120 protein-coding genes and 2 pseudogenes (1 of these 122 running past the window's edge) are annotated in these 115,343 nt (G+C 39.2%); 89 read left to right on the top strand and 33 right to left on the bottom strand.

Annotation, left to right across the window (positions count from 1 at the left end; translation table 11 throughout):
* From rpoB to tuf, 7 genes are all read left to right on the top strand, one after another.
* Window positions 1–1,670, top strand: the final stretch of a protein-coding gene (gene rpoB / locus JOE23_RS15450) for a DNA-directed RNA polymerase subunit beta (RefSeq protein WP_204439807.1). The gene continues 1,867 nt to the left of window position 1, outside the view; 1,670 of the gene's 3,537 nt are visible here — the last part of the coding sequence; its start codon lies off the left edge, out of view; it ends in the stop codon at window positions 1,668–1,670.
* A gap of 90 nt (window positions 1,671–1,760) precedes the next feature.
* The gene (gene rpoC / locus JOE23_RS15445; protein ID WP_204439805.1) at window positions 1,761–5,375 is read left to right on the top strand and encodes a DNA-directed RNA polymerase subunit beta'; all 3,615 of its coding nucleotides are present in this window, start codon (window positions 1,761–1,763) and stop codon (window positions 5,373–5,375) included.
* Between the two features lie 160 nt (window positions 5,376–5,535).
* Window positions 5,536–5,787 (top strand): 50S ribosomal protein L7ae-like protein, encoded by a 252-nt coding sequence (locus JOE23_RS15440; protein ID WP_204439803.1) that lies wholly within the window; start codon window positions 5,536–5,538, stop codon window positions 5,785–5,787.
* 110 nt (window positions 5,788–5,897) lie between these two features.
* On the top strand, window positions 5,898–6,311 hold the full coding sequence (gene rpsL, locus JOE23_RS15435) for a 30S ribosomal protein S12 (protein ID WP_204439801.1): 414 nt from the start codon (window positions 5,898–5,900) through the stop codon (window positions 6,309–6,311).
* Between the two features lie 37 nt (window positions 6,312–6,348).
* Complete coding sequence (gene rpsG / locus JOE23_RS15430; RefSeq protein ID WP_017473672.1) at window positions 6,349–6,819, top strand: 30S ribosomal protein S7; 471 nt, start codon at window positions 6,349–6,351, stop codon at window positions 6,817–6,819.
* Window positions 6,820–7,015: 196 nt separating this feature from the next.
* A complete protein-coding gene (gene fusA, locus JOE23_RS15425) occupies window positions 7,016–9,094 on the top strand; it encodes an elongation factor G (protein WP_204439799.1) in 2,079 nt (692 codons plus the stop codon).
* A 126-nt stretch (window positions 9,095–9,220) separates the two neighbouring features.
* On the top strand, window positions 9,221–10,411 hold the full coding sequence (tuf, locus tag JOE23_RS15420) for an elongation factor Tu (protein WP_017473670.1): 1,191 nt from the start codon (window positions 9,221–9,223) through the stop codon (window positions 10,409–10,411).
* Between the two features lie 346 nt (window positions 10,412–10,757).
* On the opposite strand, the gene JOE23_RS15415 is transcribed toward tuf, so the two are convergent.
* Entirely contained in the window at window positions 10,758–11,801 is a 1,044-nt protein-coding gene (locus JOE23_RS15415; RefSeq protein ID WP_204439797.1) for a sugar ABC transporter substrate-binding protein, read from the bottom strand.
* Between the two features lie 19 nt (window positions 11,802–11,820).
* The gene (locus JOE23_RS15410) at window positions 11,821–13,530 is read right to left on the bottom strand and encodes a methyl-accepting chemotaxis protein (protein ID WP_204439795.1); all 1,710 of its coding nucleotides are present in this window, start codon (window positions 13,528–13,530) and stop codon (window positions 11,821–11,823) included.
* Window positions 13,531–13,858: 328 nt separating this feature from the next.
* On the opposite strand from JOE23_RS15410, the gene JOE23_RS15405 reads away from it, so the two are divergent.
* A complete protein-coding gene (locus JOE23_RS15405; RefSeq protein ID WP_204439793.1) occupies window positions 13,859–14,080 on the top strand; it encodes a hypothetical protein in 222 nt (73 codons plus the stop codon).
* 411 nt (window positions 14,081–14,491) lie between these two features.
* On the opposite strand, the gene JOE23_RS15400 is transcribed toward JOE23_RS15405, so the two are convergent.
* Window positions 14,492–15,886, bottom strand: a complete 1,395-nt coding sequence (locus JOE23_RS15400) for an L-cystine transporter (RefSeq protein WP_204439791.1) — start codon at window positions 15,884–15,886, stop codon at window positions 14,492–14,494.
* A 939-nt stretch (window positions 15,887–16,825) separates the two neighbouring features.
* Between JOE23_RS15400 and rpsJ the strand changes: the two genes are divergently transcribed.
* The 31 genes from rpsJ to JOE23_RS15245 all read left to right on the top strand — a co-directional run bounded on the left by rpsJ (window position 16,826) and on the right by JOE23_RS15245 (window position 32,186).
* Complete coding sequence (gene rpsJ, locus JOE23_RS15395; protein ID WP_204439789.1) at window positions 16,826–17,134, top strand: 30S ribosomal protein S10; 309 nt, start codon at window positions 16,826–16,828, stop codon at window positions 17,132–17,134.
* A gap of 26 nt (window positions 17,135–17,160) precedes the next feature.
* Complete coding sequence (gene rplC, locus JOE23_RS15390; protein ID WP_204439787.1) at window positions 17,161–17,793, top strand: 50S ribosomal protein L3; 633 nt, start codon at window positions 17,161–17,163, stop codon at window positions 17,791–17,793.
* Between the two features lie 25 nt (window positions 17,794–17,818).
* Entirely contained in the window at window positions 17,819–18,442 is a 624-nt protein-coding gene (gene rplD, locus JOE23_RS15385; protein WP_204439785.1) for a 50S ribosomal protein L4, read from the top strand.
* Complete coding sequence (rplW, locus tag JOE23_RS15380; RefSeq protein WP_204439783.1) at window positions 18,442–18,735, top strand: 50S ribosomal protein L23; 294 nt, start codon at window positions 18,442–18,444, stop codon at window positions 18,733–18,735. Before rplD ends, rplW begins: the two co-directional genes overlap by 1 nt.
* A gap of 27 nt (window positions 18,736–18,762) precedes the next feature.
* Complete coding sequence (gene rplB, locus JOE23_RS15375; protein WP_017473661.1) at window positions 18,763–19,593, top strand: 50S ribosomal protein L2; 831 nt, start codon at window positions 18,763–18,765, stop codon at window positions 19,591–19,593.
* 57 nt (window positions 19,594–19,650) lie between these two features.
* Window positions 19,651–19,929, top strand: coding sequence for a 30S ribosomal protein S19 (rpsS, locus tag JOE23_RS15370; protein WP_017473660.1), 279 nt, complete (start codon window positions 19,651–19,653; stop codon window positions 19,927–19,929).
* Between the two features lie 20 nt (window positions 19,930–19,949).
* Window positions 19,950–20,291, top strand: coding sequence for a 50S ribosomal protein L22 (rplV, locus tag JOE23_RS15365; protein WP_204439781.1), 342 nt, complete (start codon window positions 19,950–19,952; stop codon window positions 20,289–20,291).
* Between the two features lie 3 nt (window positions 20,292–20,294).
* Entirely contained in the window at window positions 20,295–20,936 is a 642-nt protein-coding gene (gene rpsC, locus JOE23_RS15360; RefSeq protein ID WP_204439779.1) for a 30S ribosomal protein S3, read from the top strand.
* 17 nt (window positions 20,937–20,953) lie between these two features.
* Window positions 20,954–21,388: a 50S ribosomal protein L16 gene (rplP, locus tag JOE23_RS15355; protein WP_204439777.1), complete on the top strand. Its 435-nt coding sequence runs from the start codon at window positions 20,954–20,956 to the stop codon at window positions 21,386–21,388.
* Window positions 21,378–21,578 carry a 50S ribosomal protein L29 gene (gene rpmC, locus JOE23_RS15350; RefSeq protein WP_017473656.1) on the top strand — a complete coding sequence of 67 codons (201 nt, stop codon included), beginning with the start codon at window positions 21,378–21,380 and terminating at the stop codon, window positions 21,576–21,578. Before rplP ends, rpmC begins: the two co-directional genes overlap by 11 nt.
* Window positions 21,579–21,604: 26 nt before the next feature.
* Window positions 21,605–21,868, top strand: coding sequence for a 30S ribosomal protein S17 (rpsQ, locus tag JOE23_RS15345; RefSeq protein WP_204439775.1), 264 nt, complete (start codon window positions 21,605–21,607; stop codon window positions 21,866–21,868).
* A gap of 51 nt (window positions 21,869–21,919) precedes the next feature.
* Window positions 21,920–22,288, top strand: coding sequence for a 50S ribosomal protein L14 (gene rplN / locus JOE23_RS15340; protein WP_017473654.1), 369 nt, complete (start codon window positions 21,920–21,922; stop codon window positions 22,286–22,288).
* Between the two features lie 70 nt (window positions 22,289–22,358).
* Window positions 22,359–22,670 (top strand): 50S ribosomal protein L24, encoded by a 312-nt coding sequence (gene rplX, locus JOE23_RS15335; RefSeq protein WP_017473653.1) that lies wholly within the window; start codon window positions 22,359–22,361, stop codon window positions 22,668–22,670.
* A gap of 26 nt (window positions 22,671–22,696) precedes the next feature.
* Window positions 22,697–23,236 (top strand): 50S ribosomal protein L5, encoded by a 540-nt coding sequence (gene rplE, locus JOE23_RS15330; protein ID WP_204439772.1) that lies wholly within the window; start codon window positions 22,697–22,699, stop codon window positions 23,234–23,236.
* A gap of 30 nt (window positions 23,237–23,266) precedes the next feature.
* Window positions 23,267–23,452: a 30S ribosomal protein S14 gene (rpsN, locus tag JOE23_RS15325; protein WP_091499731.1), complete on the top strand. Its 186-nt coding sequence runs from the start codon at window positions 23,267–23,269 to the stop codon at window positions 23,450–23,452.
* Between the two features lie 30 nt (window positions 23,453–23,482).
* Window positions 23,483–23,881 (top strand): 30S ribosomal protein S8, encoded by a 399-nt coding sequence (gene rpsH / locus JOE23_RS15320; RefSeq protein WP_204439770.1) that lies wholly within the window; start codon window positions 23,483–23,485, stop codon window positions 23,879–23,881.
* A gap of 32 nt (window positions 23,882–23,913) precedes the next feature.
* Window positions 23,914–24,450, top strand: a complete 537-nt coding sequence (gene rplF, locus JOE23_RS15315; protein WP_204439768.1) for a 50S ribosomal protein L6 — start codon at window positions 23,914–23,916, stop codon at window positions 24,448–24,450.
* 61 nt (window positions 24,451–24,511) lie between these two features.
* Window positions 24,512–24,874 carry a 50S ribosomal protein L18 gene (rplR, locus tag JOE23_RS15310; protein WP_204439766.1) on the top strand — a complete coding sequence of 121 codons (363 nt, stop codon included), beginning with the start codon at window positions 24,512–24,514 and terminating at the stop codon, window positions 24,872–24,874.
* 21 nt (window positions 24,875–24,895) lie between these two features.
* Window positions 24,896–25,399 (top strand): 30S ribosomal protein S5, encoded by a 504-nt coding sequence (gene rpsE / locus JOE23_RS15305; protein ID WP_204439764.1) that lies wholly within the window; start codon window positions 24,896–24,898, stop codon window positions 25,397–25,399.
* A gap of 13 nt (window positions 25,400–25,412) precedes the next feature.
* Entirely contained in the window at window positions 25,413–25,595 is a 183-nt protein-coding gene (rpmD, locus tag JOE23_RS15300) for a 50S ribosomal protein L30 (RefSeq protein WP_204439762.1), read from the top strand.
* Window positions 25,596–25,624: 29 nt separating this feature from the next.
* The gene (rplO, locus tag JOE23_RS15295) at window positions 25,625–26,062 is read left to right on the top strand and encodes a 50S ribosomal protein L15 (RefSeq protein WP_204439760.1); all 438 of its coding nucleotides are present in this window, start codon (window positions 25,625–25,627) and stop codon (window positions 26,060–26,062) included.
* Window positions 26,062–27,357, top strand: coding sequence for a preprotein translocase subunit SecY (gene secY, locus JOE23_RS15290; protein ID WP_204439758.1), 1,296 nt, complete (start codon window positions 26,062–26,064; stop codon window positions 27,355–27,357). Before rplO ends, secY begins: the two co-directional genes overlap by 1 nt.
* Window positions 27,358–27,407: 50 nt before the next feature.
* A complete protein-coding gene (locus JOE23_RS15285) occupies window positions 27,408–28,058 on the top strand; it encodes an adenylate kinase (RefSeq protein WP_204439756.1) in 651 nt (216 codons plus the stop codon).
* Between the two features lie 384 nt (window positions 28,059–28,442).
* Window positions 28,443–28,778, top strand: a complete 336-nt coding sequence (locus JOE23_RS15280; protein WP_017473642.1) for a KOW domain-containing RNA-binding protein — start codon at window positions 28,443–28,445, stop codon at window positions 28,776–28,778.
* Window positions 28,756–28,974 (top strand): translation initiation factor IF-1, encoded by a 219-nt coding sequence (infA, locus tag JOE23_RS15275; RefSeq protein WP_003464670.1) that lies wholly within the window; start codon window positions 28,756–28,758, stop codon window positions 28,972–28,974. The genes JOE23_RS15280 and infA overlap by 23 nt, the downstream gene beginning before the upstream one ends.
* Window positions 28,975–29,007: 33 nt before the next feature.
* On the top strand, window positions 29,008–29,121 hold the full coding sequence (rpmJ, locus tag JOE23_RS15270; protein ID WP_017473641.1) for a 50S ribosomal protein L36: 114 nt from the start codon (window positions 29,008–29,010) through the stop codon (window positions 29,119–29,121).
* Window positions 29,122–29,145: 24 nt separating this feature from the next.
* Entirely contained in the window at window positions 29,146–29,511 is a 366-nt protein-coding gene (gene rpsM, locus JOE23_RS15265) for a 30S ribosomal protein S13 (RefSeq protein ID WP_017473640.1), read from the top strand.
* Between the two features lie 25 nt (window positions 29,512–29,536).
* Window positions 29,537–29,926, top strand: coding sequence for a 30S ribosomal protein S11 (gene rpsK / locus JOE23_RS15260; protein ID WP_204439754.1), 390 nt, complete (start codon window positions 29,537–29,539; stop codon window positions 29,924–29,926).
* Between the two features lie 236 nt (window positions 29,927–30,162).
* Complete coding sequence (locus JOE23_RS15255; RefSeq protein ID WP_204439752.1) at window positions 30,163–31,107, top strand: DNA-directed RNA polymerase subunit alpha; 945 nt, start codon at window positions 30,163–30,165, stop codon at window positions 31,105–31,107.
* A 44-nt stretch (window positions 31,108–31,151) separates the two neighbouring features.
* Window positions 31,152–31,505 carry a 50S ribosomal protein L17 gene (gene rplQ, locus JOE23_RS15250; RefSeq protein WP_204439750.1) on the top strand — a complete coding sequence of 118 codons (354 nt, stop codon included), beginning with the start codon at window positions 31,152–31,154 and terminating at the stop codon, window positions 31,503–31,505.
* A 255-nt stretch (window positions 31,506–31,760) separates the two neighbouring features.
* Window positions 31,761–32,186, top strand: a complete 426-nt coding sequence (locus tag JOE23_RS15245; protein WP_204439748.1) for a transposase — start codon at window positions 31,761–31,763, stop codon at window positions 32,184–32,186.
* 9 nt (window positions 32,187–32,195) lie between these two features.
* Here the strand turns inward: JOE23_RS15245 and JOE23_RS15240 are convergent, their stop codons facing one another.
* The 8 genes from JOE23_RS15240 to JOE23_RS15205 form a co-directional block, all read right to left on the bottom strand.
* Window positions 32,196–33,062 (bottom strand): ROK family protein, encoded by an 867-nt coding sequence (locus tag JOE23_RS15240; RefSeq protein ID WP_204439746.1) that lies wholly within the window; start codon window positions 33,060–33,062, stop codon window positions 32,196–32,198.
* Between the two features lie 65 nt (window positions 33,063–33,127).
* Window positions 33,128–34,027: a ketose-bisphosphate aldolase gene (locus JOE23_RS15235; protein WP_204439744.1), complete on the bottom strand. Its 900-nt coding sequence runs from the start codon at window positions 34,025–34,027 to the stop codon at window positions 33,128–33,130.
* A 33-nt stretch (window positions 34,028–34,060) separates the two neighbouring features.
* Entirely contained in the window at window positions 34,061–34,915 is an 855-nt protein-coding gene (locus JOE23_RS15230) for a class II fructose-bisphosphate aldolase (RefSeq protein WP_204439742.1), read from the bottom strand.
* Between the two features lie 12 nt (window positions 34,916–34,927).
* Entirely contained in the window at window positions 34,928–36,013 is a 1,086-nt protein-coding gene (locus tag JOE23_RS15225) for a PTS fructose transporter subunit IIC (protein ID WP_204439740.1), read from the bottom strand.
* Between the two features lie 28 nt (window positions 36,014–36,041).
* Complete coding sequence (locus tag JOE23_RS15220) at window positions 36,042–36,353, bottom strand: PTS fructose transporter subunit IIB (protein WP_204439738.1); 312 nt, start codon at window positions 36,351–36,353, stop codon at window positions 36,042–36,044.
* Window positions 36,354–36,370: 17 nt separating this feature from the next.
* Complete coding sequence (locus JOE23_RS15215; RefSeq protein WP_204439735.1) at window positions 36,371–36,853, bottom strand: PTS sugar transporter subunit IIA; 483 nt, start codon at window positions 36,851–36,853, stop codon at window positions 36,371–36,373.
* Between the two features lie 2 nt (window positions 36,854–36,855).
* Window positions 36,856–38,322 (bottom strand): BglG family transcription antiterminator, encoded by a 1,467-nt coding sequence (locus JOE23_RS15210; RefSeq protein ID WP_204439733.1) that lies wholly within the window; start codon window positions 38,320–38,322, stop codon window positions 36,856–36,858.
* 494 nt (window positions 38,323–38,816) lie between these two features.
* Window positions 38,817–39,653, bottom strand: coding sequence for a manganese catalase (locus JOE23_RS15205; RefSeq protein WP_204439731.1), 837 nt, complete (start codon window positions 39,651–39,653; stop codon window positions 38,817–38,819).
* A 550-nt stretch (window positions 39,654–40,203) separates the two neighbouring features.
* Here JOE23_RS15205 and JOE23_RS15200 point away from each other — a divergent pair.
* From JOE23_RS15200 to rpsI, 6 genes are all read left to right on the top strand, one after another.
* Window positions 40,204–41,043, top strand: coding sequence for an energy-coupling factor ABC transporter ATP-binding protein (locus JOE23_RS15200; RefSeq protein ID WP_204439729.1), 840 nt, complete (start codon window positions 40,204–40,206; stop codon window positions 41,041–41,043).
* Window positions 41,019–41,894 carry an energy-coupling factor ABC transporter ATP-binding protein gene (locus tag JOE23_RS15195; protein WP_204439727.1) on the top strand — a complete coding sequence of 292 codons (876 nt, stop codon included), beginning with the start codon at window positions 41,019–41,021 and terminating at the stop codon, window positions 41,892–41,894. The genes JOE23_RS15200 and JOE23_RS15195 overlap by 25 nt, the downstream gene beginning before the upstream one ends.
* On the top strand, window positions 41,887–42,684 hold the full coding sequence (locus JOE23_RS15190) for an energy-coupling factor transporter transmembrane component T family protein (protein ID WP_204439725.1): 798 nt from the start codon (window positions 41,887–41,889) through the stop codon (window positions 42,682–42,684). Before JOE23_RS15195 ends, JOE23_RS15190 begins: the two co-directional genes overlap by 8 nt.
* Before the next feature lie 12 nt (window positions 42,685–42,696).
* Window positions 42,697–43,446 carry a tRNA pseudouridine(38-40) synthase TruA gene (gene truA, locus JOE23_RS15185; RefSeq protein ID WP_204439723.1) on the top strand — a complete coding sequence of 250 codons (750 nt, stop codon included), beginning with the start codon at window positions 42,697–42,699 and terminating at the stop codon, window positions 43,444–43,446.
* A 194-nt stretch (window positions 43,447–43,640) separates the two neighbouring features.
* Window positions 43,641–44,078, top strand: coding sequence for a 50S ribosomal protein L13 (rplM, locus tag JOE23_RS15180; protein WP_017473624.1), 438 nt, complete (start codon window positions 43,641–43,643; stop codon window positions 44,076–44,078).
* Window positions 44,079–44,098: 20 nt separating this feature from the next.
* Window positions 44,099–44,491, top strand: a complete 393-nt coding sequence (gene rpsI / locus JOE23_RS15175; protein ID WP_204439721.1) for a 30S ribosomal protein S9 — start codon at window positions 44,099–44,101, stop codon at window positions 44,489–44,491.
* Between the two features lie 423 nt (window positions 44,492–44,914).
* Here rpsI and JOE23_RS15170 read toward each other — a convergent pair whose 3' ends face one another.
* Genes JOE23_RS15170 through JOE23_RS15160 form a run of 3 tightly spaced genes read right to left on the bottom strand, consistent with a single transcriptional unit; the run spans window position 44,915 to window position 47,892 of the window.
* Window positions 44,915–45,280 carry a YxeA family protein gene (locus JOE23_RS15170; RefSeq protein WP_204439719.1) on the bottom strand — a complete coding sequence of 122 codons (366 nt, stop codon included), beginning with the start codon at window positions 45,278–45,280 and terminating at the stop codon, window positions 44,915–44,917.
* Between the two features lie 13 nt (window positions 45,281–45,293).
* Window positions 45,294–47,138, bottom strand: a complete 1,845-nt coding sequence (locus tag JOE23_RS15165; protein ID WP_204439717.1) for an FtsX-like permease family protein — start codon at window positions 47,136–47,138, stop codon at window positions 45,294–45,296.
* A complete protein-coding gene (locus tag JOE23_RS15160) occupies window positions 47,125–47,892 on the bottom strand; it encodes an ABC transporter ATP-binding protein (RefSeq protein WP_204439715.1) in 768 nt (255 codons plus the stop codon). The genes JOE23_RS15165 and JOE23_RS15160 overlap by 14 nt, the downstream gene beginning before the upstream one ends.
* A 310-nt stretch (window positions 47,893–48,202) precedes the next feature.
* Between JOE23_RS15160 and JOE23_RS15155 the strand changes: the two genes are divergently transcribed.
* On the top strand, window positions 48,203–48,913 hold the full coding sequence (locus JOE23_RS15155) for a response regulator transcription factor (RefSeq protein WP_204439713.1): 711 nt from the start codon (window positions 48,203–48,205) through the stop codon (window positions 48,911–48,913).
* Between the two features lie 9 nt (window positions 48,914–48,922).
* The gene (locus JOE23_RS15150; RefSeq protein ID WP_204439710.1) at window positions 48,923–50,305 is read left to right on the top strand and encodes a sensor histidine kinase; all 1,383 of its coding nucleotides are present in this window, start codon (window positions 48,923–48,925) and stop codon (window positions 50,303–50,305) included.
* A gap of 1,001 nt (window positions 50,306–51,306) precedes the next feature.
* Here the strand turns inward: JOE23_RS15150 and JOE23_RS15145 are convergent.
* Entirely contained in the window at window positions 51,307–51,762 is a 456-nt protein-coding gene (locus JOE23_RS15145; RefSeq protein WP_204439708.1) for a VOC family protein, read from the bottom strand.
* Window positions 51,763–51,839: 77 nt separating this feature from the next.
* On the opposite strand from JOE23_RS15145, the gene JOE23_RS15140 reads away from it, so the two are divergent.
* The 4 genes from JOE23_RS15140 to JOE23_RS15125 all read left to right on the top strand — a co-directional run bounded on the left by JOE23_RS15140 (window position 51,840) and on the right by JOE23_RS15125 (window position 54,456).
* On the top strand, window positions 51,840–52,748 hold the full coding sequence (locus JOE23_RS15140) for a helix-turn-helix transcriptional regulator (protein ID WP_204439706.1): 909 nt from the start codon (window positions 51,840–51,842) through the stop codon (window positions 52,746–52,748).
* 124 nt (window positions 52,749–52,872) lie between these two features.
* Entirely contained in the window at window positions 52,873–53,244 is a 372-nt protein-coding gene (locus tag JOE23_RS15135) for a hypothetical protein (protein WP_204439704.1), read from the top strand.
* A gap of 427 nt (window positions 53,245–53,671) precedes the next feature.
* On the top strand, window positions 53,672–54,007 hold the full coding sequence (locus JOE23_RS15130) for a hypothetical protein (RefSeq protein ID WP_204439702.1): 336 nt from the start codon (window positions 53,672–53,674) through the stop codon (window positions 54,005–54,007).
* A 284-nt stretch (window positions 54,008–54,291) separates the two neighbouring features.
* Window positions 54,292–54,456, top strand: a complete 165-nt coding sequence (locus JOE23_RS15125) for a hypothetical protein (RefSeq protein ID WP_204439700.1) — start codon at window positions 54,292–54,294, stop codon at window positions 54,454–54,456.
* Window positions 54,457–54,653: 197 nt separating this feature from the next.
* On the opposite strand, the pseudogene JOE23_RS15120 reads toward JOE23_RS15125, so the two are convergent.
* The 3 genes and pseudogenes from JOE23_RS15120 to JOE23_RS15110 all read right to left on the bottom strand — a co-directional run.
* Window positions 54,654–54,770 (bottom strand): annotated as a pseudogene (locus JOE23_RS15120) (DinB family protein); the annotation flags it as partial.
* 147 nt (window positions 54,771–54,917) lie between these two features.
* Window positions 54,918–55,400: a hypothetical protein gene (locus JOE23_RS15115; RefSeq protein ID WP_204439698.1), complete on the bottom strand. Its 483-nt coding sequence runs from the start codon at window positions 55,398–55,400 to the stop codon at window positions 54,918–54,920.
* Between the two features lie 23 nt (window positions 55,401–55,423).
* Entirely contained in the window at window positions 55,424–55,750 is a 327-nt protein-coding gene (locus JOE23_RS15110) for a DUF4879 domain-containing protein (protein WP_204439696.1), read from the bottom strand.
* 694 nt (window positions 55,751–56,444) lie between these two features.
* Between JOE23_RS15110 and JOE23_RS18005 the strand changes: the two are divergent.
* Both JOE23_RS18005 and JOE23_RS15105 read left to right on the top strand, forming a co-directional pair.
* Window positions 56,445–56,962: pseudogene (locus JOE23_RS18005) on the top strand (DJ-1/PfpI family protein).
* Window positions 56,962–57,471: a MepB family protein gene (locus tag JOE23_RS15105; protein ID WP_204439694.1), complete on the top strand. Its 510-nt coding sequence runs from the start codon at window positions 56,962–56,964 to the stop codon at window positions 57,469–57,471. The pseudogene JOE23_RS18005 and the gene JOE23_RS15105 overlap by 1 nt, the downstream one beginning before the upstream one ends.
* Window positions 57,472–57,604: 133 nt before the next feature.
* Here the strand turns inward: JOE23_RS15105 and JOE23_RS15100 are convergent, their stop codons facing one another.
* Complete coding sequence (locus JOE23_RS15100; RefSeq protein ID WP_204439692.1) at window positions 57,605–58,138, bottom strand: dihydrofolate reductase family protein; 534 nt, start codon at window positions 58,136–58,138, stop codon at window positions 57,605–57,607.
* Between the two features lie 114 nt (window positions 58,139–58,252).
* Here JOE23_RS15100 and JOE23_RS15095 point away from each other — a divergent pair, with 114 nt between their 5' ends.
* The 3 genes from JOE23_RS15095 to JOE23_RS15085 all read left to right on the top strand — a co-directional run bounded on the left by JOE23_RS15095 (window position 58,253) and on the right by JOE23_RS15085 (window position 62,450).
* Window positions 58,253–59,215 (top strand): helix-turn-helix transcriptional regulator, encoded by a 963-nt coding sequence (locus JOE23_RS15095; protein ID WP_204439690.1) that lies wholly within the window; start codon window positions 58,253–58,255, stop codon window positions 59,213–59,215.
* Between the two features lie 273 nt (window positions 59,216–59,488).
* Complete coding sequence (locus JOE23_RS15090) at window positions 59,489–60,451, top strand: tRNA dihydrouridine synthase (RefSeq protein WP_204439688.1); 963 nt, start codon at window positions 59,489–59,491, stop codon at window positions 60,449–60,451.
* Window positions 60,452–60,593: 142 nt separating this feature from the next.
* Complete coding sequence (locus JOE23_RS15085; protein WP_204439686.1) at window positions 60,594–62,450, top strand: BCCT family transporter; 1,857 nt, start codon at window positions 60,594–60,596, stop codon at window positions 62,448–62,450.
* Between the two features lie 967 nt (window positions 62,451–63,417).
* Here JOE23_RS15085 and JOE23_RS15080 read toward each other — a convergent pair.
* Complete coding sequence (locus JOE23_RS15080) at window positions 63,418–63,999, bottom strand: TIGR00730 family Rossman fold protein (RefSeq protein ID WP_204439684.1); 582 nt, start codon at window positions 63,997–63,999, stop codon at window positions 63,418–63,420.
* A 98-nt stretch (window positions 64,000–64,097) separates the two neighbouring features.
* On the opposite strand from JOE23_RS15080, the gene JOE23_RS15075 reads away from it, so the two are divergent.
* Together JOE23_RS15075 and JOE23_RS15070 are read left to right on the top strand one after the other, a co-directional pair.
* Window positions 64,098–64,418, top strand: coding sequence for a MazG nucleotide pyrophosphohydrolase domain-containing protein (locus JOE23_RS15075; RefSeq protein ID WP_204439682.1), 321 nt, complete (start codon window positions 64,098–64,100; stop codon window positions 64,416–64,418).
* A 128-nt stretch (window positions 64,419–64,546) separates the two neighbouring features.
* Window positions 64,547–64,945, top strand: coding sequence for a GyrI-like domain-containing protein (locus JOE23_RS15070; RefSeq protein WP_204439680.1), 399 nt, complete (start codon window positions 64,547–64,549; stop codon window positions 64,943–64,945).
* 216 nt (window positions 64,946–65,161) lie between these two features.
* Here JOE23_RS15070 and JOE23_RS15065 read toward each other — a convergent pair whose 3' ends face one another.
* Together JOE23_RS15065 and JOE23_RS15060 are read right to left on the bottom strand one after the other, a co-directional pair.
* Window positions 65,162–67,615: a YhgE/Pip domain-containing protein gene (locus tag JOE23_RS15065; RefSeq protein WP_204439678.1), complete on the bottom strand. Its 2,454-nt coding sequence runs from the start codon at window positions 67,613–67,615 to the stop codon at window positions 65,162–65,164.
* 107 nt (window positions 67,616–67,722) lie between these two features.
* Window positions 67,723–68,301 carry a TetR/AcrR family transcriptional regulator gene (locus JOE23_RS15060; RefSeq protein ID WP_338021927.1) on the bottom strand — a complete coding sequence of 193 codons (579 nt, stop codon included), beginning with the start codon at window positions 68,299–68,301 and terminating at the stop codon, window positions 67,723–67,725.
* Between the two features lie 389 nt (window positions 68,302–68,690).
* Between JOE23_RS15060 and JOE23_RS15055 the strand changes: the two genes are divergently transcribed.
* The 5 genes from JOE23_RS15055 (at window position 68,691) to JOE23_RS15035 (ending at window position 72,349) form a co-directional block, all read left to right on the top strand.
* Window positions 68,691–69,656 carry a glutathione S-transferase family protein gene (locus JOE23_RS15055; protein ID WP_204439675.1) on the top strand — a complete coding sequence of 322 codons (966 nt, stop codon included), beginning with the start codon at window positions 68,691–68,693 and terminating at the stop codon, window positions 69,654–69,656.
* A gap of 530 nt (window positions 69,657–70,186) precedes the next feature.
* Window positions 70,187–70,498 carry a YfzA family protein gene (locus tag JOE23_RS15050; protein WP_204439673.1) on the top strand — a complete coding sequence of 104 codons (312 nt, stop codon included), beginning with the start codon at window positions 70,187–70,189 and terminating at the stop codon, window positions 70,496–70,498.
* Between the two features lie 9 nt (window positions 70,499–70,507).
* Entirely contained in the window at window positions 70,508–70,879 is a 372-nt protein-coding gene (locus JOE23_RS15045) for a GntR family transcriptional regulator (RefSeq protein WP_204439671.1), read from the top strand.
* Between the two features lie 5 nt (window positions 70,880–70,884).
* On the top strand, window positions 70,885–71,751 hold the full coding sequence (locus tag JOE23_RS15040; protein ID WP_204439669.1) for an ATP-binding cassette domain-containing protein: 867 nt from the start codon (window positions 70,885–70,887) through the stop codon (window positions 71,749–71,751).
* The gene (locus tag JOE23_RS15035; RefSeq protein ID WP_204439666.1) at window positions 71,744–72,349 is read left to right on the top strand and encodes an ABC-2 transporter permease; all 606 of its coding nucleotides are present in this window, start codon (window positions 71,744–71,746) and stop codon (window positions 72,347–72,349) included. Before JOE23_RS15040 ends, JOE23_RS15035 begins: the two co-directional genes overlap by 8 nt.
* Before the next feature lie 944 nt (window positions 72,350–73,293).
* Here JOE23_RS15035 and JOE23_RS15030 read toward each other — a convergent pair.
* The 8 genes from JOE23_RS15030 to JOE23_RS14995 form a co-directional block, all read right to left on the bottom strand.
* On the bottom strand, window positions 73,294–74,220 hold the full coding sequence (locus JOE23_RS15030) for an aminopeptidase (RefSeq protein ID WP_204439664.1): 927 nt from the start codon (window positions 74,218–74,220) through the stop codon (window positions 73,294–73,296).
* A 5-nt stretch (window positions 74,221–74,225) separates the two neighbouring features.
* Window positions 74,226–74,996, bottom strand: coding sequence for an IclR family transcriptional regulator (locus tag JOE23_RS15025; RefSeq protein ID WP_204439662.1), 771 nt, complete (start codon window positions 74,994–74,996; stop codon window positions 74,226–74,228).
* Between the two features lie 90 nt (window positions 74,997–75,086).
* Window positions 75,087–76,355, bottom strand: a complete 1,269-nt coding sequence (locus JOE23_RS15020) for a M20 family metallopeptidase (RefSeq protein ID WP_204439660.1) — start codon at window positions 76,353–76,355, stop codon at window positions 75,087–75,089.
* A gap of 11 nt (window positions 76,356–76,366) precedes the next feature.
* Window positions 76,367–77,302 carry a DUF1177 domain-containing protein gene (locus JOE23_RS15015; RefSeq protein WP_204439657.1) on the bottom strand — a complete coding sequence of 312 codons (936 nt, stop codon included), beginning with the start codon at window positions 77,300–77,302 and terminating at the stop codon, window positions 76,367–76,369.
* A gap of 17 nt (window positions 77,303–77,319) precedes the next feature.
* Window positions 77,320–78,288, bottom strand: coding sequence for an ABC transporter ATP-binding protein (locus tag JOE23_RS15010; RefSeq protein ID WP_204439854.1), 969 nt, complete (start codon window positions 78,286–78,288; stop codon window positions 77,320–77,322).
* Window positions 78,272–79,297 (bottom strand): ABC transporter ATP-binding protein, encoded by a 1,026-nt coding sequence (locus tag JOE23_RS15005; RefSeq protein WP_204439655.1) that lies wholly within the window; start codon window positions 79,295–79,297, stop codon window positions 78,272–78,274. Before JOE23_RS15005 ends, JOE23_RS15010 begins: the two co-directional genes overlap by 17 nt.
* Window positions 79,298–79,317: 20 nt before the next feature.
* The gene (locus tag JOE23_RS15000) at window positions 79,318–80,211 is read right to left on the bottom strand and encodes an ABC transporter permease (RefSeq protein WP_204439654.1); all 894 of its coding nucleotides are present in this window, start codon (window positions 80,209–80,211) and stop codon (window positions 79,318–79,320) included.
* A 2-nt stretch (window positions 80,212–80,213) separates the two neighbouring features.
* Window positions 80,214–81,179: an ABC transporter permease gene (locus tag JOE23_RS14995; RefSeq protein WP_204439653.1), complete on the bottom strand. Its 966-nt coding sequence runs from the start codon at window positions 81,177–81,179 to the stop codon at window positions 80,214–80,216.
* Between the two features lie 249 nt (window positions 81,180–81,428).
* On the opposite strand from JOE23_RS14995, the gene JOE23_RS14990 reads away from it, so the two are divergent.
* The 6 genes from JOE23_RS14990 to JOE23_RS14965 all read left to right on the top strand — a co-directional run bounded on the left by JOE23_RS14990 (window position 81,429) and on the right by JOE23_RS14965 (window position 89,250).
* Window positions 81,429–83,036 carry an ABC transporter substrate-binding protein gene (locus JOE23_RS14990; RefSeq protein ID WP_204439652.1) on the top strand — a complete coding sequence of 536 codons (1,608 nt, stop codon included), beginning with the start codon at window positions 81,429–81,431 and terminating at the stop codon, window positions 83,034–83,036.
* Between the two features lie 95 nt (window positions 83,037–83,131).
* Entirely contained in the window at window positions 83,132–83,803 is a 672-nt protein-coding gene (locus tag JOE23_RS14985) for an AroM family protein (RefSeq protein ID WP_204439651.1), read from the top strand.
* 188 nt (window positions 83,804–83,991) lie between these two features.
* Complete coding sequence (locus JOE23_RS14980; RefSeq protein ID WP_204439650.1) at window positions 83,992–84,666, top strand: GntR family transcriptional regulator; 675 nt, start codon at window positions 83,992–83,994, stop codon at window positions 84,664–84,666.
* Window positions 84,667–85,051: 385 nt separating this feature from the next.
* Entirely contained in the window at window positions 85,052–86,407 is a 1,356-nt protein-coding gene (locus JOE23_RS14975) for a citrate transporter (protein ID WP_204439649.1), read from the top strand.
* Window positions 86,408–86,480: 73 nt separating this feature from the next.
* Complete coding sequence (locus JOE23_RS14970) at window positions 86,481–88,610, top strand: hydantoinase/oxoprolinase family protein (RefSeq protein WP_204439648.1); 2,130 nt, start codon at window positions 86,481–86,483, stop codon at window positions 88,608–88,610.
* Entirely contained in the window at window positions 88,585–89,250 is a 666-nt protein-coding gene (locus JOE23_RS14965; protein ID WP_204439646.1) for a hypothetical protein, read from the top strand. The genes JOE23_RS14970 and JOE23_RS14965 overlap by 26 nt, the downstream gene beginning before the upstream one ends.
* 313 nt (window positions 89,251–89,563) lie before the next feature.
* Here JOE23_RS14965 and JOE23_RS14960 read toward each other — a convergent pair whose 3' ends face one another.
* Complete coding sequence (locus tag JOE23_RS14960; protein ID WP_204439645.1) at window positions 89,564–90,994, bottom strand: M20 family metallopeptidase; 1,431 nt, start codon at window positions 90,992–90,994, stop codon at window positions 89,564–89,566.
* A 357-nt stretch (window positions 90,995–91,351) separates the two neighbouring features.
* Here JOE23_RS14960 and JOE23_RS14955 point away from each other — a divergent pair, with 357 nt between their 5' ends.
* From JOE23_RS14955 to JOE23_RS14865, 19 genes are all read left to right on the top strand, one after another.
* Window positions 91,352–92,557, top strand: coding sequence for a M20 metallopeptidase family protein (locus tag JOE23_RS14955; protein ID WP_204439644.1), 1,206 nt, complete (start codon window positions 91,352–91,354; stop codon window positions 92,555–92,557).
* Window positions 92,554–93,738 carry a M20 metallopeptidase family protein gene (locus JOE23_RS14950; RefSeq protein WP_204439643.1) on the top strand — a complete coding sequence of 395 codons (1,185 nt, stop codon included), beginning with the start codon at window positions 92,554–92,556 and terminating at the stop codon, window positions 93,736–93,738. The genes JOE23_RS14955 and JOE23_RS14950 overlap by 4 nt, the downstream gene beginning before the upstream one ends.
* A 39-nt stretch (window positions 93,739–93,777) precedes the next feature.
* Window positions 93,778–94,725 (top strand): ABC transporter permease, encoded by a 948-nt coding sequence (locus JOE23_RS14945; RefSeq protein WP_204439642.1) that lies wholly within the window; start codon window positions 93,778–93,780, stop codon window positions 94,723–94,725.
* A gap of 11 nt (window positions 94,726–94,736) precedes the next feature.
* Window positions 94,737–95,669 carry an ABC transporter permease gene (locus tag JOE23_RS14940; protein WP_204439641.1) on the top strand — a complete coding sequence of 311 codons (933 nt, stop codon included), beginning with the start codon at window positions 94,737–94,739 and terminating at the stop codon, window positions 95,667–95,669.
* A 19-nt stretch (window positions 95,670–95,688) separates the two neighbouring features.
* On the top strand, window positions 95,689–97,341 hold the full coding sequence (locus tag JOE23_RS14935; protein WP_204439640.1) for an ABC transporter substrate-binding protein: 1,653 nt from the start codon (window positions 95,689–95,691) through the stop codon (window positions 97,339–97,341).
* Between the two features lie 114 nt (window positions 97,342–97,455).
* Window positions 97,456–98,511, top strand: coding sequence for an ABC transporter ATP-binding protein (locus JOE23_RS14930; protein ID WP_204439639.1), 1,056 nt, complete (start codon window positions 97,456–97,458; stop codon window positions 98,509–98,511).
* Window positions 98,512–98,515: 4 nt separating this feature from the next.
* Complete coding sequence (locus JOE23_RS14925; RefSeq protein ID WP_204439637.1) at window positions 98,516–99,478, top strand: ABC transporter ATP-binding protein; 963 nt, start codon at window positions 98,516–98,518, stop codon at window positions 99,476–99,478.
* Between the two features lie 33 nt (window positions 99,479–99,511).
* Window positions 99,512–101,134 (top strand): ammonium transporter, encoded by a 1,623-nt coding sequence (locus JOE23_RS14920; protein WP_204439636.1) that lies wholly within the window; start codon window positions 99,512–99,514, stop codon window positions 101,132–101,134.
* Between the two features lie 20 nt (window positions 101,135–101,154).
* A complete protein-coding gene (locus JOE23_RS14915; RefSeq protein WP_204439635.1) occupies window positions 101,155–102,336 on the top strand; it encodes a metal-dependent hydrolase family protein in 1,182 nt (393 codons plus the stop codon).
* A gap of 452 nt (window positions 102,337–102,788) precedes the next feature.
* Window positions 102,789–103,310 carry a sigma-70 family RNA polymerase sigma factor gene (locus JOE23_RS14910; protein WP_204439634.1) on the top strand — a complete coding sequence of 174 codons (522 nt, stop codon included), beginning with the start codon at window positions 102,789–102,791 and terminating at the stop codon, window positions 103,308–103,310.
* Entirely contained in the window at window positions 103,303–104,595 is a 1,293-nt protein-coding gene (locus JOE23_RS14905) for a DUF4179 domain-containing protein (protein ID WP_204439633.1), read from the top strand. The genes JOE23_RS14910 and JOE23_RS14905 overlap by 8 nt, the downstream gene beginning before the upstream one ends.
* Window positions 104,596–105,465: 870 nt before the next feature.
* A complete protein-coding gene (locus JOE23_RS14900; protein WP_204439632.1) occupies window positions 105,466–106,410 on the top strand; it encodes a phosphate/phosphite/phosphonate ABC transporter substrate-binding protein in 945 nt (314 codons plus the stop codon).
* 280 nt (window positions 106,411–106,690) lie between these two features.
* The gene (gene phnC, locus JOE23_RS14895; protein ID WP_204439630.1) at window positions 106,691–107,464 is read left to right on the top strand and encodes a phosphonate ABC transporter ATP-binding protein; all 774 of its coding nucleotides are present in this window, start codon (window positions 106,691–106,693) and stop codon (window positions 107,462–107,464) included.
* Window positions 107,464–108,282, top strand: a complete 819-nt coding sequence (gene phnE / locus JOE23_RS14890; RefSeq protein ID WP_204439629.1) for a phosphonate ABC transporter, permease protein PhnE — start codon at window positions 107,464–107,466, stop codon at window positions 108,280–108,282. Before phnC ends, phnE (JOE23_RS14890) begins: the two co-directional genes overlap by 1 nt.
* Window positions 108,282–109,085 (top strand): phosphonate ABC transporter, permease protein PhnE, encoded by an 804-nt coding sequence (gene phnE, locus JOE23_RS14885; protein WP_204439628.1) that lies wholly within the window; start codon window positions 108,282–108,284, stop codon window positions 109,083–109,085. Before phnE (JOE23_RS14890) ends, phnE (JOE23_RS14885) begins: the two co-directional genes overlap by 1 nt.
* A 101-nt stretch (window positions 109,086–109,186) precedes the next feature.
* Entirely contained in the window at window positions 109,187–109,990 is an 804-nt protein-coding gene (locus JOE23_RS14880; protein ID WP_204439626.1) for an inositol monophosphatase family protein, read from the top strand.
* 380 nt (window positions 109,991–110,370) lie between these two features.
* On the top strand, window positions 110,371–111,174 hold the full coding sequence (locus JOE23_RS14875; protein WP_204439625.1) for an HAD family hydrolase: 804 nt from the start codon (window positions 110,371–110,373) through the stop codon (window positions 111,172–111,174).
* A gap of 145 nt (window positions 111,175–111,319) precedes the next feature.
* Window positions 111,320–112,030, top strand: a complete 711-nt coding sequence (gene cwlD / locus JOE23_RS14870) for an N-acetylmuramoyl-L-alanine amidase CwlD (protein ID WP_204439624.1) — start codon at window positions 111,320–111,322, stop codon at window positions 112,028–112,030.
* A 69-nt stretch (window positions 112,031–112,099) separates the two neighbouring features.
* Complete coding sequence (locus tag JOE23_RS14865; RefSeq protein ID WP_204439623.1) at window positions 112,100–113,140, top strand: P-loop NTPase; 1,041 nt, start codon at window positions 112,100–112,102, stop codon at window positions 113,138–113,140.
* Between the two features lie 112 nt (window positions 113,141–113,252).
* Here the strand turns inward: JOE23_RS14865 and gerD are convergent, their stop codons facing one another.
* Both gerD and pdaB read right to left on the bottom strand, forming a co-directional pair.
* A complete protein-coding gene (gene gerD / locus JOE23_RS14860) occupies window positions 113,253–113,870 on the bottom strand; it encodes a spore germination lipoprotein GerD (RefSeq protein ID WP_204439622.1) in 618 nt (205 codons plus the stop codon).
* Window positions 113,871–113,946: 76 nt separating this feature from the next.
* Window positions 113,947–114,708: a polysaccharide deacetylase family sporulation protein PdaB gene (pdaB, locus tag JOE23_RS14855; RefSeq protein WP_239585458.1), complete on the bottom strand. Its 762-nt coding sequence runs from the start codon at window positions 114,706–114,708 to the stop codon at window positions 113,947–113,949.
* Between the two features lie 136 nt (window positions 114,709–114,844).
* Here pdaB and JOE23_RS14850 point away from each other — a divergent pair, with 136 nt between their 5' ends.
* The gene (locus JOE23_RS14850; protein WP_204439621.1) at window positions 114,845–115,060 is read left to right on the top strand and encodes a hypothetical protein; all 216 of its coding nucleotides are present in this window, start codon (window positions 114,845–114,847) and stop codon (window positions 115,058–115,060) included.
* Window positions 115,061–115,343 lie beyond the last annotated feature (283 nt).

Here is a 115,343-nt window from a genome sequence, read left to right as displayed (position 1 = left end):
CAGCCGCTACAGCGTGTATCCCATTCTTGGAGAATGATGACTCTAACCGTGCCTTAATGGGAGCGAACATGCAACGTCAAGCTGTTCCGTTGATGCAACCTCGTTCACCTATTGTGGGAACAGGAATGGAATATGTGTCTGGTAAAGACTCGGGTGCAGCGGTTATTTGCCGTCATCAAGGTGTCGTTGAAGCCGTTGAAGCGAAAGAAGTACGTGTTCGTCGGATTTCAACCGTTGATGGTAAAGAAGTGAAAGGCGATGTAGATCGTTATAAACTGCAGAAATTCATCCGCTCTAACCAAGGGACTTGCTATAACCAACGCCCGATTGTTCGTGTAGGTGATCGTGTCACTAAAGGTGAGATTTTAGCCGATGGTCCATCGATGGAAGATGGTGAATTGGCCTTAGGACAAAATGTATTAGTAGGTTTCATGACTTGGGATGGTTATAACTATGAAGATGCCATTATTATGAGTGAACGCTTAGTAAAAGATGATGTCTATACGTCGATTCATATTGAAGAATACGAATCTGAAGCACGTGATACGAAGTTGGGTCCAGAAGAAATCACACGTGATATTCCAAATGTCGGCGAGGATGCACTTCGTGACTTGGATGAGCGAGGAATTATTCGCGTTGGTGCTGAAGTTGAAGATGGCGATTTATTAGTTGGTAAAGTGACGCCTAAAGGGGTTACCGAGTTATCAGCAGAAGAACGCTTATTACATGCTATTTTTGGTGAGAAAGCGCGTGAAGTTAGAGATACATCGCTACGTGTACCACACGGAGCTGGCGGTATAGTCTTAGATGTGAAGATTTTCAACCGTGAAGATGGTGATGAATTACCACCGGGTGTAAATCAACTCGTACGTGTCTATATTGTACAAAAGCGTAAAATCCATGAAGGGGATAAAATGGCTGGTCGTCATGGTAATAAAGGTGTTATCTCGAAGATTTTACCAGAAGAAGATATGCCATTCCTACCTGATGGAACACCAATTGATATTATGCTTAACCCATTAGGTGTACCTTCACGTATGAACATTGGGCAAGTGTTGGAGTTGCACTTAGGTATGGCTGCTCGAGAATTAGGTATCCATGTCGCTTCACCGGTATTTGATGGTGCAAATGAAGAGGACGTATGGGAAACGATCGAAGAAGCTGGTATGGCAAGAGATGCTAAAACCATTCTCTATGATGGACGTTCCGGTGAACCATTTGATAATCGTGTATCCGTTGGGGTTATGTATATGATTAAATTGGCCCACATGGTTGATGATAAGCTACATGCTCGTTCGACAGGCCCTTACTCACTTGTTACACAGCAGCCACTTGGTGGTAAAGCACAATTTGGTGGGCAACGTTTTGGTGAGATGGAAGTGTGGGCGCTCGAGGCTTATGGCGCTGCTTATACACTACAAGAAATTCTGACAGTGAAGTCTGATGATGTTGTTGGTCGTGTAAAAACATATGAAGCGATTGTCAAAGGCGAGAATGTACCGGAGCCAGGCATTCCAGAATCATTTAAAGTTTTGATTAAAGAGTTGCAAAGTTTAGGAATGGACGTAAAGATGTTATCTTCTGATGAAGAAGAGATTGAACTTCGTGATATTGAAGAAGACGATCAACCGTCGACAGAACAATTTAATCTTGAGTTTGAAGAGAAGTAGTGAATAGACTTTTAAGCATTTAAGACCATAGTTGATTAATACATATTAATCAACTATGGTATAACACATACTAAAAGGGAGGTAGACCCCTTGCTAGATGTAAATAATTTCGAATTTATGAAAATTGGTTTGGCATCACCAGACAAAATTCGGTCATGGTCATATGGGGAAGTAAAAAAACCAGAAACAATTAATTATCGGACATTAAAGCCCGAAAAAGACGGTTTATTTTGCGAAAGAATTTTTGGTCCGCAAAAGGATTGGGAATGTCATTGTGGTAAATATAAACGTGTTCGCTATAAAGGTGTGGTTTGTGATCGCTGTGGTGTTGAGGTCACAAAATCAAAAGTCCGCCGTGAACGTATGGGGCATATTGAATTAGCGGCACCTGTATCGCACATTTGGTATTTCAAAGGTATTCCAAGCCGTATGGGACTCGTGTTAGACATGTCTCCACGGGCATTAGAAGAAGTGATTTATTTCGCAGCCTACATTGTTACTGATGCTGGAGAAACCGCTTTGGAGAAAAAGCAACTGTTATCAGAAAAAGAGTACCGTGCCTATCGCGATAAATACGGTCAAGGTTTCCAAGCGCAAATGGGAGCTGAAGCTATTAAGAAGATCCTACAAGACATTGATCTTGAAAAAGAAGTGGAAGCATTACGCGAAGAGCTAAAGTCTGCGCAAGGTCAAAGACGTACGCGTGCCATTAAGCGCCTTGAGGTGATTGAAGCCTTTAGACATTCAGGTAATGCCCCATCGTGGATGATCATGGAGGTTTTACCGATTATTCCACCAGAATTAAGACCAATGGTTCAATTAGATGGTGGGCGTTTTGCTACATCTGATTTAAACGATCTCTATCGTCGCGTGATTAATCGTAATAACCGCTTGAAGCGTCTTCTCGATTTAGGTGCCCCAAGTATTATTGTTCAAAACGAGAAACGGATGCTCCAAGAAGCTGTCGATGCATTAATTGATAATGGTCGCCGAGGCCGTCCTGTTACAGGTCCAGGTAATCGACCGCTTAAATCGTTATCACATATGCTTAAAGGTAAACAGGGACGTTTCCGCCAAAACTTATTAGGTAAACGTGTTGACTACTCAGGTCGTTCTGTTATTGTTGTTGGTCCAAACCTAAAGATGTATCAATGCGGATTGCCAAAGGAAATGGCAGTAGAACTATTCAAGCCTTTTATCATGAAAGAGCTTGTAGAGCGCGGTTTAGCTCATAATATTAAGTCAGCTAAAAGGAAAATAGAGCGACTGCACACTGAAGTTTGGGAAGTACTTGAAGATGTTATTAGAGAACATCCAGTTTTACTAAACCGTGCCCCTACTTTGCACCGTTTAGGTATTCAAGCTTTCGAGCCGACCTTGGTCGAAGGCCGAGCTATTCGCCTTCACCCACTGGTTTGTACAGCTTACAATGCTGATTTTGACGGGGACCAAATGGCGGTACACGTACCATTATCTGCAGAAGCTCAGGCAGAAGCTAGAATATTAATGTTGGCAGCTCAAAATATCTTGAATCCAAAAGATGGTAAGCCTGTCGTTACACCTTCACAGGATATGGTATTAGGTAACTATTATCTAACCATGGAACGTGAAAATGCTATTGGTGAAGGCATGGTATTGAAAGACTTAAACGAAGCCTTGGTCGCTTATCAGAATGGCTATGCACACCTGCATACACGTGTGGCGGTTCAAGTTTCATCATTAGGAAAAGACAACTTTACAAGTGAACAGCAAGAACAACTGTTGCTTACCACTGTTGGTAAACTAATCTTTAACGATATTTTACCGCCGTCATTCCCGTATATGAATGAACCGACGCAAACGAATCTAGAAATTAAAACACCTGATAAATATTTCGTACCTAAAGGAAGTAATGTCAAAGAGGAACTGGTAAAGCGTGATATTATTCCACCGTTTAAGAAAGGTATTCTAGGCGATATCATTGCAGAAGTGTTTAAGAAATTTAAAATCAGCGAAACGTCTAAGATGCTTGACCGCATGAAGGACTTAGGATTTAAATATTCGACAAAAGCCGGGATCACGGTTGGTGTGGCAGATATTGTCGTATTAGCCGAGAAAGAACAAATCCTTGAAGAAGCACAATCCAAAGTAGATAAAGTCCTAAAACAATTCCGTCGAGGATTGATAACAGAGGAAGAACGTTATGAACGCGTCATTTCAATTTGGTCGCAAGCCAAAGATGTGATTCAAGAGAAATTAATGAAATCACTAAGTCACCGTAACCCTATCTTTATGATGAGTGATTCAGGAGCGCGTGGTAACGCATCTAACTTTACTCAGCTTGCCGGTATGCGTGGTTTAATGGCTAACCCTGCGGGTCGAATTATTGAATTACCAATTAAGTCCAGTTTTAGAGAAGGCTTAACGGTGCTTGAGTACTTTATTTCGACTCACGGTGCCCGTAAAGGTCTTGCTGATACAGCACTTAAGACTGCTGACTCTGGTTATTTAACAAGAAGACTAGTAGACGTGGCACAAGATGTGATTATTCGGGAAGATGACTGTCATACAGATAAAGGTTTAACGGTTCAAGCGATTACGGAAGGTACAGAAGTTATTGAACCATTAACAGACCGCTTAATCGGTCGGACAGCTTTCCAAACCTTACGTCATCCAGAAACAAATGAAGTGATTGTTGAGAAGGATGCCTTTATTAACGAGGATTTGGCAAAGCAGATTGTTGAGGCTGGTATAGAAGAAGTAACGATCCGAACGGTATTTACATGTAATACTAAGCACGGTGCTTGTAAAAAGTGTTACGGTCGAAACCTTGCTACAGGTGAAGAGGTTGAAGTGGGCGAAGCAGTTGGTATTATTGCCGCGCAGTCAATTGGTGAACCGGGTACACAGCTAACCATGCGTACATTCCACACTGGTGGGGTTGCTGGAAGTGATATTACCCAAGGTTTACCGCGTATCCAAGAGATTTTTGAAGCGAGAAATCCTAAAGGCCAAGCGGTTATTAGTGAGATCAATGGTACGGTTCAAGATATAAGTGAAGTAAAAGAGAAACAAGAAATTGTCGTGCAAGGTGCGATAGAGACACGAACCTATACAGCGCCATATGGATCTCGTGTTAAGGTAGCTGTAGGTGATACGGTTATTGCGGGCGAGCCGTTAACAGAAGGTTCTATTGATCCGAAAGAACTTCTTAAGTTTCAAGGTGTCGACGGTGTCCAATCTTATCTCTTAAAAGAAGTGCAGAAAGTATACCGTATGCAAGGGGTAGAAATCGGTGATAAGCACGTTGAGGTTATGGTCAGACAAATGCTTCGAAAAGTACGTATTGCTGATTCCGGTGATACTGAAGTGCTACCAGGATCACTCCTTGAGATTCACCAGTTTAGAGAAGCTAATAAGAAGGCACTGTTAGATAATAAAGAACCAGCAGTTGGCCGTCCTGTTCTATTAGGTATTACCAAAGCATCGCTGGAAACTGACTCATTCCTATCAGCCGCGTCCTTCCAAGAAACAACACGTGTGCTAACAGATGCAGCAATTAAAGGCAAGCGTGATGAATTGCTCGGTCTGAAGGAAAATGTTATTATTGGTAAACTTGTTCCTGCAGGTACAGGTATGCAACGCTATCGTAAAATTGAAGCGCAGACGGAAATGCCTGTTGAGAACATCATTGCAGAAGAGCCTGAAGATGAACAAACCGTTTAATGATTAACTATTAAATCGCACTAAAAAACAATAAGCACGATATAGTACCCCTTAAGTGAAAAAATAAGTATTCTGCTGATTTTAAGTTGACATCAACTAGCTTAAGGTGGTACTATATTCAAGGTGCTTCTGTTACCTTAATGCTTTGGAGGATATGAGAATGTCTTATGATAAAGTAATTCAAGCAAGGGATCGTTTGATTATCGGAACGAAACAAGCGATTAAAGCCATGAAGAGTGGAGAAGTGAAAGAAGTTGTTATCGCGGAGGACATTGATCCAGACATGATATCGAAAGTTTCACAACTCGCGGATAAAATGGATATTCCTTATCAAATCGTGGATTCTAAGAGGGAATTAGGAAAAGCATGTGGAATTGAAGTTGGAGCAGCAGCCGTAGCGATAAAGCAATAGAGTTTTGGTGAATTGATAGCATTTGATTCATGAAAACTTTGTTTTTTGCTTATAAATGAACCACCTGGATGTGTGGGATTACAAGAAAGTGATGAGAGGAGGAAAAAACGATGCCAACTATTAATCAACTTGTTCGTAAAGGTCGTGTGAGTAAAAGTAAAAAATCTGACTCGCCAGCTTTAAATAAAGGGTATAATAGCTTCAAAAAATCATTGACTGACCAATCATCTCCACAAAAGCGTGGTGTATGTACACGTGTTGGAACATTGACTCCAAAGAAACCGAACTCAGCATTACGTAAATATGCACGTGTTCGTTTGACAAATGGAATTGAAGTAACAGCTTATATTCCTGGTATTGGTCACAACCTTCAAGAGCACAGTGTTGTGCTTATCCGTGGAGGACGTGTAAAAGACTTACCTGGTGTTCGTTATCACATTGTTCGTGGTGCATTAGACACTGCAGGTGTTGATGGTCGTATGCAAGGTCGTTCGAAATATGGAACAAAACGCCCTAAAAAATAAGAAGTTATGATTGATTTAGAAGAAAGGAGGTTAGACTATGCCACGTAAAGGTCCTGTAACTAAACGTGATGTCTTACCAGATCCGTTATATAATTCAAAGCTTGTTACGCGTTTGATTAATCAAATTATGGTTGATGGAAAAAGAGGAAAGGCACAAAAAATACTTTATCGTGCGTTTGAACTTGTTCAAGAACGTAGTGGACAACCAGCTATCGATGTATTTGAACAAGCGATGAAAAACGTTATGCCTGTCCTAGAAGTACGCGCTCGCCGTGTTGGTGGATCAAACTACCAAGTGCCAGTTGAAGTACGCCCTGAGCGTCGCCAAGCGTTAGGACTTCGTTACATTGTAAACTACTCGCGTTTGCGCGGAGAGAAAACGATGGAAGAACGTCTAGCAAATGAGATTTTAGATGCATCGAATAACACAGGTGCAGCTGTAAAAAGACGTGAAGACATGCACAAAATGGCAGAAGCAAACAAAGCTTTCGCTCACTATCGTTGGTAGGGTGCATTTAATGACATATAGGCTAGCTAATACGTGAAGATAATAAAGAAGTGTGAGGACGTTAGTCAATCGATGCTCTCTTATTTGCTCGTGGTTAGTGAAGCCTTGTCAGTCATTAGATAACCATGCGTTTGCTGTTTTGCGATCTACTTAAAGATAACGTAAAATTGAAAAGAAAAAGGAAGGAGAAAGACATATGCCTAGAGAGTTCTCCTTGGAGAAAACACGTAATATTGGTATCATGGCTCACATTGATGCTGGGAAAACAACAGCTACTGAGCGTATCCTTTTCTATACAGGTAAAATCCATAAAATTGGTGAAACACATGAAGGTGCATCACAAATGGACTGGATGGAGCAGGAACAAGAACGTGGGATTACCATCACTTCAGCTGCTACAACTGCTCAATGGAAAGGGCATCGTATTAACATCATTGATACACCAGGGCACGTGGATTTCACAGTAGAAGTAGAGCGTTCGCTACGTGTGCTAGATGGTGCTGTTACTGTATTAGACGCGCAATCTGGTGTTGAACCACAAACAGAAACCGTTTGGCGTCAGGCTACAACATATGGTGTACCTCGAATTGTTTTTGTAAATAAAATGGACAAAACAGGCGCAGACTTCATGTATTCAGTGGGTACATTATCCGATCGCTTAGGAGCTAATGCTCATCCTGTTCAATTCCCAATTGGTGCTGAAGATGACTTTGAAGGTATCGTTGATTTAGTTTCGATGGAAGCATTTTATTATGAAGATGACCTCGGTACACGAACAGAGTCCAGAGAAATCCCAGAAGACTTAAAAGCTAAGGCAGAAGAACTGCGTACACGCCTTGTAGAGGCTGTTGCAGAATTAGATGAAGATCTAATGATGCGTTACTTAGAAGGTGAAGAAATTTCAAATGAAGAATTACGTACAGCGGTACGTACAGCAACATTAAGTGTTGAGTTCTATCCGGTCTTTTGTGGATCAGCATTTAAAAACAAAGGTGTTCAACTATTGATTGATGGTGTTGTAGATTACTTACCATCACCGTTAGATATTCCTCCAATTGAAGGTCATGTACCTGAAACAGAAGAGGAAGTTGTTCGTAAAGCTGATGACAAAGAACCATTCTCTGCGTTAGCATTTAAAGTGGCAACAGATCCATTTGTTGGGAAGTTAACATTCTTCCGTGTGTACTCTGGAACATTGAAATCTGGTTCATACGTACAGAACTCCACGAAAGGTAAACGTGAACGTGTTGGACGTATCCTGCAAATGCACGCGAACTCACGTGAAGAGATTTCTGAAGTATATGCAGGTGATATCGCTGGTGCGGTAGGATTGAAAGATACAGGAACAGGGGATACACTATGTGAGGAGAAGAATCTTGTGATTCTTGAATCAATGGAGTTTCCAGATCCCGTTATTTCAGTTGCTATTGAACCGAAATCGAAAGCTGACCAAGATAAAATGTCCGTAGCCTTAGGTAAACTAGCTGAAGAGGATCCAACATTCAAAACTGAAACAAATGTTGAAACAGGTCAAACGATCATTTCGGGTATGGGTGAGCTTCACCTTGATATCATTGTTGACCGTATGAAACGTGAGTTCAAAGTAGAAGCAAATGTGGGTAATCCTCAAGTATCTTATCGTGAAACATTCCGCGGTTCAGCTGAGGTTGAAGGTAAATTTGTCCGTCAATCAGGTGGTCGTGGGCAATATGGTCACGTTTGGGTTAAGTTTGAGCCAAACGAAGAAGGTGCTGGCTTTGAGTTTGTTAACAAAATTGTTGGTGGGGTCGTTCCACGTGAATATATCCCTTCTGTTGAAGCTGGTATTAAAGAATCATTGGAAAATGGAGTTGTCGCAGGCTACCCATTAATCGATGTTAAGGCAACACTTTATGATGGTAGCTATCATGACGTTGACTCGAATGAAACAGCATTTAGAGTAGCTGCTTCAATGGCGCTTAAAAATGCGAAAAACAAGTGTAGCCCTGTATTACTAGAGCCAATAGAGAAGGTGGAAGTGGTTATCCCTGAAGAGTACCTAGGTGATATCATGGGAGATATTACGTCTCGTCGTGGCCGTGTTGAAGGTATGGAAGCTCGCGGTAACGCTCAAGTTGTAAATGCGTTTGTACCACTTTCTGAAATGTTTGGTTATGCAACAGCATTACGTTCTAATACTCAAGGTCGTGGTACGTATACCATGTTCTTCGATCATTATGAAGAAGTACCGAAAAGTATTGCAGATGAAATTATTAAGAAAAATGCTGGTGAATAATTGATTTTTTTTTAAAATTAAAGTATAACTTGTATTGTAAGCTTAGAAGATAAGGTTGACTTCTTTTAAGCGAGCATGCATGTCATATAAAATTAACTTTTATTTATTTAAAGGAGGAACTATATAATGGGTAAAGAAAAATTCGACCGTTCAAAAGACCACGTTAATATTGGTACGATTGGACACGTTGACCATGGTAAAACAACTTTAACTGCAGCAATTTCAACTGTACTTCACAATAAATCTGGTGTTGGTACAGCAATGGCTTACGATCAAATCGATGGTGCGCCAGAAGAGCGTGAGCGTGGGATTACGATCTCAACTGCACACGTTGAGTATGAAACTGAAGCACGTCACTATGCACACGTAGACTGCCCAGGACACGCTGACTATGTTAAAAACATGATCACTGGTGCAGCACAAATGGATGGCGCGATCTTAGTTGTATCTGCAGCTGATGGTCCAATGCCACAAACACGTGAGCATATCTTACTTTCTCGTCAAGTAGGTGTACCTGCTATCGTTGTATTCTTAAACAAATGCGACATGGTAGATGACGAAGAACTTCTTGAATTAGTAGAAATGGAAGTTCGTGACCTTCTTTCTGAGTACGACTTCCCTGGTGATGATGTACCAGTAATCAAAGGTTCTGCTCTTAAAGCACTTGAAGGCGAAGAGCAATATGTAAATGCTATTTATGAATTAATGGATGCGGTTGATGAGTATATTCCTCGTCCAGACCGTGACACTGAAAAACCATTCATGATGCCAGTAGAGGACGTATTCTCAATTACTGGTCGTGGTACTGTTGCTACAGGTCGTGTTGAGCGTGGTGTTGTTAAAGTCGGTGATGAAGTTGATATCATCGGTCTTGCAGATGAGCCAAGCAAAACAACTGTAACTGGTGTGGAAATGTTCCGTAAGCTTCTTGATTATGCAGAAGCTGGTGATAACATTGGCGCATTACTACGTGGTGTATCTCGTGAAGATATTAACCGTGGGCAAGTACTTGCTAAGCCAGGTACAATCACACCACATACTAAATTCAAAGCAGAAGTTTATGTACTATCTAAAGAAGAAGGTGGACGTCATACTCCATTCTTCGATAACTACCGTCCTCAGTTCTACTTCCGTACAACTGACGTAACTGGTATTATCAAACTTCCTGAAGGCGTAGAAATGGTTATGCCTGGTGACAACGTTGAGATGACTGTAGAATTGATTTCACCAATCGCGATTGAAGATGGAACTAAATTCTCAATCCGTGAAGGTGGCCGTACTGTAGGCGCTGGCGTTGTAGCTAAAATTGAAGCGTAATTAAACACGAAATCCGATTCCCTTATGGGGATCGGATTTTTTGGTTCTATAATAGTTCAAGTTGGTGAAGGAAACGATCTATTTTATGCGTTTTATCATAGATAACCGTCCGTAAACACCCACTTCAAAATAGAGAACAGCGAATCTATTAAGGTGGGTGATAACGGATGCAATGTCCTGATTCACTTAACTGATTAAAGTTTCGTTTTAAGTCTTCTAAACAGCCAAGGGATTCACAATTAAATGAAGGTATAAATAAACACGTAAACGCCTATTTTTAATGCGGATAAACCAATCAAATAAAATAGGAGTTACGTGTGTTTAGATTAGAGCATGATATTAATATTTATAAATCATCAGCATCGATATGACCATCTGCTATGACAGTTTCATCAATGTTATTAGAAGTAATAGTGATTGGGTCAAGTAAAATCGATGGTACATCAATGTTATTATTATTCATTGTTGAATCAGTTTCGATCGTTTCACCGTTAGCCAATCGCATCGCTGTCTCAGCAGCTGTTTCTGCTATCTGTTCTAGTGACTTATAGACGGTCATAGTTTGTGTACCATCTTGTATGCGTCTAATGGCATCTAATTCAGCATCTTGACCACTAATAGGGACGGTTAAATTTTGTGCGTTTAGGGCTTGTATCACACCGCCAGCAGTGCCGTCGTTAGCAGCGACTACCGCATCAACTTGTTGGTTATTCTCTAAAAATGAACCAAACATAGCCTCAGCTTCATCTGGAGACCAACCTGGTGTAAACTGGTCATAGACGAGGTTAATATCCCCTGAGTCTATATACGGCTGAAGAACATTCATCGCGCCTTCTTTAAAAAGGTGGGCATTATTATCGTTATCAGCCCCTCCTACATAGGCGAAATCACCTTCATCAACCTCTTCTAAGATGGCACTTGCTTGGAGCTCACCAACCTTAACGTTATCAAATGATATATAATAATCAAGGTCAGCGTTAAGTACCAGTTTGTCATAAGAAATCACTGGAACATCTGCTTGATGTGCTAATTCAACAATTTCAGCAGATGCTTCGGAGTCTGCTGGTATAATAACGAGTATATCAATACCTTCTTCAATTAATAATTCGACTTGCTCGACTTGCACGTCATGGATCCCGTTAGCCGCGAGCGTCTTAACATTTCCCCCTAATGATTGGACTTTTTGTTCAAAGTAGTCCTTATCACGATACCAGCGTTCATCTTGTAATGTATCCATCGCAAAGCCTATATAAGGAATATCTTGTTCGCTACGTAATTTGGTTACGGAAGTATCCTCTGAGTCATTATTATTTGATTGATTAAAACAACCTACTAAAGCAAATAATAAAAATAGACTTATAAATGAAAGAAAGTGTTTTTTGTTAAACATATATGAACCTCCTTTTAAATTAAAGTGTAAATTGATCAATCAGCTTATTCATTGCCTCAATTGAGCCTCTAAGTTGATTAACATCAGTCGCCACTCTTTGGACGGCTGTTTTTTGTTCATTAGCAGAAGCTGATATTTCTTCAGAACCTGCTGCTGATTCTTCCGAAATTGCAGCAATATTTTCAACAGAACTGTTAATTTCATCGCTTGCTTGTCCAAAGTAACTGATGGTTTTAGATATTTGATTTATACGATCTGAGATTAAATGAACTTTATCTTTAATGTCAGTAAAATATTGACTTGATGTATCAATTTGTTGCTTTCCTGTATTGACTTGATCGAAGCCTTTCTCTAAATCCTCTACCATTAAGCGCATGCTTTCTTGAATATCTTTGACGATGCCACTGATTTTTCCAGAAGAGTCGTGGACTTCTTCAGCCAACTTTCTAACCTCCTCCGCAACAACGGCAAAGCCTTTTCCAGACTCACCTGCTCGAGCGGCTTCAATTGATGCATTTAGAGCAAGTAAGTTGGTTTGCTCTGCAATGCCGGTTATGACATTGACAAATTCATTAATAGACACGGTATCTTTCTCGAGTTGATTGACGCGCTTAACTGATGACGCAACCGTATCCGTAATAGTGACCATTTGCTTTATAGAGTGTTGCATCTGAACATCTCCATCGTTTGAGACGGTCAATACATCATCTGAAAAAGTAACAAGTTGATCACTGTTTTGCTGGGCCTCTTTAACCCGATGATGAAAGTCTTTCGTTTTTTCGGAGATTGCACTGGCCTCGTCTGCTTGGTCAGTTGCACCAGTGGCTAACTCTTCAATGGTTACAGCGACCTGCTCGCTACCAGACTCTACATCGTTGGCAATGCTGACAAATTGATCAACTTGCGTATTAACGTTTTTAGTCAAGTTAGTAATCTGCGATAAAATATCCTTTAAATTATGTTTCATATTATTAATCGATAGAGCGAGTGAACCAATTTCATTTTCTTCATTAAATACTAAATCTTCACCACTTAAATCACCATTTGCAATCGCGTTAGAGGTTGTAACCACCTCGCCGAGTTTGCGCTTGATTTTTTTACTCAACAACAGCATGAGAATTAATGATAACGTGACAGATATCACTAAAGAAAGAATCAACATAGTGATGGTAGAGGTAATGTTTTGCTGAGCGGATTGAATCGATAATTGATTCTCACTAATTGCTTCTTCAATAAGTATAGTCCCGTCTTGCATGGTGTCTTCCTTAAGTTGATTGGCGTCTGCTTGCAAAGCTGTAAAGGTGTCCGTGTTAATTTGTTGAACATTCGGTACGATCTCACTAAAGAAATATTCATCGAGTTGATGGTTGTTTTCGATGATCTGATCAAAGATGGTCATTTGCTCTCCATCAGATAATAGCGCACTAACTTGTTTAGCCTTTGTGACAAATTGTCTACTAACTTCAAGGTAATCAAGTAAACGTTGCTCACTTTCATCAATAATATATTCTGGAATAAATAGGTATTTTTCCTGATAGAGTGACATCAGTTCATTGACTTCAATGACAACCGCATTTTTTTCTTCGGTCTCATCAACTGCTTGATGGGTTTGGCTTAATAGTAAATAGGTGATAAACACCGAACTAATAAATAGCAAGATGACAATGCCATAAATCATGCCAAATTGACCACCGATTGATCGTTTAGATAATACATTGAATCGCTTCAATATAAAGGCCCCCTTAATTTATTTCATATATTTATTATCGGTATAAAAACATTCGATTTAATAGATAAAAAAAGGAAATGATTGTACAAAGAAAAATTTTACATTTTAACTGTTAACTTAACCTTTCTATTTGTTAATATATAACTATTCGTATCTATGGTAATAAAAAAAGAATTACTCCACTGTATCAGCGCAATGTAATAGTCCTAACAAAATCTCCAAAGCTCCTAACTATAAATAAAAAGAGATTGGCGGAAATTGTTCAAGGTCGTTGGTGAAGTGGGACAGGGAAGTGCTGGGAAGACTACTGATTAATAGGAGCGTTATTATGCATACAAAATTATATTTGTTATTAGGAATAGTTTTATTGAGTCTTCTTGCTTGTTCAAACACAAACACAGTTGAATTTGAAAATTTAACTTCCGATCAAGTAATTGAAGAAATTGAGCAACTTGAAGGGAAGGAAAACCCGTTATTCGATATGGTGACGCTTGAGTTGGAGGAAGATAGTTATTATGTTGGAATGAAAATGAATTTGAGAGGAGATTAGAATTTACATTTATAATCGAAAATATAACTAATCGTGATATTAATTTTAGGTATATTGGCTATTTACCTGAAGAGCTAGAGCAGTATTATCTAAGCCGTAATTTTTTTGAATCAGATGAGAGGGTTTTCGAGAAAAATTTTGATTGGGAACATACTGTCTCAATACTAGTCCAATACCCTGAAAATCTTAAAGATGAGGAAAGAGAGTATTTGGAATCTGAGGGTGAAAAAATTTATTTTGCCTTTGAAATTGATGAAGACATTTATTATACAGAATTTGTGATTAATGATGAAGTGGAGGTAGGTGATTAGTTTACAATTACTATCTATTTCTAATCTATTTGTAAACCCGAATTCTATTCACAAAAACACGCTCTCGGCATTAAAATGTCGAGAGCGTGTTTCCAATAAGTTAAATACCTGCACTTTCTACAACAGCTTTCTTATCATTAAATGTACGTTCATCTAAATTCCCAAGCACCTTAGAGGTAACCGTTCCAGCCACGATACTGCCATTAACATTAATTGCCGTACGGCCCATATCAATTAAAGGTTCAATTGTGATCAGTAAACCAGCTAAGGCAACAGGTAAGCCCATTGATGATAAGACGATAATGGCTGCAAAGGTTGCCCCGCCCCCGACACCGGCAACACCAAATGAACTAATCGCTGTAATTAAAACAAGCTGGATAAGAAATTCTGGTGACAAAGGATTAATATCCATTGTTGGTGCAATCATAATGGCTAGCATCGCTGGATAGATGCCGGCACAACCGTTTTGTCCCATCGTCGCACCAAATGATGCTGACATATTAGCGGCTCCATCATCAACGCCTAAAGCGTTCTTCTGCGCAGAGACGTTAAGTGGAATCGTTCCTGCACTTGATCGAGAAGTGAAGGCAAAGCCTAGTACAGGGATAATTTTCTTAACAAACGTCATCGGATTTAACTTGAATCCACTAACAATTAACAAGTGGATGAAAAACATAACAATCAGTGCAACATAAGATGCGATTACAAATTTACCAAGTTGCAAAATACCGGCAAAGTTTGTTGATGCGACCATGTTGGTCATAAGCGCTAGCACCCCAAACGGCGTCAGTCGCAGAATTAATGTCACAATTCTCATTACAATTGCGAAAACGGCATTAATCAGCTTGGTAAAGGCTTCTGCTTGCTCTGGTTGCTTCCTGTTCACACCGAGTGTTGCTACCCCGACAAGAATTGAAAAGATAACGACCGCAATTACAGATGTTGGTCGTTCGCCTGTCATATCTAAAAAGATATTACTTGGGATAAATTCGATAAGACGTTGGGGTGTGGTTTGATCGACCATTGATTCAAATCGTTCTTCTAAAGAAGCACCCCGCTCAGCTTCAGCTTGGCCAGCCTCAATTTGTTCAGCACTTAAATCAAATATTAGCGCAGATCCAATCCCCACAACAGCAGCGATAAGGGTTGTGGTGATTAACACACCAATAACCCAAGCGGCAATTTTACCAAGCTGTTTCGTTTCCTTTAAGTTGATAATCGCTCGAATAATAGAGAACATAACGAGTGGGATAACAATCAGCATTAGTAAGCGAATATAACCACTACCAACAATGCTATACCAATCAAGTGTACCACTAAGGATATCTGATCCTTCCCCGTAAATAGCTTGCAAGATAACGCCTAACACAATGCCGATTCCCATACCAGTGAAGACGCGTTTTGCATAGGAGAAATGCTTTTTTTGCATATAAAGTAATATGCTTAGTAATCCAATAAAGACTAAAACATTTAAAACAATAAACCAATTATCCATTTTCTTTATTTCCCCCCTTATATAGTAATCCTATCATGCTATTATAGAAAATATGAATCAAAATCATATAACGAAATCCTTAATAATTCAAGTGATGTGCTTTCTTTATTACAGCTAACCGTCCGTAAACCCCCTCCCAAAATAGAGAACAGCAGTCAATCTATTTAGCTGGATGACGAACCTTCAATCAGTGGACGAAGACTAAAACGCTCACTGATTGAAGGTTCGTTTTATAATATAGCCAGTGCGATTAGGGTGGCCTGATTCATCCAGCTAGCTAAACAAAGACTTAGTTAAGCAACCAGGTAATCTCGGTACTATTCGATAGGAGATATGGGGTAACATGCTATGTGTTGGAAGGAGAATACAAGTCCTTTATCGTCGTTTCGAAAAAAGGACGCGTATTTTTTCGGCAGGGTGACTTCATCTTCTTCATTTTTGATGAGAGGTGAACCATCGAAATTAAAAAAATAGAGAATAGATCGCTATCCTCTGAGCGTGTTTTACTTCATTAAATAGCAGGTGGAAATTATACGTCTTTTGGTTTATAGGAATCACAAATGGGAGATAATGGTGCTACTGCCTCGGCTGTAGAGTAACAAGTCGCGAGGATTCAGTACCTATATAATGTGGAGCGAGGACCAAACATGAAGATCTGCTCAGAACGAATACCTTCCATATTAATAAGGAAAGAGAAATGATTTGAACGTTGGTTAAATACTACGCTAAAGACCTGAAGAAATTGGCAAGAAAAAAATCAACTTTTTTTGAATAAACCTTGCATTCCGGTGATGTTTTTAATATAATATGTAATGTTGGTCATAAAGGCGATGATGTGGAAGGTTGTTGGCACACCCGGCCCCTTTGCCATGGGTGGGTAGTCTAAGGAATTTCCGCGGAGAATGTCTATTATAAAATGGGCGAAAAGGAGGGAATATAATGGCAAAAGAAAAAATTAGAATCCGTTTAAAAGCGTATGATCACCGTATTTTGGATCAGTCAGCTGAAAAGATTGTGAGCACTGCAAAGCGTTCAGGAGCAGGGGTGTCGGGACCGATCCCGTTACCAACTGAAAAATCAGTCTACACTGTTCTACGTGCGGTACACAAATACAAAGACTCTCGTGAGCAATTTGAAATGCGTACACACAAGCGTCTAATTGATATCGTAAGTCCTACACCACAGACGGTAGATGCGCTAATGCGTCTTGACTTACCATCTGGTGTAGATATTGAAATTAAACTATAATTGAATTTTTTTAGGAGGTGTAACGGATGACGAAAGGAATCTTAGGTCGTAAAGTCGGCATGACACAGATTTTTACTGAGGAAGGTGAGTTGATCCCAGTAACAGTTGTTCAAGCTGAGCCAAATGTTGTTCTACAAAAAAGAACATTAGAAAATGACGGCTATGAAGCGATTCAAGTAGGTTTTGCTGATCAAAAAGAAGCAAATGCGAACAAGCCGGAAAAAGGACATGCTGCAAAAGCGAGCACTAATCCTAAGCGCTTCATTCGTGAATTCCGTAACGTAAATCTTGATGACTATGAAGTAGGTCAAGAATTAAACGTAGAGGTTTTCCAAGCTGGAGATAGCATTGATGTAACAGGTACATCTAAAGGTAAAGGATTTCAAGGTGCGATTAAACGTCATAACCAACAGCGTGGTCCAATGGGGCATGGTTCACACTTCCATAGAGCGCCGGGTTCAATGGGTGCAGCTGCACAACCAGCTCGCGTTATGAAAGGTAAGAAATTGCCAGGACAAATGGGTAGTGTAGTAACAACCATTCAAAATCTAGAGGTTGTGAAAGTTGACACTGAACGTAATCTTTTGTTGATCAAAGGAAATGTACCAGGATCTAAAAAATCATTCGTAAAAATCACGAGTGCATTAAAGGCTAACTAATTTAAAGTTGAAGGGAGGATATGTCATGCCTAAAGTAGCACTATATAACCAAAGCGGATCGCAAGTAGGGGATGTAGAATTAAACGATACAGTGTTCGGTATTGAACCAAATGAGCATGTATTACATGACGCAGTCGTTATGCAACAAGCATCACGTCGTCAAGGAACACATGCTGTTAAGAATCGTTCAGCAGTGAGCGGCGGAGGTCGTAAACCATGGCGTCAAAAAGGTACAGGTCGTGCCCGTCAAGGTTCAATTCGCTCGCCACAATGGGTTGGCGGCGGTGTTGTATTCGGTCCAACGCCTCGCAGCTATAGCTACAAACTACCAAAGAAAGTTCGTCGATTAGCACTTCAATCAGCACTTTCTTCTAAAGTGAAAGAAGAGAGCCTTGTTGTATTAGAAGGTTTAGCAATTGAAAAACCGAAAACAAAAGAAGTTGTAAATCTTTTAGCGGCTCTAAACGTAAATGAAAAAGCATTAATCGTTACAGCTGAACAAGATGAAGTGATTGCAAAAAGTGCAAACAACTTACCAAATACTAAAGTTTTACCTGTAAGCCAAATTAACGTGCTTGATTTACTTGCACATGACAAGCTCATCATTACTAAAGATGCAGCGGAAAAAGCAGGGGAGGTGCTTGCATAATGAAAGATCCACGTGATATTATTAAGCGCCCGATTATTACGGAACACTCTGCCGACCAAATGGTTGATAAAAAATATACGTTTGAAGTAAACACAAATGCGAATAAAACTGAGATCAAAAATGCAGTAGAGCAAATATTTGATGTGAAAGTGGTTAAAGTCAACACTTCAAATATTAAAGGAAAGTTCAAGCGTATGGGTCGTCATGGTGGATACCGTCCAAATCGTAAAAAAGCTATTGTTCAATTATCCGAAGACAGCAAAGAACTCGATTTCTTTGAAAGTGTAGAATAAACGTAACTAGAAAAGGAGGGAAACAAGATGGCGATTAAGAAGTATAAACCAACTTCTAATGGTAGACGTAATATGTCAGTTTCAGATTTCGCTGAAATTACCACTGACAAACCTGAGAAATCACTTCTACAACCACTATCAAAACGTGGTGGACGTAACAACCAAGGTAAGTTAACGGTTCGTCATCAAGGTGGTGGACATAAACGCCAATACCGTGTGATCGACTTTAAACGCGATAAAGATGGTATACCAGGACGCGTTGCTACAATTGAGTATGATCCTAACCGTACAGCTAACATTGCATTAATTAACTATGCAGATGGTGAAAAACGTTACATTTTAGCACCAAAAGGTATCCAAGTAGGTCAAGAAATTTTCTCTGGAGCAGATGCAGACATTAAAGTAGGTAATGCATTACCACTTATGAGCATTCCAGTAGGTACTGTGATCCACAATATCGAGTTGAAGCCAGGCCGTGGAGGACAGCTCGCGCGTTCTGCAGGTTCTCAAGCTCAAATTCTAGGTCGTGAAGACAAGTATGTACTTGTACGTCTGGCTTCAGGTGAAGTTCGTCTCGTATTAGGCACATGCCGAGCGACTGTTGGTCAAGTGGGTAACTTAGAAAATGAATTGATTCGTGTCGGTAAAGCTGGACGCTCACGTTGGAAGGGTATTCGCCCAACTGTACGTGGTTCTGTTATGAACCCTAACGATCACCCACACGGTGGTGGTGAAGGACGTGCACCTATCGGACGTAAATCACCAATGTCTCCATGGGGCAAACCAACACTTGGTAAAATCACACGTAAACGCAACAAGCAATCAGATAAATTTATTGTACGCAAACGTAAAAAATAACGGGGTTGAACGGCGGGCATTAACACCCGTCCGACAATCACGAAGGGAGGTTTATGTATGGGTCGTAGCTTAAAAAAGGGACCTTTCGTAGATGACCATTTGATGAAAAAGATTGAAAACTTAAATGAAAGTGACAAGAAACAAGTTGTTAAATCTTGGTCACGCCGTTCTACTATATTTCCTAACTTTGTAGGACACACAATCGCTGTTTACGATGGTCGTAAACATGTACCGGTTTATGTAACAGAAGATATGGTTGGACATAAATTAGGTGAATTCGCACCGACACGCACTTTCAAAGGGCATGCGGGCGATGACAAGAAAACAAAACGCTAATAGGAGAGGAGGCACTCTTGATGCAAGCTAAAGCTGTTGCAAAAACTGTTAGAATTGCTCCTCGTAAAGTTCGTTTGGTCATTGATTTAATTCGAGGCAAAAATGTTGGAGAAGCAATTGCTATTTTAAAACACACACAACGTGGCGCAAGCCCAGTTGTTGAAAAAGTATTAAACTCTGCGATCGCAAATGCAGAGCACAATTATGAAATGGACGTCGACAACTTGTATGTATCAGAAGCATACGTAAACGAAGGGGTAACACTTAAACGTTTCCGCCCTCGTGCACAAGGTCGTGCTAGCCAAATCAATAAAAGAACAAGCCACATCACCGTGGTTGTATCAGAAAAGAAGGAGGGATAATCTGTGGGTCAAAAAGTTAATCCGATAGGACTTCGGGTCGGCGTCATTCGTGATTGGGATTCAAAATGGTACGCTGGCAAAGATTATGCAGACTTATTACATGAAGATATTAAAATTCGTGATTACATTGAAAAACGTTTGAAAGATGCTGCTGTTTCTAAAGTGGAAATCGAACGTGCTGCAAATCGTGTTAATATCTCAATTTCAACGGCTAAACCAGGTATGGTTATTGGTAAAGGTGGTTCTGAGGTTGAAGCACTTCGTAAATCATTAAATCAATTAACAGGCAAAAAAGTTCACATTAATATTGTTGAAGTTAAAAAGCCTGATATTGATGCTAAATTAGTCGCAGAAAACATTGCACGTCAATTAGAAGGACGTATTTCATTCCGTCGTGCGCAAAAGCAAGTGATTCAACGTGCTATGCGTGCAGGAGCAAAAGGTATTCGTACGCAAGTATCTGGACGTCTAGGTGGCGCGGATATGGCACGTGCGGAAAGTTACAGTGAAGGAACGGTACCACTACACACACTTCGCGCTGATATCGATTATGGTACTGCAGAGGCAGATACTACTTACGGTAAATTAGGTGTTAAAGTGTGGATCTATCGTGGGGAAGTCCTTCCAACTAAAAACAATAAGTAAGGAAGGGGGCACGCATTATGTTAATGCCTAAACGTGTAAAACATCGTAAGCAACACCGTGCTAATTTGAAAGGTAAAGCGAAAGGCGGAACAGAGGTTGCATTCGGTGAATACGGATTGCAAGCTGTTGAAGCTGCTTGGATAACAAGTCGTCAAATCGAGTCTGCTCGTATTGCTATGACTCGTTACATGAAACGTGGTGGGAAAGTTTGGATTAAAATCTTCCCAGACAAACCATATACTAAGAAACCTTTAGAAGTACGTATGGGTTCTGGTAAAGGTGCTCCTGAAGGTTGGGTAGCTGTTGTTAAACCAGGAAAAATCCTATTTGAAATCGCTGGAGTATCTGAAGAGGTTGCAAGAGAAGCATTGCGTCTAGCATCTCACAAACTTCCGATTAAAACTAAGTTTGTAAAACGTGAAGAAATTGGTGGTGAAATCAATGAAGGCTAATGAAATCAGAGAACTAACCACTGCCGAAATTGAACAAAAAGTTAAGTCATTGAAAGAAGAGCTTTTCAATTTGCGTTTTCAGTTAGCTACAGGGCAATTGGAGAACACTGCACGTCTTCGTGAAGTTCGTAAATCGATTGCACGTATGAAAACTGTTGTTCGTGAAAGAGAGCTTAGCGTAAATAACTAGTAAACTCGAGAGGAGGTTAGCCTCAAATGACTGAGCGTAATAATCGTAAGCTTTATACAGGTCGTGTTGTATCCGACAAAATGGATAAAACGATCACGGTATTAGTTGAAACGTACAAATTCCATTCATTATATGGTAAACGTGTTAAGTATTCAAAGAAATTTAAAGCACATGATGAAAACAATCAAGCTAAAATAGGTGATATTGTTTCAATCATGGAAACTCGTCCATTATCAGCAACAAAACGGTTCCGTCTTGTTGAAATAGTGGAAGAAGCGGTAATTATCTAAAACAATTTGCAAAGTTCGCTCGGATGAATTCCGAAGGGAGGTAACAACAGTATGATTCAGCAAGAGAGTCGTTTGAAAGTAGCAGATAACTCAGGAGCTCGTGAAGTCCTAACGATTAAAGTATTAGGCGGAAGTGGTCGTAAAACTGCTAATATTGGTGATGTGATTGTGTGTACGGTGAAACAAGCAACACCTGGGGGCGTTGTTAAAAAAGGTGAGGTTGTAAAAGCTGTTATCGTACGCACTAAAACAGGTGCTCGTCGAAAAGATGGTTCTTACATTCGCTTTGATGAAAACGCAGCGGTTATTATCCGTGATGATAAGAGCCCTAGAGGAACTCGTATCTTTGGTCCAGTAGCACGTGAACTGCGTGATGCTAAATTTATGAAGATTGTTTCATTAGCACCAGAGGTACTTTAAGTTTTAAGCCACCGAAACACTTAAAACAAAACCGTTTAAATGAAAAGCCTTGTAAGGAGGTGCGTCTAGCATGCATGTAAAAAAAGGTGATAAAGTACAAGTTTTGTCTGGTAAAGATAAAGGGAAGCAAGGAGTCATTCTTGCCGCATACCCAAAGAAAGATCGTGTACTTGTAGAAGGAATCAACATGGTGAAGAAACATCAAAAACCTTCGCAAGATAATCCACAAGGCGGTATTCTTGAACAAGAAGCGCCAATCCATGTTTCTAATGTATTACCGATTGATCCAAAATCCGGCGAGCCAACAAGAGTTGGACATGAAGAACGTGACGGAAAGAAAGTTCGTATCGCTAAAAAATCAGGTGAAGCGTTAGATAAGTAATTAGCGACGAAAGGAGGGCTACTCAGATGAACGAACTAAAGAATAAATACCAAAATGACATTGCGTCATCACTCGTAGAAAAATTTAATTATGATTCAATAATGCAAGTACCAAAAGTAGAAAAAATCGTTATTAATATGGGTATTGGCGATGCTGTTCAAAATTCTAAAGCGCTAGATAGTGCAGTAGAAGAATTGAAATTAATATCTGGTCAACAACCACTAATAACAAAAGCTAAGAAATCAATTGCAGGATTCCGTTTGCGTGAGGGTATGCCGATCGGTGCAAAAGTAACCCTTCGCGGTGAACGCATGTATGAGTTTCTTCAAAAGCTAATTGATGTATCACTTCCACGTGTTCGTGACTTCCGTGGTATCTCGAATAAAGCTTTTGACGGTCGTGGAAACTATACATTAGGTGTAAAAGAACAATTGATTTTCCCAGAAGTAGATTATGATCAAGTAAGTAAAGTTCGCGGGATGGATATTGTCATTGTTACAACGGCTAACACTGATGAAGAAGCACGTGAATTACTAACTCAACTTGGCATGCCTTTCCAAAAATAAGCTTAACTGCTAGTACAAGGAGGGAAAATAGTGGCTAAGAAATCAATGATTGCAAAGCAAAAACGGACGCCTAAACATAAAGTGCAAGAGTACACTCGTTGCGAACGTTGTGGACGTCCACACTCTGTAATACGTAAATTTAAACTTTGCCGTATTTGTTTCCGTGAACTTGCCTATAAAGGTCAAATTCCTGGTGTCAAAAAAGCAAGCTGGTAAACCCCGATTATGGGAAGGAGGTAATATTGAATGGTTATGACAGATCCAATTGCAGATATGTTAACACGTATTCGTAATGCAAACATGGTCCGCCATGAGAAGCTAGAGCTTCCTGCATCAACAGTCAAAAAAGAGATTGCAGATATTCTTAAGCGTGAGGGTTTTGTGCGCGATTATGAATACGTTGAAGATAATAAACAAGGTGTATTGCGTATTTTCTTAAAATATGGTGCGAATGAAGCACGTGTTATTACTGGACTTAAACGTATTAGTAAACCAGGATTGCGTGTTTATGCCAAAGCTGATGAGTTACCACGAGTACTTAATGGTTTAGGTATTGCAATCGTATCAACTTCAAAAGGTATTTTATCAGACAAAGAAGCACGTCAACAAGCTATTGGTGGCGAAGTTCTCGCTTACGTTTGGTAATCATTTTCATTAAGATAGGAGGTGCCATGTAGATGTCACGTATAGGTTTTAAGGTTCTTGAAATCCCTGAAGGTGTTGAAGTTAAAAATGAAAACAACTTAGTGACAGTTAAAGGTCCTAAAGGACAATTATCGCGTCAACTTCATGAAGATATGATTATTAACATCGATGGTAATGAACTAACTGTTGCAAGACCGTCTGAGAGCAAAAAGCATAAAGCCTTACACGGTACAACACGAAGCCTGATCGCAAATATGGTTGAAGGTGTACACAAAGGTTATGAGAAAGCATTAGAAATCCAAGGTGTTGGTTATCGTGCGCAAAAGCAAGGAAATAAACTTGTGGTTAGTGCAGGATACTCACATCCAGTTGAAGTCGAGCAACCAGAAGGTATTGAGTTCGATGTTCCAGCAAATACAAAAGTAGTGGTTAAAGGTATCGGCAAGGAATTGGTAGGAGCAATTGCCGCTAACATCCGAGCGATCCGTAAGCCAGAGCCTTACAAAGGTAAAGGTATCCGTTACGAAGGCGAATATGTTCGTCGTAAAGAAGGTAAAACGGCTAAGTAAAGTCAGTTAACCTTTTGACTAATTAGTTACGTTAGTTAGGGAACAGAAAGGAGTGACCTAGATGATCACAAAGCCAGATAAAAATGCGGTACGTAAGAAAAGACATTTACGTGTCCGTAAAAACCTATTTGGAACGGCGGAACGTCCACGCTTAAACGTATACCGTTCAAATAAACATATTTACGCGCAACTGATTGATGATGTCAATCGTGTGACGTTAGCAAGCGCATCAACTGTTGACAATGAATTTAAAGCTGAAGCAACAGGAAACGTTGACGCTGCTAAGTTAGTCGGAGAATTGATCGCAAAACGCGCATTAGATAAAGGCCACAAGAACGTGGTGTTCGACCGTGGAGGCTATCTCTATCACGGACGTGTTAAAGCATTAGCAGAGGCTGCCCGTGAGGCAGGTCTTGAATTTTAATTGTAAAAGGAGGGACATATATTGCAAACTCAAATCGATCCAAATAAATTAGATTTAGAAGAACGCGTAGTAACGATTAACCGTGTTGCTAAGGTAGTTAAAGGTGGACGTCGTTTCCGCTTTGCGGCATTAGTGGTTGTTGGAGATAAAAATGGTCACGTTGGTTTCGGTACTGGGAAAGCCCAAGAGGTTCCAGATGCGATTAAGAAAGCTATTGATGACGCTAAGAAAAATTTAATTAAAGTACCACTTGTAGGCACAACCGTTCCACACCAAGTAACTGGCCAATTTGGCGCAGGTAGTATTTTAATTAAACCAGCAGTAGAAGGTACTGGTGTTATCGCTGGTGGACCTGTTCGTGCTGTCCTTGAATTAGCGGGTATTGGTGACATTAACTCTAAATCATTAGGTTCTAACACACCAATCAACATGGTACGTGCAACGGTTCAGGGGCTTTCTGAATTGAAGCCTGCTGAAGAAGTAGCAAAATTACGCGGTAAAACAGTAGAAGAACTGTTAGGATAAGGAGGGAAATCGAATGGCTAATCAGTTAGAAATTACCCTCACCCGCAGTGTCATTGGCAGAGCTGAAACGCAAAAACGAACGGTTAAAGCATTAGGCTTAAACAAATTAAATCAATCCGTTGTCCGTGAAGATACACCTGCGGTAAGAGGTATTATTAGTAAAGTATCACACTTAGTAACGGTTAAAGAATTATAATCACATTAGTGCATAGAGGAGGTGCTCGCATGAAACTTCATGAATTAAAACCATCACAAGCTCGTAAACAGCGAAACCGTGTCGGTCGTGGAATGTCCTCTGGAAACGGAAAAACATCTGGCCGTGGTCACAAAGGTCAAAATGCTCGCTCAGGTGGCGGTGTACGTCCAGGTTTTGAAGGTGGTCAAATGCCTTTGTTCCAACGTTTACCGAAGCGCGGTTTTACAAATATTCATCGTAAAGAGTTTGCTGTTATTAATCTTGCAGCATTAAATAAATTTGAAGAAGGCACAGAAGTAACACCTGAGCTTTTACTTGAAACAGGTCTTGTAAGCAAGCTAAAAGCCGGCATTAAAGTTCTTGGAAATGGTACGATTGAAAAGAAACTTATTGTAAAAGCTCACAAGTTCTCTGCTTCTGCAAAAGAAGCAATTGAGGCAGCGGGCGGTCAAACTGAGGTGATCTAATGTTCCAAACAATCTCCAATTTCTTTCGTGTAAAAGATATCCGAAACAAAATTGTTTTTACATTACTCATGCTAATTGTTTTTAGAATCGGTACGTTTATTCCTGTGCCGTTCACAGATCGAACAGCAATTGGCTTTATGAATGATCAACAAAATGTGTTTGGATTTCTGAACACATTTGGAGGAGGGGCATTACAAAATTTCTCCATTCTTGCAATGGGGATTATGCCCTATATCACGGCCTCAATCATTATGCAGTTATTACAGATGGATATCGTCCCTAAATTTGCCGAGTGGAAAAAACAAGGTGAAGTGGGACGTCGTAAGTTGGCCCAGGTCACGAGATATGCAACGATTGTTCTAGCTTTTATTCAAGCCACTGCCATGTCAGTCGGTTTTAACGCAATGGCTGGGGGCGGCCTCATCGCCAACCCAACGATTGATAAATTTATCGTTATTGCGCTTGTATTAACTGCTGGAACTGCATTTCTAATGTGGCTTGGTGAACAAATTACTGCACATGGTGTGGGGAATGGGATTTCAGTTATTATCTTTGCAGGTATTGTGGCTGCTATTCCAAATACAATTAATCAAGTATATGAACAATATTTTGGTGGTAATGTAGGTGATGAACTATTCATCAACACGGTTATTGTGTCATTAATTGTGTTGGTCGTATTAGCTGTAACTGTTGGTGTCATCTTTATCCAACAGGCGACGCGAAAAATACCGATTCAATATGCTAAGCGTTTAGCTAATCGTTCAACAGTTGGTGGTCAGTCGACACACCTACCTTTGAAAGTTAACACAGCTGGTGTTATCCCAGTTATTTTCTCTGTTGCTTTCATTATGGCACCAAGAACGATTGCTAGCTTTTTTGACGGTAGTGTTGCGAATACAATTGAAACGATCTTCGATTATACACAGCCAGCTGGGATGGTTATCTATGTTGCGCTAATCATTGCTTTTTCATATTTTTATACCTTTGTCCAGTCAAACCCTGAGCAAATGGCAGAAAACTTGAAGAAACAAGGCGGTTATGTTCCTGGTATTCGACCTGGTAAGAAAACTGAAACGTATTTGACTCGCGTTTTATATCGCTTAACCTTTGTAGGGGCGCTTTTCTTAGCAGCAGTAGCTGTATTACCTATTATTTTAGGTCGTATCGCAAACCTACCTCAATCCGTTCAGATTGGTGGAACAAGTATACTGATTGTTGTTGGTGTAGCACTTCAAACCATGAAACAACTTGAAAGTCAACTTGTTAAACGCCACTATAAAGGATTTATTAAATAAGTCAACTTTAGAAGCATTGACTTAATAAATTGAGAGCGAGGGGAATAGCAGTGAACTTAATCTTAATGGGCCTTCCTGGAGCAGGTAAAGGCACACAAGCTGAGAAGATCGTAGAAAAATATCAGATTCCTCATATTTCAACTGGAGATATGTTTCGTTCCGCAATTAAAGAAGGAACAGATCTAGGTAAGAAAGCAAAATCATTTATGGATCAAGGAGCGCTTGTTCCTGATGAAGTAACCATTGGAATTGTGAGAGAGCGATTAAGCAAAGCCGATTGTGAGAGAGGATTCTTGTTAGATGGCTTTCCAAGAACCATTGCTCAAGCAGAAGCTTTAGAAAACTTGTTATCTGAATTGAATGCGCCACTTCAATACGTTATACACGTTGATGTTCCACAGGAGAAGTTAGTCGATCGTTTAACAGGTCGTCGTATTTGTCCGGAATGCGGAGCTACTTATCATGTTATCTTCAACCCACCTAAAGTTGAAGGGAAATGTGATCATGATGGAGCAACATTAATTCAAAGAGAAGATGATCGTGCGGATACAGTTTCAAAGCGTCTAGAAGTAAATATTGAGCAAACTCAACCGTTACTTGACTTTTATCAAGATAAGGGCTATCTTGTCACTGTAGATGGTGATCAAGACATCGATGTTGTGTTTGAAGCGATTGATAAAAAGCTTCAAACTTTATCATAATATAATATCGTGCAACCTTTGCTACGAAGTAAGATCCGCAATCGAATGGTTTGATTTTGGATCTGATTGGCAGCATTTGCACCATAAATTTAGCGATTACTACCTGTGGTGGTAATGTAGCGAGACTAAATCACAAATTTAAGTCTCACAGAGCAAAACCAGGTGCCACCCTTTTCAATAGAACGCATCGTTGAGTGAAACATCCTGTCTAACTGCTAGGGTTTAGCTTGTTTAGGATGTGTTAACACTTGTAATGGTTGCGAATAATTGGACGGTTGTCACTAAACGTGGTAAAATATAAGCTTGTAGAAAAACATGTTTTACAATGGATAATAAGTTGGTTATGTAGTTGTATAACAAAAACTTAAGTGAAGGTGATCATGTTTGAATGATACGGAGTCGCGTCCTGAGATAGGTCAAGTCGTTCAAATCTTGCAAGGGCGAGAAGCAGGTCAATATGCCATTGTCATCAATATTGTCGATGATCGTTTTGTTCTGCTTGCAGACGGAGAGAAACGGAAGTATGATCGACCGAAGAAGAAGAACTTTAATCACATTATTCCGATGCGTTATATTTCTCCTGAGGTTCAAAAAAGCCTTCTAGAAACAGGTCGCGTTACAAATGGTAAGCTGCGTTTTGCTATATCAAAATTTGTCAATGAAGTAGTGACTGATTTGAAGAAGGGAGATCAACTCGATGGCGAAAGACGATGCAATTGAAGTAGAAGGTACGGTTACTGACACTTTACCGAATGCAATGTTTAAAGTTGAATTAGAGAATGGACACACCGTTTTAGCACATGTTTCTGGGAAAATTCGTATGCACTTTATTCGAATTCTACCAGGAGATAAAGTGACGGTTGAACTTTCTCCGTACGATTTAACAAGAGGGCGTATTACGTACCGTTATAAATAATGATAAGCTCCGATAATAGAGGAGGTATGGATGATGAAGGTAAGACCATCTGTAAAACCCATTTGCGAAAAATGTAAAGTTATTCGTCGCAACGGAAAAGTTATGGTAATTTGCGAAAATCCGAAGCATAAACAAAAACAAGGTTAATCAATAAGGAGGTGCAAAGCAATAATGGCACGTATTGCAGGTATTGATGTTCCACGTGAGAAACGTGTAGTCATTTCATTAACATATGTCTATGGTATTGGTAAATCAACTGCTCAAGCGATTCTTAAAGAAGCTGGGGTTTCTGAAGATACACGCGTCCGTGATTTGACTGAAGATGAATTAGGTCGTATTCGTACAGCGGTAGATCAATACAATACTGAAGGGGATCTTCGCCGAGAGGTTTCTCTTAATATTAAACGTTTAATTGAGATTGGTTCATACAGAGGCTTACGTCACCGTCGCGGATTACCGGTTCGTGGACAAAAGACGAAAAACAACGCACGTACGCGTAAAGGCCCAAGTAAAACGATCGCAAACAAAAAGAAATAAGCATTAAAGGAGGTTTATGATACGAATGGCTCGTAAAACGAATACACGTAAAAAACGTGTCAAAAAGAATATTGACACGGGTATTGCACATATCCGTTCAACATTTAACAATACAATCGTTACGATTACTGATGTTCAAGGTAATGCAATTAGCTGGAGCAGTGCAGGATCATTAGGCTTTAAAGGTTCAAAGAAGTCTACTCCATTTGCAGCTCAAATGGCAGCAGAAGCAGCAGCTAAAGTTGCTCAAGAGAATGGCATGAAAACTTTAGAAGTAACCGTAAAAGGCCCTGGTGCTGGACGTGAGGCAGCAATCCGCTCACTTCAAGCAGCTGGTTTGGAAGTCACTGCTATTGTAGACGTAACACCAGTTCCTCACAATGGCTGTCGCCCACCAAAACGTCGCCGTGTCTAATTTTATCCGTATAGAATTTGTCAGCCTGTCTATAATGGATTATGATTGCTTAAAGCAGAACGTTTGAAGATAGATTTGAATAAGATCTCATTTAACCATTCTCAACCAGCATCGAAACTGACAGACAAAAAATATACGAATAGAAGATAGTGCAGGAGCGGGAACTGCCTACCTGAGGAATTTCGGTTAGACAATGGTCTAACCGGGGTTTCGACGTTCAAAGGAGGGTTTTATAAATGATCGAAATTGAAAAGCCGAAGATAGAAATTGTAGAAATCAATGATGATGCTACTTTTGGAAAGTTCGTCGTAGAACCACTAGAACGTGGATATGGGACTACACTAGGAAACTCCTTACGTCGTATTCTATTATCCTCACTTCCTGGTGCTGCAGTAACATCTGTCCAAATTGATGGCGCCCTTCATGAGTTTTCAACAATTGAGGGTGTTGTTGAAGATGTAACAACAATTGTCCTAAACCTTAAAAAGCTAGCCTTGAAAATCTACTCTGATGAAGAGAAGACGTTAGAAATTGACGTGCAAGGAGAAGGTGTTGTTACTGCTGCGGATATTACTTACGATAGTGATGTGGAAATCCTTAATCCGGACCTTCATATTGCGACATTGGGAAGCAATGCTAACCTACGCTTGAAAATTACTGCTGAACGTGGTCGTGGCTATCGTCCTGCTGACGCTAATAACCATGATGATCAACCGATCGGAGTTATTCCGGTTGATTCGATTTTCACGCCCGTATCACGTGCCACTTTCCAAGTGGAAAATACACGTGTCGGTCAAATGACAAACTTTGATAAGCTGACTTTAGATGTGTGGACTGATGGAAGTATTCGCCCAGAAGAAGCTGTATCTTTAGGTGCGAAAATTTTCACCGAACACTTAAATATCTTCGTTGGATTGACAGATGAAGCTCAAAATGCTGAAATCATGATTGAAAAAGAAGAAGATCAGAAAGAAAAAGTATTGGAAATGACCATTGAAGAACTAGATTTAACTGGCCGGACTTACAATTGCTTAAAGCGTGCGGGTATCAATACCGTACAAGAACTTGCAAATAAGTCTGAAGATGACATGATGAAAGTACGAAACTTAGGACGTAAATCACTTGAAGAAGTGAAACATAAGTTGGATGACTTAGGCTTAGGTTTACGTAAAGAAGATTAGTCATAAAAAACCTTTATAGATTCCTAAAAAAGGAGGGATAATCAATGGCTAGAAAACTAGGTAGAACAACAGATGCACGGATGGCATTACTAAGAAACCTTGCAAGTGATTTGATCATTCATGAGCGTTTAGAAACAACAGAAGCAAAAGCAAAAGATTTACGTTCTGTAGTTGAAAAAATGATTACACTTGGTAAACGTGGTGACTTACATGCTCGCCGTCAAGCAGCATCATTCCTATACAAGAAGGATGCAAGCGAAACAGAAGATGTAATACAGAAGTTATTTGATGATATCGCAACGCGTTATGAAGACCGTCAAGGTGGTTATACACGTGTATTAAAGCTTGGACCACGTCGTGGTGATGGAGCTAACATGGCGATTATTGAGTTAGTCTAACTGAATAATAGATAGAAGCAAGGGCAGGATAGAGTCTCAATATGAGCTTGAATCCAAGCCCTTTTTTGTACACTAGTAAAGCATAAATTTTCGGTTGTATAATATTTGACGTTGGTAAAGGAAAATCCTCATTTCATGATGATGTGAAATGAGGATCGAAATTCACTAGCGTTTTTTCTACTTCTATAGATAGAAAACAAATGCGTTTCCCTGTGGAATTAAAGTCAACGAAAACCAATCCAGGAGGGAAGGCACTTGTCATATTCAAGAAGTTTGCACATGTTGCGGCGGTTTAAGAATGAAGATTACACGATATATAAAAATGGCACACAATGCTCACGTATGACACTTCCGATTGGTGGAGTGAAGAAAAGCTATCTGAATTTGAGAAAGCAACGCTTTAAGTGTAAGGCGTGTGGGAATACGTTTACTGTGGCTACATCTCTTGTTGAAAAACATTGTTATCTTTCGAAATATACGAAAGCACGTGTTTTAATCAAGGCGGCAGAAGCGCAGTCTTTAAAAGATATCGCAAAGGATACGGCTGTGTCAGCCACGACGGTTCAACGGCTCATGACGAAAGAAAAGTGCACCGAACGAACAATTTATTTTTGTATTGCGTTTACAGTTAAATTTAGTTCACAAAAAAAGCGCAGATACTTGATTTGCACTCTTGAATGAAATTTTTCTTTATTTTGTCTGTTCAAATTCATTTTGTGCTAATAGTAATGCCCCTACAATACCACTTTCTCCTGACAAACTCCAAGGAACAATATATTCCTCTGTTGATGGAAGAGTAACATACCCATTCAACAATCGGTCAAACTCCTTACGAATTCTTCCAATCATATGATTTTGTTTCATGACCCCACCGCCTAAAACAATTATCTCGGGAGATAATACCATCGCATAATTCACTAACGCTTGCGCCAGATAGTATGCCTGTTTATCCCAAATCGGATCATGCTTATCAATCATTTCTCCCAGCTTACCAGTTCTGCCTATTAAGGATGAACCAGAGGCTAGCCCCTCTAAACAATCTTTGTGATAAGGACAACACCCCCAATAATCATCCGATTCATGCCTCTTCACAAAAATATGTCCCATTTCGGGATGATTAAATCCTTGAAGCAATTGATCCTTGAAAACAGCCCCACCACCGATTCCAGTTCCAACAGTCAAATAAATACAACTCTTTTTTCCTTTCGCAGCTCCCCTTTTTATCTCAGCATAAGCTGCAGCGTTCACATCCGTAGTCCATACATAAGGAACTGAATAACGCTTTTTGATTTCTCCAAGAAAATCAAAGTTCGCCCACCCTTTTTTGGGAGTCGATAATAGATAACCATAGTCCGCCTTATTTTTATTGATTCCGATTGGACCAAACGAACCTATACCCAAACTATTTAACTGATACTTATCAAAAAAATCGAATAAGTGTTTGAATGTTTCGTTCGGTGTAGTTGTAGGAATTTCAACCCTATCAATAATGCTTAATTCGTTATCGCAGACAGCACCAATGAATTTTGTTCCGCCAGCTTCAATACCTCCAAGCATTTTTCTTCACCCCTTTTTGTGAAAAATTGCCAAGAGAGAGCCCTTGGCAATTTTCAATAGCTGATTTAGTTCAGTTCATTTCTCCAAGGCTTAACATTTAGAGTTCGATATAGCTCAGCTTTGTTAATAGAATTAAACAATATCATTTTTTGTTTTACGACTTTTTTAGCCTCGAGGATACATTCAGGATAAATCGCATTCGGATCCCACAATTCAGTAGTTGATAAAATTTCACGGCATTTTTTGTAGAATGCATATTTGTAATCAGAGGAAATATTCACCTTTTGGATGCCGATTTCCACCGCTCTTGCAATTTCTTCATCTGGATTTGCCGAGCCTCCATGAAGAACCAAAGGAATATCCACTGTTTCTTTAATCGCCTCTAATACATCCATTTTCAATTCGGGTTTTACATCTTTTGGATAAATGCCATGTGCTGTTCCTATAGCAACAGCTAAGGTATCAATGCCTGTTTCTTCAATAAATTTTTCTGCATCTTCAGGTTTGGTATAGATTACCGTTGAAACACCACCTTCAATGGAAGTTCCCGTATTGCCGATAGTCCCCAGCTCGCCCTCAACAGAAACGCCAATTTTATGACAAACTTGAACAACTTCTTTAGTCATTTGAATGTTTTCTTCGAATGGCAGTAATGAGCCATCAATCATTACGGAACTGAATCCATTGTGGATCGCCCGCATTATGCTTGCCAAGCTGTCCCCATGATCCATATGGAGAACAAAAGGAACACTGCTATTTTTCAAACGAGAAACAGTATATTGGAAAAATTCATCTTTAGTAAACTCAAGCTCTGTAGGATGAACAGCAATAATTGCTGGGGCATCATTTTCCTCAGCAGCCTCGATAACCACTCTTAGGAAATTACTGTCCGCTACATTAAACGCGCCTACAGCAAATTTATTTTTTTTCGCTAACTCTAGCATTTGGTTCATATTGATTAACATTTCATTACCTTCTTCATCTAATTTATAGTATTATTAAAGTGACTTATTTTGAGAGCCCGCAATTTGGATATACCGCTTAACAACTTCTTTACCGGCTGCAACCGTATGATGTATCAAGTCAGGATAACCAATCTGTGGGTTCTCTTTTAATTGTTGATAGATATCGTCTACTTGACCTCGCATAAAGTCAGAGCCGACATTAATCTTATTGATTCCCAATTCGATAGACTTTTTGATATTTTCTTCACCAGTACCTGATCCACCATGTAACACTAGCGGAAGGTTAGTGTTTTTTTTAATTTTTTCCACGATATCAAATCTAAGTGCTGGAATAAACCCTTTTGGATAATCTCCATGGGTAGATCCATAAGAAATAGCTAAGCAATCCACGCCAGTTTCTTTAATAAATCTAATCGCATCGTCAGGATCGGTGAACATATCCTCGTCGGTCCAATTACCGCCAACTACTCCTCCCATGTTCCCTACCTCAGCCTCAACACTGGCATCATATACTTGCGCAAACTGAACCATCTCTTTTGTGATTCGAATATTTTCTTCCAACGGATACATGGAGGCGTCCATCATCACACTCGAAAATCCTTCGTTTAGACACTGCTTCACATATGCAACATCTTGACCATGATCTAAATTGATTGCTACTTCAACGCTTGCGTTATTAGCCATACGGATGATGGGTTGCGTTAAATAGCGATAATCTAAATGCTGTTTCAAATGCTCCTGAAGCAAATCAATAATGATTGGAGATCTAGACTCTTCAGCAGCCTCAATCACAGCTTTTGCTGTTTCAAGGCTGAAACAGTTGATAGCCATGACTCCATACTTACCTTCATTAGCTCGCTGAAGCATTCCTTTCATAGAAACATACATTCTAAAACCTCCTCAATTGATAGTAATATCAGAGAAATCAACTTCTTCCTCTAAGTCATCCTTTATAGCTATGTCAGTAGCAGGCTTTTTCTTAAGAACGAACAACAACACACCAGTGATTAGCGAACCAATTAGCAAAGCAATGGTGAATTTCACAGGATCCGTCATTGCAGGAATAATAAATACTCCTCCAGATGGAACTGGTGAACCAACACCCCATGACATACTCAATCCACCACCAATTGCTGCGCCGACTACACAGGACACAATCACCCGGATTGGATCGACCGCTGCAATTGGTATTACTCCCTCCGTAATCATACATAGGCCCATTGGAAAAGCGATTTTTATATTATCTTCTTCTCCAGTTGTGAATTTTTGTTTGTTGAAGGCCTTCGACAATACCCAAGAGATTGTCACACCAAACGGAGGGATCATTGAAGCTAACACTTTAACGGCTTCTGGTTCTTGTACACCTTCAAGGAGCAATCCATCAGCAAATAGTGAAGCTACTTTGTTAACTGGTCCCCCAAAGTCAAATGCCGCCATCCCTCCCATAATCACGCCAAATAGAAATTTGCCTGAACTCTGAAGACCAGCAAGGAAACTGGTCATTGCTTCAGTTGCCCATACAATCGGCACGCCGATAACAAAAAACATTAACAAACCAATGATCAAGGTCGATAACAAAGGTACAATCATCATCGGCATTAAACCTTGTGCCCATTTTGGAACCTTTAAATGCTTAACCAACCATTTGATGAAGAAACCAATTAGATAACCTCCAAGCATACCTCCAAGAAAACCAGCACCAATACTATTGGCAACCAATCCCATGAACAAACCAGGACCAATCCCAGGACGATCAGCAATCGAATAAGCAATAGCTGCAGAAATCACTGGCGCTAATAATCCCATGCCTAAAACACCAAGTGAAACTAATGCGTCGGGGAGAGAATAAGACATTTTGTAATTTTCGATTACTTGTCCCCCTGTTAAATTACCAATCGCTATCAAAAGACCGGCCGTTACAACAACTGGGAGCATATAAGAAATCGCAGTCAGTGCATGTTTTTTTAGCTGTAACTTTTTCCACATTTATTTCACCCTCCTAATTTTGAATTATTCACTTTTTCAATTCTTCTTCGATTTTTTTAATAAGTCCCTTTGGTGCCTTGATTACCATACTAGTTGGTACTTCCACTATCTTCTTACCTTTGAAGCGTTCTCTACCGCCAATTTTGATATCTGCAGCAATGATTACAACATCAGCAGCTTTAATTTCCTCTGGTGTCAACTCATCCTCTGTACCGATAGTGCCTTGGGTTTCAATGGTAGCGGTGTGCCCTAACGCTTGAGCTGCTTTCACTATTTTTTCCTTGGCAATATACGTGTGGGCAATACCAGATGTGCAAGCTGCAACGCCAATTATTTTCATGTAAATTCCTCCTTTCTTTACTCTGCGGGTTCCTTGGATAAGAGTTCTAGCATTTTATCTTTTGATTCCACAGTATGAAGGTGATGGATAAAATCTTCATCTGCCAAAAGCATTGCAACTCTCTGCAATAATTTAATATGCACCGTGTTTGCATCCGTATTTCTTACTGCAAACAAAATGATGATATTCACTGGTTTTTCATCAAGTGATTCCCACTTGATAGGGCGGTTTGTTCGACCAATAGCTAACGATGTTTTAATCACGCTATCTGATTTTCCATGAGGGATGGCAGTTCCCTGTCCTAATCCGGTCATTCCTTCTTTTTCACGCCCAAAGACATCTTTAGAAAAAGCGTCAACACTATTGATTATGCCATTATCAAGCAGCATCTGAGATAGCTCGATAATGGCATCTTCTTTATTTTGGGCTTTTAAGTCTAAGTTGATCAAATCCTTAGTGATCACGTCAGCAATGCTAAATTGATCAGTTAACTCGTTCATGATTAAATACCTCCTAGAAGCTGTTTTACTCGTTCCTCATCTTGCTTAGTAAAAACTGAGTTCACCAAAACAGAAGGAATCGGGATACTTTTGTTTAGATGGATCGTGGTAAGAATCAGGTCAATGTTTTTGTATTTATCGATATTTTTTTGAAACAATCTCGAAGATAACACATCGACGATTTTAACATTTGAAAACGCTCGTTGGACTTTTACCTTCAGCAATTCTGAGGTACCGATACCCGAACTGCACATGATTAAAATACGCTTTTGCTTTTGTGAAATTTCCTTATACTTGACAAAGTAAAGTGTTAAAAAACCGATTTCATCATCTGAAATGCACGCAAGCTTGTTTGCTTGTTCTATATGTCTGGCAGCATCCCGAACTGTTTGAAACATTTCAGGATATTCAAGAAGTATATCCTTTAGAATGCCGTTTTTAATAACGATTTCATTTTCGAGACGATAAAGCAGAGGCTCGATATGTCTTAGTAGATTCATAATGTTTGCTTGTTTAATTAACGTTATTTTTAATGTGCTAGATATCTCTTTTAGAAATGCTTCTGCAATTTTTTTTGCTTGCTCCCTATTTTTAGTTCCATTATATGTTTGATTATCGATTCTCGAAGATATCAAGTATTGAAACAGATAAAATACTTCACTATTTGGCAGATCAACATTAAGATAGACGCTGATTTTTTTTATCACCTGTTTGGAAACCTCATAAAACGCATTATTGCTATTGATCAGCTTTTTTTCTTCATGATCCAACTCATCATTATTCCCTTGAAGAATCTTTCCCTGTCGAACTCTTTGAACCAATATATATATATGAGAAAAAATATTGACATTATAGGGATAGGCAATCGTGGTCTGCATTTTTTTATCGATGAAATCTAGAATCACCGTGATAAAATCAATATCATAGGAATTAACTAATTGAGCGCTAGCAGTAAAAACGTCATCGATGAGATTATTTTTGGCTATGATTGATAGAACTGCTTTACGAATACTCCTTTCTGTTCCTTCTATATATAACTTTTTGCGACTACGCTTTAGTTGAATGTGATAAGCAGCTAAATAATCGCCCATTTTTTGCAGATCACCACTGATTGCGGTGTCACTCACATAATAGGGCTCAAATAAATGATTAATTTCCACTTTGTTAGGCGACTTGAAAAGCAGGCTTAACATGATATTGTGCCGTCTTTCAACCGGCTCTGTTATACGGCCATCTCCCCCCGATTTGGCATTTTCTTTCAGGAAACGGTCATAGTCTAAAATCAATCCTTTACCTGGTTCAGATTTTATGACCTTACCAGATTCTGATGCTTCATTTATCTTTTTTACAGTTCGATAAATAGTTTTAGTTGATACGTTAGCAAAATCAGCTAATTGGTTTGCAGTAAGAGATAACCCATTTTTTAGCAACAAATCAATAATGATACCTTCTCTTTTACTTAGCTGCATTTCATTAACCTCCTTCTCTTATACTATAATATAATTTTGTAAGCGCAAACACACAGTTGTGTCCTGTGTTGTGGACAATTCAGAAAAATATATATACAAACGCTAAGACCAAATAATTTTTATTTCGAAATATTTCAATATACTTGGGTGCTATTGGGCATACTCAAAAAACCATTAAATACCCCTTATTTAAACGCATTTATACGAGTAAGATATGAGCGCTCATTATCCTTGATAACTATTACAACAGTATCAGCCTCTCAATACTTATGAGTTTTGAGGGTTTTTGAAAATTTTTCTTTATACCATGTCATATAAAAATGGTTCTTTCCTAACTTGTACACTCTAGTCAGGAAAGAACCAAAAATCTCGCTAGCGTCCGTTATTACCCACCTCAATAGATTGCGGCTGTTCTCTATTTGTGATGGGGGTTTTACGTACGGTTATCTGTGATGAAAAATAGCCGATAGAAGTGTATCGGCTGGTGAGCTTGATTACATGGTATTTGGGGGCAACATCGGTAATGTATTGTGTGTATATGAGGGGGCTGGTCTTAAGTTTGGAATTTTTCCAAATGGTTGGGGCTGATGAAAGTACTTAAATTCACCAAGGCCGTCCATGCTTTTCCCCGAAGCCCAACGTCCTTTTTGACTAGCTGTTCCACCTGACAAATCATAGTAATCATAGGCCACTTCACCTTTTTCAAGTGAACGCGGGAAACTACTCGGGACGACAATATTTTCTTTTTCTTCTAGTTCACATATTGCTGCATACCACTGATTTTGATGCATCGTGTCGCGGGCAATAAGGAATGAGAGCATATCTTTTACCCCTGGATCTGTTGTCATTTCGTATAAACGAACAGCTTGTAAGCGTCCTTGAGATTCATAGGTTAAATTCAGGCGAAAATCAGCTAGTAAATTCCCGCTAGCATTTATATAACTGGCTGTCCATGGGTTTCCAACACTATCGGCAGGCATGGCACCTAATCCACTAACAATCGCATGTTGAGGATTCATTCCTCCTAATATAGCTCCAACTACAGGGTTTTGTGAGGCTAACTCTTGATCGCCAATAGGGGCATTGTCCAGTAAACGTGCAATCATGGTAGCAAGCATTTCAACATGAGCTAACTCTTCGGTACCGGTGGCCATCAACAAATCACGATATTTTTCTTCCCCTCTTGTATTCCAGCCTTGAAATAAATATTGTAACGCAACAGATATTTCCCCAAATTGTCCACCAAGGATTTCTTGTAGTTTTTTTGCATAGACAGGGTCTGGCCGGGTTGGTTTTGCATGGTATTGCAACGCATCAACATGATAAAACATAAATGATCATCTCCAGTTTTATTTTTCATGATTAAGATATTCACCTAGAGTGGAATGTTGATTATAAATTTAGACCGAGCACACTTATCACAGCTAACCGTCCCTAAAACACCGACCTCAAAATAGAGAACAGTGGTCAATCTATTGTGATGGGCAATAACGGGCGCTCAGGTTCTGATTCACTCAATGAACCTGCAATCAGTTGGTGAAGAAAGAAAACGTTCCCTGATTGAAGGTTCGTTTTATCATATGTTTAAAGAGCCGGATAAAAGGCAGAGAAGTATGCAGCCTAGGCTTTGAATAGCCGACTGTATGTTTGGAATACGGAAGCAACGATATAACATATTAACAAAGAGATATGATGATTCATTTTTAGCGGACTATTGTTGTCGCTTATAGATAATTTTCATAAATACTTAACTATTTCTCAAACGTTTTTGAAAGAATTATGATAAAATATGCAGTTAGAGATATTATTTAGCCAACAGGTGCTATTTCCTTATCTGTTCATTTCCTGGGAAATAATCTGTCGCAATATGGGGGAATACCAATGAATAGTGATCAAGTTGAATTTCGCAATGTTTCATTTCGATATAATGATGAGCAGCCATGGGTATTGAATAATGTAAGTTTCTCGATTAAATCAGATGAGTGGGTTGCCATTATCGGGCACAATGGTTCAGGCAAATCAACTATTGCCAAGCTTATTAACGGCTTAATATTTCCTGATCAAGGCGAGATTTTTGTAAATGGCATCAAGGTTACTGCTGATACGGTTTGGGATGTGCGCAAACAAGTAGGGATGGTTTTTCAAAATCCAGATAACCAGTTTGTGGGGACAACCGTTAAAGATGATGTGGCATTTGGGTTGGAGAATCGTGGTGTAGAAAGATCAGAAATGATTAAACGTATTAATGCCAGCTTAGCCGCAGTTCGCATGTCAGATTACATTATGCATGAACCGCACAGACTATCTGGAGGGCAGAAGCAGCGTGTGGCCATAGCCGGTGTACTTGCTGTTCAACCTCATTTGATTATATTAGATGAAGCAACAGCAATGCTTGATCCAAAGGGGCGAACAGAAATATTAACAACTGTCTATGATGTTAAACAAAATCACCAATTAAATCTGATAACGATTACCCATGATTTAAATGAAATTATTCATGCTGATCGCGTGATTGTGATGAACAATGGGGAAATATGGACAGAAACAAGTCCAAGAGCGTTATTCATGGAAGAAGAAGGTTTGCGTGAAATTGGCCTAGATATCCCCTTTATTGCTAAATTAGCCAATGAACTTAACAAACAATCGCTAACATTAACTAAGCAACCCATCAATCAAAAGGAGCTATTAGACGAATTATGGACATTTCATTTAAACAAGTAAGTTATATTTATCAGCCTAATAGCCCGTTTGAGCATCAAGCATTAAAAGAGATTGATTTTTCAATAAAATCGGGGACGTTTGTCGCAATAGTCGGTCACACAGGGTCAGGCAAGTCAACACTTATCCAACATCTAAACGGTCTTATTCGCCCAACTAAAGGTGAAATTAATATTGGTGATTTTACATTGAAGGCTAATGAAAAGACAGCTAACATTAAAGATTTACGCCGCCAAGTTGGTGTCGTTTTCCAGTATCCTGAACACCAGCTTTTTGAAGAAACGATTGAGAAAGATATCGGATTTGGACCGAAAAACTTTGGTGTGAGTGATGAAGAGATTAAGCAACGTATCCCACAAGTGCTTGAAGCAGTTAATCTTTCACCAGAATTATTGTCACGATCCCCGTTTGATTTGAGCGGTGGGCAAATGCGGCGCGTAGCCATTGCCGGTGTATTAGCTATGGAACCACGTGTGCTCGTTTTAGATGAGCCAACAGCTGGTTTAGATCCTAAAGGTCAACAAGAGATTATGGATATGTTTAAAGAGCTCCATACACGTAAGCAGTTAACGACAATTTTGGTTACACACAGTATGGAAGATGCTTTGAAATATGCTGACTATGTTATTATATTAGACCATGGCCAAAAATATATGGAGGGTACACCAGCAGAGGTTTTTGTTCAAAAAGAGGCTTTGCAACGTGTCCAATTGGACATGCCAGAAATCATTCAATTCATCCAATCATTTGAACAGCGTTTTGGTCTAACTTTACGTTATAAAGGGCAGTCTATTGAGGGGTTAGCACAAGAGATCAATCAGCTATTGAAAGAGGAGGTGAGAGCTGATGGCTAATTCTTTAATCATTGGACAATATGTGCCAACAGATTCTTTGGTTCATCGGCTTGACCCTCGGACGAAGATTATTATTATCTTTCTGTTTGTCATTTTTATTTTTTTTGCAAATAATGCTTTAAGTTATGGTTGGTTAGCGTTATTTGCAGTAGCAAGCGCGTTGGCGACAAAAATAAAGTTAAAGTTTATTGCAAGAGGACTAACACCTGTCTGGTTTTTAATTATATTTACGTTTATTTTACACTTGTTTGTTACAAGGGAAGGCCCCGTGCTTTTTGAAATTATCGGTCTCCCTATTTACTCAGGAGCTATTATACAAGGTTTTGCGATATCATTGCGTTTTTTTCTATTAATTCTTGTGACGTCATTAATGACATTAACAACGACACCAATTGAAATAACGGATGCAATTGAGTCATTGCTCCATCCGCTAAAAAAGATTAAATTCCCTGTCCATGAACTAGCTTTGATGATGTCGATCTCACTTCGTTTTATTCCAACCCTGATGCAGGAAACGGAGAAGATTTCTAAAGCACAAGCATCACGCGGGGTTGATTTTAAAACAGGACCTATTAAAGATCGGATTCATGCTGTCGTTCCTTTGTTAGTGCCGCTGTTTGTTAGTGCTTTTAAGCGGGCTGAGGAATTAGCAATGGCTATGGAGGCAAGAGGTTATCAAGGCGGTGAAGGACGGACTAAGCTTCGCGAATTGACCATTGCCAAATTAGATTGGATAGCTTTTTTATCCTTTTCTTGTGTATTGATCGGTTTATTTTTACTAAGACAATAAGGAGTAGAAGGTATGCGAATGTTGGCGACAGTAAGTTATGATGGCACTGCCTATGCGGGTTATCAAGTTCAACCTAATCAGACAACAATCCAATCAACTATTGAAGCAGCGCTGAGGCAGATCCATAAAGGGAAATCTGTCAAAATTGTTGCTTCTGGTCGAACCGATGCTGGTGTTCATGCCATTGGACAGACCTTTCACTTTGATAGCCACTTAGCTATACCCCCTGCGAATTGGAAAAAGGCTTTAAATGCTGTATTGCCTAATGATATTGTAATTAAAAATGTTATGACAGTAACTGATGATTTCCATGCGCGGTATGATGTCTGTCAAAAAACATATCGTTACGTTGTTCTGAACGCAGAAGATCTAGATCCATTTACGCGAAATTATAGTTATCATATTAAAAGGCATTTGGACATTGAAGCGATCAATAAAGCGTGTTCGTATTTGCTTGGTGAACATGACTTTACTGCATTTTGTGCGGCTAATCATAATGTAAAAGGCAGTATGGTTCGTGAAATTTATCAAGCGTGTTGCGTCAAAGAAGCCAACCTTGTTACTTTTACTTTCTCTGGTAATGGCTTTTTGTATAACATGGTTCGGATTATCGTCGGTACCTTGATTGAAGTTGGTTTAGGTGAAAGGACGATTGATGCTTTTCGCAATGTTATTGAAAGTCTTGACCGCTCCTATGCGGGTAAAACTGCTCCTGCACAAGGCTTATATTTGCAAGAGGTACAGTATAAAGAAAAAAATTAATAAAAAAACAACGGAACCGGGTGAACAGCTGTTGACATTAGGCTTTAATTGTTATATGATGATCTATGGCATTTTATTTCTATACCACGATTAGCCCCGGAAAGTTAATTGTGTAGAATATAAGAGCAAAACTAATAAAAAAGATTATTTTTATTTAAATTAGAAGATAAAAGGTATACAGGAGGGTAATGAACATGCGCACAACTTTCATGGCAAATGATGCGAACATTGAACGTAAATGGCTTGTAGTTGATGCTGAAGGCCAGACACTTGGACGTCTAGCAAGTGAAGTGGCAACGATTCTTCGTGGCAAGCATAAACCAACATACACACCACATGTAGATACAGGTGATTATGTCATTATTATCAATGCGGAAAAAATTGAACTAACAGGTAACAAATTGAATGATAAGATGTATTATCGTCATTCGAATCATCCAGGTGGTCTAAAAGGACGTACGGCTGGTGAAATGCGTGAGAAACATCCTGAAAAGATGCTAGAATTAACGATTAAAGGCATGCTTCCAAAAGGTAGCCTTGGTCGTAAAACGGCTAAAAAATTACATGTTTACCGTGGATCAGAACATCAACATCAAGCACAAAAACCAGAAGTTTACGAACTTCGCGGATAATTAAAAGGAGGTAACGAATAGTGGCACAAGTACAATACTACGGTACCGGACGCCGTAAAAGTTCAACAGCTCGTGTACGTTTAGTTCCGGGAACTGGACGTATCACTGTAAATAATCGTGATGCGGAAGATTTCTTCCCATACGAAACTCTACGTACTATCATTAAACAACCATTAGCTACAACAGAAACTGAAGGTAGCTATGATGTATTAGTTAACGTACATGGTGGAGGATTCACCGGACAAGCTGGTGCAATTCGTCATGGTGTAGCACGTGCTTTATTAGAAGCAGACCCAGAATACCGCGCAGTATTAAAACGCGCTGGATTCTTAACAAGAGACGCTCGTATGAAAGAACGTAAGAAATACGGTCTTAAAGGCGCGCGTAGAGCTCCTCAGTTCTCAAAACGTTAATATATCTTTATATGACGATTCAAAACCTCTTCCTTGTTTTATACAAGGAAGAGGTTTTTTTGGTTGTATAATAAATGATCGAGGTGAGCTAATATTCACTAACACCACCTTATTACCTCTGCAAGTCAGATAAAAGATATACTGTCAATATCTTAAAAGTAATCAATACTGAACATGTCCAAACATCCATTTGCTCCGCTCGTGTCTCAACTTTATCTTCGACTGTATTAAACAAATATCAGTTAAAGATTCATTCAGGGTGGAAAGAATCTATTGGATTATACACAGTCATTGTTGGAGATTCCTTGAGTAGGAAATCTCAGGTCTACAGAAGCATATGACAGGTAGTATAAATGGGAAACTTGTGATCCCATTTGTTTCCCATTTTCTATATATCCTGAGGTAGTGATGTACTCATTTCACTTAATTACTAGCTAATTTTTCTTGTGCCGCTGAAGGGATGTCCCCCCAATCGACTTCATCGTAAGAAGTAACTTCATTTTCGTTTCTGACATAAAGCATTAAATAAGCATCCTCTCTTAACTCCCTTGTCGCAGAAAATTCGACGTTCGTTGTTTCTCCCTCGTCATCATACGCTGGTGATTCATACCAAAATGTTTGGACAATCTGGCCTGAATCTAACGTTGTTTCATCTATTTGCATAGGTTCATCTACTTGCACATACAGATGATCCTTGCCTAAACGATTAAAATCAACGGTGGCAAGTATGATCACGCCACTAATAAACAATATAAACACAGATATGATAATGCCAGTGACTTTTTTCAATTGTCTCAGCTCCTTATAATTTGTGAAGTACTGTGTGTTTAAAACTTCTCACGGTTACAAAATAATAAATAATGTAGATACACGTATAAGCCATCATCCACAGCAATACAGGTATCCATAAATTCAATTGCAGCATATTTGAAAAAGCGAATAGCGCGATCGCACCATGCAAAAGCCCTAATAGCAGCGGCGCCATAAAGATGAGCCCTACTTGATAGTGAATACTGCGTTTCATTTCTTTCTTAGGAATGCCTATATTATGAAGTATGCTGTATGTGCCTTTATCCTCTTCTGCCTCTATCATTATCTTGAAATAAATGACACTTCCCGTTGCAACTAAGAACACGAGTCCTAAGAAGCTTCCAACAAACAACAGTGCCCCAGAGGTTTCAATCGCATAATGATAGTCTTCCGTAGCACTAGTGAAATTCTCTGTTTCAGCCGACAATGCTTGCGACAACTCCAAGTGGTCTCTGTAATTCTCCATGTCAACCACTTGATACACCTCTTCTTCAGCGTCAATACTGTCATATTGCTGATCAGCGAGAACTAACACATTTGGACCGACTAAACTCACGTTCAAGATCGCCTCCGTGACATGCTCAGAAACGCTAAAACTGTTTCCATTCAACGCCACATCATCTACTCGAGGAGACCAGCGCTCATCATATATAGCATTAACGAGTAAAAGCTCATCCTCCGCCGGCTCCTCAATCGTCTCCCATCCAAGCTGCTCCGCCAGTGTTGTAAACGTTGTATAGTCTAACAGCGTATAAGCCATTTCAATGTCATCCTGAGTCACTCTTGTCTCTTTCGTTTGAATGGAGGCTTCAAAAGTGACGTCCGAAGAATCTATCTCTTGCGCTTCTCCCTTCCACATAAATGTAAACGGAGTGTATGCTTGCACGTCTCTGTCAGCGTTGTAATATATCCCAAACACGGCACCGCCAGCCGTGATTGTTGTGGCGCTTAATGTCGCAATGATCGTTAACGTACGTGCATTGGCACGTATGCGATAAAGCAGCTGAGAAACAGTCATAAGGTTAAGGCCCTTCCACGCCAACGATTTTCGTTTTTTAAAGAAATGGAGGAATGAAACCAACACACTACGAAAAATCAAGTATGATCCTAAAATCGTTAAGCCAATTATCACAAGCGGTATTGCTAAACCTAGAATGCGCCAGGCCTGCGACGTAGTGATATCTTCAAGTGCGAGCCAATACCCGCCTCCAAGGGCAAGTAGCCCAAGAATCGTCGACACGACACGAGCCTTTGGGAGCATCTCCGCTTTTTTTTCGGCGTGAAAAAGATCAATTAATTTAAAACGATAAATGACTCGGTACCCTTGCAATGAGGTGACGAGAAAAATAATTAGGAAAACGATAGCGGTATTCATGACAGCACTTAATGAAAAGGCAAAATCTAACGTCATATTGAGACCCATGAGATTCATTAATAGCGCCAAAAGCAGCTGTGATATCAGAAATCCTAAGCCAATTCCCACGAGCAGGGAGAATAGCCCAATGACCATATTTTCAAAGAAGAGCATCCTGCCGATTGAACGTTTACGCACACCTAAGAGGGAGTATAAGGCAACTTCTTTTTTACGCTTCTTCATAAAAAACACATTCGAATACGCAATAAATATGGCGACGAAAATCATTAATACAAAAGCAGAACCACTCATAATACCGCTCACTTGACGGGAGCTCCCCTCCAATTCTCTAATATTGTCACTATATCTTAAGGTGACAAACGTAAAGTAAATGATGATCGAAAAGATCGTTGAGGCAATATAGAGACCATAGCTTTTAAGATTACGACGAATATTTTTTAAAGCAATATCAAATAACGTCATCAGCATCACCGCCTATGGCCGCTAGTTCATCAAGAATCAATTGAAAAAATTGTTTGCGTGTATGAACACCCCTTATGAGTTCCTTAGATAGCTGACCATCCTGAATAAACAATATGCGACGGCAAAAGCTAGCAGCATAAGCATCGTGAGTGACCATCATAATGGTTGTTTCATGTAATTCATTTAATTTGCTTAGCTTTTCTAGCAGATCAGTGGCTGATTTTGAATCAAGCGCTCCTGTTGGCTCATCCGCGAACACCATTTTAGGATCGGCAATGAGCGCGCGACTGGCAGCTGTACGTTGCTTCTGACCCCCAGAAAGCTGGTACGGATACTTTTCTAATAACGACTGTATGCCAAAGGTGGTGGCAATCTCATCTACTTTTTCGGTCATGTCGCTGACTGATTTTTTTGCAATCGCCAGAGGTAACACGATATTTTCTCTCGCCGTTAGTGAATCAAGGAGATTGTAATCTTGAAAAATAAACCCTAAATTGCTCCGTCTAAAATCAGCGAGTTGTTCATCCTTTATTTGGGCAATATTATCATTCTCAATATAAATCTCACCGCTTGACGGCGCATCGATCGTTGCCAGCACATTTAAAAGAGTCGACTTGCCCGATCCGGATGGCCCCATCACACCGACAAATTCTCCATGATCAATGGTAAAGGAAATATTATCGAGCGCTTTTAATGTGTTCACTCCTTTTCCATAAATTTTATCAACATTGTTAACGACTAATAATGACTCCATCTGTAAGCACCTCTTTCTTTTATCCCGGAGCAATCGTCCGTAAGACTCCCACTTCAAAACAACAAGAAAATTAAAGTTGTTAAAGTGGGCGTAACGGACGCTAGCACCCCGAATGGTTCAACTAACAACCATTGGGAGAAACCTAAAAACCCCCACTGATTGAAGTTTCACTTTATCTATCTCTACTATAGCCAATGATCCTTAAACTAAAACCACCTTAACCTTACAAAATCCTTACATTCGCTACACTTATAGCAATAAGATGTTACTATAGAGAAAACGACGTGCTTTGCTTGAAAGGATGATTCACATGGAACAGCCTCGGATATTAATTGTTGATGATGAAAACGACTTATGTCAGTTAATGAAGACGAGTCTAAATAAAGAGGGCTTTACGATGATCGAAACGGCGGGCAGTGTGCAGGAGGGATGGCAGAAATTCCAGGATTTCTCGCCTAAATTGGCGATCTTGGATGTCATGCTGCCTGATGGAGAAGGTTATGATTTATGCAAAAAAATCAGGGAGGTGTCTCGCATCCCTATCCTCTTTCTTTCTGCCAAAACCGATGAAGTTGACAGAATATTAGGGCTGGCTATTGGCGGCGATGATTATATTACTAAACCCTTTAGCCCTAAGGAGGTTGCTTATCGTGTGAAAGCTCAGCTAAGACGGGCTGGTCTTTATACGATAGCGTCAGAACCTTCGTCCCAGCCTAAAAGCGCAATTAATGTGGGTAGTTTCTCAATAAATGCCGAAGAAACAGAGGTGATGAAGGATGGAATATCATTAGAGCTGACAGCAAAAGAGGTTGGCTTAATGGCATGTTTTCTCAGAAATCCAAATCGTATTCTCAGTAAAGAAACGCTGTTTCAACAAGTGTGGGGCGAAGAATTTTACGGAGCGGATAACACACTCATGGTGCATATTAGACGATTACGTGAAAAAATTGAGCAATCGCCATCCAATCCTGAATTTTTGAGAACAGTGAAAGGTCTAGGCTACAGATTCCACGGGAAATAGGTGACATATATGAAATGGAAGCTTACAGGACGTTATCTCATCTCCATTCTTACGATCGTGATGATTGTCCTCATTGTAAATACACTCATTCTTATCGGGACCATTATCTATTACCACACGAACGATATAGATGATGTCGGAAGTGATTCTGCAGAATCATTTACACGCGATTTTAGCAGCTATATGGCTCTGGAAAATGGTGAACCTGTGATATCAGAGGATGGAAGACAAGCGTTAGAAAGCTACGGGGCATGGCTGCAAATACTTGATAGTGATGGTCATGTTGTCTCCTCTTATTTAGCTCCTGACACTGCTTCCTCCAATTATAGTCCGATGGAGATTGTCCATAAGTATAAGTATATGGATGATGAATTTAATACTTATTTTGTTGGGGAATATAAAGACTTTAGCTATATCGTTGGTATTTACGATTCGGATGAACGTCGCTTCGTTTTCACATGGGATGTGTTGTCTATTTTCACCTATGCATTGAACGCACTGTTAGCGATTGTTATCGTTAATTTAATCATTACCATTCTGATTGGTATCGTGTTCAGCTCAGTGCTGACGAAGCCTGTTAATGCTATGATTGAACGTATTTCCCAACTGAAGCAGCGGAATTTTCAAGCGCACCCTCCAACAAGTGTGGGCATCTATAAGCCGGTCTTTTCTAACTTAAATGAGGTATCAAATACACTGAAAAAACATGAAGAAGAACGGCAGAAATTAGAAAAGATGCGCGATGAGTGGATTAGTAATGTCTCTCATGATATAAAAACACCGCTCGCTTCGATTCGGGGCTATGCAGAATTATTAAGGGACGATTCCGTATCACACGAGGAACGTCTTGACTATGCGAGCGTCATTGAAAGACAATCAATTTATATGAAGGATTTGCTTGATGATTTTAACTTAACAATGCGCTTAAGAAATCAAGAAATGCCGCTTCATTTACAGGAAACACGCATGGAAACGTTTGTGAAAGAGGTGCTCATCGATTTACTCAATGACCCTCAATTTAGAGATGATGACATATCCTTTTTTAGTGAAGCGCCAGACCTTATCCTTTCTATCGACCGACATCTGATGAAGCGGGCCCTTCTAAATTTCATATACAATGCGCTCATTCACAATGATGACACTGTGTCTGTCATTGTCACCATCCGAGAGCAGGACCTCACGATTGAAGACAATGGCAAAGGCATCCAGGGAGATCTTGACCAAGTGTTCGATCGGTATTACCGTGGGACCAACACTAAAAATAGTAAAGGCACTGGGTTAGGCATGGCTATAGCACGTGACATTATCGAAGCACACGGTGCAAAGGTCAAGCTAGAGAGTGAGGTTGGCAAGGGGACATTTGTGACGGTAAGTTATCAGGGTTCGTCATAAAGTAATTACGTTTCAAAACTTATAGAGTGCTACTGTTTCTTAGTTAAATTAATCTATATAAATATAATGATAAACTTTATCGATATACGGTAAGTCTGAGGGATAAATTTATTTCTGTAATAAGTTTATCCTTGGGTATTTTTTAATTTTCAAAGGAGAGTGGAAAATTTGCTATTAAAAAATGACGACACAAACTTGTTTGAAGATGTACATGCTCATGTAAAAGAAAGTGCTGAAAATTTGGATTCAAGTGGTGGGGCTCTAGTTATTATACATAATGACAAAATCGCAACAGAGTCTTATTTTGGTAAACAGTCGCTGCTAAACATGCCCGAGATGTTCAAGTAGACACTCAATTCCATATTGCATCTGTAGGAAAGGGTTATATTGGTTTTGCTGCTGCTTATGCTACTTACAATGGTTACTTTTCTGGCTCTATAATATTTGTTGCGGTTTAGGTAAAATTCTGAAAAATAAAACACACGCAACCGATGCATTCTTATATACTTGAATTGTTGAGAAACAAGTAGAGAATGGGGTTGCGTGTATATGAATTTTACTATGAATATACCAGGATTAAAAGACTGCATTATAACGAATTGACAGTATTAATATTAAGCAAAAAAGCACAGAATTGAATCTGTACTTTTAATGTTACAAGTGGTTTTCTTTATTGCACAATCGCTCGTTTGTTGAACAACAACAGCTGCATATTTCAGTCATTCATGCATTGTTTTAGTAGATTAAGCCTTGCATGCTTTAGAGCAACAGAATACTGTCCCTGATAAAAACCTACACGCTGTACCGTTGTGTTTAGTAGCCCAGATAAGGATGCTTTTTTTCCATTTACATCCCTGAAAGGCTCATGCGATAATAGAAATAAGATAAGCCCTGAAAGCCCCCATACATATAAAAACTTCTGGAGCTGTTATGAAAATACTGTCTTTGGTGTGGATGTTCTGTCAAAATGTTGGTGAGATCCCAATTCTAAAAATATATATTTAATTTACGAAACCATCTAAAAACTTACTCGCCTCACTATTAAATTTCCACGTTACACCAAATTTATCAACTAACATTCCAAAACTTGCTGACCATGGCGTAGAAGATAACGGCATGATCACAGTACCACCTTCTGAAAGCTTTTCAAAACTTTGTTTATTCATCTCTGGATCAGCATCAATAATACTGATTAAGACGTTATTACCCTGTTTGACTTCCCCTGTCACAGCTTGTATAGAAGGCAGTACATCAGAGAGCATTAAAATATTTTCTGAAAACTCAATACGAGATTCCATAATCATGTTTTGTTCTTCTTTCGTTAAAGGAGCATTTGGATCTTGACCAAAAGCACCAAATCTCACCTTTTTTACGCTTGTTGCCTGTAATGCCTTTTCATAAAAGTTTAACGCTTTTTCTGCCTTTCCATCAAATTGTAGATAAGCTATTGCTTTCATAATTTATTTCCTCCTTTTCATACTTGAATTATAATAGAACATAAGAGACATATGTATGTCGTATATGGGAGGGTAATATGAAAAAAATTGAGCGACTTATCTCGATAGTGATGATCTTGTTACAAAAGGAAGTTGTGTCGGCATCAGAATTTAGTCGGCTTTTTAATGTAACTAAACGGACGATTCAGCGTGATATGGAAACATTAAGTTATGCAAACATCCCTATTTTTGCGAAATATGGTGCTGCAGGGGGATATGCGCTAATGGAAGAGTATAAATTCGATAAACGATTATTAAATCACAAGGATATTGAAAATATACTAGTAGCTTTAGGTGGTTTTGAGCAACTGATTATGAATCAGGAAATTCAAACGACTATTCAAAAAATTAAAGGAATGACAAGCGTAGATATTTCTCCAAAACTTGATTTAACATTTTATGATTGGCCGGGAAGAAGTCAAATCAAAGAAGACATTTTACTTATCAATCAAGCAATTGAAAATAATTGGGTATTAAAGTTTGAGTACGTGGATCAAAACGGAAACAAAACATACAGGGTTGTAGAACCCTATAAGTTACATTTAAGAGAGTTGCATTGGTATATTTTTGGTTATAGCTTAGAACGGGAAGACTATCGTACGTTTAAATTGATGAGGATATTAAATATCCAAAAAGACGGTTTTTTTGTCCCAAGGTCTGATAAGGAATTTAAAGGAGAAAAACAAACCATTGATCAACAAAATTTGGTTAGTGTACAGCTATTGTTAGATATTGCTGTAAGAGATCAATTCATCGAGAGGTACGGAAAAAAAGCAGTTACAGAAGTGACTGCCAGAAGTTACCTTGCGACAATTGAATTGCCTGAGAATCAATTTGCCTACCAGTTTTTAGCCGGATTCGGTAATAAAGTTAAAATTATCAAGCCAAATGGTTTTATTGATAAATATTTATATTTTATGGAGGAAGCAGTGAAACTTTACAAATAAAATGTTCATAGGTTGGCTTCGGAGAGTAAAAGATGGATATCAAACGTTCTCAACGGGAGTATCCAAGCAAGTTTCATATATCCATATTATGATAAACGAACTTAATGGAGGAGGGGAAGATCAAATGGTTGGAGAAGACGATTATAACCTAAACGAGCAAAAGGTTAAATTCTTAACAGGGATTGGCTGTTTTTGGGTGATAGTCATTCTCGTACTTATGGTTGTTTCGGTCCCGGTTTGGTTATATTTTTCATATTCAGAAGAAACTCAGTTATTGGTTAGTCATTCTCCAAACAATATAAAAACAATTGAAATTGTTAGGATAGAAGATTTTCCTGATCCCACGCTTAGAATCAATTATGATAATAAATCTATTATGAAAACTAAACTACCTGATAATATATCTGTAGAATGGGAAAATGATTATGAAGCTAATGTTATCTTAACTAGACAAAAAAGAGAACCAGATATTGTTAAGATTGAATTTAATAACTAGTTCTTTGGGAGTGTAATATTAACTGTGCAAGTAAGAAATGCGTACGCTTTCTTACTTGCACAGTTATTTATTTGGTAGAATAAAAACATACCAAAAAACATAAAGCTAAAAGCGTGTTTTAAATGAGCAAACCTAAACATACTAACATTAGTAGTATTATATCTTAATTTCCATTTTATATGAACTTTCAGGTAATGCACAGTCCAAACGCAAGTAGAGTCCGCATTTAATCAATAGCCTACAAGTAAAATACTATTAATTTATATTTTTTAACAACATAAGTCTAACTATTGACTTACTTACCATATTTGTTACAATTAAATTACCTAAAAAATGGATGATTGGTTTACAAATTATACAAACACAAAAACTGTGCCTATGAAATCAAATATAGATATTAGTAATAATTTGAAAGGAATTGATATTCATGATTAGAAATTTCAGCTCGGACCAACTAAGTTCTTTCCAAGCATATTCTAGACTAACAGTTGTTGCTCATGTAAAAGGGCAAAGGGAAGGCAATAGAGATTATATCAATAATAAGGTTAGCTTTAAGGATTTCCAAGAAGTCCTTGAAGAAGAGGAAGTTGTTAATAAATCATTGGCAAGAGATGTAGACCAATGGGTAAAAGAACATAGTAAAACGCAATTAAGAAAACATAATAATTATGGCATGGAGTCAAAAACGATGAGTTATATTGAAAAAGCATATAGACTAGGATTCGTTAATGAAAATGGTCATTTATATCAATCCAAACTGTAACATTGATGAATAAAATATAGTTCTTTCCCTAATGGTACTGAGCCCCGGATGTAAGAGTGAATTCTAATATCCGGGTTATTTTTGTATGGTAAAGTATAGTTATGTAATTCCATCATTTTTAAAGTCGTTTATTAACCTACATCAAATAGTTACATTTGTTTATCTCACCACATTTTTACTAAAATTTTGCATATAAAAATATATATTTACAATGTTAAAGTAGTATAATTATCTAAAAATACATTGGAGGATTAAAATGGAGACTTTTTTAAGAATTAATGGATTTGCTAACCGAAGGTCTTATTACTGTAAATGATGTATTTGAAGTAATTTTTCCAACGCCAGAGGAAACTACAGAGATCATATTTGAACAGGATCAGGCAGATGAACCTCTATCAGATTTGGTCACAATTATGAAGGCTAACCCCGGTCAGCTTGAATTAGCTTAAACTCCCTAGTTAAAGGGAATAGACAGCAATTGGTGAAAACTTATATTGCTTATAAAGCCGCCGGTAAAAAAACTAGTGTGAATTATAAAACTCTTACAATTGCATGGTGGGTTGGAAAGGCGCTTGGTATTATCCTGTAAATTTTAAAACTCCGAATACAATATGCATCACTATTGTGTTGGCATCTATTGAAAGTATTAATCCCAAATATGCCCTCTTGGAATATCTGCTGTTCTTAAATAATCTAATAATTGACCAGTATGAACTGCTTCATGATAAGCAACATGTAAAAGCATGTCACCCAAATTTCTTATCTCAGTCTAGCTTCCTTGTTACGACTCTGCTACTTTAATTGTATTTACTTGCTAATTAATAGGATAGACGAGTAGAATACTATATAGATTTAGAAAAGTCGCGGATTCACTTTCCCTCAAACTGAATTCGCGACTTTTTATAATGATTTATGCTTGTAACCTTTGTAAAATACTGATCACACCTTGATACGCATGATGCCCAATTAGGTTGCCGTGATTAAAGGCTCTATCAGATCTGCCTTGAAACTCTTCTATCCAGTTTCTATTTCCAGCTGAATCAGCCCTAGTTGTGTGCATCTTAAAATTAATCGGCACACCAACCGTTTTCATCTGTATGGATTCGACACCCCTATCAAAATCAAAAGTTAAGATGGCGTGTTCCTTAAGAGAAATTTCTCCTGACTTATACAATAATGTACTCATTTCTGTTAAGTCATCAAAGGTAGCATGAGTTACATCGTATTTTTGTGCAAGCTCCGCCCATATATTTGGGCTATTTTCGGCTGTTGACGGGTCAGTTTTCTTTTCATTAATTTCTTTGGTAAATTGTTTTTCCGCATCTAAGCCTCTTACTGCTGATCGATTAGAAGAAACATGTGTGGAAGTTGAAGCTGTGCGATTAATATTCATAGTTTATGCTCCTTTACGATTTTTTATCTAAAATTCATCCATGCACTCATGGTATTCCAAGGAGCGTTGATAGAGGTAGCTTGGTAAGTGAATTTTCCTTCATCATGCCCGCTAGCATCCCACCATCTAAACGCGCCATCAACAATGTTATTGCCAGTTAAATCAATATCTTCCTGCATATACATTGATAATCTATCTTCGTTCATACGCGCAAATCTTGTCGAATTTTTACTGTAACCAATTTCCATTGTAACAATTAACATTTCTTCTCCACCATGATCTTCATTAGCTGTTAATTGGTTATCTGCAAAATATTCATACTGTGGATAATTTAGTAGAAATAGCAGCATAGACACTTAAAAAAGTTAAAGGTGGAGCAGCCCCTTGGAAAAGTGTGATAGAGTCTAATGTTTCTTCTTCTCCATCAATAAATAGGGCATTAGGATATTCTTTTTGAAGGGAATGTAAAGCTTGTTCCTTTAGGTAAGTCTTTTACAACACGTTAGGTTCTTCCTTATTAGATGCTAAAATGGTACCCGATGCTCCGAAAAATGTTACTACTACAAATAAAATTGCCGTAATTACTTTTTTCAACTTAATAAACTTCCTAATGAATTTCCAATTCCTATATTTGTAATATCGACGTAATTGAAAAATATGTTAGAAAAAATATATTTTGTATTTTATAGTCAAAAACTGATTGATGTGATTGAGAATGAAGCCACCATCGCTACTTATCCAAAAGTAAAAGAGAAATTGAATCTACTCAACGAAACAGTGAATGAAGACATCGAACACTCGTAAACCTATTAAAAGCCGAAGTATTAATAAAACATTAAAAAGTGTATAAAGGCATTAGAGGACGAAAACAAACCATTAAAAGATCAATTTCAAAAAGTACATAGCAAACGGTTTTAGCGGTTTTGTGTTTCTGAGAATTATTAGGGTATTCGATAATCGTGTGAGCTCTTGCTATAGGCATGTGTTAAAGTACACTTGAGTATAATTAACGAGATCTGTAGTAAGGAGAGGGATAGTGTCATTATGAAAAAGGCCTTATTTCTTATATTAGACGAGTATGCAGATTGGTAAGGTGCTTACTTATCATCGACATTAAATCAAAGAGAGAATGGGTCTGTTCATACTATTTCTTTAGAAAGTACCGTTAATCAAAACGACATTTCAAAACAATATTCCCATAGGTACTATATTTGGTGCAGTAGACTAGTTGGAAGAGAACGGTTTTCTAAATGATCATAATCATACTGGTAACTCGGTATACAGTTGGAATGACTATGAAAATTATAATCCTAATGGCAGTTTCCTAGAAAAACAAGCAGTAAAAGATTAAAAATTGGTTACTGCAAATGGAACAGCTCCTATTGAATTCACTAAATTGATTTTAAAATTGATTAAATTTGATATGCCTGAATGAAAAAATGATGTATATTAATAAGCATTGCTATTATAATTATTGTGAAAGATATGGGGATCCATATTCATATATAGTGATCACTGTTCAAGAATCGGGACAGATTGTTGGGAATTTGAGGGTGGAATAATGAATGATTTTTATACAGCATTAAATTATGTAAATAAAATGATTTACGAGCCAAATGACTTAACTGTAAAGTCGGCTCAAGAAGAAAAGCAAAATGCTAAGTATGGTGCTGGTATATTTCGATTATCTTCGAGAACAGTTCGTTTCAGGGTTGCAAATATAACTCCCACCAAAGCAGGACAGTTTGTTGCATTTTGGGAAAAAGATGAAAATAATAAAAACCAACCCTTTACATATGAGGAAGCACCTGATTTATTAGTTATAACTACTTTTAAAGATGATAGTGAGTTTGGACAATTTATTTTTCCAAAAGAAATTCTTTTCAAACAGGATATTCTTAGGTTCAATTCAAAAAAGGGGAAAATGGCAATAAGAGTTTATCCTAGCTGGGATAAACCGCCTAGTAAGCAAGCGATGAAAACTCAAAAATGGCAGTTGCCTTATTTTGTTGATATGAGTGATCCGAGTAAATTACCCACAGACAAAATAATAGAGTTGTATTCGCTTTAATCCTATGCTAACGGGCGCAGTTGTCGAAGAAGCATTGTTCCAGAATACAGAATCGGGCCATATTGTGGAGGCAGTATAAAAAGAAAAACAGCTCTTTTTATAAGGGCTGTTTAATCGCGCTTAGTTATATCATTTACTTTTTAACTTCATAATGCAATTCAATAAATTGATTAAATCTTTTCGTTCCTTTCAGAGAAAGGTCTAATTCTTGATTTCCTTCTTTAAATAAAGGGATGCCGCTACCTAGTATAGTTGGTGCAATGGTTATAAAGAATTCATCAACTAAATCCTCCTGAATAAAAGAATTTAACAGTTCACCTCCACCGACCACCCAAATGTTTTTACCGTCTTTGTTTTTTAGCTTGTTAACGAAATTATTTATGTCATCATTAACAAACTTCACATACTCGGCTTCCTTATAAGGAGCTCTCGTAAATACATAGCATTCCTTATTCTTATACGGGAACTCCTCTATTTCTTGTTTCAATACCCAATCGTAGGTTCTTTTTCCCATTAAAACTGTATCAACTGTTTCATAAAACTCAGAAAAACCATTATCTCCTTCGCCTTCAACCTTAAATAGCCATTCAAGGGATTCATCTTTAGTAGCAATATATCCGTCCAAACTCGAAGAAATAAACAATACCAAATTTCGTTTTTGATTCATAAAAAATGCTCCTTTCCTTACCGCTATTATAAGTATACAATGTAAACATGACACCTTTTGTCATATTAATTAAATTTAATTCGCAAATTTTTTTACATAAAGGTTGTGGGTATGATGAGAGCAGATAGATTAATGAATATAATGATACTTTTACAAAGTAAAGGTAAAATGACAGCAAAGGAATTATCCAATGATTTAGAGGTGTCAGATCGAACCATTCTCAGAGATATGGATGCATTAACCAACGCAGGGATCCCCATTGTTTCTGAAAGGGGTAAAGAGGGAGGTTGGCGTCTATTAGATAATTTTCGGAGTAAATTAAGTGGATTAACTGTAGATGACATGAAAACTTTATTTCTTTTACCACCTGAAGAAATACTCAAAGATTTAGGATTAAATAACCTGCCACTAGATACGAGGCAAAAGTTACTTGCAAATATCCCAGATACTTATCGAGACGAAGCACAAACAATATGGGAAAGAATTTATATAGATTCGGGTACTTGGAGACAATCCAAAGAAAATGTGTCTGCTCTTAATACCGTGCAACAAGCAGTTTATGATAGTAAAAAGATGAAAATCTACTATGAACAGGCCGACGGGGAGCAAAAAGAAAGGTTAGTCGAACCATTAGGATTGGTGGCAAAAGGTGATAAATGGTACCTTGTTGCACTAAGGGATGGGGAGTTACGTAATTATAGAGTATCACGCATACATAATGCAAAGATCAAAAGTGAAACTTTTAGAAGACCGCTTAATTTCAATTTGGTGGCATACTGGGAACGATCAAAAGTAGCGTTTGTACAAAATTTACCTAAATATGATGTACAAGTAGAAATACATCCGGAAATAATGAAAAGAATTAAATTTACAGGTAAGTTTGTCCAAGTTATAAAAACAGATAAACCAAATGAATATAATTGGATATCAGCAACTTTAAGATTTAATGATAAGCAAGAGGCTATAGAGTATATATTGGGATTCGCAAATAAAATAAAGGTCGTTTCACCGAAAGATCTTCCAGATAAAGTCGTATCGTTAGCCATGTCTGTTATTGACTTTTACAATAATGAATAAAAGGTCTTTGTTATATTTGTAGTTGTGTGAAGAGATATTTTCTTGTCTTCCGCAATCGGGTGCGATTGTTGCATATCAAAAGCCTAATTCCTCGATAAAATTAGAGAGAGGGGTTAGGCTTTTGATTTACCTTCAAATTAAATACACCGCTTATCTTAGTCTAGCTTCGCCTCTCGCTATCCTTGCCTTTGCTTCTTCTTAGCATTCCTAGTATAATAACGATGGTTTTTAATTGTGCCAGAATGATTAGCTGATGAAATGAGGGTTATTATAATGATAAATAATTTTTGGGCAACGTTACCGAAGCCTTTTTTTATATTAGCACCAATGGAAGATGTGACGGATGTCGTCTTTCGTCATGTCGTCAAAGAAGCGGGAGCACCCGATGTTTTTTTTACTGAATTTACGAATTCGGATAGTTATTGTCATCCAGATGGTAAGGAAAGTGTGCGTGGACGGTTAGTGTTTACGGAAGATGAACAGCCGATCGTCGCCCATATTTGGGGGGATAAGCCGGAATTCTTTCGAGAGATGAGCCTTGGTATGGCAGAGATGGGCTTTAAGGGCATCGATATTAATATGGGGTGTCCTGTGCCTAATGTCGCCAATAACGGTAAGGGAAGTGGCCTTATTTTGCGTCCGGAAGTGGCAGCAGAATTGATCGAAGCGGCGAAAACAGGAGGCTTACCGGTCAGTGTCAAAACACGGCTTGGTTATGCAAAGCTTGAGGAGCTAGAAGCTTGGCTTCCCCATTTGCTTAAGCAGGATATTGCGAATTTATCGGTTCACCTGAGAACACGAGAAGAGATGAGTAAAGTGCCTGCTCATTGGGAAGTGATTCCGCAAATCACCGCCATTCGGGACCGCGTTGCACCTGAAACACGGATTACGATAAATGGCGATATTCCTGATCGTCAAACAGGGTTACAGCTTGCCGAACAATATGGTGTCGATGGAATTATGATAGGTCGCGGTATTTTTAAGAATCCTTATGCGTTTGAAAAACAGCCTAGGGAGCATACTGCTGATGAATTGTTGGGGTTGTTGCAGTTACAACTTGATTTGCAAGATCAGTATGCGGAACGGGTTCCTCGCCCAATTGCCGGCTTGCATCGCTTCTTTAAAATTTACGTTAAAGGGTTTCCTGGTGCTAGTGATTTGCGTGTTAAATTAATGAACACGAAATCGACGGATGAAGTCCGAGCGCTTTTAGCTGATTTTCACAATAATAAATAAACGGGTTTCAGGTTAAAGAAACGCGTTCGAAATGCTTAGTTATTTGTCGGATAAAGTCACATTTTTTGATCTATCATTGTGTTCATGCTTTCCTACTTGTATAATTTAAAGGGTATAAAAATTTGACAAAAGGTATGGTTATATGAATAAACAACAAAAGAAAGAGCGTGCATCACAACAATCTTTGGCTAAAAAGCTAAAAAAAGCTGAAGCTGAAGCAAGAAAAAGGGCAATCAAAAACAGAAAACCGTTTAAAGGATTACAAATTAGACCGACGGTGTCACTTTTTGATGAGGAAGGAAAAGAAGAAGTAGGAGAAAACAATTGGAAAAAATTCGGTTTTGACATCCATCCGTACGTCACGATTTGCTCATCAATTATTTTGATTGTTTTCATCTCTTTAACGCTACTGTTTCCTAATACAGCAGAGAATTTATTCGATAATATTTTGGGCAGTATTACTAAAAATACAGGTTGGTTCATGATCTTTGCTGCTAACATCTTTATTATAGCCTCGCTTTATTTTGCCTTTGGTCGATATGGAAAGATCGTTTTAGGTGGAAAAAAAGCAAAGCCAGAATTCTCTAAATTTGCTTGGTATGCGATGCTACTTAGCGCGGGTATGGGGATTGGACTATTATTTTGGAGTGTTGCGGAACCGATCACACATTACGGAGCACCATCGCCGATGTTTTCTGGTGTTGAAGCCAACACATCTTCTGCTGCACAAGCGGCTATGGCGAGTACCTTTTTCCATTGGGGCATCCATCCTTGGGCTATTTATGCCATCGTTGGTTTAGGCCTCGCATTCTTTTCTTATAATAAAGGGTTGCCTTTGACGATAAGATCACTATTTTATCCAATTATCGGAAATAAGATTTACGGATTATGGGGGAATATTATTGATATTCTTTCTGTTTTAGCGACCTTAATGGGACTAGCTACATCACTTGGACTCGGTGTTTCCCAAGTGAATGCTGGATTAAACCACTTATTTGGCATTGATATCAGTATTACTGTTCAAGTTCTCTTAATTATAGTCATCACGGGTTTTGCAACGGTTTCAGTTGTTTTAGGACTAGATGGTGGGGTTAAACGACTTAGTGAAATCAATATGATCTTAGCAGGGGTCTTCCTGTTATTTGTGCTGATAGCAGGACCTACGGTGTATATTCTAAGTGGGTTTACGCAAAACATTGGTTACTACTTATCAAACTTTATCGAAATGAGCTTATGGACCGAAACCTTTAGAGCGACCAATTGGCAAAGTGGTTGGACGGTCTTTTATTGGGCATGGTGGATATCATGGTCGCCATTTGTTGGTATGTTTATCGCCAGAATTTCTAAAGGAAGAACAGTAAGAGAATTTATCATGGGTGTTATTTTCATCCCTACCCTAATCTCCTTTCTCTGGATGTCCGTATTCGGCGGTACAGCTATTTTTCAAGAAAGCAATGGTATTGGGGCTATTTCTACATTCGTTGAACAGAATGAGGCTTTAGCACTTTTTGCGATGGTAGAAAATTTACCAATAGCAAGTATACTTTCACTGATTGGCATTATATTAGTTACCGTGTTCTTCGTTACGTCTTCCGATTCCGGATCTTTAGTTGTTGATCACCTAACTTCAGGAGGGAAACTAGATTCACCAGTTCCACAGCGTGTATTCTGGGCTGTCATGGAAGGCGTTGTTGCTGCTACACTGCTTATCGGTGGCGGACTTGTAGCGCTCCAAACCGCTTCAATAATTACGGGGCTTCCTTTTACGATTATCCTTATCTTAATGATTTATTCATTGAACTTAGGGCTGAAACAAGAGTATGAAATAGAAACATCGGTAGATGAAGCATTAGAGCAAGTGACAACTGACCATGTGATCACCGAAGTTATTGCTTCAGCAGTTCACGATGATGCGCTAGTTGATGTTGTAACAGAGTCGATAAAAGAGGAAATTGAGACGATAGAGGAGACTAGTCATGTAGATAACGAAAACAAGTGATTCTTTGTTAAAAAGACGAAGATGAGCAGTGTAAGATCCACGGCAAGTGGATCTTACACTGCTTTTTAATTTAGGCTCTAAAATATATGTTGGGGTAAAGATACAATTCAACACGTTGCTTTTAAAATAAAGTGATGTGTGATCGTCCACTCGCTTGCCGCGGGCACGGCCTTGGGCCTACAGGATGTAGGTCAATTAGACGTTGTCACACGAGGTGACGGGTTTAGTCTAATATTCCACTGTGTGAAGCTAAAAGCGCTTCTAAAGTGGATTTTCGGCTCGCGCTGTTCCCGCAGGCGTCTCGTTGTCATCACACAATGACATAAAAAAAGCACGCAAGCGCCTTATTTGGTTTGTACAATAAATGACGTTGGTGAGTAAAAAAACGCACTAACGTCATTTTTCAATGCTAGGTTTCAAGTGATCGTTCTTCATTTCAACATCGTTAAAGGATGACAGAATGATGCTTGAACCGCAGAGGAAATATAATCGCTTTCACTCTCCCAAGCACAAGGGAGACATCTTGGTAAACGCAGTGTCTCCCTAGCCGCAGGCACTACAATTATGATCGGTTATTTGGTCAACGATTAGAGGCATCTACTGTACAAGAAATATTAGCCTACGATTCCAGCTTACGAAGGGAATGATTAATTCGACCAAAGTTTATTAAGCGTAATGCTTTTGGATTTGGCCGATTTGATCGGTTTCGATTAAAAGTTTTATTACATCATCAATATAAAGATGTGAAGATGCGAATTGCATAAAGAATAAGGAGCGAGCGTTAGCTCACCCCAACATTTGACTTAGAACCTTAATTTAAAGCAGAAAGTGAAAAAGTTGCCGTCAATGCCAGAAGGTCTTATGCCTGCATGTCGAACTCGCCTACTTTATCACAGATAACCGCTGGTAAAGCCTCCATCTCAAAATAGAGGTGGGGCTAAATTTCCACCCCTGCTGTTGTTGACGTTCAAAGCTGCTTTTCTTTACTATAAGTTTTTAAAGTTGGGGCTTCAAAAGAATTGAATTTTTCAAGTAACTGACTGGGTTCGTCGTCAACGATTGCCATAGAACGGTACTTTTCATCTAAAAATTGTTCCTTTGTCATATGTTTGAACAATTCAATAAGTGGGTTAAAGTAGTCATTGATGTTTAGAAGACCACATGGCTTTTGATGAAGTCCTAATTGAGCCCATGTAAAAATCTCAAAGAATTCTTCTAATGTTCCAGGTCCTCCGGGTAAAGCAATAAAACCATCAGCTAGCTCCGCCATTTTAGCCTTTCTTTCATGCATCGAATTAGCAACGATCAGCTCTGACAATCGTTTATGTGCTATTTCCCTCTGTTCTAAAAAACGAGGCATAACGCCGATAACTTGTCCACCTTCGTCTAAAACAGCATCTGCAACCGCCCCCATCATACCGACACTTGCTCCTCCATAAACAAGTGCTATATTATGTTTAGCCAATGCTTTACCGAGTTTTTTCGCACCATCTATATAAACGTTAGATGCGCCATTACTTGAACCACAAAATACAGCTATACGCTTCACTTTATTATTCCCCCTTAGTTAAATACAATATTTATATTATACAAAAGTCTTGATCATTTGTTAAACTTATAGTAATAGGCGTTAAGGAGCGTGAAAAAATGGATGTAGCTGAATTTCAACAATGGGTCAATGATTACTACCAAAATAGAGGATGGTCTGAACTAGATATTTTTATTCGTATTGGCTTTTTAGCAGAAGAAACGGGAGAAGTGGCACGCGCTATAAGAGCACTTGAGATTGGTAGAGATAGGCCAGACGAAGTAACAGAATCGTTTTTAAACAATAGGAAAGCTTTAGTTGAGGAATTAGGAGATGTATTGGGCAACGTCATTGTAATCGCTAATAAATATAATATTTCTTTAGAAGAAGTGTTTAATTCTCATAAGGAGAAACTCTCAAAGCGTTACGCTCATAAATAATTATCACTATAATTAAAAATAGTAAATAGAGGCGGTCTTAAACGAAAAAGTCGAATGGTTAAGAAGAGGGAAAAGCCTATAGATTTATGAAACTAATAAAGGTATAAATATGTGAAAGGGTGAGGGTGTTGAAATTAGCAATCATTAGTAGCATAAGAACAAATAACTTTAATGATGAACGTATCATGCAAAAAATCACAGAAATGTGGAAAGAGGCTTCTCATCATCTAAGTAAACATGAAGGCGTTACATACGGTGTGTATCACAATTATGAAAGTGACTACAAAGGAGATTATTCATTAAGCATTGGTATTGAAGATAATAATGGACCATCTATAATTGAGATACCAGAAAAGGAGAACTATGAAATTTTCAAGGTAAATACGACAGAAGAACACGGTATCTCTAATGCGTGGAGCAAAATATGGCACCAAGAAGAGAACGGTACAATAGAGAGAGTGTACTCATTTGACTTTGAAAAATATTACCCTAACGGTGAAATTGAAATCTACATAGCGATCAAATAGTGACAACTTATTAGATATGCGTCCGTAAAACGCCCAGCTAAATAGAGGTTATCTATTTAGCTGGAAGATAACGGACGCTAATTGTGCTGTTATCTCTTTGGGCTCGCTTAAATTCTATTGCCGTGTAAAAAGAACGTGTTGGTGCGTTTAACGCATCAACACGTTCTTTTGTATCATTGTTTTGCTTTCAATCATTAGTCCTTATACTACATCTGATTAAGCTTCTTTAAGAGCAGGACTACTATTCTTTTTAAAAGTAAAATAGGTGATGGTTAGTGCCATATGCATGATCGTGAAACCAATTAGAATCGTCATTGTTTTTAATAGAAAAGTATAATCACCGCTTGAAATTACCGCCTTAAACGACTGAACGGTATATGTCATAGGTAACAGATAATTAATCGGCTGGATCGCCTTTGGAATTAACTCTAATGGGAAGGTTCCAGCACTTGTTGTTAGTTGTAAGACAAGAATAATAATCGCAATAAAGCGTCCAATGTTTCCGAGTGTGGTGACAAGCAATTGGATAAGTGTCATAAACACCAAACTTGTGATTATAGAGACAAGCACAAATAATGGGACACTTTGAACTTCTACCCCTAAGCCCGTTAACAATACCGCGTCAACTAATAAAGCTTGAATAGCACCTGCAATTGCAATAACACCAAATTTGCCGATAAACCAACTAAAGCCAGTCCGTGGTTCGATTGCTGGTTCTTTTAAGTTAAAGACAATGGTCATTAATAGTGCACCTACGAATAAGCCTAGAGAAATGAAATAGGGTGCAAATCCGGTCCCATAATTCGGAACAGGGTTTACTTCTTGTTTGCTGATTTCAACAGGACTTCCCATCATATCATACGTATCTTCATCAGCTTTTAATGTGTTCACTTCATCCGCAGCTTCTTCTAGTTTATCATGTAATTCGGTTGTTCCATCGGCAAGATCTCCTGTGCCATCTGAAAGCTTGGTTGAACCGTTTGCTAGTTTTTGAGAGCCGTCGGTTAATCTAGCTGAGCCATCAGCTAATTGATCGATTCCTCCATTTAGCTGAACTGCACCAATTGCTAATTGTGTTGATCCGGTTTGTGCTTCATGAAGCTTTTGGTTGAATAATTCCATATTATTTACGTACATGAATTGTCCGCTATTTAATTGGGAAGCCCCTTCTTCGAGGGCGTTTGTCCCTTCAGCCAATTGCTCGAGACCATCTTTTAAATGGGATTGGCCAACATTAATATCTTGAAGTCCTGATGTCAGTTGATCAAAGACGGGATCTACAGCTGTTTGAATTTGCTCATCGATATCAGAAATAGAAGCAGACAGTTTATCATTGACTTCATCTTGATAGTGTTCAAATCCTTGGTCAATTCCCGCAGTTACTTGGTCGATCCCTTGATTAATACCTGTTGTTATGGGTGTCTCAAGCTGTGCTTGGATCGTTTGCTCGACTTGTTCTTTAGTTGGCGCTTGTTCGTTAAGCTGTGAAATGATACGGGTTACCGTTTGTTCAGGTATGCCGTTTTCAATAAGCGAAATGGCTAGTTGTTCCGTTTGCTGTGTCTGTATATCGATGATCTGTGTTGCTACAACATCAGCTACATTCGTGGAAAGGCCTGAAGAAAGTTCAACAGCCAATTCGTCCTGGAGACTACTATTAATGCCTTGGTTCAATTGTGCTAAACCTTGATTCATTTCAGATTCACTTGCTTCCACTTTATCACCAATCGTCTCTGCCAATTGAGTCGGGAGTTGTGTTTGAAAAGTCTCTAAGCCATCATAAACTTGCTCAGTTCCAGCAATTAAGTCAGGGACTTTCCCAGTGATTTCCGCTAGCCCTTCGCTGACTTGTGACGTACCATCGCTTAATGCTTCAGCCCCATTTTGCACATCGATAGATCCAGCATAAAGTTGGTCGCTACCATTGGACAATTGATTTATTCCATCAGCAAGTTCTTGAGAACCACCGGCAAATGCATTTGAGCCTGAACGCACTTTTGTTACGCCATCTTCAAATTCAATTGAACCGGCTACGAGAACTTCTAAGTTTTCTTTTAGTTCGATTGAACCTTCTGCTAGCTTTTCAGCCCCACTATTTATTTCCGCGCTACCGTCACTTGCTTTGACGAGACCATCGCCTAATTGAAAAACGGTGCTGAACATAGTCTCTGCGTAAGTCGATGATAATTCTTTTGAGATACCTGCTTTTATTTCTTTTACAGCCGTTTCTCCAATTTGTGAAGACAAGAAGTTATAGCTTTCATTCGGAATATATTTTAATACGAGTTTCTTGGGCTTTTCATCCATTAATGTTGTGGCATTTTCAGAAAAGTCTGTAGGGATTTCAATGACCATATAATATTTTCGATTTTCTAGGCCTTGATAACCTTCTTCTTGTGTGACAAATTCAAATTGAAATTCATCATTGTCTTTTAACTTATCAACGAGATCTTCTCCTAAATTCATTTCTACCTCAGCATAGTTAGCGCCTTTATCTTGATTAATGATGGCAACCGGCAAATCTTCCATGTGATCATAAGGGTCCCAGAAAGACCAAAGGAACATCCCGGAATAGAGCAGAGGAATGAAGGTGACCGCAATAATTGGAATGAATACTTTTTTATTTGTTAAAATCTGCTGCCATTCTAACAAAAAGTTTGATTTTTTCATTTATAAACCCCTTCCTTGAATTAATGACGCTTTTAACCAACTGGTCATTTTTTTGATAATGATTGACCGATATCCTCATTCGGTCAAAAACAGTTAAAAATGATGGATTATCGATTGGATAATCCATTGAGTAGATAAAGTTTAAAAAGGTCTGAAATTTCATCTTTTTCTAAAGGCTTACGAAGCTGATCCCAATCAAAAATAAGCGCAATGTATAGCTTTAACATGACAAAGGCTGTTAACTCAGGGTTACACGGTTTAATCTCTCCTTTTTCGATACTCTTTTGAATGATATTCTTTAAATAGTCAATAATCATGTTCTCAATATTTTGAATGACTTCCTTAACAGCTGGTGTTCCTAATTCTTTCTCCTCTTGAATAAGTTTAATCATCAACTGATGGTCCGTTCGAAACTCTAACAATTTAAAAAGTGCACGATCCGCTTTTTCATAAAACGGTAAGTCTTCTTCTAGGATAGTTTCAACCACATCTTTCATTTCCCTAATTAAGGAAGAAATAATTTCATGAAAGAGCTCTTCTTTATTTTTATAAAACGTATAAATAGTTCCTTTGCCAACATTCGCTATCTTAGCAATTTGGTCAATGGTTGTGGCTTTATAGCCAAATAAAGAAAAAGAGTTTGTTGCAGCATCAACAATTTGTTTTTTTCGGTCAATGGTTGCCACTCAATACACCTCCCGGGTCTCAAATTGACCAAACGAATAATTCGGTCATTAATTCATATTTTAGAATACCATAGGATGGATTGGATGGCAAATGAAATATAGGTTTTTACGGTGCGGTGATTTCATTATAAAACGACAAAAGCGTATTATTATAGTAACAAGCGTGCTAAGTCATAGGTGTAAAAAACGCCGGTTTTCATTTCATCTTTTTTAAAAACAAAACAAATCATGGGATGGTTTGAAAATGAAAGACGGCTAGTTTTAAGTAGGGAAGATCGGGTCGTACACATGGTAATGGTGAACTTATTTCTGTTTAGGTTTAAAATGTCTTTTTTTGGTGAATTTACTTATTAGATGAACGTATTTATTTGTATAGGAAGGGTGAAACAATGGGATTATTAGTAGATGGGCAATGGTATGATGACGAAAAGGATGTGACAAGCAATCAGGACGGTCGTTTTATTCGGAAAGAATCACAGTTCCGTAACTGGATTACAGCCGATGGCAGTGCCGGGCCAACAGGGGAAGCTGGCTTTAAAGCTGAGCCTAACCGTTATCACTTGTATGTTTCTTATGCTTGTCCGTGGGCAAATCGCACGCTTATTATGCGAAGTTTAAAAGGATTAAAGCAGATGATTTCTGTCTCTGTTGTTCATCCGTACCGCGACAAGAAAGGGTGGACATTTGAACCAGGTCAAGGCGTGATTGCTGATCCGGTTATGGACGCGGATTATTTATATCAAATTTATCAGAAAGCGGATTCGACTTACAGTGGGCGTGTTTCCGTTCCGGTTTTATATGACCTTAAGCAAAATAAGATTGTCAATAATGAATCGGCTGATATTATCCGGATGTTAAATACTGCATTTGATCATTTAGGTGCGGAAGCTGTGGATTTCTTTCCGGAAAGCTTACAACAAGAAATTGATGCCATTAATGATGATGTTTGTCATGCGATTAATAATGGGGTTTATAAGGCAGGTTTTGCCACTGAACAAGCCGTTTATCAAGAAGAGGTAACCAAATTATTTGACGCACTGGATCGATTAGAAGAGCGGCTGGCTACTCGTCGCTATTTAGTAGGGGAGCAAGTAACTGAAGCCGATTGGCGCTTATTTCCGACTTTAATTCGTTTTGATCCGGTTTATTATGGTCACTTTAAGTGTAATATTAAACGTCTTATTGACTATCCCAATCTTTGGCGTTATACAAAAGCGTTGTACCATTATCCTGGCGTCTCTGAAACGGTGAACATTGACCATATTAAGGAGCACTATTATCGGAGCCATAAATCGATCAATCCGACAGGCATTGTGCCGGTAGGTCCAAAGTTAGATTTTAGTTTCGATGACTAAAGTGATTAGTTACAGAACATAAAGGAAATTACGATTATCTGCAACAGTGGGAAATGAAGAATCGTCAAGATCAACAAGCTAAGCTATCAAGCTTATAAATAAAGTCAATGACAAGAAAAAGAAAATCCGCACCAAAATGATTATTTAATCCTAAAATATCAGAAGTACTTAGCTGTTTAAGTATTGAACCATCAGAATCGTTAGAGAAGGAATTTCAAAGACTACTAAAAAAAAGAGAATTAGATGAATGATTTTCGGTTGAATAAAGAAGAGAAAGCATATAAGTAACTTGGCTATATGACCAATATGACCATGTAATTTATCGAATTTAGCTGAAGCGTTTATTAAGTGAAAATAGGACTTCCATTTAAGTTGGAAGTCCTATTTTTTCGTATATTTGATCATGGAGCAGTAGCAGTTCCTAAATAAAAATAGTTGCAAGGTGGATTCTATTGTGTATATAATGTGAATATAGTATATATACATTATATAAATATTATTTAACGAGTCTAAAAGGAGTTGAGTTTTTTGTGTCAGACCAAGAAAAATCTTCTCGCATGAGCCCTGTAAAACGCTGGTTGATCATTATTGGTATATTCTTACTTGTTCAGATGATCTTTTTTGGAATAGACGGGACGATGTGGGAACCTAAGATAAACGATAGTGGTCGGTTATTTGCTAGGATAGGTAGATGGATTTTGGACTCGAAATTTTTCACGGAATGGATGACGCCATACGCCTACCCATTCTTTAACATGTTTATGACCATTCACATTATTGTTATACTATTTCAAGCTATCCAAGACATGAGTTCAAGTGTTTTTTCAAAAAATAAAAGATGAGGGATTCACATGCAAATAATTATATCCAACAGTTCAAAGGAGCCAATCTATGAACAAATTGCTAATCAAGTTAAATCAGCTATTTTAACAGGTGAATTACAGGAGGGGGCAGCAATCCCCTCCATGCGTAAACTTGCTAAGGATTTACAAATAAGTGTTATTACGACGAAGCGGGCCTATGAGGAGTTGGAGAAGTCGGGTTTTATTTATTCGATTGTTGGAAAAGGCTCGTTTGTTGCAGAACAAAATTTGGAAGTTATCCGAGAGAAAAAGCTGAATGTCATCGAGGAGCAACTGAATGCGGTCATCACCAATAGCAAAGAAATTGGTCTGTCACTAGATGAGCTACAGCAATTAATGAAGATTTTATATGAGGAGTGAACCGGGTGGGGAATGTAGTTGAATTAAAAAATGTAACGAAGAAATTCAAGGGATTTGCTGTTGAAGATATGGATTTGCAAATAAAACAAGGCTTTGTAACAGGATTCATGGGAGAAAACGGGGCAGGTAAGTCGACAACGATAAAAATGATGTTAAATTTGTTACAGCCAGATGCTGGCGAAGTTAAGGTTTTCGGGTTGGATTATACTACGCATGAGAAGGTGATTAAGGAACGGATCGGGTTTGTTTACGATGGCAATGTTTTTTTTGAAGGATTGAATTTAAAAGATATAAAACGTATTGTTGCACCAGCTTATGAGCGCTGGGATGATAAATTATTTCATAAATATATAGAGCAATTCGATTTGCCACTTAATAAAGCGATGAAAACTTTCTCAAAAGGGATGCAAATGAAGGCGTCATTGGCGATAGCGTTGTCACACCATGCGGAGTTGATTATTCTGGACGAACCAACAGCGGGTTTAGATCCAATTTTCAGACGAGAGTTGTTGGACCTACTGCAAGAATTGATGGTAGATGGTAATCGCACGATTTTTTTCTCTACCCATATTACAAGTGATCTAGATCGGATCGCAGATTATCTTGCATTTATCCACAAAGGCGACTTAATATTTAACCAATCGGTTCATGACGTGGCTGAAAATTATGCACTCGTTAAAGGGAAACTGGATCTCCTGGATAGAGACACAGAAAAAGCATTTGTGCATATTCGTCGCGCATCAACAGGTTTTGAAGCATTAACGGATAATAGTAATGATGTGAAACAAATTTTCGGTGACAATGTTGTTATTGAACGCGCCTCGCTAGAAGATATTATGTATTACTTAAAAGGGGGTATACACCATGGTTAATTTAATCAGACGTGATGTTATATTACAGAAGAAGTATCTGTTAACCTATATTCCTTTTATCGTATTCTTTATCATAATGGGATCGCATTCGGCATTGACTTTCCTTGTTGCTAGTATTTTCATCCCGTTTAATGCATTTGCCTATGATGAAAAAGCAGAAACAAATATTTTGTTAAATTCTTTACCCTATACACGCAAGGAAATCATCGCAGCACGCTACCTTGGTGCTATTGTTTATATGGTCTTAGCTATTGGGCTGACAAGTCTAGCATTACTTGCTTTCGGTGAACCGTTTACGATGAAGGATATTGCGGTGGGAAATAGCTTATTCTTACTATTTGCAGCGTTTACCTTTCCATTATTTTATATTTTGAAATCAGGCCATATTTTTACAGTCGTTCTCATCAGTTTTCTCGTTTTGGCAGGAATAGGGCCGCAGGTTGTGATTTTTTTAGTTGAGCGTCTAACTGCAATTACTGATTTTATTGCTAGATTCTCCGTACCCACTTTGTATACGGGAGCGGCAGTTATTGTCATAATACTCTATGCGATATCTTGGGGGATTACGACGTTTATTTACCAGAGAAAAGCTTTCTGAAAAGTATTACGACTGGGTGTCCGATTCAGGCTATCGGACGTCATCCTCAATGAAGTATCAAAAAAATGGGAGAATAGCACAAGAAACTTCAGCGAAGTACTATGTAATTACTGAATGGTTCTTTCTATCATCATTATATTATTAAAAAGTCTAAAGCCATTTAGTATTGAATAGCTGTCTCTTTTGAATAACGCTCTAAGTTTATCAGGATTTTAAATTTCGATATTTTTAGTTGAAAGGAAATTAAAATCTCTCTCCAAATAAAATTATTATATTAAGTTACCCAACTTCCGCACACTGAAAATGGTTATTCAACCTTGATTGTGTTCAATAGACGCGGTATTCAATATGCATGTTGATTACTTTTGCATGGATGTGCCGCACACGTTAAGAGCGTTATTTCGTTCCGAAAAGCAATGGGTTCGCTTTTCGCGGGGATGGCTTCAGCTAACTTGAGTCGCAAAGATCACGCCTCAAGTGGATCTTCAGCTCATCCTATTCCCGCAGAAGTCTCACCCCTTACTTATCTCCACTTAGACTGGGGGTCCATACTGAATGCGATTTCTCCATTTTGCGTACGAACGCAACTAATTTTCATGCGAATTTCTTACTTTTCGTGCGAACGCAACTAATTTTCATGCGAACTTCTCACTTTTCATGCGAACGTAACCAGCTTTCGTGCGAATTTCTTACTTTTCATGCGATCTCAACTGCTTTCGTGCGAATTTCTCACTTTTCGTGCAAACTCAACTAGCTTTCGAGTCAAGTCCAGCCGCACGAAATAAAGCACTATTTAGCAGATGAGATATGTGTAGACGCCTGTGGGAGTAGCTCACCTGCGCGTCTAAAACGAAAGGTTTATAATCAATCGAAAATCTATATTCAAAGTCAACGCTTATATTTAATATTAGCTCTACTCTTTGTCTCATTACTCTTATTAAGTATTAAATTTTTTGACAATCAATCCATACGTGTGGATCTTTAATGACACAATCAATGTGAACACCGGCTTCAGTTATTCCACCAAAAGATTTGTTACTACCGAAAGCGATATGTACGGTGCCATAAACTTTTTCGTCTTCGAGCACATTACCAGTTAAACGCGCCTTTTTGTTTGTACCAATGCCAAATTCAGCAATGGTACGACCGTCACCGTCTCCGAGTAGTGACAATAGGTCTTGCCCTTGGTTGCCTGATGCATCAACAAGCCGGCCAGATTCGATCGTCAGTAACACCGGTTCACTTAATACACCGATATTGCTAATCGAACCGTCAATTAAGATTTGTCCATTAGCAGAGTTTTCAATCGGAGCGATATAACTTTCGCCAGAAGGGATGTTGCCGGACTGGCCCTTTTCGGTAAAAACACCGGTACTACTTATACTTGGTCTGTCCTTAATAGAAAAAGTCAGTTCGGTATCATCTTTTTTTATCGTAACAGTTGATCCATTTTCGAGTAACTGACAATAATGCTTCGTTAGCGTTTGCACTTCATGATAATCAGCGGCTATCGCGCCATGCTCTAACATATCTAATGTTATACCTGGCATGGTTGCTACCCGTGCTCCGAGTGCTGAAGCGTCTTTGCGTGCTTGAGTATGGGTTAACGAGTGTTCGGTTATACAGAGCACAGCGTGCGCTTGTTTCATAAGTAAGTGCACTAAGTCGGTAGGCTCTTCGCCAGATTTGTTTCGAGTCGGCATTCTCATTAAAGCGATATTATTGGAAATAAGTGAGCCGGCTTGATAAAAAAGTTCAGCTATGTCGACCTTTTCATCATCTGTAACGATGAGAAGCGATTCAGTTGGTTTTAATGATAAATTTTGTATAAGTACTGATTTTGCACGATCCACTAAATGCAAATTAATCATCCTCCTTAAATAGCTGATAGGCCAAAGTGGGTGCCGTATCTTTCGAATACAGATTGGATTTCTTGTTTCGCTTCAAATAGCGTTTGAACAAATTCGTCTATCTCGTGATCGGTAATCCGAAAGCGAGGGCCAGATATCGTAAGTGATCCCAAGATGGATTCTTTGTAGAAGAGTGGAATTGCAACGGCGACAACATCTTCTGTATATTCACCTTCACTGATCGCATAACCTCTTTTTCTAATTAACTGCAAATCATTTTGTATCTCTTTAGGATCAATAAGTGTTTTTTCAGTATATTTAACGAGATTTCTAGTTAAATAGTGTTCAATAAATTCATCTGACAGATACGCTAGGATGGAGCGGTAAGAAGCCCCTGCATATAAAGGCGTACGGCTCCCTGTTGAGACAGAGAAGCGTATCGTTGTTTGTGATTCTACAGCATCAAGTGTTAAACCCTCTTCACCGTCATGAATGGTTAAGAATACGGATTCATTTGTCTGTGTGCTGATTCTTTCTAGAATCGGATGAAGGAGCTCATTAATATGAAAGTTCTCTGTTAAGGTATGCCCGAGTTCCCACACTGCAAAGCCGAGTGAATATTTTTTTGTTTCCTTATTTTTCAGTAAAAATTTATGTTTCTCCAGCGTTTCTAATATTCTATAAATTTTAGTGTGATTTTGATTGAGCTTGGCAGCTAATTCTCTTCCTCCCCATGTGGGTTTCTCTTTGGTAAACATTTTTAGAATGTCTAGTGATAGGCTCAATGTTTTTAACATGTAAGCATTCCCCCTTGTAGCAGCATAATTGGTGCATATATTCATTAATGCTAATATATGCACCTGGAAAAATCAACAAATGATCAACTGCTAGTCAAATAGATAGTCAACGACTGCGGCGATATATACTTTACAACAGCGGACGATATCTTCAACTTGAACTTTCTCATTGTAACCATGAATACTAGGCAAGTATGCAGGTCCATATTGTAAGACCGGTATGTTATGTTCACGGAAATGACGAGCATCGCTGCTAGCCCATTGCATTACCCCGTATGATTCATGTCCTGTTACATAGTGGATATTATTAATAATCGATTTACATACTGGATCGTCGGCGCGTGTGGAATTTGCGTTACTGCGGAAGCCAAACCGACTGATTTCATAATTAATCCCTAAAGCGTCGAGTTTCTCATGTAGAAATGTGGTGACGTCATCTTGAGTGATGCCAAAAGGTAGGCGACAATCAACCTCGACTTCGCAACTTTCCGGTATCATATTCGATTTTGTTCCGCCTTGTATCTTACCAATATTAACAGTCACATGATCCATTACGGGTTGAAAAGCTTCTCTATCTGTTTCTACTTCACGCATATAACGTTTAGACTTTTCAATTAGAGGTCTTACCCTTTCAGGGATTTCAATGTCTAACTCCCATAATTTTCGGATTTCATTAATGGCATCGATCATATCTGTAATGGCATTGTGGCCAGCTAGTGGTGATAAGCTACCATGTCCAGGCTCACCGAATACTTTTAGTTTAAACCAATAGGATCCTTTTTGACCGATGGTTGGGTTATAGCGCGATGAAGGCTCTGCTATCAGACAACCATCACCTACGATTAACTGATTATCTAACAGCCAAGGGACGCCGTATTCGCCACCGGTTTCTTCATCAGGGACAACGGCAAGCGTTAGTTGTCCAGGAAGTTCAATATTAAGTTTTTTTAACATAGCAAAGGTAAAGATTAATCCACCTAATCCAGCTTTCATATCACTAGCGCCTCGCCCCAATAACCAGCCATCAACGACCTCACCAGAAGTGGGTGGGAAGTCCCATTTACTGTGATCGCCAGTTGGAACGACATCAGAATGCCCACAGAAAATTAAGTGTTTTCCATTAGGGTCTGATCCAATGGTAGAAACTAAGTTATACATTTTTTCAGCGGATTCATACCATAAATTATGCGTACCTGCTTCTTTCAAATAGTCGTCAATAAAGTTGGTAATTTCGGTTGAATCACCAGGTGGATTTTCGCTTGGGATTTTAATCAACTGACTACATAGATCGATTAAGTCAGCTTTATTATCTTCAATTTCTTGGATAAGTTGATCTTTTAGTGCTTGTTTTGTTGTCATTTAAGTCCTCCTTAATTGGCTAACGTTTGCAAGTGTGTCATTTTGCCATAAAGTGATTCTAAATGATTGAATTCTTTTTCATTATAAAAGGCGCATTTTGACTGCCCGTAAAGTTTTGCTACTTCAATACAATAACGAACGACTTCTTCCACATCTGTGACACGACTGGCCCCCGTACCGCAACCGGCTACGGCAGTTTCTGTTGTTACTGCGACGCCGACAACCGGTTTATCTGTTGCAACAGACGGTTGAAGTATACTGTTGATGTGATAAACATCATTACCGTATGGCGTAATATCTTGAGTGGTAATCGGCATCGTCACGGGTAGTTTTCCAACCGATTGGCTATAAACATGAAGTAAATCCTCACTAATTTTTAAGATATAACCTTCTTTCACTGTAGGTGTAATGGCAAAACCACGGTGATTAATAATTTGATTGCCTTTTGTTGTATCAATCGATAGAATCGCATCCATTGCACCATCTACCTCATATTGATTCATCGTCATAATATCGACAGGTGAATCCATAAAAGGAACAGGATCATGTGGTTGAGTAGGTGCATCTGGACAAATGTGAGTCGTTAAAATTATATCTCCCTCTAATTGATCCCCTTTATTAACCATATCTAATAACTTAGCGGCGGCCGACATGCTTGCCAATGCGCCATCTCCATCGGAAACGAATCCGTTCATCTCAGGACGAGCACCTATTCCACCTAGTCGTCCAATAATGCCTAACGTAGGTGCAGTGCCTTGTTTAGACTTTCCATTTTTTCCTGGAATGCGTACTTTAATAAAATCTGTTTTCCCTTTATCACCTGAGATGGTTTGCACGTTAATGGTCCCTTGTTGATTAATTGTCGTTAAATAAGCTTTAATCTTATCTCCAGTAACATTGATGTCGTCCATCAAATCGTATACTTCCATAACATGTTTTAATGACATATGAATTCCTCCAACTTCTAATCTGCTAAATGGCAAGATGTTTGATGTGTATTTTCTTTTGTAATCATTCTAGGTTCTTTTGTTTTGCAAATATCGATCGCCACCGGGCAACGTTCATGAAAATGGCATCCTGACGGTGGATTTAACGGACTAGGAACCGTTCCTTTTAAAATAATCCGTTCTTTTTCTTCAAACGGACTTTCTTTTGGTATGGCCGAAAATAGTGCCTTTGTATAAGGGTGCTGGGGATTCGAGTAAATCTCTTCAAATGTACCGATCTCCACAATACGGCCCAAGTACATCACGGCAATGCGATCACACATATAGCGGACGACATTTAAATCATGTGAAATAAAAATATATGTTAATTTGAAATCCTGTTGCAGTGTGTTTAACAAATTGATGACTTGCGCTTGAACAGAGACATCTAAGGCTGAAACAGGTTCATCACATATAACGAGTTCTGGGTTTAATGTTAGTGCTCTAGCGATATTGATGCGCTGTCGCTGTCCCCCTGAAAATTCATGAGGGTAGCGATCAGCATATCGCTTATTTAACCCAACGATTTCTAGTAGGTCTTCAACGCGCTGTTTTTGACTTGCTCGGTCTCCTATTTGATGAATAACAAGTGGCTCTGCGATAAGTTCACCAACTTTTAAGCGTGGATCGAGAGAAGCATAAGGATCTTGGAAGACCATTTGAATCTGTTGTCGCGTTTGTCTTAGCTTCTCAGCCGACATGTCGACTAAATTTTGCTTTTTGAAAATAACCGAGCCGTCTGTTGGTTTAATTAATTGGTTAACGAGCCGAGCCATCGTTGATTTGCCGCAGCCAGATTCCCCAACGATACCTAAAGTCTCGCCTTGATAAACGTTGAAATTAACCCCATCAACCGCTTTTACACTTTGCGTTGATTTTTTAAAAGGGATCGGATTAGAAACAGGGAAATGTTTCTTCAATTCATTAACTTCAAGTAGTGTCTCCATCACTGTATCCACGCTCCTTTCTCTCTAGTTGATGTTCACTGGTTTGAAAGTGGCAGGCGACCGCATGTCCTGGTGTCGTCTCATTAAGTTGAGGCGTTTTTTGATAACAAATCTCCTGCGCATAAGGACAACGTTCAACAAATGGACACCCTTTTATTTCATAACTTAAGTCAGGTGGGCTACCAGGAATTGAAGCTAAAGGCTCTGAACTATTCTGCTCTTCAGAGATTTGAGAATCGAGTAGTCCCCATGTGTATGGGTGTAAAGGCTGCTGGTATAGATCTTTGACAGATGCAGATTCGACCACTCGCCCCGCATACATAACCAACAACTTGTCACACGTTTCCCAAACGACACCGAGATCATGGGTAATCATAATAATGGACATCGCTAATTTTTCTTGAAGTTCTTTCATTAAATTAAGAATCTGGGCTTGTACCGTTACATCTAAGGCAGTCGTTGGCTCGTCAGCGATTAATACTTTCGGATCACAAGCGAGTGCGATGGCAATCATCACCCTTTGTCGCATGCCCCCTGAAAATTCGTGGGGATACATATCAATGCGTTTGTCTGGAGCGGGAATACCAACGAGATCAAGTAGTGAAATTGCTTTTTGTTTGGCATGTTTTTTCGAGACTTTTTTATGCGCGCGAATCGTCTCAATCAGTTGATTGCCAACTGTGAAAACCGGGTTTAAACTCGTTGAAGGATCTTGGAAAATCATTGATATTTCATTGCCGCGAATTTTACGTATCTCTTTAGTAGAAAGTTCAAGCAGATTTTTCCCTTTAAAATAGATAGCTCCGTTTGCTATTTTGGCTGGTGGGCTAGGTATTAACTGAAGAATTGAAGTTGCAGTTACACTTTTGCCTGAACCAGATTCACCTACAATGCCGATGTTTTCTTGTTTATTAAGTTCAAATGTTACGCCATTAACAGCGCGTGTAATAATCGATCCGGTCTTAAATTCAACGTGTAGATTATCAATCTTTAATAATGGCTCTGACATACGTTCACCTCCTTTTTGAGTTAGACTTTCATTTTTGGATCTAAGGCGTCCCTTAAACCATCCCCAAATAAGTTAATACCAAGTACAGTAAATAAAATGGCTAAACCAGAAATGGTTGCCAGTTGCGGGCTAAGCACAAGAAAGTCTTTTCCTTCTTGAAGCATGCTTCCCCATGAGGCAGTAGGGGGTTCGATCCCTAGTCCTAAGAAACTTAAAGAGGCTTCCGAGATAATCGCTCCAGCGATGCTCATTGTTGCATAAACAATTAATGGCGCTATACTGTTGGGAACAATATGTTTAAATAAGATGCGTCCGTGTTTTGCTCCTAATGATCGAGTTACTTCTATATACTCTGCTTCCTTTACACTTAACACTTGGCCTCTAAATACCCGAGCAAAACCCGGAATGTTGGATACGCCGATGGCAATCACCACATTGACTAATCCTTGGCCTAAGACAGTCATTAGCACGATGGCAAGTAGGATAAAAGGGAAAGCCATCATCCCATCGACCATTCGCATAATAATTGAATCTGTCCGACCGCCAACATATCCTGATATTAGCCCGAGTAATGAGCCAAATATGGCACCAAATAAGACGGCAGACACACCTACAATTAATGAAATCCTTGAACCATAAACGATGCGGCTAAATGTATCACGACCATAACTATCTGTGCCAAGTAAGTGCCCTTGTTGACCAGGACTTAGTAGGCTCTTTGATACATCCATGGCATTAGGGCTGTGTGTTGCAATCCAAGGTGCAAAAATGGCGGTAATGATTAATATGAAGATAATCACTAAGCCTAAAGCAGCAAATCGGTTTCGCAACAGTTTTCGCAAAAAGGATTGTTCGCGTTTTGCTTGTATATATTGTAGTTCTTTGCTTTGCTCAATTTCATTAATCGTTTCCATATTTAATTACCACCTCCATGCGGATCATCTAAATTGATCTTTGGATTGACGACTTTGTAGAGAATATCGACAATTAAATTAATCACGACGTAAATAATCGCGACAAAGATGACAGACCCCTGAACGACAACGAAATCTCTACGATCAATCGCATTAACGATTAATAATCCCATCCCTGGCCAACTAAAAATCGTTTCAGTAAGAACAGCTCCACCGAGTAGTTTAGAAAATTGCAAGCCCATAACGGTCAATAGTGGGGTCAATGCATTTTTCAATGCATGTTTATAGATCACGATGGTTTCCTTTAAACCTTTTGATCGAGCAGCTTTAATGTAATCATTTGATAGAGTTTCTAGCATACTCGAGCGAATGACCCTTGCAAATTCAGCCATTGGTATCGTAGCTAACGCAAGGCTAGGTAAAATAAGATGTCTAAGAAATGGCCATAGACCCTCATTAATAGATCCCATGCCTGTAGAAGGCAGCCAACCAAGGTTGACACTAAATAATAGAACTAACATGACGCCTAACCAAAAAATCGGCATTGAAACGCCAACGAGTGAAAGGGTAGTGACGATATAATCAATGAAGGTGTTTTGTTTTTTAGCGGCAAGGATGCCAGCAGGAACACCGATGAGTATGGCAAGGATTAAGGCGCTAACAGCTAGAATAATAGTGTTTGGAAAACGTTCCATAATTAAATCCGCAACGGGTTGGTTATAATTAAGTGAATTGCCAAAGTCAAAACGCGTTAAATTGACTAAATAGTCAAAAAATTGCTGGTGTAAAGGATCATTTAAACCTAATCGTTCTGAATAGGCAGCAACATCTTCGGCGCTCGCTTGTGGGCCGAGCATTACCGCCGCAGGATCACCCGGTAGCATCCGTGTAATAAAGAAGACAATCACAGCAACGATAAATAAAGTCGGAATGAGCTGAAAAATACGTTTTATTAGAAATTTCTTCAAATGAGCACCCCCCTTTTGATTCATTATATGAACTATTGTTTTATTATATGAATTATTAAAGATGTTACCATCGAATCTTATCAATGTAAATAGCATGTCGAGAAAAAAATAATCACTTTTACAACTATTTTAAATTTTCTAAAAATTAATATTTACAAGTGAATGATCGTATGGTAAGGTAATATGTATTCATTATATGAACTTTTGTATCACTATATGAACCAAACGACAAAAAGGAGGCATCATGGAATGGAAAGAAAAGCTTATCGGTTTTTATTTTTAACTTTTGTACTTGTATCGTTTATGCTCGTGCTAATAGCATGCGGATCAAATGATACGGAAGAGACTGGCGACGGCGGTACATCAGATGAAGAAGAAGTAACGAGTGGTGGGGTTTTGAATATTGGACTATCCTCCAATGCAGCGACACTTGATCCTACGCTTTATACAGGGGTATACGAGTCGCAAATCATGCGCGCGATAGCAGATACGCTTATCGTCTATGATCAAGATTTACAAAGCTTTGTTCCCGGCTTGGCTACGGAGTGGGAAGCGGCTGATGACATGATGTCGTATACATTTACAATAAGAGAAGATGTTTACTTCCAACCGGGTGAATATCAAGATGGTCGCTTAATGACTGCAGAAGATGTCAAATATAGCTTGGAACGTTCTGCAGAAACGTCTGCACAAAATCGTTTGTCTGGTGTGGAAAGCGTTGAAGTGACGGGGGAATTTGAAGTCGTTATTCATTTAGAGGAGCCGAATTCTGCGTTACTTGCGATGCTTACTGACCAAGGTAATATTATTGTTCCTGAAGAAGAAGTTGAAGGTTGGGGCGATCAGTTTGGTGCCCATTTAGTTGGAACGGGACCTTTTATATTAGAGAACTGGCAAACTGATCAACAAGTCGATTTAGTCAAACATGATAATTATTGGGGAGAAGAACCAAACCTTGATGGGGTTACTTATACATTTATTACAGATCAAGCAATGATGACGAATGCGTTGCGATCAGGAGATATTGATGTAGCCACTGATATTAGAGGGCAAAATAGAGAGGTCATTGATCAAGATGCCGATTTAGAATTACTATCGACACCAGGTCTATCGATTACTTATTTAGATATGAATTATCAAGAAGGACCAACAGCAGATCCTTTAGTAAGAGAAGCGATCTTTAAAGCGACAGATATAGAAGAAATTGTTCAAGGTGTTCATCAATGGGGAGGAGCAGCGGTAGCTAATGGTCCATTGCCACAAGGTTCATGGGGCTATGATGATGATTTTGAAACGCTAAAAGCTGACTATGATCCAGAAGAGGCACGGTCAATTTTAGACGAAACCGAATATGCGGGTGGATTTGAAATTGATCTTTATGTCTTAGAAACACGAACAAATTATGCAACGATTTTTCAAAACCAGATGAAAGAGAACTTAAATATTGATGTCAATATTCAAGTTTCAGAATGGGGAACGCTGACCGATACGGTCTCTAGTAATAATGCACCGATGAATATTGGCGGTTGGTCATGGTACCCGGATCCGTACTTCTTCCTTAACCCGCGTTTCCACTCTAACCAACATGGTTCGAACGGAAATGGTAAAGGTTATGAAAATGATACAGTAGACGAATTACTTGATCGAGCGCTTACCGAAACGGTAGACCAAGAAGAACGTGCTGCGCTCTACCAAGAAGCCGTATCTGAGATTATGGATGATTATGCGACCATTGAATTTGACAATCTAGATATTGCTATGGGTATTAATCCAAAGGTTAAAGGTTTTCACTTGTCAGCAGATGGTTCAATCCATGTCGTTAGTCCAAATGGCGTTAATATATCAATCGATGAATAAAAAGTTGAGGGAAGCGGGTTTTATACCTGCTTCTTTTAACGTTTACGCTAACAGTTTCTTAGAATCTTATCTAGATTAAAGGAGGGTGAATGGAGATGAAAAAGGTAGGTATCATCACCATTGGTCAAGCACCAAGAAAGGATCTATTTCCTGAGGTTGAGCGCTTTTTCTCAGATGAGGTGGCGTTTATTCAACGAGGGGTGCTAGATGATGTAAGTAATGATCGCTTAGCAAGTTTAAAGCCTGGTTTAAATGAGACAACCTTAGTTTCTAAAAAGCGTGATGGCATGCCAGCTGTCATGGCAAAAGAAAAAATTATCCCGATCGTTCAGGCGATCATTAGCCAGCTAAATAAAGATGGCATTGACCTCATTATTTTAGCATGTACAGGTGCTTTTAAACCATTTTCATCACAAGCACCAATCATTTATCCTGACCATCTTCTGAATCACGTTGCTCAGGGTTTATTTAAAACTCAAGGAGATATGGGGGTCATTATTCCGCTAAAGGAGCAAGAAGAATCCATTAAACAAAAATGGTCACAGGCAGGGTTTCAAGCAGTATGCGCCACTTGTTCCCCTTATGATTTCTCGGAGCAAGCATTGGTTAAAGCGGTCTTGCAGTTAGAGCACACAAATGTTCAAGCCATTGTGTTAGACTGCATTGGCTATACAAAAGCAATGAAAGAGCTAGTGCGTAAACATACCACTAAGCCAGTTGTGTTATCCCGAAATATTGTTTTTCAAAATGCAGCGGAAATTGTATAAGATGTAAAAGGACGCAAAAGAGCCATCGCTTGCGTCCTTTTAATATAAAAGAATGGATGCATTAATTTAAGCGCATTCAGGCTATTGAAAAATAGACTTCTTTTTCTAGATGATGATTTGTTATAATAGCTTATGACAATGCATGTAACTGTAAATTAACGTTCAAAAAGAGAGGGAAGGCTGCTACTATGGAAGAAATAAGCCTATTTGAACAAGCTTATAGAGAGATCAGGCAACAGATTCTTTACGATGTCTTGAAACCCGGGACTAAAGTGTCCTGGAAGCAATTAGAGCAGCAAATGCAAATTGGCCGCACCCCCATTCGTGAAGCGCTTATTCAGCTTCGAAAAGATGGATTGATCTATGCCGTTCCGCAAAGTGGAACATATATTTCAAAAATAAATCTAAAATCGGCTGCTAATGCACGTTTTGTCCGTGAAAATTTAGAGCGTTTAATAGCGATGGAATGCTGCGCAGGCTTATCAAATGAGGTACAGAATAGCCTAGAGCTAATCCTGTTAGAGCAAGAGAAGGCTATGCTTGAACAAGATAAGTATAAATTTTTTGAGTTGGATAACGTTTTTCATAAATCTTTTTTTGAGATTGCTGGTAAAGAAGAAATTTGGGAATGGCTTGATGCTAACAATGTGCATTTAGATCGTTTTCGCTGGCTTCGCCTTAATCTAAAATCGAAGGAGTGGGAACATATCATAGAGCAGCATCGTGCGATTTTAAACGCGATCATTGAGCAAAATTTAGAAGAAAGCTCTTTTTTATTATCGCTTCATTTGCATGAGATGACCGAAGAAGAACAAAGTCTGTTGGAACACTATCCTTCCTACTTTTCAGATGGAAATCTATAAGATCCTTTAGCCTTAGTCTATGCTTTATTTAGATTAAGGTTTTTTAATCCTCATAACTCTACTGTCGCAACTTCTTGACGCAATTAAGTCTGTACTTTCCAATACTTAACAAGTGTACTTATGCAGCATTTATAAAAAAATGCCCGCTATATGTAAAAAATGAAAAGATAATTTACAAAAAAAACCTTGATTTTTTAAATGTAAGCGCTATACTTAAACTGCAAACTGATATATCAGTTTATGAAAAATTTAACAATTTTGTTAGGTGGTGATCTAAGAAGAGCTAACTATCAATGAAAGCAATTCATTTTCGTTATATATGTGAAATCAAGCACAAAATTTAGCTGGTATTCGATCAAAGCTTTTTAAAAATGGAGGGTTTGAATTGGTTGAAATTATTATTGGTATTTTATTTATTGCCTCTTTCTTTTTAATGGTTTGGTACTGTGTTAAAGGCTTTAACCTAATGGTTGGATTTGCCATTATGGCAACGATTTGGGTAGTGCTTGCTTTAATTGGCCATTGGCTAGTCCCGACTGCTACAATGGAAGGGCAATCTCTAATTGATGTGCTAACCTCTGTTTTTGCAAATGGGCCGGGTGATTATGCGCGTGCTATTTTGGTTAATGTGTTTTTCGGGGCTTTCTTTGGCAGGATATTAGTAGAGACGGGTATTGCGGCAACATTAATTCGAAAGGTAGTCGAGCTAGGTGGCGACAAACCGCGTATTACAATGGGGCTTCTTTGTGTTATTACTGCCATTATCTTTATGTCCATGACTGGGATCGGGCCTGTCATTTCAATCGCGGTCATTGTCATACCAATCTTACTTTCTTTAGGGATACCTGGACCCATTGCACTCTTTAGCTTTATGGGATCGATTATGGCAGGGATCTTTGCTAACATTGTTAATTTCATTCAATATCAAACGATTTATGCAGGATTTAACCCTGCAGCAGAAAATTACACATACAATGATTATTTTCTTGTTGGTATGACAGGAATGATTGTCAGTTTAGTTGTCGTGTTGGTTATTGCTAATTTATCAATGAATAAAAAGAAAGCGTATGCATGGGCAGTTAATATGCATGAGACTGTTACTACAGAAAATGCCCCCGCTATTTCTTGGGTTTCGGTTGTTCTTCCTGTTGTTGGTGTTGTCGTATTCGACATCCCCATTATATTAGGGTTTATTGTGGCAGGTGTTTACGCGATGGCGACAACTGGCAAGCTGAAAGGTGGCTATAAAGAGATTTGTCGAAAATTTGCCAAGCTTTTCACCGATGGTGCCGTCGATGTTGCGCCTATGGTTGGCTTCCTTTTAACCTTGTCCATGTTTAATAATGCAGCCGTTTATGCAGCGCCTTATTTTACTGCAATAATTGGGAATGTCATACCTACTAGCATCCTTGCGCTAGCGGTTGTTTTTGCAGTGCTTACACCACTTGGATTCTTCCGTGGACCAATGAATTTAGTTGGGAGTGGCTCCGCTATTTTAGCCGTCATATTAGCAGCAAACCCAGCCTTGCCCGTTCAATTTCTTTATCCGTTATTCGCAATCACAACAGTTGGACCCCAGCATTTAGACATCACACAATCTTGGGTGGCCTGGGGGCTAAGCTATGCAAAAGTGTCTTCACGTGATTTTATGAAACGGTCGATTCCAACGGGTTGGATTATCGGTATTATCATGTGTGCCGTGGTTTACTTTCTATATATATCAGGCAGCTTAACAAATTAGCTTTAGCCATACCAGATAGCGAGGATTTCCAGAAAATTAGGGCGTGTGCCTAAACAAGTAAGGGGACATATTCATGAAACGACTAGTAAGAATGGGGATAGATGTAGGTGGAACGCATACAAAGGCTGTAGCGATTGATAACGCTACTCACGAAATTATTGGGAAATCATCGGTGAAAACGACCCATGATGATCGCAGAGGAGTGGCTGCTGGCGTCGTGCAATCCTTTCAGAATTGCTTAATAGAGAATCAAATTGATCCTGAGGATGTAGTCTTTGTGGCACATTCCACAACCCAAGCGACCAACGCCCTGATTGAAGGAGATGTAGCTAAGGTTGGGGTTATTGGCATGTCTAAGGGAGGGGTTGAGGGCTTTCTAGCTAAACGTCAGCTGCGCATTTCAAATATTGATTTAGGAAATCACAAGCATATTCATGTTGCTAATGCTTTTCTTCCTTTAAAAAGCTTATCGGTTAACAAAGTGGAAGAAACGATTGAACGCCTTAAGGGCGAGCAGGCAAAGGTTTTAGTATCTTCGATGGCTTTTGGGGTTGATGATGGAAAACCAGAGCAACTAGTCTATCGAGCTGCAGTAAATCAAGGGATGCCAACGACAATGGCTTCTGATATGACAAAGCTTTATGGTCTGACAAGACGAACCCGGACAGCCGTTATTAATGCCTCTATTTTACCTAAAATGTTAGATACAGCTACGTCAACAGAGTCATCTGTGCGAGACGCGGGCGTTCATGTGCCATTGATGATCATGCGCGGTGACGGTGGTGTAATGGAGATTAATGAAATGAAAAAACGTCCTGTGCTCACCATGCTGTCTGGTCCAGCAGCGTCTGTAATGGGATCGCTGATGTATTTGAGGGCATCAAATGGTATTTATTTTGAAGTAGGTGGGACGACAACAAATATCGGTGTGATTAAAAATGGACGTCCAGCAATCGATTATTCAATAGTGGGTGGGCACTCTACTTATATATCTTCTCTTGATGTTAGGGTGTTAGGTGTAGCGGGGGGATCAATGGTTCGAGCAGATGAATCAGGAATCGTTGACGTCGGTCCACGCTCTGCTCATATTGCCGGACTCGATTATGCTGTATTTACAGAAACGAACAAAATTAAGCAACCACAGCTTGTCTTCTTTTCCCCAAAGGAGGGTGATCCGGCTGATTATGTTAAGGTTGTGCTCGAGGATGGCGAGGAAGTTACCATTACCAACTCATGTGCGGCCAATGTACTTGGATTAGTAAAGCCAGAGCACTTTTCCTATGGCAATGTTGAATCTGCAAGACGCGCTCTGCAAGTTTTAGCAGATTATTGTGATACCACCGTTGAAGATATTGCTAAGCAGATTATGGCGAAGGCTTATGCAAAGATTGCACCGATCATTTTACAATTAGCTGATAAGTATAAGCTTGAAAAAGATCAGATTTCTCTCGTTGGTGTAGGCGGGGGAGCTGCTTCTCTCATTGTCTATTTTAGTGAAAAAATGGGTGTGAAGTATTCGATTCCAGAGCATGCAGAGGTTGTTTCCTCGATTGGCGTTGCATTAGCTATGGTTAGGGACGTTGTCGAACGAATCATGCCATCTCCAAGTACCGACGATATCCGTTTTATTAAGAACGAAGCCATTAATAAAGCCATTGAATCTGGAGCCACGCCAGAATCAGTTGAGGTCCATGTAGAGATTGACCCGCAAACGTCAAAGGTAACGGCTATTGCAACGGGTTCAACTGAAGTCAAAGCGACTGATTTAACAAAAGAGATTGACGCAGAGCAAGCGAGAGAAATTGCTGCAGAAGATATGAGGCTTGTTGAGCAAGAAACAAAGCTCCTTGCTTCAACTAAGTTCTTTTACGTGTATGGAGAAATTGTTAAAGAGAATAAACCTGGGGCGATCCGAATTATTGATAAAAAAGGCTTTATTAAGGTTCAACGTGGTCATGCCATGTGTACCCTTACATGTGTAGAAAACTATTTGATAGACTTGGAGAGGTTATGGGAGGAGATGGCGGTTTATCAAACCGAGCTCATCGCTCGACCTGACTTCTATCTGTGTCTTGGCGCTAAGGTAACGGATTTTTCAGCCACAGACTTTGATCAACTCAAGCTTTTAACAGAATTAGAAGTAGCTACGTTAGATCAATCCCAAGAGGTGATGATCATTGCCGCAAATATTAAACAAACCTAAACAGTCTTTTAGCCAAATGCTTGAGGATTTAAGGTCGATGTCCGATCTGAAGTGGGGGCTCTACGCTTTTGAACAGGATGTTGTGTGGAAAAGTAAGCTCACAAAGGTGGAGAAGCAGCACATTATTAATGAGGCAATCATCTGTGGCTATAATTGGGCTGAGCATGTAAAGAAAACGCATGGTGATCATACAGTTACCGAGCTAGCAGATCGTTATCACTTAAAGGTAGAATCCGATGCTTCTGGACAAATGACTAACCGAATTGCCTATGCAATATACACACCACCGAGGACGATAACGCTAATGACTGAACCTATTGCGAAGGTAAGGCAACTGCTTAATGCCTACTCACTATTTTCAACAACACATTTACCTGATATTATTTTAGCGCACGAGCTTTTTCATCATATTGAAAGCAATGAGAAAGACATTTACACGCAAGCGAAGCAGGTAACACTATGGCGTTTTCTTTTCTACAAGCATCGTAGCCAGATTAGAGCAACTAGTGAGATTGCAGCGATGAGCTTTTCAAAACAGATGAATGGACTGGATTTTTCTCCGTTTGTCTTGGATTTTCTATTAATTTATGCCTATAATCCGTTACGGGCTGGAGAAATGTATCAACAACTTATTCAATGAAGGTTAAGTTATAAAAAGAAGCTCTTCGAAAAGAATAATTTTCGAGGAGCTATGCTTTTTGTAACAGGGCGGGATTTTCTTATTATAATAGAACAATCCAAATAATAAGCTTGCTGTAAAAAAAGTAAATCCATATAAATAGGAAGTAATACATAAGGCCAAAGAGGTTTAAAAAATCGCGTGCAATAAAATGACTTATAAAAATGCTAACAATTTAGGTTTAAAGACTGACATTGAGATCTATTCTGAATAAATAAGTAATAAGAAGAGACGCTCTCCATAAAAAGAGCGTTTCTTCTTTTGTATGTAACAGCTATTCTTCTGGTACAACATCATCTGGAATGGCACAAACATAGCTTCTGCCTTGTAAATAGTCCTCATGCTCTTGCTTTGCTTGTTCAATAAGCTCTGGGCTGTTGATTAAGTCAATTGCACTGAGAGCCATTGCTTTTCCAGCAGTCATAAAACCTTTATGGGCCACTGAAGATTTTCCGTTAGCTACCCATTGCCAGCTATGAGGAGGCGTTCCGTGTGGCTCGCAGGCAACAAATACTTGCCCGGTTGGTACAATCCAACTCACATCGCCGACATCAGTAGAGCCAATTGCTTTTCCTGAAAAAGTTAATGGATATAAGGGAGAACTGATAGGTTCATTAGCTAAGTTAGCGATTTGATCGTTATCAAGATCTGGAAAAGCTGTCCGAAGTCCTTCAGCAAGTCCCTCTTTTACCTGAGCAGGTACGGTATCGAAATATTGCTGTTCATAGGCATACTCTTCATCTGTGAATGATAATGGTGTTAATAAACTTAAATTCTCTTGTAAATTGGTCGTAACCGTTTTATTAGGGATATAGTTATAGCAAGCGGAATCAATATGAATGCTATAAGTTGTATCGGTCATTAAGGCAGCACCTTCTGCAATACGGTTAACACGATCAAAGATCTCCTTTGCCTGCTCAATTTTCGGTGCGCGAATGTAGTAAAACAATGCGCTACTTGCTTGGACCACGTTAGGAGAGCCTCCGCCAGTGTCCTTGTATGCATAATGGATTCTTGCTTCATCAATGATGTGTTCACGTAAATATTGGACGCCAATATTCATGAGCTCTGCGGCGTCTAATGCACTACGACCGTGTTCAGGCGCTCCGGCGGCATGCGCTGCGGTGCCCTTAAATTGATAGTCAACATGATAGACAGCTAGGCTACTAGAACCCCATGCAGCCGTTTTGTCCAGCGGATGCCAGCTTAAGGCCGTGTCCAAATCATCAAATAAACCTGCTCTTGCCATATAAGATTTCCCGCAACCCCCTTCTTCCGCAGGGCAACCATAAAGCTTAATCGTACCGGATTGTCCAGTTGCTTCAAGGTATTCCTTTACACCGACAGCTCCGGCTACAGCCCCCATTCCAAGTAAGTTATGACCACAGGCATGTCCGTTTCCGCCAACCTCTACAGCTTTTTCTTCTGCAAAGTCGGCGACCTGACTAAGATTGGATAAGGCATCATACTCACCGAGAATGCCGATTACTGGTTTTCCAGAACCGTAGCTTGCAACGTAGGCGTTTTTCATATTGGCAACGCCTTTTTCAATGTGAAAACCCTCAGAGGCTAAAACGTTATAATGCTGTTCAACGGATTTATCGGTCGCAAAGCGTAGTTCTGGTGTCTCCCATATATGGTCTGAGGCCTCAATGAACTTTTGTTTTTTTGCTTCTAATAACGCTACGATGGTTGATTTGTCCAAATTCCATGTCCTCCTATCGTGTTGAAGAAAGGTGATTCTGTTCTTCATATTATTTTTATTCACTGGTCCAGTCAACTTCTTTGTCAGATATTCGAACCGTAAACAATTTTTATAAAGTTTTTTTGCAAACGTTTTAAAGGGTGCATACAACGCATTTTAATGCATATTAATCAATAAGTAATATTTTTTAAAAATTTTAAATTTTCAGAAAAGTTGTTGACGTTTTGAAGAATTGTTTTCTATAATACTTATCATTAGCTTTTTTAATTTGCACCATCAAATACATTTAAGCCGTCAGTTGAGCGTGCGATACAACCAAATTTACTCGAGGGCGCAAAAGGGAAGTGAGGAGAGCAGATGCTTTATGAAAAAATAGCAGAAGCGTTAGAAGTACAATTTGAGGAAACCGTTACAAATCGTCGTTATCTTCACCAACATCCTGAACTATCTTTTCAGGAAATCAATACAAAGCGGTTTATAAAGGACAAGCTAGTAAGCTATGGCTATACTGCGATAGCAGAAGAGATTGGTGGTGGTGGCATTCTCGCTACTCTAGATTCCGGAAAGCCGGGCCCAGTCATCGGCTTTAGGGCAGACTTTGATGGATTAGCTGTACAAGAGGAGACAGAACTTTCTTTTCAATCCACACAAGCAGGCGTCATGCATGCTTGTGGACATGATGCACATACGGCTGGTTTGCTGAGCATAGCACGTGCTGTGCTACCACTTCGTGAAGAACTAGTGGGAAAACTGGTTTTTATCTTTCAACACGCAGAGGAAGTCCCCCCCGGTGGGGCAAAAGGCATTGTCGAATCGGGGTTGCTTGATGATCTTGACGCAGTATACGGCTGGCACGTTCAAGGGGATGATCCGTACAACGGTAAAATATATATTCATAAAGGTTATGCGATGGCAGCAACTGATGCCTTTACCATCGAGATCCAAGGTAAAGGTGGTCATGGGGCATCACCGCACACAAGTATTGATCCAGCAGTAATTGGTGCGTATCTTATTCAGCAACTTCAAACGCTTGTATCAAGGAGAAAAGATCCAATTGATCCTGCTGTTCTTACCATTGCAACGTTCAAAGCTGGGGAAGGTGCACACAATGTGATTTCAGATCAAGCCATCATTAGTGGGACGGTTAGAACTTTAGATCCAGAGGTGCAAGATATGATTGAGCAAGGGATTACAGATATGACTGAGAATGTTTGTAAGGCACATCAAGCTACAGGAAAAGTAAAGTATGAGCGTGGCTACCCATCAGTGTATAACTATCCAGACGAGACAACGCTAGTCGAACAGCTCTTTAAAGAGAAATTTGGGGAAGACATGGTTGGTGATATGCCGGTTATTATGGGAGGCGAGGATTTTGCCTATTACTTAAAGAAAAAGCCAGGCTCATTCTTTTTTGTTTCAGGTGGTTCTGTAGAGCAAAGGGATCTTTTTCCACACCATCACGGTAAATTCACCTTGGACGAGCGTAGCATGCTTACAGGTGCAAAGGCATTTGCTTTATTAATTAATCACTATTTAACAAAAAAAGTAGGTGAACCCGTATGAGCCTAACCCAATGGTTAATTGACTTAGAAGCTAACCAAGCCGAAACAACAGAAAATCGTCGTTATTTACACGCCCACCCCGAATTATCCTTTCAAGAAAAAGAGACAGCAGCCTTCATCTTGAAAACCTTACAAGGGTATGGCATCACTGATATTTCCACGAACGTCGGAAATGGCTATGGCATGGTCGCCACTATAACGGGTGGGCAACCTGGTCCAACCCTTGCATTACGCGCTGACTTTGATGCGTTGGCCATTACTGAGGAGACTGATGTCGCCTTTGTGTCGAAAAATGTCGGAGTTATGCATGCCTGTGGACATGATGTGCATACCGCCGCTTTATTAAGTGTTGCAAAGGTGTTGCACCATCATCGTAAATCGCTCAAAGGAAATGTCGTGCTCATTCACCAGCACGCTGAGGAAGTATTGCCTGGTGGGGCACAAAGCATGGTGGAAGCTGGGGCGCTTGAAGGGGTTGATTACGTATTCGGTATTCATGTCGCTTCAAACCTTCCAAAAGGAAAAATCGGCTATGCACAATCATATGCAACGGCAGCTGCAGACTCTTTTGAAATCAAGATTCAAGGAAAGGGCGGGCATGCCGCTCGACCGCATCAAACCGTTGACTCGATTATGATTGCGAGTCAAATTATGACCGACTTACAAACGCTAGTCAGTCGAAAAGTAGATCCAGTAGATCCAGTGGTATTAACTTTTTCTGGGGTTGAAGCAGGTGGAACAGCATATAACATTATTGCTGATACGGCAATGATTCGAGGTACGATTCGAACCTTAGATGCGCAGGTGCGGGCATTTATGAAAGCCAGCTTAATCCGGTTAGCGCCGCACATAGCTGAGATTCAGGGTGGAACAGCAACGGTCAGCTATATTGATGGCTATCCGTCTGTCAAGAATACGCCTGCAGAGGTGGAGTTACTTTTAAAAACGATGACCGGTCAATTTGGTGAAGAAAATGTGATTAAGTTACCTACTATGATGGGTGGTGAGGATTTCTCATATTTTTTAGAAGAAAAGCCAGGCGCATTCTTCTATGTTGGAGGCGAGAACAATGATATACAAGCCAATTATCCGCACCACCACCCTAAATTTAAAATAGACGAGCAGAGCCTACATCAGTCAGGACAAGCATTTTTAGCTCTTGTTGCACAGTATTTGTTGTAGAGGAACAAGTCAGAGGAATAAAGAAATGGAGGGTTTTCAATGGGGAAGTATATCGTTAAGCGTATTCTGATTACCATTCCCGTGCTACTCATGGTAACAGTATTCTGTTTTATTATTGTTAATTTAGCACCAGGTGATCCAACGGATTTATACATTTCCGAAAATGCTACTGAGCAACAAATTGCGCAGATGAGAGCAAGTTTAGGTCTCGATCAGCCTTTTCCTGTTCAATACTTTAAATGGTTACTAAATCTTATTCAAGGCAATTTAGGCTTTTCATTTGCGTCGCGTATGCCTGTCGTTGATGTATTACCGTCTAAGATTTGGGCGACGGTTACCTTGATGTTCTCAACATTGGTAGTCTCGTATTTAATTGCGATACCACTCGGGATTATCAGTGCGAGAAAGCAAAATGGCTTTGTCGATAATATGATCACAGGTGTTTCTTTTTTAGGCATTTCAATTCCAAACTTTTTCTTCGGCTTAGCCTTAATCTATATCTTTGGGCTACAACTAGGTATTTTACCGACAGGAGGAATGGAAACGTTAGGTGGTAATGGCGGCTGGCTGGACAGAATTCAACACTTAGTTTTGCCGACAATAGTACTCGCAGCCTTTTATTGTTCCAATATGATCCGTTATGTCAGGGCAAGCATGATCGATATTTTTTCAGAGAATTATATGCGAACGGCTACGGCGAAAGGCTTAAAAGAAAAGCTCATTCTTTGGGGGCATGGTGTTCGTAATGCTTGGGTGCCGATTATTACTGTTATTAGCACTGACATTCCAAAAATGCTCGGTGGAGCCATTGTAACTGAACAAATATTTCAATGGCCGGGGATTGGTCAATGGATGATTTCCGCTATCAATGCCCGTGACTACCCGGTGCTAATGGCAATTAATCTAATTGCTGCTGTGTCCGTACTCTTCTTTAACTTAATCGCAGATTTACTTTATGCAGCAGTTGACCCAAGAATTCGTTATTAGGAGGTGTGTGAATGGAGGAGCAGTTAAAGTTTAATCCAGTTTCGCAGAAAAAAATTATCGAAATGGAGCAACTAAGTCAAATACAGGGAATCAGTCAAAATGATGATAGTTATACAAAGACGATTATCAAACGTTTTTTAAAGGACAAAATTGCCACTGTAAGCCTCATCGTGTTTGTCCTGTTAACGCTTATTGCTATATTTGCACCCGTCCTTGCTCCTTATAATCCGAATCAAACGGTTGGTTTTTTTGAGGATGCACCATCAAGTGAATTTCTTTTGGGAACAGATGAGGTGGGAAGGGATGTACTTAGTCGTTTAATTTATGGTGCACGCGTATCACTAACAGTTGGTGTCTTATCAGTAGCCATTTATGCGGTGATCGGCACAACTTTAGGATTACTTAGTGGTTTTCTAGGAGGCTTCTGGGATAGTGCCATTATGCGATTAACTGAAGTGTTTATGGCATTCCCATATTTTATGGTCATCCTTGTGATTGTTAGTTTAATAGGCCCAAGTATTTGGACGGTTACCTTTGTCATTGGGATCTTGGGTTGGCCTATGCTATGTCGACTCGTAAGAGGCGAAGTGATGAAGGTTAAAAAAGCTGATTATGTCCAAGCAGCTATCTCATCAGGCTATCACACCTTTCAGATTGCTTTTAAGCATATTTTCCCCAATGTGCTTACGTTGATCTTAGTTAATATGACATTTGGTATTGCGACGTCGATTATTACCGAGGCATCGTTAAGCTTCCTTGGTGTAGGGGTGCAGCCGCCAACGGCAAGCTGGGGTAACATGATGTCCAATGCCCAATCGTTAACGGTTTTAGCGAATCAGTATTGGAGGTGGTTACCAGCGGGGCTAATGGTTTTAATATCTGTTCTTTCTGTCAACTTTTTAGGTGATGGGTTAAGACGTGCCATTGATGGCGAAGTAAAATAAAAAAAGGGTGGGACTTTCTATGGTAAGTTTTAAAAAACTAGCATTATTGATCATGATTCTTTTCGGAATGGTATTTTTTCTAGTGGCTTGTGGTGGAGGAAGCGATGATACCGAAGCAACGGGTGACAATGATGGTGAGGGAGAAGAATTCGCTCCAGATGGTGATGAGGATGACACCTTGTATGTTGGTTTAACAAATGCACCGGGTGGTTTTAACCCACTTAATGCGCCTGATACAGTGGCACAGTGGATTCTACGCATGCTCTATCCAACTTTGCTAGAACAACCGGAATCGTTAACCTTTGAAGGAAACTTAGCAGAGTCATTTGAAACGGAAGATAATCAAAACTTTACCGTTACTTTACGCTCAGGTGCTGAATGGTCAGATGGCGAGCCGATTACAGCAGACGATGTTGCTTACACATTAGAGCTGATTGCTAACCCTGATGTTGAGACGACCTGGGGTGTTAATATTTCCAGTTTAGAAGGTTTGCAAAGCACTGGGAAGTGGGAAGATGGTGCTGATGGTGTGGCAGGTGTCGAGGTTATTGATGAACAGACGCTTATTTTAACGACAAAAACACCGGTTGATCCTAATTATATAAAAGAGATGATCGGTTTTAACGTTTATATCGCACCTAAGCATATCGCAGAGCAGTATGAACCGGCTGAACTAGCAAATTCTGAATTTGCGACGACACCTAGTGTCTCAGGTAGCATTTATCAATTTGTCGAATATGAAACGGATTCATATGTTCAATTAGAAGCTAATCCGACTTACTATAAGGGAGAAGCACAATTAAAGAATGTCTACTTAAGAGTCGTAAACGGTACGAATTTGGTCACCGAGCTTCAATCCGGCGGGGTTGATATGGCAGCCGGTGGTGGTATTGGGGTTGTGCCGGTTACAGAGGTAGATACATTAGCAAACGATGATAACTTAGACTTTGAAAGTTACCCAGGATTTGCAACGCAATTTATGTTTATTAACAATGAAGAATTTGACGCAGATGTTCGCTTGGCGATGATGTATGCCATTGATCGAGAGGCGATCGTCGAACAATTATTTAGAGGGAACGCTGAGATACTGAACAGTACGTATACATCAGCAAGTGTTTATTTTGATCCTGATGTAGAGGCAATCCCACATGATGTTGACCGAGCACGCGAGTTGTTAGAGGAGTCAGGATTCGATTCAAGCCAAGAAATTGAATTAACTGTTCCAACTGGTAATAGAGCACGTGAGCAATCTGCTAGCTTAATTCAGCAAAACCTAGAAGAGGCAGGCTTCAATGTGACTCAAGTAACGTTTGATTTCGTTACAGCTTTGGCAAATGTTAGAGAAGGTAACTATCAAATCGGGCTTATTGGTATTCCGTTAACATCAGATCCTGACCAGACTTATCTTTGGTCTCAATCAGGTACGACCAATTTAGCACGAGTAAATGATGACAAAATAGAAGCGTTGCTTGAGCAAGGACGTACGTCAACAGATATGGAGGAGCGCCAAGAGATATATTCAGAGCTACAGGAATACTGGCGAGATCAGGCTTTCTCTGTTGGATTATATGGCGATTTTCAATATAAGGTGCAAAGTAAAAACCTTAATGGTGGGATAAAAGAGTTTTGGGGTGGTAGTCTTCATGATATGCACGAGTGGACAAAAAATTAACAGATTAATGGTTTAAGATAAGTGCTTGACTTCGGAGTCTTAAAAAGGCTCCGAAAGCACTTAGTTTATGTATGACAATAGGGTTGTCTTAATATGTAAGGGGGGTATCTGGGCATGGAGAGGAAAAGTATTCTTTCAGTGAAGGACTTAACGATCTCTTTTAACACTTTTGAAGGCGAGGTAAATGCTGTTCGGGGGGTTACATTTGATCTGGAGGAAGGCGAGACCCTTGCATTGGTGGGTGAATCTGGCTCCGGGAAAAGTGTTTCTACCAAAGCCATTACTCAGCTCCTGCCAAAACGTAATACCACCATTTCTAAGGGTGAGATTTGGTATCATGATCAGGATTTACTTAAAACGTCGAGTAAGGATATGAAAAAAATAAGAGGCAAGGACATTGCGATGATCTTTCAAGATCCAATGACCTCGCTAAACCCAACCTTAACGGTAGGTAGGCAGATTGCTGAACCACTAATTGAGCATCAAGCTATGAGTAAGCAAGCGGCGAAGACAGAAGCAATCTCACTTATGAAAAAAGTAGGGATTATTGGCGCAGAACAGCGCTTTCAGCAATATCCCCATCAGTTTTCTGGAGGGATGAGACAGCGGGTTATGATTGCGATTGCATTAGCGTGTCATCCTAAGATCCTCATTGCCGATGAACCAACCACTGCTTTAGATGTTACCATTCAAGCCCAAATTATTGACCTGTTAAAGGAGCTCCAAGCGGAGTTTGATACGTCGACGATTTTTATTACCCACGATTTAGGTGTCGTTGCTAATATTGCTGATCGGGTAGCGGTCATGTACGCAGGTAGAATTGTAGAGATTGGTACAGTTGATGAAATTTTTTATAACCCAAAGCATCCCTATACCTGGGGATTGCTGGCTTCAATGCCTACCATGAAAATGGAAAGAGAGGATTTATACACTATTCCTGGGTCACCTCCAAATTTATTAAATGTTCCAACAGGAGATCCGTTTGCCTCGCGAAATATGTATGCTTTAGAAATTGATTTTCAAGAAGAACCACAAATGTTCAAGGTCAGTGATACGCACTATGCTGCGACGTGGCTACTGCACCCCAATGCGCCTGAAATAGAGGTGCCAGATGAAATTAAACGTAGAAATGAACGGTTTGCTACCATCTTAGCTACAAAAGGAGAGTAAATCGATGAATAAGAATCCAATTATGCAAATTAAAAACCTAAAAAAAACCTATAATCCAGAGAAAGACAATGAGGTTCGCGCTGTAGACAATATTAGCTTTGATATCTATGAAGGCGAGACATTTGGTTTAGTAGGCGAATCAGGCAGTGGTAAATCGACAACAGGAAAGCTACTCATGAAACTAGAAGACATGACAGATGGTCAGGTTATCTTTCTAGGCGAATCGATTCAAAATAAAAGAAGCCGACAGGACTTGCTGGCATTTAGAAAAAACATTCAAATGATTTTTCAAGACCCTTATGCATCGTTAAACCCTAAAATGACAGTGAAGGACATTATTGGTGGGCCATTAGAGGTTCATAAGCTTGTCTCTAGTCGGAAAGAACGCGATGAGATGGTCTATAATCTTTTAGAGCAGGTGGGATTGAGTAAAAGCTTTGCGAACCGCTATCCAAAAGAGTTTTCCGGTGGGCAATGTCAACGCATAGGAATTGCTAGAGCGCTAGCTTTAAAGCCCAAATTTATTGTTGCTGATGAAGCGATATCGGCACTGGATGTGTCGATCCAGGCGCAAATTGTTAATCTCATGCGCCAGCTTAAACAAGAAGGTAATCTGACTTACCTGTTTATTGCCCATGACCTTTCGATGGTGAAGTATATTAGTGATCGTATTGCTGTTATGAACCGAGGCAAGATACTTGAGCTTGCAACCTCTGATGACATTTATCATGTTCCACTGCATCCTTACACTGAATCATTGCTGTCTGCTATTCCGGAGCCTGACCCTGAGTCTGAACGTAACCGTCAGCGCATGGCCTATGATGAATCGAAATTCACGTATGATCAAGATGATCCCCATATAGGCTTGTTTGAGATCACAGACAAACACTTTGTCTACTGCCATAAAGATGAGGTTGAGGGCTATAAACAAAAGGCAGAACGTTTAAAGCAAGCGATAATTGTATAGCGGTGTAAAGCATTTTGAAGAGGAGTGATTAGTTTGGTTGTATTGTCGATAGTTGGGCTATTTAGCATTCTGTTAGCATTCATTTTTCTCACCATTGCGTATACAACGGATAAAAATAGTGGGAGCTCAGCTTTTCATAAGCTTTTAGCAACGGTTGTGACAATCATTGCTTTTGTGATAGTAGGCTTTAGCTTAATGGCGGGTGGTGATGCTAGTCCGATGGTAAGTGGAACTACTTTATTTATAGAAAGTATCAGTTTGGCTGTTATCGCGACGATCATTGCCTCTTCCACGTTGGATGAACGAGCAAGACCTTTAGCTTATGTAATCTTAAGTATATTAGTGGGAGGGCTATTGTTTCCGTTATTACAGCGCTGGACGGATGAAACTGGCTGGTTAACTCAATTTGGCTTCTTTGATAGTAGTGGACTAGGTCTTATCCATCTAACGATGGGGGCAGTTGCGTATATAAGTGCATGGATTGTTGGTCCGAGACTTGGAAAATATAATCATAATCGTGTGCAGGCACTGCCCAGCCAATCATTATTTTTAGCGCCTATAGGTATTTTGTTCGCATGGTTAGGTTGGGGGGCCTTGACGTTGATGGCGCTCTCAGTAAATCCTGAGTCTCATCTCGATCAATTTTATCGTTTGGGTTATAACTTCTTCCTCATCCCATCTGTAAGTTTTATTAGCACGTATGTATTTTGTTATATTTATTTCAAACGTTTGGACATGACCCTTCTTTATAACGGACTATTGATTGGCATTGTATTCGCTTCTATTGCAGGTGCTGGACTATCAACAATAGGAGCTGTTATCAGTGGTTTCATTGGAGGCATTGTTGTTGTCTATGTCATTAGTTGGGTTGATAAAAAGCTTAAGGTTGATGACCCGATTGGGTTTGTTACTGTTCATGGAGTAGGTGGTTTTTTAGCCTTGTGCATGACTGTTTTGTTTCCTGAGGGAGGCTTAAATAATGCTTATGCGCAATTTTTTAATCAATTATTAGCCAATTTAATGTTAATCGCTATAGTAGGGGGTGTGACGGTACTCGTACTCAAGGTTACCGACATTACTTTGGGGTTGCGTGTTTCTGAAGAAGCCGAGTCTTTTGGCTTGGATAGCAGTATATATCGACTACCCAACCGATATGGTAGCTTATCGTCAATGAGTGTTGGTAAGGTACCAAAAAAAGAGGCGCTTAACCTAACAGATCAGACATCTCTTCGACCGGATAAGATGGAGCTAGATGTGGCTGATCTAGATAATTCAGCCACGCTTGCTAAGTTGCCAACGATAAGGCGCTTTGAAATTTTAACCAACCCAGATCGTCTGGAACGTCTGACCCAAGAACTCAATGCCATTGGCGTATCAGGTCTAAATGTGGCGAATATCACAGGGTTTGGTGTACAGAAGGGACACACCTCCTTCTACAGAGGTGTCGAGGTAGAATCACACTTTCTCCCTAAAATAAAACTTGAAACAATTGTTAGTGCAATTTCAACTGAGGACATGCTGAAAGCGATTCGACGTGCCCTTTATACCGGTCACATTGGTGATGGGAAAATATTCATTTCATCCATTCAGGATGTGGTACGTGTCAGTACAGGAGCGACGGGAAAGGATGCATTAATTTACACGCAAACAGAATAGAAGAGAAAGGTGCGAATAAGATGTCAGAAGCCACACTTTACTACAATATGCGCAAATTGGATGATGCGTTTGAAACATTTAAAGCTCAAGCTTGGTTTGTCGTAGTCGATGGACGGATTGTTGAGCAAGGTGAGGGTGAAGGCTTACCTAATGTGCCAGAAAAGGTCAATATGAATAATGGCTATGTGATACCAGGACTGATTAATTGCCATACCCATATAACCTTAAATCCAAAGGACCCGTTATGGCTTGAAAAGCAGGCGAGTATTCCTTATTTAACAAAAATGGCACTTGATAATCTTGATGAATTGCTAAGAGCAGGTGTGACTTTTTTTCGAGATGTTGGAGCTCCACATGATATTGATATTGAAATGAAGCGCATGATAGATCAAGGAGTGTTTATCGCGCCCGATGGTATTGTATCTGGAACGCCAATAGTCATGACAGGTGGTCATGGCTATCAACTGGGGCTAGAAAGCGATGGAGTAGCTGAGGTGATCAAGCACACCCGTCTGCTAATGAAAAAAGGTGTTGGGTGCATTAAGCTAATGGCCACTGGCGGCGTCATGACCAATGGTGAAACACCACATGATATTCAGCTTTCTTCGGAAGAGATGCAAGCAGCCGTAAATGAGGCAAAGCATAAAGGAATACATACAGCTGCTCACGCTCAAGGCCTAGAAGGTGTTAAGCTTGCTATTCAAGCGGGTGTCCATTCAATTGAACATGGTGTTTACCTTGACGATGAATCAATTGATTTGTTTTTAGCAAACGATACTTATTTATGCCCGACTTTAGCAGCGCCTTATTTTATTGTTGAAGAGGGCGAGCGGCATCATATTCCAAGCTATATGGTGGAAAAAACGCAAGCTATGCTCGATGACCATCGTCGAAGTCTAGCAAAAGCTATAAAGGCTGGTGTTAAAATTGTACTCGGAACAGATGCTGGAACGCCCTTTAATTTATTCAAACATACCCCATTTGAGCTTAAGCTACTTGTTGACTGTGGCATGTCAACACATGAAGCAATAAAAGCAGCTACCATCTATGGAGCTGAGATGATGGGGATTGAGAAGGACTTTGGAAGCATCACTATCGGGCGCTATGCCGATTTTTTGGTGCTAGAAGAAAACCCCCTCGACAATATTGAGGTACTTATGAAAGAGAAGCAGGTTTATAAAAAAGGCAAGCCATATAAGTAAAGATGCTTAGTGTCACTCTTCAAATGCGATACGCAAGTTGAAGGGTGATTTTTTGTGTTAGGCAAGCATCAAATTTAACAGAGACGCGGGATTCCACGCCAATAAAATGTTCAAGTGCCAAGCAGAAGAAAAGCGATGAGACGGTGGGTGAGACACACTGACAGTGATAGGGGTGCTCAATCACATTGAATATAATTGAATACTTACAAATAACGATAAGTATCGAAATTGTTCGTATCTATTTGAGAGAATACGAATGATATAGGTATTTATCGTTTTTTGTACGAAGATTAAATTGAAGAAAAGAGCAACTATAATAAGTGGAGGAAACAATAGCGAGACGCCTTGAAAGCCAAAATGAAATCCACTCAATAAAAAAATTTAAAAAAATAATTAAAACTAAAACAGCGTTTGATAGTCTAATATATGGAGAAAGTGGAGGTGATGTTTGAGTGGCAGAGGATGTTGTAAGATTAACAGATTTCCGTAAGAATGATGAGGCATTTATTGAGATCATGAAGACTTATCAAGTCGATTTATATCGAACGGCACTTGCTTTTTTGAAAGATGAAAATGAGGCCATTGAAGCCATACAGGAGGTAACATTTCGTGCTTATCGGAAGAGAAAGCAACTAAGAGAGCTAAACTATGCGAAAACATGGCTGATTCGTATTATGATTAATTATTGTCAGGATGTTATAAAAAGAAATAATCGATTTTCATCCATGTTAACTGATTTGGAAGGTAATCATGAGGATCAGGATCACTACTTTTATTTAGAGCAGGCAATTCGCACCTTGGGAAAGAAAGAACAGGAATTAATCTATTTAAAGTATTTTCACGGCTATACATTCAAAGAGTTGGCGGAACAGCTAAACCAACCAGAAGGGACCATAAAAACAAAGCTGTATCGCTCATTAGCACAATTAAAGCAACAGCTTGGTGATGAAGAAGGAGGGTGGGAATATGTCTAAGCAGCTTAATGAATGGTCAAAGCGATACGATCAAGGTGATATTCCGGTACTAGAGGTGGAGAGCGCAATGGATAGAGGTGTGAAAAGAGCAAAGGTCTCTCTAGTTAGAAGAAGAGGCCGGCAAATAGGCTTGGTTGCCTTCGTTTCCTTCTGGCTAGCCTTAACCTTATTAATTAATGTCTCCCCCACGTTTGCTAATCAACTAGGTAATGTCCCGGGCATGGAGCGATTGGTTGAATTCTTTCAATTTGATCGAGGCAAGATGGCAGCAGTAGAGAATAATTACTATCAGCCTATTGGGCAAAAAATTGAAGCGGGTCCGTTCACCTTTACCATTGAAGGCGCGATCAGAGATTCGCATGATATTGTGTTTTTATATACCTTAGAGGGTGAAGAAGGAATGGAAAATCCTTCATTTGACATTAAAGGCTTTAAAGTAAATGGAGAAACGGTTGAAGGTTATTCGGTCTTTATTAGTTTTGGTGGTGAAGAAGACCGAGGCAATGATGAATTTAATACCATTACATTATCTACGCTAGAGCCGATAGAAGCAGATGACCTGGAATTAGATATTACATTTATGGGGGTTGTGAATGAAAAAGAGTTGACAGCGCAGGCATCCATGCCAATCAAGGTTGAGGTTATGGGTGACGAGAAGCATTTTAAGGTTAATGAAACGGTTGTTATTGAAGGACAGACGCTCTACATTCATGGGGTTACCCTCTTCCCGCTAAAGGTAGAGGTTGAGCTCTCGGTTGATCCAAACAACACGATGCGAATACTGGGTTTTGATGATCTCGCTTTAATGGATGAAAGCGGTGGTAGCTGGACAAAGATTGAAAATGGAATGGTCGGGTTTGATAATCTTGAGGATGGCGGCATGAAGGTGTATTTACAAAGTAATTATTTCGAGTCGCCTGAATCGTTAACGCTATTCTTTAGTAAGATCCAAGCCGTTCCTAAGGATGCTGACTACTTACTTATTGATTTAGAAAGGGAGCAAATACTGCACGATCCATATGGAAAATACAACAAAGTGGATTACAATGGCAAAGAACTATCCATTACTTACGACCGAGCGGAAATAGGTTTTGATCAATTTTTAGCATACGAAATGACCACATCAGAAGGGGATGCGCTACGTGTTTCTGGCTATTCCTCTAGACAAAATAATGGGCAAAACAGTTTTGTATGGCATGTACAGACAGATGAACCGCTTGTTAAACTTAAATTAGATGCTTACCCACATTGGCTAGAAAAAGCGGTTCATATAAAACTATACTAAGTTAAAACAGGGAGCGATAGCAATCACTCCCTGTTTGTGTGGAAAAGCCATAGCTATCGTATCTCCCATCAAGCGGAGATAGATGTAAAAGTTATGTAAGAACATTTATAATTAGTTACTCAACTTTCGCCCACTGAAAATAGTCATTCAACCTTGATCGTGTTCAATAGGCTTGTTGCCTTTACTTCTGCATGGATGTGCCGCATACGTTTAGCACGTTATGTCGTTCCGAAAAGCAAGGGATTCGCTTTTCGCGAGGATGGCTTCAGCTAACTTGAGTCGCAAACCACGGATTGAAATGGTGTTTGATGAGATCTTGAAAGACAACCATTATTAAGATAGATGTTGCGATTTAGCAGGTGAGCTATGTGTAGACGCCTGTGGGAGTAGCTCAGCTCACGCCCACGGCTAGGGAGACACTGCGTTTACCAAGATGTCTCCCTTGTGCTTGGGAGAGTGAAAGCGGAACATATCTCCCCTGCGCGTCTAGAATGAAAGTTTTATAATCAATTGAAAATCTATATTCAAACGCAACGCTTATATTTAATATGAGGGTTACCCTTATGCTATCTTGGCTGAACCTGAAAATTTAGATGGGAAAGTTGAGTTAATTATCATTTAAACACGAACAACTTATCCGGATATTTGTGTTTAAAGTTCGTGTTTTTAGGGAATTCAAGTTTAATAATTAGCATAAAAAGTAAATTATTGATGATAATTAAGTCAAAAGGTTAACATTGTCAAAAAATCTAACCGTGAAAATTAGTTTTTAACGTAAAAGTTTTGTAAATTGCATTGACTTGTTAGTCCCTCTAAATAATAATGGATGTGTAGGTTAAACACATATGATTATTTGGAGGGGGAATTATTTTGTTAAAGCGTTTAGGATTTGTTGTGCTAGTCTTTTTTGGTTTGCTAGCCTTAGTCGCATGTGGTGAAGAGATTGGTGAAAATACTACACCGGGTGATCAGACAGATAATGGCTCTGAAAATGGTGAAGATGCAGAAGAAATAGATAAATTAGTAATGGGATTTATCCCTTCTCAAGATGCAGGTAACATTGCTACAACTGCTGAACCGTTAGAAGAATTTCTATCAGAAGCATTAGGGATTCCTATTCAAGCAGAAGTAATGGTCGATTTTAGTGGGCTTATTGAAGCGATGCGTACACAACAGGTTGATATTGGCTTTTTAAATCCATTTGGTTTTGTTCAAGCTGAAGACCGTGCTGGTGTTGAAGTTATTTTGAAATCGATTCGTAACGATGAGGATTCGTATGTTGCACAATATACCGTTCCAGCCGACTCTCCAATAGAATCAATCGATGATTTAATCGAAACAGAAGGTTTGGTTTGGGCTTATCCAGATGATTTATCAACATCAGGTTTCTTATTCCCCGCGAAGCAATTGCTTGACATGGGTATCGAAGATTTAGATGACCATTTCCAACGCTTTAGTGTAGGTGGCCATGACAATGCCATGATGCAATTAATTGATGGACAGGCAGATTTTGCAACGACATTTGATGATGCACGTGACACACTTGCAGATGAGTTTCCAGATGTATATGACGACCTTCGTGTCATCGGTTATACAGATCCAATTCCAAATGATACGATTTCGGTAAGAAGTGAATTACCAGATGAGATAAAGCAGCAAATTACCGAAGCGTTTTTAAGTTTAAATGATAACGAAGAAATGTTAGAAATCATGCATGAAATATATACGTGGGATGGTGTAGCTGAAGCACAGTCTTCTGACTATGATATCGTTCGTGAAGTGTTTGCTGAATTTGAAGATGATTTGGCTAACTAATGCTGTTTGAGTCAATAAAATGATACAAGAGTGTCTGTTATCATAATGCACTTTTAATGATAACAGGCGCTTCTTTTCTGTCTTTCTCATGTCGGTCAAGTACATGAGGTTAAGAAATCTTATGAATCGTTAATGCAGAAAAAATGGATTGTCTATCTGTTGAAGAGACAGAGAAAGTCAATTTTTCTAATGTAAAGAGCCAATTATTTAAGTTATAATAGATAGAAATATGTTGGCATTTGTCTTTAATGCTAATCCACAGTTGGGAAGGTGAGCAAGTTTGATCGAGATAAAGGATATGTCGTTAGTTTATCCGAATGGGCATCAAGGCTTAAAGGATATTAATTTAACGATCAATGACGGTGAATTTGTCGTTGTGGTCGGAATGTCTGGGGCTGGCAAGTCCTCGTTAATTAGAAGTATTAATCGCATGGTAACACCAACTGATGGTGAATTGCTGTTGGACGGTGAGAATGTATTAGCTTTTAGAGAAAGAAAGTTACGTCAATTACGAACAAATGTAGGGATGGTCTTCCAAAGCTATAATCTTGTTAAGCGGATGTCCGTTTTACGAAATGTTATGGCAGGTAGGCTGGGGCATACCGGCACGTTAAGGAGTATGCTCGGGCTGTTCTCACAAGATGACTTGCAATTAGCTATGAATAATTTGAAGCGTGTCGGTATTGAGGAGAAGGCTTACGTTCGAGCTGACCAATTAAGTGGTGGACAACAGCAACGGGTGAGTATTGCACGGGTTTTGACTCAGCAACCGAAAGTGATTTTAGCGGATGAGCCAGTGGCAAGTTTAGATCCCCCTACTTCACATAGAGTGATGAAAGATTTAAGGCGTATTAGTAAAGAAGACAATTTAACGACGCTTGTTAATTTGCACTTTATTGATATGGCAATGGAATATGCTGATCGTATTATCGGGTTGCGTGATGGCCAGGTCGTTTTTGATGGTCCAATTAGTGAAGTTTCTGAAGCTACATTTGAGGAGATTTATGGTCGCCCAATTAAAGACGATGATCTTCTTGGAGGCGATGAAGAATAATGGCCAATAAAAATACGAACGGTAAAAAAACAACGGAACGCTATCGATTAACACAACCACGTTTTAAATGGATGCTTGCCTTCACAATTATCGTTGTGTTTAGTTTATATATGTTATCTGTTTTTCAAACCAACGCCTTTCCAAATCGAGTGAAAGAAGGTTTACCGATTATTTATCGTTTTATGATTGAGGATTTATTTCCGCCTAACTGGGGATATTTGAACAGAGTGGCCCAAAGTCTATTGGAAACATGGAACATGGCACTTTTTAGTACCACCTTTGCAGCAATCTTTGCACTGCCGCTTAGCTTTATTGCTTCTAGTAATATTAACCGTAATAAATGGCTGTATCAGGTAGTCCGTAATCTGTTAAATATTTTGCGAACCATCCCTGAAGTTATTTTAGCCGTTTTGTTTGTTGCTTTAGTTGGCATTGGTGCTGTATCAGGTATTCTTGCGCTGACAGTGTTTTCTTTAGGTATTCTTGCAAAACTTGTCAGTGAAACGATTGAAGCGGTAGACCCTGGACCGATTGAGGCAATTCGAGCTTCAGGAGGAAATACGCTTCAAGTTATTACTTATGGGATCATGCCGCAAATTTTGCCGCAATTTGCGTCATATACGTTATATGTATTAGAAATTAACGTCAAGGCATCGGTTATTTTAGGGTTTGTTGGTGCAGGTGGAATTGGGATTATTATGCAACAACAATTAAGGATGTTTAATTATAATAACGTAGCAACGATAGTATTTATGACATTTTTAACGATTACAATAATTGATACAGTAAGTAATCGCTTGAGGGGGCACCTAGAATAATGAGCGAACAAGCAAAAATAACATTAAGAAAAGCCCAGACAAGACGAGGGAAAATCAAATTTTATATTACACTGCTTATCCTCAGTGCCCTTTATATCATTGCTATCTTAAATACATCATTTCGTATTTCCGGTTCGCAAGCCTCGCCGTTAGATACGCTAAGAAGAATATTTATAGTTCCCATTACACAAGTGGATTACATCGTTCAGTTTCCAGAGTACATTGGATATATGTTAGAAACGATCGCGATCGCTTTTGCAGGTGTAGTTGTTGCGACGATCTTGGCTATTCCTGTTGCTTTTTTGGCAGCGCGTAATATATCGAAGAAATTTTCTTACCTGGGTAAGGCACTGTTAAATGCGATTCGTGCCATTCCAGAATTAATTTTCGCGATCATTTTCGTTGCTGCAGTAGGTATTGGGCCGTATGCAGGTGTGTTAGCAATTAGTATTAATTCGATCGGTATGTTAGGAAAACTATATGCCGAGGTGATTGAATCGATTGATCTTAGCACCGTTGATGCGATTCGTGCGAGTGGTGGTAATCGATTGCAGGCGATATGGTATGGTGTCCTTCCCCAAGTATTACCTGAATTCTCTTCTTACTCGATTTATCGGTTTGAGATTGATGTTCGTGCATCGACTGTACTTGGGATTGTTGGTGCAGGTGGGATTGGCGCGCCACTTATTTTAGCAACTTACCAAAGAAACTGGGAAGATGTAGGTATGATCTTAATTGTTGTTGTACTATTTGTCAGCTTAATTGACTTTATTAGTGGTAAGATTCGTAAAAAATTAGTCTGATTTAGAAAATGTTATGATCGATGAGGGTCTTATAATTGATCCTCATCTCTATTTGTTTTAAATAATAATTAAATGCATGAGAACGAGAAAGGTGATATGCTATGCAAACAGAAGAAATGATGTATCAACACGCAAAAGAATGGGCCTATGAAGCGGGTGTTATTTTAAGAGAGGCAATTACACAAGAAATAGATATTGAATACAAGACATCAGCTGCTGATCTCGTGACAGAAAAGGATAAGGAAATTGAACGCTTTTTTGCAAGTAAGATTAAGACATATTATCCTACCCATTATTTATTAGGAGAAGAAGGCGTTGAGAAAAGTGGAGATTATCAGCCGGAACATGAAGTCGTTTGGGTTGTAGATCCCATTGATGGCACAACGAATTTTGTTCATACTAAAGCGAACTTCTCCGTATCAGTTGCGATATATATTGAAGGTAAGCCGACAGTAGGTGTTATATATGACCCAGTGAAAGACGAAATGTTCCATGTGCTAGCGGGGCGAGGATTATATATTGATCAAAAGCCCGCTGCTCCTGTTGTTGAGAAAAAATCAATTGAAGAATCGCTATTTTGTGTTAATCATCTTTGGTTGGCTCCAAACGATGACCTTAATGAAAAAAAGTTACAGCAACTTGTTGGTGATAGTCGTGGCTTTCGTTGTATTGGATCTGCTGCTCTAGAGCTTGCATATGTAGCAACGGGACGTATCGATGGTGCGCTTTATAATGGCTTGGGTGCCTGGGATTTTGGGGCTGCCTATGTCATGTTACAGGAACAAGGATTAACCTGTACAACACTTGCCGGAGCGCCGGTGTATTATTTCGATCACTCATCCATCCTTGTTGCTTCACAAACGCTCCATCAGAAGCTTTTAAATCAATATATTGACGTAAAGTAGGAGAGATGTAAGTGTGCAGATGCAGAGTGAATCGATGCGGGGATGGTTAACAGCCGTTTTTAGATGCTAGAACTGCTATCGCCTTTTGTGTATAACTTTATCACAGAGATGCCTACCTCAAAATAGAGCAGAGATCACCTATTTAGGTGGAGCTAACGGCCGCTAATGTACTGATTCACTAAACGATCAATCAGTGGTGGGTAAGATCTTAGACTAAAACCGCTACATCTTTAAGAAGGATGACAGACTAAGACCGCCACGTCCTGTGGCAACGTCTGCATGACCTATGTCCTGTAGCCCTTCGCCTACTGATTGAAGGTTCGTTTTATCAACAACAAAAATGGTTACGGCTACTTAAATCACTAGGAAAGGATGTATCGATGGAAAAGTTATATATTTTTGATCTTGATGGAACACTATATGAGGAAACGGATCACTTCGATTATTATGCTAAACGATTGATGGAATGCGTTCCTGCCCAAGATCAAGACAATTATTGGGCTGATTATCAGCAAACCAAGCAAGGAAATCATGTGATTGCAATAGGGAAAGCCTATGATGTTGAACGTGATCTATCAGTGACCGTAGACCCACTAACATTACAGGCAACCGCTGCTCATAAGTGGGATGGAACGCCAGTGCAGAACGTTGCAGCGATTTATGGCAAGGATGCCTTGAGCTTTGATTTCACTTCACTTGTGGCGATCGGTGATGGATGGTGGCTCCCCTTTGCTTGTGCTAAACATTATGGTGTGAAGGATACACAGCCAAGTTACCATGCGACTAAAGCCTATATGGTAACCGATCAATTTCAATTGCGAGAAATTGAGGGGCTTCGTTCATTTCTATTATCATTAAAGACAACTGATAAAATTGTGTTAATGACCAATAGTGATCGTGAAGATGTGACACGCTTATTAAAAGAATTAAATTTAGTTGGCGTTTTTGATCACATCATCTCTTCGGCAAGGAAGCCGGAGAAGACGCGCTATTATTTTGAGCAACTTCAATCGTTTTATCAATTACCTTATCAGCAAATGGTCTCAATTGGCGATAATTTTATTAATGAAATAGCCCCTGCACTTATGCTTGGCATGGAGGCCATTTACTTATCTCCACATGATCCAGGCGGTTCGCACGAAAATTTAGTCCAATACAGTCATATTGCTGACTGGTATAAATAAACCTATTCTATCTTATTATGCATCAATAAAGGGCCTCATTTTCTGGAGACCTTTTGATGGATGATAAATAGGATAGGTTTTTCTTTCGTTCTAATTATTGATTTGTGCCCATATAGTTAAGTAAGTATGAACGGAGGGACAAGCGATGTCGAAAAGTGTAAAGGTAGTGATATGGTTACTAGGAGCGATTGTATTAATTTTACTTATGCAATATCCTATTGAAACTAGTATTAATTCAACAGAATTTCTAAACTTACCTTTAACGAATAAAGTCATTGTCCTTGATCCTGGACACGGTGGTGTTGACGGTGGTGCGGTTGGAGATGACGATACGCTAGAGAAAGACATTGCATTAATGGTCAGCCGAAATTTAAGAGATTATCTCCAACAGGCCGGTGCGGTTGTATATTTAACGAGAGAAACGGATAAAGACTTGGCTGCTGGGGATACAAAGGGGCTATCGCGGCGGAAAGTTGAAGATTTAAGAAATCGGATCGCTTTTGTTGAAGAGAAAGATCCTGATTTATTTATTAGTATTCATTTGAATGCATTACCTTCAGGCCAATGGCGGGGTGCTCAAACCTTTTATCACCCCAATCGTTCGGATTCGAAGGTGTTAGCTGAATCTATTCAGAGTGAAATCATTACTAGCTTAGGTAATACAAACCGAGATGCTTTAGCTGTGAATAGTATTTATATATTAAAATATGCTCACCGGCCATCAGCGCTAGTAGAAATTGGTTTTTTATCGAATCCTGAAGAGCGTGAATTATTAAAAACACCGGCATATCAAGATCAAATGGCAGCAAGTATATATCACGGTATCTTAAATTACTTTGCCTCAAGTGAACAGTAAATTTTTTGATTAAAAATGATTGTGATATACTACCCCTACAGACGTTAGTAATGAAAGGTTGGTATAGTTGTGTTAACAAAAGAACAAGCGATCGCTTTATTGAAGCCAGTAAAAGATCCATTTATAAATAAAACCCTTGCTGAAACGGGGGGGATTCGTGAAGTCAAAATAAACGAAGATAAAGGACACGTTAGTATTAAGATCGCAATTGCTGAAATGAACACCGCTGAGCAAATGCAACTGCAACAAGAGTTGGTCGCCAAGCTTAAGCGAGCAGGTGCGGAGACCGTGGGCTTACGGTTTGAGCAATTACCTGATGACCGAATTAAGCAGTTTCATAAGAAGGATGAAAAACCTACGTTGTTAAACGGTAAATTGGGTACCCAATTCCTTGCGATTGCTAGTGGTAAAGGCGGAGTGGGCAAATCAACGGTTACGGTTAATGTTGCTGTTGCACTTGCCCGTTTAGGAAAAAAAGTTGGGATTATTGATGCTGATATTTACGGTTTTAGTGTACCGGATATGATGGGGATTACTGATCGGCCAACTTTAAAAGGGAATCGCATTATTCCGGTTGAAGCACATGGTGTACAACTTATGTCAATGGGTTTCTTTGTTGAGGACAATGAGCCGGTCATCTGGAGAGGGCCTCGTTTAGGAAAGATGTTACGTAGTTTTTTTGATGAAGTTGAATGGGGGAAGCTAGACTATTTATTGCTTGATTTACCACCTGGCACGGGTGACATGGCTTTAGCTGTTCACAATACCATTCCAGCGTCAAAAGAGATTATCGTTACGACCCCTCATCCGACCGCGGCATTTGTAGCCTCTCGCGCTGGTAAAATGGCGATAAATACCCAACATGAAATTGTTGGCGTTATAGAGAATATGGCTTATTTTGAAAGTAAAGTAACGAAAGAGAAAGAATACGTATTTGGACAAGGAGGCGGTCAGAAGCTAGCAGAAGAGTTGCAAGCACCGCTAATTGGTCAAATTCCATTAGGTCAACCAAGTAATCATCCAAGTGCAAGAGGCTCAATTTACACTAACGATGATCCGATTGGACAAATATATCATGAAATTGCGCAGTATGTGATCGATAAAGAATAATGTTAATGAAGAAAGTAACAAAGTATAGCAACGACCCATCCTCCGTTAAAATGAGGGGATAGGTCGTTTTCTTTTGTCTGCTACGGCATGATGCCAGATCAGAATTAGATATTTAACTATTATTGCTAGAAGGGTCATCTTCAGATTCCTGGTCTTCGCTTGCTTGTTCATCTTTAGCTTCCATTATTTTTTTAGCGTGATCAACTACAATTTCAGAAACCTTTGCTTGGAACAAGGGGGATTCTAAAGTTTCTTGTATGCTTTCTTCTAAATGACTTTTAAATTGCTGGCTTTTCATTAGGCCTAGCATTTGTTCGTCAATTTCAGGGTTTGCTAAAAGCTCAAGCATTTTTTCTTGAAAAGAAGCATCGCTCATTAGTCGCTTAAATACATCTTCCTGTTGACTAATCATAGCATCAGAGAACTCCTTTACAAATTCTTGATCGCTAAACATGTTCGACCAAAATTCTTGTCCTTCTTCAGAGGTTAATGCTTCCTCAATGGCTGACTGAACAATTTGATCATGGATCACGTAAATCTGTTGGGTTGATTCATCGGCAATCACTTCTACAATCGATTCCTTGCCTTCATCAGATTTTAGAATATCTGTCACCATTTTCTTTGTTGTTTCGTAGTTAGCCTCTTGATTACTTGAGTTGTTGTTTGGGCTACAGCCCATTAAAGAGCTGACTACTATTAATACGAAAAGCGTTATTTTTTGATAAGACATTGCCACTCTACTCCTTCTGGAATAAAATCATCATACCTTTAATATGAGAAGAAAGAAGGAGAATTATGTGTCATACCTATTCAACTGGGTCTGTTTCAATGTCAGCTTGAGAAATAAGTTCTGATACGGAGATGAATTTAAAACCTTTTTCTTTTAAGGTAGGGAGAATTAATGCTAGGGATTCTGCTGTTTGAATAGCAGAATCTGATGCGTGCATAAGAATGATATCCCCGTTTTTGGTCTCGGATATAACCTCATCCACAATGTTATCTACTCCTGGTGCCTTCCAATCGTTTGAATTAACCCGCCATTGAATAACGTCATAACCTTGTTTGACCGCTATTGTAAGAACGTCTTCATCTAAATGACCGCTAGGTGTACGCAATAGATTTAAGTCAGTGTAGCCTAATTTGTTAAATACATCCTGTGCTCGGTGTAAGTCTTTAACAATGGCGTCGTTGTCTAGGTCAAGATAGCTTTTATACCGGTAGCCTAGCATGCCTATTTCATGTCCGGCTTCATCAATAAGCTCGATCAAGTGGGGATGGTGTTCTGCCCACTCGCCGAGTAAAAAAAAAGTCGCCTGAACATCATGTTCGTTAAGTTGGTCTAAAATAGGTTCTATCATTTGATCTCCCCATGTAACATTGAAGGTCAAGCTGATATCCTCATTATTTTCATTCCCTCTTGCTAATCCAACGGGCCCATCTTGTGAAGAGAATACGGATAAATGATTGCCTCCGTTTATAGCAAGAATAGTTATCGTTAGGATAGTGAAGACTATAATGACGAAATATCTTTTGACATGCTTTAATTTAATGGTATAGAAAAAAGTCATAGCGCAGCTCCTTTAGAAAAGAATGTACTTCATTATATGCATGTCCATCTATTAAATATGTATATCATGCAAATTTAGACAAGCGTCTTAGCAATTTAAAATGAATGATTTTAATGAATGAAATGGGGTTGGTTACATGTTGGGATTAATGGTCACAGATAAGGAATTAAAAGAAATGGAGTATTTAGTAAAAAGAGAGATGGAAGAACTATTGTTTGATATGGAAGATAGTCGGGTTGATCAGGTTGTTAAGCAAGCAATGACTGCTAGATATCGGGTGCTGTTTCAACTGTTACGAAAAATAGCAGATGATCAAGAAGTGATAAAGTATATCCCCAATTATAAACTATAATTTTTTAATATGGTATTTTTAAAAAAGTATTGCATCAATGGGAAGGGTATGCTATATTATTTTTTGTTGTCAGAAGAAATGTGCTATAAAATAATCATTCGCTTTTTAAAATTCTTTTTCAAAAAGTGTTGACGCCATTTTGCAAACGTGATATATTATATCTTGTCGCAAAAATAAGACAACAACTCAATTGATCTTTGAAAACTGAACAAAACAACCAGTATGTTAAGAAAAGAAGTAAGAAGCAAGCTAGTGCTTTAAACGAGCAAAGGGTGATAGATAG

The organism is Amphibacillus cookii (assembly GCF_016908375.1).
Lineage (GTDB): Bacteria > Bacillota > Bacilli > Bacillales > Amphibacillaceae > Amphibacillus_C > Amphibacillus_C cookii.
The sequence above is the reverse complement of the archived record's forward strand: the minus strand, read 5'-3'. Positions and strand labels throughout refer to the sequence as shown.

Coding starts and splice junctions, on each gene's coding strand:
- JOE23_RS15440 (WP_204439803.1), top strand. CDS start 5,536: ATGTCTTATGATAAAGTAATTCAAGCAAGGGATCGTTTGATTATCGGA.
- rpsL (WP_204439801.1), top strand. CDS start 5,898: ATGCCAACTATTAATCAACTTGTTCGTAAAGGTCGTGTGAGTAAAAGT.
- rpsG (WP_017473672.1), top strand. CDS start 6,349: ATGCCACGTAAAGGTCCTGTAACTAAACGTGATGTCTTACCAGATCCG.
- fusA (WP_204439799.1), top strand. CDS start 7,016: ATGCCTAGAGAGTTCTCCTTGGAGAAAACACGTAATATTGGTATCATG.
- tuf (WP_017473670.1), top strand. CDS start 9,221: ATGGGTAAAGAAAAATTCGACCGTTCAAAAGACCACGTTAATATTGGT.
- JOE23_RS15415 (WP_204439797.1), bottom strand. CDS start 11,801: ATGTTTAACAAAAAACACTTTCTTTCATTTATAAGTCTATTTTTATTA.
- JOE23_RS15405 (WP_204439793.1), top strand. CDS start 13,859: ATGCATACAAAATTATATTTGTTATTAGGAATAGTTTTATTGAGTCTT.
- JOE23_RS15400 (WP_204439791.1), bottom strand. CDS start 15,886: ATGGATAATTGGTTTATTGTTTTAAATGTTTTAGTCTTTATTGGATTA.
- rpsJ (WP_204439789.1), top strand. CDS start 16,826: ATGGCAAAAGAAAAAATTAGAATCCGTTTAAAAGCGTATGATCACCGT.
- rplC (WP_204439787.1), top strand. CDS start 17,161: ATGACGAAAGGAATCTTAGGTCGTAAAGTCGGCATGACACAGATTTTT.
- rplD (WP_204439785.1), top strand. CDS start 17,819: ATGCCTAAAGTAGCACTATATAACCAAAGCGGATCGCAAGTAGGGGAT.
- rplW (WP_204439783.1), top strand. CDS start 18,442: ATGAAAGATCCACGTGATATTATTAAGCGCCCGATTATTACGGAACAC.
- rplB (WP_017473661.1), top strand. CDS start 18,763: ATGGCGATTAAGAAGTATAAACCAACTTCTAATGGTAGACGTAATATG.
- rpsS (WP_017473660.1), top strand. CDS start 19,651: ATGGGTCGTAGCTTAAAAAAGGGACCTTTCGTAGATGACCATTTGATG.
- rplV (WP_204439781.1), top strand. CDS start 19,950: ATGCAAGCTAAAGCTGTTGCAAAAACTGTTAGAATTGCTCCTCGTAAA.
- rplP (WP_204439777.1), top strand. CDS start 20,954: ATGTTAATGCCTAAACGTGTAAAACATCGTAAGCAACACCGTGCTAAT.
- rpmC (WP_017473656.1), top strand. CDS start 21,378: ATGAAGGCTAATGAAATCAGAGAACTAACCACTGCCGAAATTGAACAA.
- rpsQ (WP_204439775.1), top strand. CDS start 21,605: ATGACTGAGCGTAATAATCGTAAGCTTTATACAGGTCGTGTTGTATCC.
- rplN (WP_017473654.1), top strand. CDS start 21,920: ATGATTCAGCAAGAGAGTCGTTTGAAAGTAGCAGATAACTCAGGAGCT.
- rplX (WP_017473653.1), top strand. CDS start 22,359: ATGCATGTAAAAAAAGGTGATAAAGTACAAGTTTTGTCTGGTAAAGAT.
- rplE (WP_204439772.1), top strand. CDS start 22,697: ATGAACGAACTAAAGAATAAATACCAAAATGACATTGCGTCATCACTC.
- rpsH (WP_204439770.1), top strand. CDS start 23,483: ATGGTTATGACAGATCCAATTGCAGATATGTTAACACGTATTCGTAAT.
- rplF (WP_204439768.1), top strand. CDS start 23,914: ATGTCACGTATAGGTTTTAAGGTTCTTGAAATCCCTGAAGGTGTTGAA.
- rplR (WP_204439766.1), top strand. CDS start 24,512: ATGATCACAAAGCCAGATAAAAATGCGGTACGTAAGAAAAGACATTTA.
- rpmD (WP_204439762.1), top strand. CDS start 25,413: ATGGCTAATCAGTTAGAAATTACCCTCACCCGCAGTGTCATTGGCAGA.
- rplO (WP_204439760.1), top strand. CDS start 25,625: ATGAAACTTCATGAATTAAAACCATCACAAGCTCGTAAACAGCGAAAC.
- secY (WP_204439758.1), top strand. CDS start 26,062: ATGTTCCAAACAATCTCCAATTTCTTTCGTGTAAAAGATATCCGAAAC.
- infA (WP_003464670.1), top strand. CDS start 28,756: ATGGCGAAAGACGATGCAATTGAAGTAGAAGGTACGGTTACTGACACT.
- rpmJ (WP_017473641.1), top strand. CDS start 29,008: ATGAAGGTAAGACCATCTGTAAAACCCATTTGCGAAAAATGTAAAGTT.
- rpsM (WP_017473640.1), top strand. CDS start 29,146: ATGGCACGTATTGCAGGTATTGATGTTCCACGTGAGAAACGTGTAGTC.
- rpsK (WP_204439754.1), top strand. CDS start 29,537: ATGGCTCGTAAAACGAATACACGTAAAAAACGTGTCAAAAAGAATATT.
- JOE23_RS15255 (WP_204439752.1), top strand. CDS start 30,163: ATGATCGAAATTGAAAAGCCGAAGATAGAAATTGTAGAAATCAATGAT.
- rplQ (WP_204439750.1), top strand. CDS start 31,152: ATGGCTAGAAAACTAGGTAGAACAACAGATGCACGGATGGCATTACTA.
- JOE23_RS15240 (WP_204439746.1), bottom strand. CDS start 33,062: ATGCTTGGAGGTATTGAAGCTGGCGGAACAAAATTCATTGGTGCTGTC.
- JOE23_RS15235 (WP_204439744.1), bottom strand. CDS start 34,027: ATGTTAATCAATATGAACCAAATGCTAGAGTTAGCGAAAAAAAATAAA.
- JOE23_RS15230 (WP_204439742.1), bottom strand. CDS start 34,915: ATGTATGTTTCTATGAAAGGAATGCTTCAGCGAGCTAATGAAGGTAAG.
- JOE23_RS15225 (WP_204439740.1), bottom strand. CDS start 36,013: ATGTGGAAAAAGTTACAGCTAAAAAAACATGCACTGACTGCGATTTCT.
- JOE23_RS15220 (WP_204439738.1), bottom strand. CDS start 36,353: ATGAAAATAATTGGCGTTGCAGCTTGCACATCTGGTATTGCCCACACG.
- JOE23_RS15215 (WP_204439735.1), bottom strand. CDS start 36,853: ATGAACGAGTTAACTGATCAATTTAGCATTGCTGACGTGATCACTAAG.
- JOE23_RS15210 (WP_204439733.1), bottom strand. CDS start 38,322: ATGCAGCTAAGTAAAAGAGAAGGTATCATTATTGATTTGTTGCTAAAA.
- JOE23_RS15205 (WP_204439731.1), bottom strand. CDS start 39,653: ATGTTTTATCATGTTGATGCGTTGCAATACCATGCAAAACCAACCCGG.
- JOE23_RS15200 (WP_204439729.1), top strand. CDS start 40,204: ATGAATAGTGATCAAGTTGAATTTCGCAATGTTTCATTTCGATATAAT.
- JOE23_RS15195 (WP_204439727.1), top strand. CDS start 41,019: ATGGACATTTCATTTAAACAAGTAAGTTATATTTATCAGCCTAATAGC.
- JOE23_RS15190 (WP_204439725.1), top strand. CDS start 41,887: ATGGCTAATTCTTTAATCATTGGACAATATGTGCCAACAGATTCTTTG.
- truA (WP_204439723.1), top strand. CDS start 42,697: ATGCGAATGTTGGCGACAGTAAGTTATGATGGCACTGCCTATGCGGGT.
- rplM (WP_017473624.1), top strand. CDS start 43,641: ATGCGCACAACTTTCATGGCAAATGATGCGAACATTGAACGTAAATGG.
- JOE23_RS15165 (WP_204439717.1), bottom strand. CDS start 47,138: ATGACGTTATTTGATATTGCTTTAAAAAATATTCGTCGTAATCTTAAA.
- JOE23_RS15160 (WP_204439715.1), bottom strand. CDS start 47,892: ATGGAGTCATTATTAGTCGTTAACAATGTTGATAAAATTTATGGAAAA.
- JOE23_RS15155 (WP_204439713.1), top strand. CDS start 48,203: ATGGAACAGCCTCGGATATTAATTGTTGATGATGAAAACGACTTATGT.
- JOE23_RS15150 (WP_204439710.1), top strand. CDS start 48,923: ATGAAATGGAAGCTTACAGGACGTTATCTCATCTCCATTCTTACGATC.
- JOE23_RS15145 (WP_204439708.1), bottom strand. CDS start 51,762: ATGAAAGCAATAGCTTATCTACAATTTGATGGAAAGGCAGAAAAAGCG.
- JOE23_RS15140 (WP_204439706.1), top strand. CDS start 51,840: ATGAAAAAAATTGAGCGACTTATCTCGATAGTGATGATCTTGTTACAA.
- JOE23_RS15135 (WP_204439704.1), top strand. CDS start 52,873: ATGGTTGGAGAAGACGATTATAACCTAAACGAGCAAAAGGTTAAATTC.
- JOE23_RS15130 (WP_204439702.1), top strand. CDS start 53,672: ATGATTAGAAATTTCAGCTCGGACCAACTAAGTTCTTTCCAAGCATAT.
- JOE23_RS15115 (WP_204439698.1), bottom strand. CDS start 55,400: ATGAATATTAATCGCACAGCTTCAACTTCCACACATGTTTCTTCTAAT.
- JOE23_RS15110 (WP_204439696.1), bottom strand. CDS start 55,750: ATGCTGCTATTTCTACTAAATTATCCACAGTATGAATATTTTGCAGAT.
- JOE23_RS15105 (WP_204439694.1), top strand. CDS start 56,962: ATGAATGATTTTTATACAGCATTAAATTATGTAAATAAAATGATTTAC.
- JOE23_RS15100 (WP_204439692.1), bottom strand. CDS start 58,138: ATGAATCAAAAACGAAATTTGGTATTGTTTATTTCTTCGAGTTTGGAC.
- JOE23_RS15095 (WP_204439690.1), top strand. CDS start 58,253: ATGAGAGCAGATAGATTAATGAATATAATGATACTTTTACAAAGTAAA.
- JOE23_RS15090 (WP_204439688.1), top strand. CDS start 59,489: ATGATAAATAATTTTTGGGCAACGTTACCGAAGCCTTTTTTTATATTA.
- JOE23_RS15085 (WP_204439686.1), top strand. CDS start 60,594: ATGAATAAACAACAAAAGAAAGAGCGTGCATCACAACAATCTTTGGCT.
- JOE23_RS15075 (WP_204439682.1), top strand. CDS start 64,098: ATGGATGTAGCTGAATTTCAACAATGGGTCAATGATTACTACCAAAAT.
- JOE23_RS15065 (WP_204439678.1), bottom strand. CDS start 67,615: ATGAAAAAATCAAACTTTTTGTTAGAATGGCAGCAGATTTTAACAAAT.
- JOE23_RS15055 (WP_204439675.1), top strand. CDS start 68,691: ATGGGATTATTAGTAGATGGGCAATGGTATGATGACGAAAAGGATGTG.
- JOE23_RS15045 (WP_204439671.1), top strand. CDS start 70,508: ATGCAAATAATTATATCCAACAGTTCAAAGGAGCCAATCTATGAACAA.
- JOE23_RS15035 (WP_204439666.1), top strand. CDS start 71,744: ATGGTTAATTTAATCAGACGTGATGTTATATTACAGAAGAAGTATCTG.
- JOE23_RS15030 (WP_204439664.1), bottom strand. CDS start 74,220: ATGATTAATTTGCATTTAGTGGATCGTGCAAAATCAGTACTTATACAA.
- JOE23_RS15025 (WP_204439662.1), bottom strand. CDS start 74,996: ATGTTAAAAACATTGAGCCTATCACTAGACATTCTAAAAATGTTTACC.
- JOE23_RS15020 (WP_204439660.1), bottom strand. CDS start 76,355: ATGACAACAAAACAAGCACTAAAAGATCAACTTATCCAAGAAATTGAA.
- JOE23_RS15015 (WP_204439657.1), bottom strand. CDS start 77,302: ATGTCATTAAAACATGTTATGGAAGTATACGATTTGATGGACGACATC.
- JOE23_RS15010 (WP_204439854.1), bottom strand. CDS start 78,288: ATGGAGACACTACTTGAAGTTAATGAATTGAAGAAACATTTCCCTGTT.
- JOE23_RS15005 (WP_204439655.1), bottom strand. CDS start 79,297: ATGTCAGAGCCATTATTAAAGATTGATAATCTACACGTTGAATTTAAG.
- JOE23_RS15000 (WP_204439654.1), bottom strand. CDS start 80,211: ATGGAAACGATTAATGAAATTGAGCAAAGCAAAGAACTACAATATATA.
- JOE23_RS14990 (WP_204439652.1), top strand. CDS start 81,429: ATGGAAAGAAAAGCTTATCGGTTTTTATTTTTAACTTTTGTACTTGTA.
- JOE23_RS14985 (WP_204439651.1), top strand. CDS start 83,132: ATGAAAAAGGTAGGTATCATCACCATTGGTCAAGCACCAAGAAAGGAT.
- JOE23_RS14980 (WP_204439650.1), top strand. CDS start 83,992: ATGGAAGAAATAAGCCTATTTGAACAAGCTTATAGAGAGATCAGGCAA.
- JOE23_RS14970 (WP_204439648.1), top strand. CDS start 86,481: ATGAAACGACTAGTAAGAATGGGGATAGATGTAGGTGGAACGCATACA.
- JOE23_RS14955 (WP_204439644.1), top strand. CDS start 91,352: ATGCTTTATGAAAAAATAGCAGAAGCGTTAGAAGTACAATTTGAGGAA.
- JOE23_RS14950 (WP_204439643.1), top strand. CDS start 92,554: ATGAGCCTAACCCAATGGTTAATTGACTTAGAAGCTAACCAAGCCGAA.
- JOE23_RS14945 (WP_204439642.1), top strand. CDS start 93,778: ATGGGGAAGTATATCGTTAAGCGTATTCTGATTACCATTCCCGTGCTA.
- JOE23_RS14940 (WP_204439641.1), top strand. CDS start 94,737: ATGGAGGAGCAGTTAAAGTTTAATCCAGTTTCGCAGAAAAAAATTATC.
- JOE23_RS14935 (WP_204439640.1), top strand. CDS start 95,689: ATGGTAAGTTTTAAAAAACTAGCATTATTGATCATGATTCTTTTCGGA.
- JOE23_RS14930 (WP_204439639.1), top strand. CDS start 97,456: ATGGAGAGGAAAAGTATTCTTTCAGTGAAGGACTTAACGATCTCTTTT.
- JOE23_RS14925 (WP_204439637.1), top strand. CDS start 98,516: ATGAATAAGAATCCAATTATGCAAATTAAAAACCTAAAAAAAACCTAT.
- JOE23_RS14915 (WP_204439635.1), top strand. CDS start 101,155: ATGTCAGAAGCCACACTTTACTACAATATGCGCAAATTGGATGATGCG.
- JOE23_RS14905 (WP_204439633.1), top strand. CDS start 103,303: ATGTCTAAGCAGCTTAATGAATGGTCAAAGCGATACGATCAAGGTGAT.
- phnE (WP_204439629.1), top strand. CDS start 107,464: ATGGCCAATAAAAATACGAACGGTAAAAAAACAACGGAACGCTATCGA.
- phnE (WP_204439628.1), top strand. CDS start 108,282: ATGAGCGAACAAGCAAAAATAACATTAAGAAAAGCCCAGACAAGACGA.
- JOE23_RS14880 (WP_204439626.1), top strand. CDS start 109,187: ATGCAAACAGAAGAAATGATGTATCAACACGCAAAAGAATGGGCCTAT.
- JOE23_RS14875 (WP_204439625.1), top strand. CDS start 110,371: ATGGAAAAGTTATATATTTTTGATCTTGATGGAACACTATATGAGGAA.
- cwlD (WP_204439624.1), top strand. CDS start 111,320: ATGTCGAAAAGTGTAAAGGTAGTGATATGGTTACTAGGAGCGATTGTA.
- gerD (WP_204439622.1), bottom strand. CDS start 113,870: ATGTCTTATCAAAAAATAACGCTTTTCGTATTAATAGTAGTCAGCTCT.
- pdaB (WP_239585458.1), bottom strand. CDS start 114,708: ATGACTTTTTTCTATACCATTAAATTAAAGCATGTCAAAAGATATTTC.
- JOE23_RS14850 (WP_204439621.1), top strand. CDS start 114,845: ATGTTGGGATTAATGGTCACAGATAAGGAATTAAAAGAAATGGAGTAT.